The sequence below is a fragment of the Vibrio sp. RW genome (assembly GCF_027587105.1).
Lineage (GTDB): Bacteria > Pseudomonadota > Gammaproteobacteria > Enterobacterales > Vibrionaceae > Vibrio > Vibrio toranzoniae.
This window is the reverse complement of record NZ_JAPPTM010000018.1, coordinates 1-89,129: the sequence shown is the minus strand read 5'-3', so window position 1 is coordinate 89,129 and position 89,129 is coordinate 1. Positions and strand designations below refer to the sequence as shown.

Genomic DNA, 89,129 nt, shown 5'->3' with positions numbered 1-89,129 from the left:
ATTATCTGTTTGATCGGCCAATTATATAAATATATTTTGTTACATAATCAAAACTGATGGCTTGATATAAAATGTCACACAAAACAATGACTTTAATGGTTCTACTTTTTTCCTCACTGTCACAGGCTTCCACCATTGAGAATGATGAACTGTTGCTTAAGGCATTGATTGAACGAGGCGTTATTTGTCCTGGCTTAACCTACGAGGACAATCATGAAGCTTTAGGTATCTACCTCAACGCGAAGCAAATGAAAGGCCGTCAGTTTGATTCAAAAAAAAGACAAGAAACAGGTAATACAAATGAGATAGCGGATACCAATAAGTTAGTTAATGCAAAAGCGTTAGTTAATACAAGCAAATCAACTAATAAACGTCAGATACCTAAAACACCAAAAGAGTGTATTAAGCCGAACTCGGACAACCGTTCCGAATAAGGCAAGTTGATTCTGATATCGACATGGAAATACAAAAAAGGAAATGTAATGAAGATAATGAGAAAAACATTGTTGGCCTCAGCAATGCTTACTCTATTTAGCGTCAGCAGTTATGCTAAAACACCGATTGATTTAGGTGTTGTTAATGAAGACAAACTGATTGAAATGCTAGTAAGACAAGGCTTAGTCGATCAAGATGCAACCGCTGTGGCAAAACACAATGCTCTTGACCGTTACTTGAAAAATAAGATCAATTCCGGTTTTAAGGGCGATGCACAATTCGGCAAAAAAGCGCTTGAGCAACGAGCGAAAATACTCAAAGCCATAGAAAAAGGATCTGGCGTTAACAAAGCAAGCGTCTTTGCTTTAGAAGTCGACACCAAGCGTACCGATAAAGTGCTCGCTCTACTGGTCGACTTCCCTGATTTGAACTGGGATGACAACAAGCTGACCGAAGAACACACTCAGATGTTGTACGAGAGCTACAACCCTGAGCATTATCAAGAGTTGCTGTTTTCAAATTCTGGCTACACAGGGCCAAGTGGCGAAAATCTAATCTCTATGCGTCAGTATTACCAAAGCGAATCAGGTGATAGTTACAGCGTTGCAGGTCAAGCCGCGGGTTGGTATCGCGCCTCGAAACCTGCATCTTTCTATGGTGGTAATTCCCCGACGACCGACAACGATCTCAACGCACAAGAATTGGTTCGCGAAGCGCTGAATCAACTGGCTCAGGATCCTAGTATCAACCTAGCCGATTACGATATCGAAGATCGCTACGATTACGACGGTGACGGAAACTTCCGTGAACCCGATGGCGTGATTGATCACCTGATGGTATTTCACGCATCTGTTGGCGAAGAAGCCGGTGGTGGTGTGCTAGGCCCTGATGCAATCTGGTCTCACCGATTCAACCTAGGTCGTACACATGTGCTTGAAGGTACCTCTAGCTCGCTTCCTGACCGCTTTGGTGGCCAATACGCGGCATTTGATTACACCATTCAACCGATTGATGCGGCAGCTGGTGTTTGTGCCCATGAATATGGCCACGATTTGGGTCTACCAGACGAATACGACACTCAATACACAGGCAAGGGTGAACCTGTCTCTTATTGGTCAATCATGTCTTCGGGTAGCTGGGCTGGCAAAATTGGTGGCACACAACCAACGGCATTCAGCTCTTGGGCAAAACACTTCTTACAAAAATCGATTGGCGGTCGTTGGATTAACGATGATCAAATCTCGATTGATGACCTTGAAGACAACCCACAAGTTTATACGCTGTTCCAAACGACGGATAACAGCCGTCCGAACATGATTAAAGTGGATCTTCCTGAAAAACAAATCGAAGGTTTAAAACCGTTTGCTGGTGAGTATTCATTTCACTCTCAAAAAGGTGATGACCTGAAAAACAGCATGACTCGCAAATTGGTGATTCCAGCCGGTGATTCTGCTCTGCTTTCGTTCAAAACTTGGTATGAGATTGAAAAAGATTACGACTTTGCGCGCGTACTCATTAATGGACAAGCCATCGCAGGTAACATTACCTCAATGGACGACCCATACAACACAGGTCTCGTCCCTGCTATTGGTGGCGAGTCTGGCGGTTGGATTGATGCTGAATTCGATGTTTCACAATGGGCAGGCCAAGAAGTAGAGCTTTCGTTTGAGTACCTCACCGATGGTGGCTTGGCGATGGAAGGCTTCTATCTGGATAACCTCAGTGTGATCGTTGATGGTGAAGTCACCTCAATAGACGATGGTGAAAGCAACTCCACCTTCGCCCTTAATGGCTACAAGCTGAGTAATGGATTTCATCAAGCTCAACACTACTACCTTCTGCAATGGCGTAGCCACATGGACGTTGATGAAGGTCTAGCTAACATTAAACGTATGGGTCAACTGATCTCATTCGATCCGGGTTTGATCATTTGGTACTTAGACGAGTCACTGACTGATAACTGGGTAGGTAAGCACCCAGGCGAAGGTTGGTTAGGTGTTGTAGACGCAGACCAAAATGCCATGGTATGGGAAAACTCAGGCGAAGTTGCCCAAACTCGCTACCAAGTTCGTGATGCTGCGTTCTCACTCAAAGATCATACTCCAATGCGTCTTGTAAACAGCGACAATGATGTACTTGAAGATACCAGTTTGCTTGGCAATGCTAGCTTCTCTGACGACCAAGATTATTCGTCTCCACAAGCACCTGATTCAGGACGTATCTTGACTGAATTTGGCTTAGCCGTTGATATTGTGAATCAGAGTGACAACAACGAATACGGTGTGGTGCGCTTATCTAAAGTAAGCCAACACAACGTCACCCCTACTGCGAGCTTCGAGCTCAATGTTACTGGCCTGAACGTTTCTGCAAGCAACTTCAGCTCTGATCAAGACGGTGAGATCTCCAGTTACCTATGGGACTTTGGCAACGGCACAACAAGTAACGACGTGGCACCAACTTGGTCTTACGAGCAAGCCGGAGAATACACGGTGAATTTGACCGTTGTCGATGACAAAGGCGCCACTGATTCGTTCAGTTCTGTAGTGAGTGTTGAATCTCCGAACGCCCTACCGGAAGCAAGTGCGAAGTACATCCACTTGGGACGCTGGGTAACCATGTGGTCTACAAGTTCAGACAGCGATGGTCGTATTGTTGATACCGAATGGACGCTTCCAAATGGAAAAGTAAAACGAGGTCGCACCTTCACTTCTATCCTCCCTTCATACGGAAAGCATGAAGTAACGCTAAAGATAATCGATGACCAAGGCGCCACAGTAACAAAAACAATCGTAGTCGATTTATAAACCGTTATTACCTAAGACTTATCCATTATTATCTAAGGTTTATTTATGATTACTTAAGGTTCATCACGGCTTTCCGCAGAAAGCCGCGATGAACCTTTTGTTTACATGCGAGGCAGAAAAGCGGCGTCAAGGTGAAAGACTTTCTAGCCAACAACCCGACCCCCTCTTACACAGATTGTTTATGAATGTGAGACTTTCGAGCACTAAACGCAAACATCATAATCACCGCTAACACGAACGGGAGTACGTAAATATTTAGGTTTTGCCAGCCCGCGGTCGATTCTAACCAGCCGGATAATAGCGCGGTGACAGTGACACAACCAAATACAACAAACTCGTTAAATGCTTGAGCCTTGGCTTTGTTCTGCGACTCATAAGATTGGCTAAACAAACCCGTTGCGGCGATGAACATAAAGTTCCAACCCACGCCAAGCACAACCAAAGCCGCCCTAAAGTGCCAAATCGATACACCATGGATATTGATGGCAATACTCACCACAAATAGAACACCACCAACAAGGATCATCATACGTGATCCAAACTTCTCGATAAGCGAACCCGTAAAGAATGCCGGCACAAACATACCCAACACGTGCCACTCAATCACACCAGCGGCCTTAGTAAAGTCAAAGCCACAGCCGATCATCGCCAATGGTGTTGCGGTCATCAAAATATTCATTACGGCATAAGCAACCATCGCAGCAAACACGGCACCAATAAAGTTCGGCGCTTTAATGATCACACTGAGGGGATCGGCTTTTGGTGCTTGGCTATTAAAAGAGACTTTGGGAAACTGAATTGTTTGTAACAACGCTAAAGCTAATATGTTTAGGCCAATCAGCGACGCAAAAGCACCGATGTACAAACCATCTGCTGACCATTGCTGAGACATGATCGCTAAGTTAGGCCCAAGTACCGCCGCCAACACTCCACCAGCCATTGATATTGAAATCGCACGGTGGCGTGCATTTTCGTCACACACTTCAATTGCCGCGAAGCGATAAAGCGTACCAAAACCAATCCCAACTCCAAGCAAAAATGTGGCGAAGCAAAACAAATAGAAATGTTGCTGTGATAACGCATAAGTTGCGAGGCTTGCTCCGGTAATACCGACGACATTCCCAATACTAAAGCCTCGTTTTCGTCCTAACTTTCCTGAAATTAAAGACGCTGGAATGGTGGCAGCCATTAAACCCAAAAACTGCAGCGCAACCGGCAAAGTAATCATGCTGACACTAGGCGCAATCTGTTTGCCTATCAAGCCAATCACCGAAATCAGTAATATGTTACCTGTCATCAATAAGGCCTGACACAGTGAGAGCAGCCAAACATTTCTATTCATCTTCGTTCCTAAATATGAGCACAGTTGATCAATAAACCAAAAATTCAACAAAGTCGCAACACTTTGCTACTCATAAAATACTCCACAAAGTCACCTAACCGCTGATTCTCAGAAATTCCCTATCACTTTAGTTTTAATTGACGCTAGTTTAAGCGCTAGATTTGAAATTATCATAATTAAAGATAATAATAATTTTTTGTTATTATGGAATAAAAGGTGAGTATGATTAATCCACTTTGGCTCAATACATTTAAAACTCTGGTTGAAGTTGGTCATTTCACCCAAACCGCAGAAAAGCTGTATATGACGCAGCCTGGCGTTAGTCAACACATCAAAAAGCTTGAGCAAGCTTGTCACTGTGACTTGTTATCGAGAGAAAATAAGAGCTTCGAACTGACCGAACAAGGCCGGATTATGTATCGTTATGCGCTTAAACTAGAGAAAGACCAAGAAGACCTTTTTGAGTCTCTGAGTTTTGACAACCCGTATTCAGGACAATGTAACCTTTCGTGCTCTGGCTCTTTATCTCTGCGCCTTTATCCAAAGCTTCTTGAATTGCAGCAACAACATCGAGAATTAAGCATTCACCTAGAAGCAGCGCCAAACCAAAAGATATTAAATGATTTGCTCCAAGGCACAACCGACATCGGCATCGTTAGACACTCGCCCAACGACAGTTATTACCAAAGCCAAGTCATTGGCAAAGAAGCCTTGTGTCTTATCGTCCATCACAGTCTTGCTGATTTAGAGATGACGCCACAAGTTCTGCACGACATAGGCCTGATTGCCCATCCAGATTCAGCCCACTATCTGTCTTTGTATTTTGACCTGTGCGGAGATAAAAATCTGGCTAACATCAACGTGAATGAAATACCAAAATCTGGCTACATCAATCAGCTTCACCAGATATTGCTGCCAGTATCGAAAGGGCTTGGGTTTACGGTTTTACCTGCAGGCGCTGTGGAGCATTTTCCAGAACGCGATAAGTTGTATGTTGTCCCGCCAAAAGTAGAAGTTGAAGAAACCTTATATTTGATTCAGAAGCGAAACCGAAAGCTACCATACAGATACAACACTGTGATTGAGTTGATCAAACACAGTGTCTGTCATTCGTTCATTTCGTAGATTGACCGAAAGCCTTTAATGTTAAGAGTTACGAGGGGTAATCATAAAAGTAAAGGCTAGGTTCTTTAAGTGATATCAATTTTCATGGTTGGATACAGCAGGTTATCGACCTGAATAATACATACAGATTCTAACGCCATCGAACTCACGAATTTCAAACGGGATCTCGTAGATCGATTCCATTACTGACTTTTCAACGACTTCAGAGACCTTACCCGACTTAACTACTTGGCCTTTTTTCATCGCGACAATGTTATCTGAGTAACAAGAAGCAAAGTTGATGTCGTGAATCACGATCACTACCGCTTTATTAAACTCATGCGCTAAACGACGAAGTGTCTGCATGATTTCTACCGAGTGCTTAATATCAAGATTGTTGAGTGGCTCATCCAAGAACACATAGTCGGTATCTTGCGCCACAACCATTGCAATAAACGCCATTTGACGCTGACCGCCACTCAACTCATCTAGGTATTTGTTTTGAATATCAGTAATACCGAGGTGCTCTAACGCAGTATCAACAATTTTATTATCTTCTGCTTTTAAGCGACCTTGGGAATGAGGGAAACGACCAAAACAAACCAACTCACGAATCGTAAATCGCATGTTGATGTTGTTTGACTGTCTTAGGACAGCAAGGTGCTTTGCCAGTTCTTTGGTATCCCATTCAACCAGTAACTTATCGCCAATAATCACCTCACCAGCGTCACTTTCTGTCAAGCGACTCGCCATTGAAAGCAGCGTACTTTTACCCGCACCATTGGGGCCAATAATAGAAGTCACTTCTCCTTTCGGGAACATAGCACTGGCATCATCCACCACGAGTGATTTGCCATACTTCTTACTCAAACCTGTTAATTTAATCACTACTTACTACCTTCACTGAATTCTGGTGCGTAACAACAAAAACATAAAATACAAACCGCCAACCAAGTTAATAATCACACTCACCGTGGTTTCAAACGCCATCACTTTTTCAATAAACCATTGCCCAGACACCAACAGCACCACCGCTAACAAACTACTGGCAATGATAAGCACGCGGTGTTGATAAGAGCTGAACATCTGACGAGCTAAACTCACGGTGATCAAGCCAAAGAAAAGCACAGGCCCGACTAAGGCTGTGGATATCGCCACCATGATGGAAACAATGATTAGCGTAATTTGGGTAAGTCGCTTAGTGTTCACACCTAAACTTGTCGCATTATCGACGCCAAGCCAAAGCACATCGAGCTTAGGAGCCAGCAGCCACAGGCCAAGTACGCTCAAACCCAATGGAATAAGACTAAGGTAAACCAACTCACTTTTTACGTTGTTGAAGCTTGCAAACATCACATTCTGCAGCACTGCAAATTCGTTTGGGTCAATCAACATAGTTAAGAAATTGGAAAGGCTCGAGAATACGCTGCCACACACAATACCAATCAGCAACAGTGTAAATACGTTGTTTCGTTTACTCTTGAAGTAGAAATGAAACAACACAAATGAAAACAAGATCATCACAGTTACAGACAGTGAAAAGTTTGCGATAACGTCAATTACCCAAAAACTGGTACCACCAAACACAAACAGAAGAGACGTTTGGACCAGCATGTATAAACTGTCAAAACCCAAGATGGATGGGGTGAGAATTCGATTATTAGTAATGGTTTGGAAAACCAGTGACGACGCAGAGATAGCCACCGCCGCCAACACAATCGACAGCACTTTGGGTAGTCGTAAAGATAAGAAGAACTCGTAGTTATCCCACGTTAGCCCTTGCCCGATAAATAACGCCATCATGCCCAAAGACGCGATCGCCAGAATCGCAATTTTTACTGAATCACGCATTCGACTTGTCTCTCATGATTAGGTAGATAAAAATCAATCCACCAAAGATGCTGATTACCATTGAGATTGGGACCTCATAAGGGAAGATGACGATTCGAGCTAACAAATCACAAGCTAACACCAAGATCACGCCCCAATAGGCTGTCCAAGGCAGAATCTTCTTCATGTTATCGCCCATCATCAGCGACACGATATTCGGCACGATAAGGCCAAGGAATGGGATAACACCGACAATCATCACCACAGAAGAAGCACAGATCGCGACTAGAGCAACCCCGATAAAGACAATCTTCTGATAATTCAGACCGATGTTTTTCGCGAAGCTTTCACCGATGCTCGCTGCGCTGAACTGGCTGGCGAAGTAATAAGCCAACACACAAGCAGGTACCGCGAGATAAAGAATTTCATAGCTACCCTGCAAGACACTCGCAAAGTTCGCCATGGTCCATGCCGACATGGTTTGCACCAAGTCATACTTGTAGGCGATAAATGTCGTTAGAGACGAGACAACGTTACCATACATAATACCAATTAATGGCACCAAAACCGCATTCTTAAACTTAAGATGTTGTAAGAAACGAACCAACAACAAGGTACCGAAAACTGCAAACGCGAAAATGAAGCCTAAGTAGCTCCATTGCGCGGCATTACCCAACACCAGTATACCGACGATATACCCCAACATGGCACAGTCAATCGTGCCCATCGTGGACGGCGCGGCGAACTTATTTTGCACGATCTGCTGCATAATAAGACCAGAGACACTCAAACCCGCTCCGGCAAGCACAATCGCGAACAGTCTAGGGATCCGACTAACAATATAAATAGAATTGGCGTGTTGGTTGCCATTTAAGAAATCACTAAAATTGATTTCAGCAACCCCAACCATCAATGACGCCACACATAACACAACAAGAAATACAGCAGCTGCAATGGGTTTCAACATAGAAATAACACTAAAGGTAGGTCTCGGGTAGCCCGTATGGAAAGTGAAAAAGGGCTTATAAGAACGCTCTTATAAGCCCAAGAATCGAACTATTGGTTACTATTGAATGGTACGTTCAATGTCACCAAGCATTCTGTGGATCGCAGTTACACCGCCACCCGCCAGATACCAAGCACTTGAATCGAGGTAAACAATATTGCCCTTTTGCGCTGCTGGTGTTGCGGCTACTAATGGATTATTGAATAGCTGTTGTGCACGCCCCTCTGACTTACCAATCGCTTTTTCACGATCGAGAACGTAAAGCACTTCGGGTTTTGCATCAGCAATGTATTCGAATGAGATTAAGTTACCGTGACTTCCTTTAATTGGGGCCACTGCCGCACTCTTTGATTCAACGAAACCAAAGTCATCAAAAATGATAGAGAACCGACTGCCTTTGTTGAACATCGCAATATTATTACCATTATTCATCAACATCATTGCTGAAGTTTGTTCAGAGGCAACTTTGTCATTTACCGCAGTAATCGACGTTTGAGTCTCTTCGATAATCGCTTCAACTTCAGCCTGCTTATCAAATAGCTGACCTAGTGCACGCCAATTTTCTTGAGCGTCAGCCCAGTACTTGTCACCCTCAATAGAGAACATGATTGTCGGAGCAATTTGTGCCAATTTGTCGTAAACCTTAAGCATGCGATTTTCAGCAATGATAACGTCAGGCTTCAACATGTAGATAGCTTCAAAATCAGGTTCACTCAACGAGCCAGTATTTGCTGTTGTTTCTTTGTAAGACTCTAGGTAATCAGGCATTAGGCTATGAGGTGCACCTACTGGCTTCACACCAATTTTGTCTAACACATCCAAGCTACCAAAACCCAGAACGACAACTCGTTGTGGTATTTCAGCAAACTGAGCCGTACCCTTTACGTGTTCGACGGTGACGGTTTCAGCTTGAACGGCCATCGTGAATGATAACGCAACAGCAAGCCCGCTCAATAATTGGCGAACTGAATTGATTATTTTTTTCATGTCTCTTCCTGTGCTGTTGATACAAACCGCGACTCACTTATGAAAGTCACATGATTCATAAGTAATCTGATGCGTAAACAACAGCTAAATAACGATAACGTAAAGTTTGTTATTGAATGAGTAACAAACCAGCAACGCAAGTGATAATAATTATCAATTATATTCGCATCAAATGAGCAGCACAACAACTTTTGTATTCAAATGCGTAAAAGTGGATATTCATATCTGGTTATCTCGATTAGCAACTTGCGCCATTAGCGACAGTCATTCTCGTTGCAAAAACAACCATATCGTATAAAAAAAATAAATCAGTGAAGCATTTTCATATTTTAAAACCAATCATCAGCCATCATTATGTTCATCAATCTCCCTATAAATGGAATTCTGTATGCTGATTATTTTAGATTTAATTGAAAATAAAGTTGTAATTAAAAAAACTAGGCGTATAGTTTGTCCTCTGGCTCTGATTTAAAGAGCTGTTAATGCTAAATTCAGTCCAAGTTCCTCATAGACAGTTCTCGATTCCCTCGTTACACCATCTCTGCGTCAGCTTTCACCTAGATAGTCATTCAATAGCTTTCAAATTCGATCCCACTACCGTTCTATTCGTTATTTGCTTTTTTCTAGCAAATTAAAAATAGTTCAACGACTTAAATATAAATGTAATAAACACAAGGCACAGTTATGTCACGCAGAACAACACGACAAACACATTGGTATCAATTATCACGCGATAAAACAGTCAATAAACTAAAAGGTAATAAATGCTCACAATTAAAATAGACTTACTGAAAGAAGAACTGTCATGGATCACAGAGATTCGACAACTTAATAGCGATATACTCCACCGCCACATATTGCCAAAACTACAACACAACAGTTATCTCATCGACTTTGAGTTTAATGAACAGGACAACATCGGAACAATTGTTTCGGGCAACGGAAACACACTAGGACATTTCACACTCCTATAGCATTTCCCCAAAGATTACATATTTAGTCCCAAAATGTGACCCTCAATTCGCTCTAGCAGAACAAAGAAAATTAGAAACCTAGCCCTTTTGCATTTCACACGCGGCTCACGCTAGCTAGGTTATCGTGCTTTCATTGAAAGTCGCTTATATTGAACCTTGAATCATCAATGCGTCATTATCATTGCGTTAACGGCATCGACCTTAACTTTTGATCAAGTTTATATAAGTGTTCTGCAGCTTGCATGTGTTGAGGGTAATCACTGAACTTATCACGATTCTCCTCATTCATCTTACATGTCTCATCCACCAGCATCAGTTTCCAATACAGCTTTGTTGTATGCAGCATCGCCAGTAAAGGTTTGAACACCTCTTTTTCATAAGCTTGAATCAACTCTTCAATCAATTCATCACGCTCGTCTTCACTTGCAATTGAACCATTGGTTGCCGACAACACTTTTTGATATTTCAGATTGAGTTGCAGCTTATCCATCACCGTTTGGTTATCTTCCGCCAGTTCGATAAGCTTTGACTTAATGATGCTCAACCAATTCGCTTGGCTAAGTACCGTATCATCAATACTCGAAAAATCTTCACGGATTTGACGTTCAACGTCTTTTTGAGCCTTCTTTAAAACGGCACGCACCTTTTGAAAAGGCAGCTGATATTCCTTACTTAGCTCAATAATCAGTTTATGAAAACCACCATTTGGAAGGTGTAGGTTTTCCTTAAACGTAGCCATTGCATCTTCTTGCTGATGTGTAAGGTTAGTCATTCTCTTTCCTATTCTTTATAACTCATGGTGCTGGACCTTCGATCATACCATTATTAACCATGGTATTTCGGAAACTTAATGAGTTACATATAGAAAACATACCCTTAGGCGTCACACCTAGATTTCACCGAAGGGCCAATTCAGCTCGTTGCACCCAAAATTCTCGAACATGGTCATAAGTCAGGTTAAATACAAACGCATAAATGGTAATAAAGACAGTAACGCCGATGTCCATCAAAAATGCCTGCCATATCCCCACGTTAAGCAAGTAAGCCATCACTGGAATAGTCGCGACCAGCAGACCTGCTTCGAACAACATGACATGAAAAACACGTAATTTAAGCGAACGCTTGGATTTTTCACCCGTAAAGTAGCGATCAAAAATGCGGTTAAAACAGTAGTTCCAAATCATCGCGATGGTGGCAACAACTATCATGGTTCCTGATAAGGCATTCACATCATGATCGGTAAATATCGCTAAGCCTATAATTGAAAGCGTTACAGCCAAAACTTCAAATGATACTGAGTGAAACACTCTTTCTAACGTACTCATACATTCCTCTAAATAATCTACTAGGTGTTGGATTGGCTAGGATTATGTCATCGTAAATAATAATAGAAAGTTAACAACCATCACGAATAGTGATAGCCTGAATATTATCCCCCTATTTAGAATTGAGAGAGACACCATGTACAGTTTTGAGCAACTAAAAGTCTTCGTCACTGTGTGTGAAAGTGGGTCTTTTTCAGCGGCCGCACGCAAACTGAAACGCGCTCAGTCCGGCGTTAGCCAATCAATCGCTAACCTAGAAATCGCTATCGACCAAGAGCTGTTTAACCGAGAGAAAAACATCCCTGTTTTGACCAACACAGGTAAAGCGCTATTGCCTGTCGCTAAGTCTATTCTCGACCAACAAAAGTACTTCGATCAAAAAGTAGAATCGCTGACACAGGAAGACGAGCACGAACTGATCATTGCTGTTGATGAGAGCATCATTGATAAAAACTTCATCAAGATAATTAGCTCACTAGCCGATCAGTTCCCAATTACACACTTCGATATTATTACGACCTCAACCTTCGATGTAGAAGATCTAGTGAGACGCGGAAAAGCGCAAATAGGCATCATCTATGCGGATGGTGAACTTAAGGTGGATATGGACTTCTTCTTACTTGGCCAAGCACGATTTTTGACTGTCAGCTCCGCCACGCACGAACTCAGCCAAATGCCCGTAGTGCAAGATTCCGACTTAAAACGTTACCGCCAGTGCGTGCATCGCAGTTCGAAACAACGGGAGCTGTGGTTCACCTACGGCATTAGCTCGATGCTTTGGTATGCCAACAACCACAGAACCATCATTGATCTCGTTGAACAGGATGTTGGCTGGGCAAATGTACCTGAAATGATAGTGATGGAAGGAATTAAGAAAGGAAAACTAGTGGCTCTGCCTGTGGCGCATGAACATGGTGGCTGGCTCACGCCAGTGGGTTGTTTAGTTTCACGAAGTCACATCAATGGACCCGTGCTCACTAGCTTAATTGAAAAACTCGGGGGCTATTCACTGCAGTACAACCAGTGGCAAGCAAGCTAAAACCTTGATTGTTCGACGCGTTAATATTGTCGTTAGTTTCACTACATCACTCCATAAGAGACAACAGATACTCTGTCGCGGCTTTCGGGTCTTCGGCGTGACATATCGCTGATACTAATGCTAGCCCATGAATGCCCGTTTCAGTAAGCTGAGGGATGTTCGATTCGTTGATTCCGCCAATGCCGACGATTGGTAACTTAGTGCTATCCAACGCCATTTGAATGCCTTCGTAACCCCAGTGTTTCTTTAGGTTTGTCTTAGTCGGTGTAGCAAACAGCGCGCTGAGGCCAATGTAATCAATCGGCAAGCTATCGGCTTCTTGTAACTGTTGTTTAGTTTCAATCGATAACCCAAGAATCTTATCCGGACCAATCAACTGACGTGCTAACACTGCAGGCATATCTGATTGCCCTAAATGTAAACCATCAGCATCCACAGCCAATGCAACGTCCACCCTGTCATTAATAATCAGCGGTACACCCGTTCCGGCTAAAACCGACTTAACGGCTTTTGCACGCTCAATGAAAGCTCTTACATCTCCATGCTTTTCTCTTACTTGAACCATAGTGACGCCACCTGAGACCGCTCGTTCAACCACAAACTTAAGTGTTGCTAAATCTTGTTGGTCGTCTGTTACCAAGTAGAGTTTATAAGGATTCATAGCGTGCCTTTGGCGTTGATTTCTAAAATTGATTTTCTACTATTTTACCGACAAATCGCATAATGTGCATGCTAGTTGATACTTAATAAACTCAATTACACATGCGCCATCAAATACGCAACTCGTTGAGAGCATGCCGAAAAACCTAAACTTTTTAACTAAAGCATTACTTATTACACAAAATATTCACTTCAAGCATGCCCAGAATGCTGTTTTATGGAATACTCAGCGATGAAGGAATCAGGTAAATATAGGGATAGTTATGCGCCACCTTTCTATAGCGCTCAAGATCAAGCTGGGTTATGCCATTTGCTTGCTCTTTTTCGTCATTTCAGGCTTTGTGAGTTACAAAGGTATTCAAACCTTGTCGAATGGCTTTAGCCAATACAGTGACCTTAGCCACAAGGCGACATTGTCAGGCAACATTCAAGTAGACTTTCTTGAGATGCGTTTGGCCTCTGAACGCTACTTAGAATCATTGGATGAGCAATATGAGGCGAATTATCAATCAAGCAAACTCGCGATTGATGAGCTGCTGAACAACTTAATCCAAACGACCACCAACACCGATAGCTTATCGAGCTTGCAATTAGTACAGGACAACGTTGCGGCATTTAATTCGGCTTATGGCTCAATGAAACAGAGTCAGCACCTCATTGACCAATTGGTAAATGTAGAGATGGTCAAAAGAGAAACCAACGCACTAAAAGCCGCTCAGAGCTTGTTGTATGAGTCATACAACAACAACGATCCAAACGCGAGCTTGTACGCGGGTATGTTGATGGAGAACTTCCTCGCAGCGAAGATCACTGTGCTCAGTTACTCAAACAACAATGACCTTAAAGCCTATGAAGCCGGTAAAGATATCTTTGAATACTCACTTCCAGGAATCGAAGGTGATATTGAATCTCTTAAATCATCGCCGTATCAAAGTGAGCTAATTGAAGACTTCTCTAACCAGCGCGAAGCATATGCAAAAGGCTTTGAACAGGTTCATCAACAGATGATTGAGAACACCCAAAGAACCGCTACCCTCTCCTCAATTGGCGACAGCCTGGCTATCGCAGTGGCCGATGCTCAAAGTATTCTAGAACAGCAGAAACAAGCGCTCACGCCTGTATTGCAAGCCAGTGAAAAACGCTCGATTCAAATCATCATCTTGCTTACGGGGGTTGCTCTGGTCATTGGCATGACAAGCGCTGTGTTGGTGACTCGCTCTATTACCAAAGGCATCGCGCAGGTTAAACAGATCACCAACGAGCTTTCTCAAGGTAACCTGAATGTTGAAGTAAACATAGAGAGCAAAGACGAGATTGGAGAACTGCTGACCAATATGGAGATCACCATTGAATCTCTGCGCGATATTGTCGGCCAAGTGAACCGCTCTAGTGTACGTATTGGCGAGATGTCCGAATCACTCAATCAAGTGACCAATAACAGCTCGACCAACGCGACACAGTTGAATAGTGAAATGATCAATATCTCATCAGCCGTTGATCAATTGGCTTCCAGTACATCAGAAATTGCAGCAAGCGCTAACCACGCGTCTCAAGTTGCAAACCAAGCGACCGAGAATGTCGCGATGGGTCTAAAAGAAGTAGACAAAACGCTGCACGAAATTGGCAGTGCCGATAAGAGCATGCAGGTCAGCAGCCAGAAAGTGACCGACCTACACAAAGAGTCGATGAACATTGGCGCCATTCTTGAAGTGATTAAAGGTGTATCTGAACAAACCAACCTATTGGCATTGAACGCAGCCATTGAAGCCGCGCGTGCGGGTGAGCAAGGTCGCGGGTTCGCAGTAGTAGCAGATGAAGTAAGAACCTTAGCTAAGCGTACCCAAGATTCAGCAAGCCAGATTGATGAACTCATCACCTCACTACAACGTGGCGCTAAAGATGCCTTAGAATCCATTAAGGTTAGCCACAGCACGGTTTCAGATGCCTCAACTCAAGCGCAGCAAGCTTCTCAAAACTTGCATGTGATTAACCAACACATCCAAGATTTGAATCAGGCCAACAGCCAAATTGCAGTCTCCGTTGATGAACAAGATTGTCTGACTAAGTCACTCGGTGAAAACGCGCAAGGTGCGAATACCATTGCGCAAAGTAACCAAGAGTCAGTCAGCAGTATTTCTGGCGCAGCAAGCGACTTAACCGACGTTGCTCACCACTTAGAAAGCCAAGTGAATCGATTTAGAACCTAGCAAAACTAGCTTTAACACAGCAGACCTAGTTCTGAACCAATAATTAAAAGCCCCTAGCACATAAGTGTCGGGGCTTTTCTTTCAGTTAATAGCTATTAGTTAGAAGCTAGAAGTTAAGAGCTATCAGTTTAGAACTAGATTGAGCCTACTGAATCTTCAAGCGTTGAATCAGAGTCTCTTCGTCTAATTGATACAACTCATCGAGCACGTTCATTTGTAAACTACCCGGACCGCGTGAGTTTTCAGCAGCGATTTCACCAACCACGCCTAATACCGCCGCTGCCGCCAAACCACTTTCATCTCCAACAGCAGCAAATGCGCCCGTCAATGCCGTTAAGGTACAACCCATGCCAGTCACATACGGCATCATTGGGTGTCCATTGTTTAACGTCACAACGCTATCTTTAGTGACAACGTAATCTGTCTCACCGGAAATCACCACATTCGCACCGTATTCAGCTGCTAAGCATTTTGCGGCGTCTAATGCGGCATCACTGCTATCAAGCGCATCCACACCTTTGCTCTGCGCTTGCTCGCCCGCTAATGCGATAATCTCAGACGCGTTACCACGAATGATCAACTTGTCAGCTAAGCGTGCTATTTCACGCGAAGTCTCGGTACGCAGCGTACTTGCACCACAACCCACAGGATCAAGAACCACCACCTTGTTGTTGGCATTCGCTTGCTCAACCGCGAAACACATTCGCGGCGTCCAAACACTGTCTAGCGTGCCAATGTTAATCACCAAAGCGCCAGAGAATGACATCATCTCAGCCAGTTCTTGTTGCGAGTGCGCCATGATAGGAGAAGCACCAATCGCCAACAAAGCATTCGCCGTATTGTTCATCACGACGTAGTTGGTGATGTTCACCACCAGTGGCTTTTGCTCTCGTACTGCGCGAAGCGATTGAATGATTTGTTCAGTTAGCATGGGAAATCCTTATTCGTTAAAAGCGCTTTAAACGGCTGGTGAGCTATCAAGAGCATTCAGCCCTTGTTGCCAAAAAGCCACCTCCATACGCGTTGCCGTTTTAAAGATATGAACGATGTTCTGACCACGCTCGCTGTTGATATCAATTTCAGCAAGCAGCTGATTGAAATATTCCGCGCCCGTTTCAACGCCAGACTGGAACTCTTCTCCACCATATAGCTGTAGCCAGCTCGCGTATGGGTTGCCTTCTAATACGGTATCGCTGCTTTCCAATAGCGCTTTACCAATCACGGCATAGCCAATTGAACACGGAGCCAGTGCCGCATAAAGATCGACAAGATCACCCGTCATACCTGCGTCTAGAACGTAACGCGTGTAAGCGACTGTGCCGAAATCTTCAGGCTCGTTTTCCAAATCAGATTCCGTTAAGCCCCACTGATCACAGTACGTCACATGGTGAGAGATTTCAGAATCGAGCAAAGCATGAACACTTGGCAGCGCACGGCGCATATCAGCCAAAGTTTTAGCTTTGTAAATGGCCAATGCATAAGCGCGAGCATACTGTTTCAAAAACAGAAAATCTTGCTTCAAGTAATGCAGAAAACATGGCTGAGCGAGAGTGCCGTTTGCCAGCGTTTTCACAAAATCATGCTCAGTGTAGTCTTGCCAATCTTGCTGGCAGGCTTGGATTAAGTCTTGATATTTCATGAGATTCCTTAGTCAAAAGTCGGTACGTAATCAGCGGTTTTTGGTAGTGATTTAATAATGCCTTTGTCGAACATGAACTGCGCATAGTCATCGTAGCGCTTCATGTCCACGGCTGAAGGGCGAAGTGCAAAGCGAGTCAGCGTATCGTTCCATGCACGTTGGTTAAGTTCGTTGTTCAACGTATCTGGTGAATACGCCACAAACTCTCTCCATGACTCTTGTGGGTGGTTCACAATATAAGTGGTTGCTTGCTCAAGTGCTTTGTTGAACGCTTTGATCGCTTCATCATCGCGCTGCTTTGCGTTAGCCACAAAGATCAGCTCATCGTAAGCGGGCACACCGTGCTCTTCTGGGAAGAATGCTTTCGCTTTAAAGCCTTCAAGGGCTAGTTGGTTGGTTTCGAAGTTACGTAAGCCACCCCAGATTGCGTCTACCTTCCCCGATGCCAGTGAAGACGACAGTGCCCAACCGACATTGATGGTTTGCACATCGGTAAACGCAATATTTTCTTGCGCTAGCATGGTGCCGATCGTCGCTTCTTCGTTACCCGCAATCGAGATACCGATCTTTTTGCCTTTCAGATCCGCTAATGAATCGTTCTTGCCGTTATCCAGCACCATTAGTGTGTTTAGTGGCGTCGCGATAAGGGTTGATGCACGAACTAGAGGAAGGCCCGCTGCCACATCCATGGTTAAACTTGGTTGGTAAGTTACGGCCAAGTCGACCTTACCTGCCGCAACGAGCTTTGCTGGTGTGCTAGGGTCAGCCGGCTCTTGGATTTCAACCTCTAAACCTTGGTCAGCAAAGTAGCCACGCTCTTGAGCAATCACAATTGGGCCGTGGTTCGGGTTCACAAACCAATCCAACATCAGTGTCAGCTTCTTCTGTTCAGAATCTGCCAATGCATGACCTGAAACTAGCGAAGCAAGCAGTGCCACTGCACCTACCAATTTGGTATTTTTCATAGTTAACCTTTCCTTTTGAATATTATTATTGTGTTTGTCGATCTAATTCTTAACGAGGTGTTATTTAGATAAATCGCCTTGAGCGAAGCTTTATTAAACAAAGAGTTATTGAGCGAACCATCACTGGTTCTCCCAAGGTATAGCTTTTTTAAGTAATTTGTCTGTGATGAAGTAGAGCGAGATAGACAGCACCGCCAAGATAAACAAGGCCGCAAACATCTCATCAATGATCATGCGCGCATTGGCTTGCAACATTAAGTAACCAAGCCCTTCACTCGAACCCACCCACTCACCGACAACGGCGCCAATTGGGGCAATAACCACAGCCACACGAATACCAGATGCTAATGTTGGCAGCGCAGCAGGCAGTTGGATGTGACGAAGCAGTTGCCATTTCGATGCGCCCATCGTCTTGGCGAGATCAAGATAACCTGTCGGTGTATTACGCAGGCCGTCATAGCAACAGGTCGTCACGGGGAAGAAGATAATGATCGCCGCCATCACGACTTTTGAGGCGATGCCATAGCCCAGCCACAGCATCAACACTGGCGCGATCGCAAACACGGGGATCGCTTGGCTAGCGATTAAGATAGGCAACAGCCAACGTTTTAGCGGTTCGAACATCAACATCTGCAGAGCGAAAAACAGCCCCATGGATAAACCGAGCAATAGACCAAGTAAGATCTCCTGCGCAGTCACCCAAGTGTGCTTGAGTAACACATCATAGCGTTCGATTAGTTTAATAAAGACTTCTGCAGGCGCTGGCAGAATGAAGCTCGGCATCTCGAAGATAACCACCACCATCTGCCATAAACCAAGAATCACAGCACTGCTGATAAGCAACCGCATAACGGGACTCATCTGCCGAGGGTGAGCAAGTTTGGTTTGTGTCTCGGTTGAACTTTCTACCCCTGAGCTTTGCACTGCTACGTTTTCTATCTTTGAGCTAGCCACAGCTTCACTTTGCGTTAGATCATTCATAGTCACGCTCCAACTGCTCTAAAATCGCTTGTTGTAACTCAGCACATTTACCGTCTAACATTCTTGGTGTCGCTGTATTAGGCACAGATAATGACTGGGCACTCGCAGGTGTACCTTGCAGCACATACAAGTTATCCGCCAAACGCACCGCTTCTTGTGGATCATGCGTTATCAACACAACGGTTTTATCTCTTAACAGCTCACACGCTAAGCTTTGTAGCTTATGCCTTGTTACCGCATCCAGCGCAGAGAAAGGTTCATCCATCAGCACGACGGGCTTGTCTTGCATTAAAGTTCGAGCCAAAGCAACACGTTGACGCATACCACCAGACAATTGATCCGGCATGGCATTCGCGTAATCAGCCAAACCAACCGAAGCCAGCAACTCCAGTGCTTGGTTGGTTTGAGATTGTTTATTGGATGCTTGGCTTTGATGCTTGGCTGCGGGATTTTGAAAACGATGACTCAGGCACACATTGTCGATAACCGACAACCATGGCAGTAACAAATCTTGCTGCGCCATGTAAGCAATGCGATCCGTTAAAGGCAGGTCATCGGACGTTTCCAATGTGCCGTGCCAATCTACCTTGTCGTCTAGTAAACCTGCGAGATAACGCAACACGGTAGTTTTCCCGCAGCCACTTCGCCCAAGCAACACCGTCCACTTACCCGCGTTTAAACTAAGTGACAGCCCCGACAAGGTGGCGTGCTCACTATCGCGGTAGCGCAAGGTCGCGTTGCTGAGTTGAACACCAATCCTATTAGCGGACATTACCGTGCCCAACGAAAAAGTGATGTACAGGGCCGTGGCCTTCACCGACTTGAAGTTCATCAGCATGAGCAATAGCGTGAGAAATATATTGTTTTCCTAGTTCGACAGCTTTCTCAAGCGTGTTGTCTTGAGCCAAGAAAGAAGCAATCGCAGAGGAGAGCGTGCACCCCGTGCCATGAGTGTTCTGGGTAGGAAAACGCTTCGCACTAATCAGGGCCGATGTGGTTGGCAAAATCAATAGATCGTTACTGTTCTCATCCTTCTCTAAGTGGCCGCCTTTGAGAAGAACGGCTTTGGCACCCAGTGCGCGTAGGTCTTCAATCATGCCCTGCATTTCAGCTTCGCTTTTAGGCACGGCTTTCCCTGTCAGGGCCGCGCCTTCTGGCAAGTTAGGCGTAATGATGTCAGCCAGCGGAATCAGCTCTTGCTTTAATGTACTAATGGCAGAGGTTGCTAGCAGCAAGTCACCGCTGGTTGCCACCATTACAGGGTCAATGACGAGGTACTTGGGTTGGTACTGTTTGATTTTGTCCGCGACAACTTTGATGATTTGCGAATCAGCCAACATGCCGACTTTTACCGCCACTATATTAAGATCAGTAAAGACAGCATCTAATTGACTTGTTACGTGGTCGAGCGGGATAGGAAAAATGGCAGATACGCCTTGGGTGTTCTGAGAAGTGATAGCGGTAATCACAGAACAAGCAAAACTACCGGTTGCAGACATGGCTTTGATGTCTGCCTGAATACCTGCGCCGCCGCCGCTGTCAGAGCCCGCGATGGTTAAAACAATTGGAGTGTTTGATCGAATCGAACTGTCAATAGGGATCTGACAAGTTGAGGCTCTTGGAGTTAAAACTGGTGGAATAGAACTGTGTGTCATTGTCGCTCCTACTATCTTGCAAGACGTAGGAGAACCAACACTGACCGGAGGAAATGCCGCATTAAACTCATGAAAGCTTTCATGGATGCAGACGTAGATCGAGTGCTTATAGTTCCCTACGCCAGTGTTAACTGAATCAGGTTCAACGGGTCTCGAATAACGATCTCAGCAAACACCAATTAAGGTATATGCCCCCCGACTATTAATAGCGATAGTAACAGCACTCTTGCAACTGAGATACTCCTTTTATTCAATTATAAGAATCACGCATGAATAAAATTCAACTAAGTCATATTTAACAATGCGTTAGATTCGCTTTGGCGTCGTTGTGACTGAAGAAATAAGCACAGCACGATCAAAACCATACCTAACCATCCCGTAAATGGAATAAGTTCACCCACAATACACACGGCGAGTACTGCGGCAACAACGGGTTCAAGCAAGGTAATCAAATTGGCACTACTCGCAGTCACATGTCGTAAGCCATAGGCAAAAGCGATGTAACCCAAGCACTGAGGAATTAACGTCAAGTAACCCATGACCAAGCTATTGATGTTTGATGCGAATAAGTTATCTCCAGTAAACCAGAGTGTTGGTAGCAGCAACATTGCACCTAAGCCAAAAATGCTGCCCATTGCTGCTTGAGACTCAATATCCTTGTCTATCAGAGCTTTTGTCGCCCACGAATAAATGGCGTAACACAAACCTGCAACCAAGCCTAAAGCTATGCCTAATAACTTCAAATCATCACCGGACTTGCTCACCGATGCCGACTCTGAAAACACCAGCAACCCGATCCCAATCACACCTATAGCAAAGCTAGTAAGCCAACGTTTGGTGATGTTATTATTTTTGCTGATAAGACACTCTAAGAGAGCAGAAAAGAACGGCGCAGTAGCAATCGAAACGACGGTACCAATCGCTACGCCTGATAATTTCATTGAAGAATAGAAAGCTAAAGGATAAACCGCCAAAGCCAAAGCGCTCACTGCCAACAGCTTCTTGTTCTGCAAAAGTTTGTCGAAAGCGAATAGGATTTTTCGATACGCCAAGCCCGCTTGCATTAGGCCACCGACGCCCATAGAGAAAGCACCAATCGCTAATGGACTGAGATCAGGCGCAAAGCTTGCGGCAGTGCCTGTTGTCCCCCACAAGACAGAAGCAAACAAGATGGCTAAAGTGCCCATTTGGAATTCGTTAACGCGATTGATGGCGAGATTCATTGCTATTACCCAGTTTATTTTCATTTCGGAAATAGATAATAGTGAATAAGCTAAGTAATTAGTTTGCTAAAAGGACGCTATTGTTGTTTCGAAAGACTCTCTTTCATCGAACCTAAAAACGCTCTTGGAGACATTCCAAAGTGCTGAGAGAAGCGGCGACTGAACGCAGAAATGTCACTATATCCGACGTTTTCTGCAACCAATTGAACCGGTAAATCGGTATGGCTTAACAAGGCTTGCGCTTTCTCCATACGATATCGAGTGATGTATTTAAGCGCGCTGATACCAAGGCACTCTTTGAAGCGTTTCTTAAACTGAGTGGGGCTCAAGCACGCCGTTTCTGCCAGCTGTGAAATAGATAGTTGTTGAGCGTAATTATCCGCAATGAGCCTTTGCACCGCACGGATTCTTGGGTCAATGCTCTTGCTCACTTGTTGTTGCTCTAACAGCAATGAAAATACATCCAAAATTGATGATTCAATACCACTGTCTACTTGATGCTCCAACTGCTTCTCAACAAACAGTAAGAAGCTCATCAAAGGCGGTGTAATCGCAAATACAGAGAGTTCTTGATCTAACAAGTGCTGAGGCAACACGGTCATATCAGCAACAATAAACCGCGCTGCTTCATTCGCTTTAAACGCGTGAGCTGTGGTTACCGGAATTACCACGCACTCGCCGACCGCCACTTTACCGACATAACCAACCATTTCAATGCTAATACTCCCCTGAATAGGCAGCACCAACTGATGGTAGCCATCATGAGCATGAGTATTGAATTGCTTGGTGTAAGATCGAATGCTTAAGCTAGATTTCATGAGCAACGCCGGAATTCAGTTTTTGAGAGCAAGAGTGTTAATGAAAAACTACATGATTTAAGAGAGGGAGTCACATCGAGCTGGAATTAGTTTGTCCTATCCCCAGCTCTAGCCTGCTGTTTGGATCAAAAAAGCCGTCTAAGTACTGATACTCAAACGGCTTTTTACACAAGTCTAATTAGCGTTGCCAAGAACAGTTAACCGAATCAACTAACGCTCATTAACTAAAGAACTCATTCACACTCGATTATTTTTGAAGTTGCTCTTTAGCGGCTTCAACCTTAGAAAAGTCTAGGCCAAGCTCTTCAACGGCTTCTTTGATTAGCGCAGGGTTTTGCATTACCTGACCCATCAGCATTTGAAGCTTATCTTGTGGTAAACCAAGTTGGCTGATTGTCGCCATTGCTGCAAGAGGGTTCTCGGTCAACGTTTTGAATAACTCGCTGATCTGCTCGTCGCTAATATTATTCTCTTTCAACATTGCTAAAATCGGGTTCATTTTTTTGCCTTTGAAACACTAAATTAAGTAGAAGCACAGCATACCATCTAGCTGTGCTCGATTGTACTAGCAACTTATGCTTTGCCTACTGTGAAGTAACGCTAAGCCTATCGAGATTCTAATGGGTAAGAACGGTAACTCCACATCCCGTAGGTTCTTAGAGCGTCACGATAAATACCTAACAGTTCACCACTGCTTGCTTTCTTAAGGCTTTCTAACGGCTTGTCTGGGTAAGCAACCGTATCAAAGGTGATTCCTTGAGGGCCAGTTTGCCAGCTCGCAATTTCAAACAAGGTTTGACCACGACGAACATGGCTCGCCGAGCTAATAATGGTCGCATGTTTAATATTATGGCGAGCAAGCGCATAGCTACTGAACAAGGCATTACCTACCGTGCTAGTCGCATAGTTCTCTTCAATGATACGGTCTTTATTCACCCCTTTCGAGATAAGCCAATTCGCCATCAACTTGCCTTCTGTCTTATGGTTCTTAGGCACGCCACCCGTTAACACGATCATCGCGTCTGGGTTGGCTTTAGACATTGCCAGTGTCGTTTCAAGACGCTCAATCAAGATCTCATGCATAGAGCCATCTGGGTTCAGCGCGTAACCCAAAGTAACAATCGCACCGTGATCGCTCAATAGGCCTTTAGCCGCCGATTTTTTCAACGGTGTTTCTAGTACGCGATCGATCGTAGCAAAGATACGTTTGATGTCTTCGGCTTTGCCTTTGTTCAGGCTCTCAAGCTTCTGCATATGCTTATTAGATTCACTGTCATTGCCATCAAATCTTTGCCAAACCGCAAGGTACGCATGCAAGTCAACATCGTCTGGCGCAACTGTCAGTGCTTGCTCAAATAGCTCAATGGCTCGCTCTGCATTCTTATTGTAGATCTGAGCGTTCGCTGCCGAGATCAGCAAGTCAGTACGGTAAGGCTCAAGTTTGTAGGCTTCTAACAATCGGTTGGTCACAATTTCCATGTTGCTTGGCATTTTAGCCGTGAAGCCCGCGTGAGAAATTCTTGCCGGAGACTTAAACGCCTGCAACGCATCAAGAAGCAATTGGTCGACAACTTGTCGCTTAGTCACCAACTGCGCGTAATCGGCAGAAGCCTGTACTGCGCCATCGTTAGCAGCAAAAGAATAAGGTGTTGCGCCAAAGGCTAGCATGCCACCAAGAGCGAGGGCGATAATGTTCTTTTTCATGGAAAGATCCTGTGTCGTTTTAAGTGTTCACATCAGATTTGCTCCCCAATGTAAGCCCCTAGTATTAAAAAACCGTGAAGCACCAATCAAAAACCCAAACTCCGCATAAAACAACGAATCGAAGAAGCAGCTTTAAGGTCATTTTTTCAACAAGTTAACAACCAACACACTAGATAATTCTATGCTGATTCACGTTTAGATAACGAAGTTATTGCGACATAGAGGCTGAATGCGAATCGGCGTATTTTGAAGTCACTCAAAATCAATTGTTGAACGATCGTTCAAGCGGTGTTTTAATGAATGACCAATACAAGGAGTTATCCCATGCTTAAGTTCTATTTTCACCAAACACCCAACCCAATGAAGATCGCTCTGTTTCTAGAAGAGACAGGCCTAGATTTTGAACTGGTTCCTGTCGATACCTTAAAAGGCGAGCAACACACGCCGGAATATCGTTTGATTAACCCGAACGGCAAAACACCTGCGATTGAAGATGATGGACAACGTGTATTCGACTCTAACGCTATCCTTCTTTACCTATCAGAGAAAACTGGCAAGCTAGCGGGACAACCAGAAGACAGAGCAGAACTTCTATCTTGGATGATGTTCATCGCGAGCGGCCTTGGTCCATACTCTGGCCAATCGGTACACTTCCGTCATGCAGCCCCAGCAGGCTTAGATTACGCTGTGAACCGTTACCTACGTGAAGCACAACGTCACTACGAAGTGTTAGAAAAGCATATGGAAGGTCGTGAATTTATCGTCGGAAATGAGTACACCATTGTCGATGTCGCGGCATGGGGTTGGATTGATAAAGCACCGTTCGTGCTTGGTGAAGAAGGCCTAGATCCTTACCCGAACTTGAAGCGCTGGTTTAACGCAATCAACACTCGCCCAGCTGCACTGCGTGCGCGTGAAACCGGCAAAGACGTTGAATTTAAAACCGAACGTGATGAAGAAGCGAAACGAGCACTGTTTCCTTCGAATTATGCGAAGTAGAAGAGAGCTGAGAGTTAACACTTTCCGAAATGATGGTTAAAACCCCAAACATAAAGAGCCGCTAAAAAGCGGCTCTTTCTATTCAAATCATATTGAAAAGTCACGACTTGATATTTTTGAGGATTGATACGCAGTTTCGATATTCGTAATTATCCACTTCTCTCAAACACATTTCTGGATAAAAGTTTGCTAGCGACATTGCAAATTAACAATTTATGAATAACTAAAGGTATAGAAACCTTCTTAATGAAATGTCCAGTATTATTGGTACAGACTAATCCAATGGCTTCTAGCCGATTTGACACGACAGCGCCTTAAAAATACAATACATATACGTTTTGTATATTAAGTGTATATCAATGGGTATTGTTAAAATTTCAGAAGAACTGCATGAAGAACTTCGTAAAGCAAGTTCGGTCATGTCACGTTCAATCAATTCGCAAGCAGAGTTTTGGATCAAAATGGGTATGTTAGCCGAGCTACATCCTCAGCTTTCATTTAATCAAATCATGACTAATCTAATGCAATCTGCGAATGTTTCGGCTACAAACATTTCAACACCTGAAGAGCATTATGATGCATAGTCAAGTAATGATTAAATCCGAAGAAGATATCTCTTTGATGCGAGAATCAGGTAAGTTACTTGCGCAGGCTTTTAAGATGCTTGACGAATACGTCCAACCTGGCATCTCTACGATGGATATTAACAATAAAGTTGAACAGTATATTGTTAATGAACTCAACGCTCGCCCTGCAAGCAAAGGACAGTATGATTATCAATATGTATTAAATTCATCGATAAATGAAGTAGTGTGCCACGGAGTACCTAAACAGACTGAGATTTTAAAAAATGCTGACATTATCAACCTAGATATTACTCTAGAAAAGAACGGATTCATTGCAGATTCAAGCAAAATGTATGTCATGCCTTCAGCCTCACCGCTTGCTATTCAATTGGTAAAAACAACTTATAACGCTATGTGGGAAGGCATTAAGAACGTAAAACCTGGAGCAAAACTTGGTGACATTGGTCATGCAATACAAAGACATGCAGAATCCCATGGATACAGTATTGTAAGAGAGTATTGTGGACATGGAATAGGTCGTGAAATGCATGAAGAACCACAGGTGCTTCATTACGGTCATCCAAATAGTGGACTCACATTAAAAGAGGGAATGATATTCACTATTGAACCAATGGTGAATCAGGGTACCGCGAAGATAAAAACCAAAAAAGATGGTTGGACGGTCGTTACTAGAGATAAAAAACTCTCTGCACAATCGGAACATACCGTATTGGTCACTCGTACAGGTTATGAGGTTCTCACGCTGAGAGAAGACGAGAAGCTGCCAACGATGTGATGGTTGACCGTGAAACTTTCGGTCAAAACTAATGTAGCAATTCATAAGAAATAATAATTCAATTTGGACACACGCCAACCATCTATAACTATGCCTCAAATCGTTTTGGGTCAATAATGTGTTTGCAAGTCCCAAACAAAAAAGAGCCGCAAAAGCGGCTCTTGATTTTCAAACTATTGTAGAAACAACCATAAAGTGATAATAACGAATCAATTAAAATCATAGACTTAATCGAAAAACAACCATATCTTGATATCACACAAAACAACCATAAGTTGATATTTTTGTGAATCGAGTATTTCAGAAAAAATACTGTAGTAAGAAAATTACTTTCAGCATTCTGGTGCAAACACCTCATCAATCCGCATTCGAGGTGCTTAATCCTTTATCTAAACGGTAACAGCGCTAGCAAGGTTTTGGACAGAAGTGAGTTTGAGTTTTTGCTTAAATTGGCTAAACACAAATAACCTCAAGTATGGAAAACAATATAACTCAATCTCCATACTTATTTGTACAAATCCACGAACATAACAGACTTAATGCTTTAGCCTTTCAATCAGTACCTGCTGATACTCAGGCAATTTTGAACTAGAAACCGATTGAAATGCCAATGGTGTTAAATAGGTCATTCCTGCATGCAACGCACTCGCTTTCATTGACAAAAAAACATCTTCTAATTTAACGCCTATCCTGCCTGATTCACCGTAGGTACTTGCCCCTCCAGCGGCGGTTGTAACCAATAGCATTTCTTTACCTTGCCACGAGCCCGGTCCTACGCTACCCCAAACATCGTTCATGTAAGCTTTCATCATTGGTGTAATGTTGAACCAATGAGTAGGAAACATAAACACGATGCGATCATGCTGCCTGGTTAACTCACGCTCTTTTTGTGCATCGATAGCGCGGGTATCAAAACCGTAAATGGACTCTAAATTTCTGACCGTTACCCCTTCAACACTTTCGGCTGCTTGTTGCATGCCCCTTGTCATAACAGATCGTTCTGGGTAAGGGTGCGAAACAATGACCAACGTTTTTACATCGGTTTCATGCATTGGTTCATCTGCATATACAGCACTGATACATGCTAGCCATAAGATCTGGCAAGCCGCCAAAAACCACATCAGATTATTTGCTACCTTCCTTTTCATTCCACTATATTCCTACTTTCTAATTAGTTTTTATCTAGGACTGAATCCAAAACAGTTTTTGCATTATTAGCAACACCTTCACCACAATATTTTTTAATGACCATTATGAATTCATTTAGCTCATCAACTGTCACATTATTATTCATGCTGATGTTGTAATGAGCGGCTAATTGACTGTTCACTCCTGGTATATTTGCTAAGGTAGCAATTGTTGCGATTTCGCGTTGTTTCCAAGTCAACACATCACGGGCAAAAATGTCACCGAATAAATGTGATTTCAGGTATTCATCTATTTGTGGCGCGAAATCAAATAGCGCTCCTTTCACTTCAACGCCGATGAGCTTAGTTTGGTTTTCTGCACCAAACTCTAAGCTAGTTTTATCTGTGGGTAATTGTGACGATTCCGGTCCATCCACATCTTCAATACCTTTACTCTCTCTCTTCGAGAACCTGCATAAATGCTGCAAGCGCATTTAAACTGCGCGGAAAGCCTGCATAAGCATACAGTTGTCCAAGCACTTCTTTGGTTTCATTGATGGTGAGACCAGCTTCTAATCCGTCGTTTAAACTCACCTTTAACTTATCTATTTCCCCACTTGCCGCAAATGCAGCAATAGGAATAATCGCTTTATCTTTGCTATCGAAACCTTCTGAAGCTATTGCTGTATTCATAAAAAACACTCCTAATAAATTTGCCAGAAAAATAAGAAATTTATTGGTATATTTTTCTATATTAAACATTTCACTCTCCTTTGTTTCCTTTCGATATCCATAAATAATTGCTTTGTACAGACTATTACTCGAAAACCTCAATGGTTACCTTCATTGAGTCGCCCGATATTAAGCGAGATACGTCTCCGTCTATCTTGCCAAGATTTATCAGACCAGATGCGTAGCCAAAATTTTTGTAAAAAACAACCAAATTACCCCAAGGTGCATAGTAAGAAATATCTCCTACTTTCGAACTCACGCCCGCTGGCGCGCCTTCCTTAGTTAATTTTGAAGGTAAGTACGCTATTTTTTCGGTATTTGCGTAATCTTCCAGTTCTAACGTTAGTGGCAATTGTGCGATAAAATCCTGTGTGCTTGGGCTGTCATTTAACGTTGCAGTGACAGTCCGATCATCAAATACAAAACGAATTTGCATGGTTCTTTCCCCGTAAATAGAGTCACTCTCGGTCACGTTGTTAGAAGCGGTGCAGTGTTGACTGATAAATAACAAGGGTAAGACTAAAAGTGTGGATAAAACGGTATTACGCCAGTATTCCAATTGCATATATGTCACTATCCTTAACTCTGTCTAAATCTAAGCAAGCTCTAGTAAGCCAATAACAACCCGAAGCCGATAAACCATAGTTGCAGTGACCACGCATTAAACTTGCGCCCAAATGATAGAAACCGTTAGCCTAATGCTTGCTAATGCTTGCCTAATATTCCAAACTACAATATGTAGGTCACAAGAAGCTAAGGTATACCCTGCAAACCAACAATTATTCGTTATGCAATGAGTTACTTTTCATTGAGATGTGCTTTCACTCATTACTAGTATTGAATTTACTGAGCAAAAGCCAGACATACTCATCATGAATAAATTGCCTAATAATCTTCATAAAAAAGAATTAGCTGTTATAACTGAACTAGCCCAACCCTTTAGTTGCCAGTGGAGTAACAATGAACGATTTGCACGACATGAATACGGCAGCAGCAGTCCTTGCTGAAAAAATCCAAAAGTGGACGGGAGATGCCACTCAATTTGATACCGAGATCCCCGGGCTTAAATTGAGCCGTTGGACAACGCCTACACAACCGACTAGTTACAGCCATAAACCGAGTATCTGTCTTATTGCGCAAGGTAAGAAACGCGTATTGCTCGGCGGAGATAGCTTCACCTATGACACGAACCATTTCCTGATCTCATCGGTCAACTTACCGATCACTGCCAACATTGTAGAAGCCACTGAAGAAGCACCCTATCTTGGGCTGATCATGGAACTGGATTTACAAGAGATTTCTCAGCTTATTGTCGATAGCGAGCTTTCTTTTAATTCCAGCAAAGAAGCGCAAAAAGGTATTGCCGTCGGTGAGCTTTCTGCCTATCTACAGGATGCATTTATCCGTCTGATGGCTCTACTCGATGAACCAGAAAACATTAAAATCCTCGCTCCGGTGATTAAGCGAGAAATTTTCTATCGACTACTGATGACAGAGCAAGGTGCAAGGTTAAACCAAATCGTGACAACGGGCAGTCACAGCCACCAAATTGCCAAAGCGATTGATTGGCTAAAGAACAACTTTGTAAAGCCGTTAAGCGTTGGAGACCTCGCAGCGTATAGTGGCATGAGTAAGTCTGCGTTCTACACCCATTTTCGCTCAATGACTTCAATGACGCCGCTCCAGTTTCAGAAGAAGTTGCGATTAAGTGAAGCACGCCGCTTGATGTTGACAGAGAACTTAGATGCGATGGCGACAACATTTAAAGTGGGTTATGAAAGCCCTTCTCAGTTCAGCCGTGAATACAGCCGCCTGTTTGGCGCGCCGCCGTCAAAAGACATTAAGACTCTAAGACAAGCTAATACCGCGTAAGTTTGTTGTCCTCCGGCGACTGAAAACCGGAGTCACCCTCTCGCCAAGAACATCAAATTGTGCAATAAAAATCAAACTCCAAGTCATCCCCCCAAACCTCAAAAAACACAAAAGTTAATTAAATTCAATAAATTATAAATACTGGCATTTTAAATCACCCTACAGTTATAAATTGCGATCTTTATGAATTGGAATAATAGGCAAGACTCAGCGACAATCTGACATTCACTAAAACCCTATATCTTTCTAAAATTACCGTCATATTAAACACGTTTGCGATTCAGTTTGTGAGCGAAAGTAAACGCCTTGTGACTTCAAGTCTCTAAACTATAAGTCATAAGTTCTGACACCTTAGAAGGATGTGACCATGCAATTAGATTTCTCATACTACAACCCGACAACAATCCACTTCGGTAAAGAGTCGCTATCCAAATTGGACGATGAACTGCCAAACTATGGCAATACTGTTTTGCTTGTATACGGTCGTAACGCAATTAAATCGAACGGTATTTACGATAAAGTAATGGCTAGCCTGTCTACTGCTGGTAAAAAAGTCGTCGAATTATCAGGTGTGATGCCAAACCCGACTTACGACAAAATGATGGAAGGTGTTGAACTTGTTCGTGCGCACAAAGTAGACCTTATTCTTGCTGTAGGTGGCGGTTCAGTGGTTGACTGCGCGAAAGGCATCTCGGTGTCAGCGCATTGTGAAGGTCAAGACCCATTCCAGAAATACTGGGTAGATTTTCAAGACCTAGAAAATGATGTGGTTCCAGTTGCTTCAATCCTGACCATGGTTGGCACAGGTTCTGAAATGAATGGTGGTTCGGTAATCACTCACGAAGAAACTAAGTACAAAGCAGGTCGCGTGTTCCCACCAATGGCATACCCTAAGTTCTCTATTCTGAACCCTGAGTACACATTTACTGTCTCTCAATACCAGATGGTAAGCGGCGTGTTCGATACCATGTCGCACCTTATGGAGCAATACTTCTCAGACCAAGGTGCCAACACGACAGATTACCTAATTGAAAGCCTACTTAAATCTTCAATTGACAACTTACGTGTGGCTCTGAAAACACCAGATGACTACGAAGCACGCAGTAACATCATGTGGAATGCAACCTTGGCATTGAACACCATCACTGGTTTGTCTAAAACTCAAGATTGGCAAGTACACATGATTGAGCACCAAGTTGGCGCTTACACAGACTGTGCTCACGGCATGGGGCTAGCCGCTGTATCACTGCCGTACTACCGTTTGATCTACAAGTTCGGTTTAGATAAGTTTGTTCGTTTTGCTACTCAAGTATGGGGTGTATCGACAGAAGGTAAGACAAAAGAGCAAATCGCGCTTGAAGGTATTGATGCGCTAGAAGTATTTACTAAAGAGAGCGGTATCGTCACCTCTTTAGAAGAGCTAGGTGCGACGAAAGAGATGCTACCGAAGATCGCTGAATCAACCATCATCATCGGCAATGGCTACAAAAAGCTGACAAATGAAGAAGTTCTGAACATTCTAGAAGAATGTTTCTAGTTAAATCGTTTCTAACGAAATAGGCTCAAACATTAAAACTCAAAGTGAGCACGACAGCTCGCTTTCTCTTTTCCTCTCAGAGTGAATCTGAATCAGCGCTATAGAGGTTTTCTACTATGGAATATACAACCTTAAGTAATAATCTAGAGATGCCGATGGTCGGTTTCGGTGTTTTTCAAGTAACAGATAAAGACGAATGTAAGCAATCAGTTCTCAGCGCTATCCGTACTGGCTACCGTCTTATCGATACTGCGGCCGTCTATGGCAATGAAGATGCCGTTGGCGACGCTGTACGTGAAGCGATTGCAGAAGGTATTTGTACCCGCGAAGAGCTATTCATCACCTCAAAACTGTGGGTTCAAGACATGGAAAATTACGATGCAGCTTACGCGGGTATCGAAGCCTCACTTGAAAAGTCTGGTTTAGAGTATTTCGATTTGTATCTGCTACACCAAGCGATGGGCGATTACTTTAGTGCTTGGCGTGCGATGGAAGATGCTTATGAGGAAGGAAAGTTAAAAGCAATTGGCGTATCAAACTTCTACGCTCATGTCTTAGCAAACTTCTGCGAAACCGTCAAAGTTAAGCCAATGGTCAACCAAGTTGAACTACACCCTTACTTTGCTCAGCCTGCTGCCCTTGAAACCATGAAACAATATAATGTTCAGCCCGAAGCATGGGCTCCGCTAGGTGGTGGTCGTCACAAACCTTTCGAAGACGAAATGTTAACCGGTATTGCTAATGCGCACGGTAAATCGATCGCGCAGGTGATTTTACGTTGGAACTTACAGCGTGGTGTTACTGTGATTCCAAAATCGGTCAAACAAGCGCGTATTGAAGAGAACTTCGATGTGTGGGATTTCACTCTTTCAGGTGAAGAGATGGATAAAATCAATAGTCTTGATTTGGGCTACGTCAGTGAATCAGTGAAACACTTTAACCCTGAGTTTGTGCGCGGTTGTCTGGGTGTGAAAATTCACGACTAGTAATGGCGAATATAATCATTCCGTCATATTTGAGCTGACCTGTTTTCATTAGTCGCCACTACCCAATAAAACCAATGCCAATCATTTCGTTTACAATGAGTGGCATGGGTATAAGCCGTTCATAACTTTCTCTTGAACGGCTCTTTTTTTTCTTAAATGTACTTTAAATTTCAACGAACTTAGCCAATTGTTAAGCGCATGAAAATCTCTTGCTTATGCTAAGTGTTCTTTAAAGAACCCTTCTATTTTGTCAAAAGGAATCACATCCACCTGATCATAAAGATCGGTATGGGTTGCGTCAGGAATAATCATCAGTTCCTTCGGCTCTGCAGCTGCTTCATAGGCCGTTTCACTGAAGTAGCGAGAGTGTGCCTTCTCACCATGGATAAGCAGCATCGGACGCGGCGATATTTCTGCAATGTAAGTTAAGATTGGCATGTTCATAAACGATAAGGGCGTTGTAATCGTCCATGAAGCATTGGAGTTAATTGCTCTTGGGTGGAAGCCGCGTTGCGGATCTTTATAGTAAGCGGCATATTCAACAACAAATTGCGGTTCACCGCCCTGCAGCTCAAGTGAGACAGGACCGTAAGCAGGTTTACCACTTTCTGCGTCTTTCCAACGTTGTTGTCCCAGCTGCTCGAGACCCTGCGTGCGTTGTTCAAGCGTAACACTGTCGTTATAGCCTTTGGACATAACACGAGTCATATCATACATTGTGCTGGCAACAACCGCTTTAACACGCTTGTCTATTGCTACCGCATTTAATGCCATGCCGCCCCAGCCACAAATACCGATCACACCAATACGCTCGCGATCAACGTTTGACTGTAAACTGATAAAGTCGACTGCCGCACTGAAATCTTCAGTATTGATATCTGGAGAAGCAACATTACGTGGTTCTCCACCGCTTTCACCAGTGTATGACGGGTCAAACGCCAGCGTAACAAATCCGCGTTCAGCCATTGTCTGTGCATAAAGACCAGATGACTGTTCTTTTACTGCACCAAAAGGACCACTAAGAACAATTGCCGCGAGTTTGCCAGAGCTGTTTTTTGGCTGATATAGGTCAGCCGCAAGCGTAATTCCGTAACGGTTTTTGAAGGTAACTTTTTTATGGTCAACTTTATTGCTTTTAGCGAAAGTCTTATCCCAGCTATTACCCAGTTCTAAATTCGAGCTTGCAACAGCCTGACCTCCTGTAAGTGCGCCAACGCTTAAGGCAACAGCGCCTGCACCAGCCATTTTCATTGCATTTCGGCGACTCGCGTCAGGCAAGTCCTGGCTGGTGACTGTATCGTTGTGTTTGTTCATCAGGTTTCTCCTAATCATTCTGCTAATCTTGTCAGCTCAGTATCGACGTTTGCTTTAATCAGCCCTCGTCATGCTGAGACAACTCTGTTAGCTTGAGAACGCACATCAAATGAGAGAACGGCTCTCTCAGCGACGCTTCTTCTGCTATCTATAATGCGTCAAGTCACCAACTTTTCGTTATCCGATTCCTACTGATTTCTTGCACAATTTTCCAAGACTCTAGCTAAAAAATAGAAAACTCATTTTTATCGGCCATCCAAATCCAGACACTGTCAAAACCTAAAAACCCTTTATCTACTGATATTGTTGAAGAAGAATGTTCAGAGCAACAGTTTCAAGCACTCTATTCCTTATTGTGCTTTCTATTAATATTAATTGCCTAATTTTGTATTTGCGCTTCCAGCAAAGACGAACATAACGATTAGACATTTTCTGGCAAGATTTACGGAAGATCGTGCAACGGTATAAACGACTATCCCCATTACAATTAACCTAACGGTTACTCTGACCGTCACTCTGTTACTTCGTCACACGACTTTGGCTTAGTTGTTCTAGGTTGTCGTAAGGATATTCCGGTGTACAAAAACGTTAATCGCTTTTCTTTTGTGGGAGCTTCACTGTCTCTGATGGTGACCTACGTTACTTCTGCGGTACCCATTCCGCTTTATGGTACTTACCAGCTTGAAGACCACGTGAGTTACCTGGAGTTGTCTTTAAGTTCGGTGTCTACTTCATCGGGGCAGTCACCGCGCTACTAAAGCCAAGCTTCACGCTACCTCCTTCTGCTAAGAAAGCATATCCGCTGGCGGCTTGCACATTTGTGTGTACGTGGGCGTTAGGTGGATTTTTCCAGGCATTTGGACCTGCCATGGCGAGAGAGCAATTACACTCCCAAAGTGCGGTAGCGGCTGCATTAGTATTTGCTTCTATCATGGCACCAAGCGTTATTGGCGCTTCTATCGCAGGCCGAATGACGCCATCGAATGCTCAGTTCACTAGTATGCTTTCATTTACGGTGTTTGTCGGGTGCATCTTGTTAGCCCTGCACCAAGGCTTGCTCAGCGCGTTCCTTGTTGCCAGCATCTGTGCAGGGATTGCTCAGGGACTCGTGTTAACAGGCAGTATTGGGAGAATGGTTTCCGGGTTACAGCCGCAAGAACGTGCGAATGTTTTTTCGGTAATTTACGCCACTTCCTATATTGGTGCGGCAATACCCACGTTTATTTCGGGACAGTTATCAGAGCAGTTTAGTCTGTTACAAATTGCCAGCGGCTACGGAGCCTTAGCACTCTTTGGCTCAATCGTCTTGCTGTTAAGCCGTGCTACACGTAATCAGAAAGAGACGATGCGCGAAACGCCTTAGCGATAATGCAGCAAGTGCAAGTATCGATCTAAAAAGCGAGCGGAATACCGCTCGCTTTGTTTTGATAAGTAACTGAACTTAGTATAAACGCCGATTAGATTACTGAATGTACGCCCCACCACATACAGGGTTGTATGTGCCTGTAATGTGAGAACTTGCTTCACTCGCCAGGTAACGTACGGTGTTTGCTACATCTTCAGGCGTTGCTACACGTTGAGTTGGCGTAAACGATCGGATCATCTCTTTGAATTCAGCAGGCGCATCTTTCGTCGCGTCCGTTTCAACTAAGCCTGGAGCCACGATGTTAGAAGTGATACCCAGTGGACCAAGCTCTTGAGCCAGGTATTTACTAAAACTGTCTAGTGCACCTTTCGCTGTGCCGTGAGCAATAAAGTTTGGCGCAGGCACTTCAGACAACGTGCTGGAAATAAACACTAAACGGCCGAATTGTTTTTCTTTCATTCGTTGCGCGGCCAGGTGAGCACTCTGGTATGCCGCGTGCATTTCATCATTCAATTTTTGTGCAAATTCATCCCAGCTCTGTTCGATGAATGGTTTAGCGGTAAAGTTCATGTTGGCATTAGAAACCAGAACATCAACACCACCGTGCTCGTCCACTTGTGCAAACATCGCTTCAAGTTGTGCATCATCACGTACATCCGCCTGAACCGCGAAAGCTTCGCCACCTTTACTGCGGATCTCTTCTGCTAGTTGCTCTGCTACTGTTGAGCTGTTTACATAGTTAATAAAGACACGGTAACCGTCTTCAGATAACGCTTTTGAAGTTGCTGCGCCAATACCACGCGCACCACCAGTAACTAGTGCATTACGTTTAGTCATGTTACTTCCTTATGATTTTTTGAAGGTTAGATTGTGGCAGCGTCTAGTCTATGTGGCTGCCTCACATTACTTAATTAATGCTTTTATCGATTCAGCTGTCTTAAACTGGTAATCACTTTCGATAAATTTTGTTTACTTGCTTGCAGCTCAGCATCGTCAATGCCCTGCTGAGCGTCCTGTAAAACACTCGCAGCAATTTCTTCACACTGTTCAACAACACCTAGGGACTTTTCTGTCAGCATGACAATTTTGCTGCGACTATCATGGGGAGAACGTTGGCGATCAATCCAGCCACGTTTTTCTAAGCCATCGATTGAACGACTGACACTGGATTTCTCCAAATACAATAATTCACAGATCTGACTTTGAGTCATTGCCTCACTGTTTTTCAAAACCAGAATAACGCCCCACTGTTCTGCGGTCATATCGATGCCCGCATCTTTAAAGCGTAACGTTAGTAGTCGATTAAAAAGTCGGCTGGCTAAACCTGTTAAATGGCCAAGAGACTGTTGATGGCTGTAGTTCTTCACTCTTATCTCAATCGTGTCTTTTAATAATAGTTGTATACACAACTATGTGGTTGGTTGTCAATGATCCGTTACCACTCCAAAATCTAATCTATAAAAACTAACGCACAACGAAGTGAACAACTGCTGAGACCTGAGCGATATCGACACTTTACTGTTATGACAAAATCTAATTCATTAGGAAGTTGAACAAGTGTGATGTTATGCAATCGCAACTCAGAATGAGGCAAAGCTGAGTCAGCATAAAACCATGTACTAGATGCAAAAGTAGACTTACTAACTCAAATACAGAAACTTGATTTGCCTAACCCCAATATCGCATTCGACGCCATTGGAGGCAAAGCAGGAACTGAGCTGATTCTTACCGTCAGCGATAATGGGCGGTATATCAACTATGGAACGCTTTCTCTGGAGTTTTATGAGCCTCGCTTCTTTGAGTACATGAAGAACCAGAACATTGACTTCATTACATTTTTCTTACGCTACTGGGAGAACTCGGTTGGTAAAGGTGTCAGGCGCGAAAAGTTTTCGATGATGCTAGACCATTTCATCACCAATAAAATACAACTAGATGTTGAACGCTGTATTCCATTGGAACAAGTTCAATCTGCTATCGAGTTAATCGAGTCTAAATCAACGACCTTACATGGAAAAATCATATTGACCCCGATGTAGTGGGTTCTGGCGAGTCATGAGAAAAAGTATTGAATAGTCGTCAGTGTTGTTTACCTTTGAGTATTTACTTTAAACGAAAATGGGGCAATAATGTGTTGGGTGAACATCTAACATTGAAACAACTCATACACCTTGTTTTACCCACCTTTAGCAAGGAATTTGATCGGTTATGTAGGCTGCATATCAAAAATTCCTTTATAAGCCCCAAACAAAAAAGAGCCGCTAAAAAGCGGCTCTTGATTTTCAAACTATTCGAAGTCGTTCAGATTACTCTTTACCGAATACGTTGTTCTCTTGCTCTTGTACACGGATGAAAGTCGTACGCTTAGTTAGCTCTTTAAGCTTTGCTGCGCCTACGTATGTACAAGTTGAACGTACACCACCAAGGATGTCAGAAATTGTGTAATGCACAGAACCACGGTATGGAAGTAAAACAGTTTTACCTTCCGCAGCACGGTATTTAGCAACACCACCTGAGTGCTTGTCCATAGCCGACTGTGAAGACATGCCGTAGAACTTCATGTATTGCTTACCGTCTTGCTCTACTACTTCACCGCCTGACTCAGAGTGACCAGCTAGCATGCCGCCTAGCATTACGAAGTCAGCGCCGCCGCCGAACGCTTTAGATACGTCACCCGCACATGAACAGCCACCGTCACCGATGATCATGCCACCAAGGCCGTGTGCCGCGTCGCCACATTCGATGATTGCAGAAAGTTGAGGGTAACCTACACCTGTTTTAACACGAGTAGTACAAACCGAGCCAGGGCCGATACCAACCTTAACGATGTCTGCGCCCGCTAAGATTAGCTCTTCAACCATGTCACCTGTTACCACGTTACCGGCAGAGATAACTTTAGTTGGGAATTCAGCACGTACTTTTTGCACGTAATCAACCAGGTGCTCCGAGTAGCCGTTAGCGATATCAATACAGATAAATACGAAGTCTTCGCTAAGCGCCATGATCTTCTTAACTTTCTCAAACTCAGCTTCAGATGTACCCGTTGAAACAAATACATTGTTCAGTGTTTTCTTGTCTGCTGTTTTAGCGAACTCAGCCCACTGCTCTACTGTGTAGTGCTTGTGTACCGCAGTCATCACACCGTGCTCTGCTAGAGCAGCTGCCATTTCAAAGCTTGCTACCGAATCCATGTTCGCAGCAATTACTGGAGTACCAGACCATTGACGACCGCTATGCTTGAATGTAAAATCGCGGGTTAATTCAACTTGAGAACGGCTTTTAAGGGTAGAACGCTTCGGACGGAAGAGTACATCTTTGAAACCTAACTTAAGTTCTTGTTCGATACGCATGGTGTTTTCCTTGATTCATAAAATGATGTGTCTCTCGCGAAATGCGTAGTAAAACCGTTGGCAGACGAGTTTACTTTTCTTCGGACACAAAAAAACCGGAGCGTTGGCAGACGCTCCGGTTTTCAGCATTATAGGTCGTGATTTAGTAACAGCAAGTCTGATATTTCACTTTTTTTTATGCTATCCTCTCAAAGATTCCATATCTGGTAAAAACCCTCAGTTACACCTTGCTACTAAATCCTTACTAATTAATAACTTAGCGAACCTCTAACGCAAACGCTGTCGGTTTATTGCGCAATCGTTTTCTCCCTTTTTAGCTCAATCCCTCTATCACTAAGCAAATATGTGAAGAAAATGCCTCTAAATCACATAAAACTTATACTTTTCTCCAACAAAAAATGTCTTTTTTCTTAAATAAATTCGACTTTTTTCCAAGTTTTCTTCGTTTGCGAGCAAATTCGGCAATCTCATGACCTTACATTTAGCACCAGTTTGGAAACACACCCGAAGCATAGACATCAAAAAAATGGCTAAGGTGAGAACCTTAACCATTTTATTCGATGTTCGGAGCGCTCTTTTAAAGCTATTGAATAATCGAGCTAGAAAATGTGTTAGCCCTTTTGAGACATCAAGGCTTCTGCTGTCGCATCTTGAATAGACAAGAACAATGAGGTGACTTGGCCTGTTGGCGAACGCATCGGGTTCAGTGTCACGTTCTGATACATAAAATCAGCTTGTTGAGTTACTGGCCTAACATTACGACACTTAAACAGATAAGGCCTTTGTTGCCATGTAATGAAGCTACGGCAGCCTAAATCGTAGACTGGCTTGGTTTTCATCCTAAACCACTCTTCTGGGATTTCAGGAAACAGTTCAAAGATCGACTTACCGATCGCGTCATGCGATTGCTTACCACTATGGTGCGTCATGAAGCCATTCCAAACTTGTACCTGAAAGTCACGGTTAATGACCACCAGCCCCATATCGACGTTTTGAACCATGTCCACCATCCAGTGGAACTGTTCAAATTCAGCAGGAAGATTCAGCATATTAAAACTCCTCCATTAAGTAGGCCAATTTGTTGTCTAGAAGAGGCAGGGATTCGTCCACGAACATAAACAGAAGGTCGCAACGAATGGAAGTACCATCAATGTTATAGCTGACTTCAAAAGTCATGGTCTTCTTAAACGAGCCACTGGTATTTTCGATGATAGAATCAATTGAGATGTGTTGCCCTAGCAGAACAGGCGAGCTCTGGAAAAAACGAACTTCTGATTGCTCCCCTAACCCATTCAAGAACGAGCCAACAAGGATATTCGACACGTCCATCAGCAGTTCTAACTCTTCAAGCTGTTCGCTGTCTGTTGGTACCTTCATGAGCTTTTTAAGGTCGCTCACGCTGGAATCGCTCAACAAGACTAATGCCTCGCCTGCGATGCCTTCTCCGCTAAAGCCTTGGCAAACACCCGATACTTGGTCGTTGTCTGCTAGGTCACGAAGTGCCATATGCAATTCACTCACTTCGAAGATGTTCACGTTCGGCAATGGTAAGTGCACAAATACATTAAAGTGACGCGCCAATGCATCGGCCGCACGGCCTATCGCAACGTTAGCCACTTCCATGTAGATATCGCGTCTACGCAGTATTGGCAGCTCTAGAGCGGTAGGCGTCACCAACTGAGGCTGTTTTGGTGGCTCAACATGCTCACGTAAAATCGCTTTTAACGCTTCTTTATCAATCGGCTTTTGCAAAAACGCTTTAGCACCAAGGTCCATGACCTTCTGCTGCGCTTTTGGTTGTATGTCACCAGAAACCACCACAACAGGCGTGGTATCACCTAAACGTTGCATCTCTTCCAATGTGCCATAGCCATCTAATTCCGGCATGGTGAGGTCAAGAAACATTAGTTTAAACTGGTTTTGAGCTAACTCTTCAAGTGCATTAAGCCCATGAACAGCAAAAGTTATATCTGCATTTAGAGAACTAGGCAGTGATCGAGCCATCTGCTTCCTTGCTAACGCAGAATCATCACATATAAGAACTGGGAACGACATAAATGCACCACCGACAAATTAAAGCTAATTCGAACGAGTGTAACAGATCATTATGGTATCAGGTACGGGGTGAATGGATTTATGTGTAGATTATTAATAAGAATGATAAAACAGGCGGGTGAGCTATTATCTTGTATTATTCTTTATGTAAATCAATATGCTACAAAGATAATAACAATTATTATTAATCAACTAACTGCACTATTTTATGGAGTAATAGCACTAATTCTATTAAATGATGGCGTTAATAATAACTTGAATAAATGAGTATATTAAGGCTCGGTTTACTCGTGCATTTATCGCTTTGTATGCCTAATGTAAGAGATGCTCACAAATGTAAGAGATGAGCCAATACCTCAAGATTAAAGCATAAGAACTAAAGCAAAAGCATTAACGAAAAAAGCTAGAACTGATAGGTAGGCCATAGAATCAGCAAGGCAAAACGGATGATTACGGCAAAAACCAATAACGCGATACCGAGTCGGTACCATTTGTATTCCGCAATATTCATTGGGATACGCTTGTAGAACATCGTAATCACGCCTTTCCAATCGCTACTGCGTCTTCCGTACTGCATTATGCTCGTTAAAACAAACAGTGCGCCAAGCACTAGCATCCCTTTTTCAGCCCAGAACAATCCAACTTCCATTTGTGTAATCCTTGATAAAACGTTGAGCAACTCAAATCATTCTAGTCACCTTTGTTCGATGTTTCTGTAAGACCAAGGTCTATATTACGAGATTCACAGTTCAGGTTTTATAGTGAAAGGTTTATAGCTCAAGGTTGATGGTTAGAGGCTAGCAGAATAAGCCACTCACGAATAAGCATGATTCGATAGTTCCGGAGAATTGCTGTTCTTTTGAATGACACGCATCAATTGGATAAGCAGCAGAATACCTGTCACACCCAAGCCAACGCCGATTCCGCCCCAGATACCTGCCAATTCAAATTTTGGCATCAAATACCAAGCGGCAGGCAGGCCAAATACCCAGTAACCGATAGCAGTCATCACCGTTGGCATGGAGACAATCTTCATCCCTCTGAGCAAGTTAATCGCCAACAGTTGCCAAGCATCAACAATAAAGCACAACGCCACGACCCAGATAACCGAAGCCAATAGCGACGTCATTGCGCCAGTGCCATCATTTAGCTTAAAGATAGAAGCAATCATTTCCGGCCATAGAATGAACACAACAGACAAGACCACACTCAATACCGACACCAGTATAAAGCTTTGAATCGAGGTTCTTTTAATACCTTCGTAGTTACCCGCACCAAAATCACGGCCAACCAAAATAGCGGCAGCTTGTGAAAAGCCGAAGTTGAAGTTCCAAGTAAAGCTTAAACATTGAAGTAAGATTTGGTGTAGAGCTAACGAAGCAATACTGATAGTACCCGCCATTAAAGTGCCACCGTATATCAAGCCATGCTCAAGCAAGGCCGCCAAGCCGATAGGTAAACCCATTAACAACAAAGGGCTCATCAGCTTGATGGAGTACTCTTCGGTATTGAGCCAAGGGGCGAACTGTTTGAACTCATCACGTTTAAACACCCAAACCGTATATCCAACCATCACGATAAATGCCGCGATAGCCGTGCCTAAGCCCAAGCCTGTTAAGCCCATATCAAGTTGGAACGTAAGGAAGTAGCTGACTGGTACATTCAAAATCACAGTGATAATCGACATCACCAGAATAGAACGCACATTACCAAACGCACTGGTTAAGCCACGCAGCACCAATAAGATAAGCGAAGGCAACATCACCCATTTTAGAGCGTGTACATATTCCATCGCTAAGGTGATCACTTCTTGAGGTTGTTTCGCCGCTTCCAACACAAGTGGCGCAAACCAGAAGCTCGCCATTAAGGTCACGCTGAGCACGAATGCCAACATGGTTGCACCTTTCACCGCTAGCCTGATTTGTGTATTGCCAAACTCTGGGCGAGCGACACGCTGACCATAAGCAATTGCGATCAGGTTTGCGACACAACCGACTGTGCTGCTCGCAATAATGAAGATGAAGAAGTAGATAGAGGCACCTAAGCCACCAGCCGCAAGCGCTGACACGCTGATTCGCGACATCATCCAAACATCAGTAAGGACTAAAGCCATGGATATCAGCTGTGAAATGATCAAAGGGAATGCAAGAGTGAGTATTTTTTTCATGAGCGCCTCAGTTAATTTCGCCCAAAATACGATCGATGGGGCTGGCGTTCAATTGATAAATTTGCGACTCTAGCATTCCAAAAACTCATACGAATGAATTATGACCCCATATCCTAGCTTGCCATCCTCCCATAATGGCTTAAAAGCCTTCGAAGCGGCTGCAAGGCTGATGAGCTTTACGTTGGCTGCTGATGAGCTTAACGTGACACAGAGTGCGATCAGCCGTCAGATCAAACAGCTTGAAGATGAGCTGAACGCATCGCTAATCATTCGTAAACATCGAGCGATTGAATTAACGGTACAAGGCCATGATTTGTATGTTGCTTTGCGTGAAAGTTACGGAAATATCGAATCGGTTATCGCTTCTTGGAGTGAACCTAAACAGAAACGTATTGTGATCAAAGCAACCCTGAGTTTCGCTACGCGCGTGTTGATCTCTAAGGTACGTGAATTAAACGAGCGTTACCCTGATTACGAGATCGTGATAGTTCCTGTGATTGAAGAGGATGAAGCGATCAACAGCAGCGAATACGACTTGTTGATCTTCCATACGCGATTCAAAAAACGCTATGACAACGCGCCTGACATCACCTTCTTGCGTGAAGAGTTCATGGCCCCCGTCTGCTCCACAAACTTAACTCATTCCGCCAGTTCAACAAATAAAGACACCGACCTCGATTCGATCTTAACCATGCCGCGGCTGCACCCGACCTTAGATCATCATGATTGGAAAGTATGGCTGGCCGACGTCGAGTTCCCCCCGAACAAGCCAGTCAGAAATACCAGCTTCTTATCTTTGGATATGGCACTCAGCGCTTGCTTATCCGGTGAAGGCGTGACGGTCACGGATCTGCTTTTAGTTTTGCAGGATCTACAACGCGGTTTCTTGTACTGCCCGAAGAACGCAAAGATCCAGAACAGTGCTTGGACCTATTTCATCCACCAACGCACTCACTCGCCTGTGATTAATGATCTCATTGATTGGCTTAAAATAGAGACAGAGAAAGAGATCGAATTGTTGAAAGCGCTATCCCATCAAAATCATTGGTCTGGTGTTATCTGCGATCAACAGTGACGGTAAGCCTTAAGCCCAGATATAAATAAGCCGCAGAACTTACTGCGGCATATGCTATCTATCAATCGTGTTTCGCTTTATTGAGCAAGCACTAAAGCTTAAACATACGCGCACTACGTGGTGGTAAGTTGAAGGTGTGATAACGAGAAGTCACGGTTTCTGTCGCGCTGCTCAATACGTCTTTATATTGAACATGCCAATTGAACTCATGTTGGTAAGTATCAACTGTCACGCCACGCGTTTCACCACATTTATTAATACCAACTATGCCTTCTTTACCACGCTTGAACAACAAAGTGCACTGATCGCTCAAAATCATCGTCATTGATTTGCCTTGCATTGCATTATGGAAGCTCAACATGTTTTTCATTGTCGAACTGTTCCACACATTGCCCCAACGACCGTTATCCTTGTCTTCAGAATCAGGAAGATCATCGCTGTAGATCAGCGGCGTCCCACCATCTTTACCAAGAATGTAAGCGTAAGCAAGCTGCTCATCTTGTGGGTCCATAATTTGGTAACGGAAGCCGTCGTTGGTTGGAATGTCATGTGTGATCGCGAAGGTGATCGAACGGTTGTCATCGAGTGCTTGGCCGTACGCTTTTGGATCATGCAGCTGGTTCATACCGCCGCTCATTGAGAACGCTGATCGAATCGATGCAAACAACGGGAAATCGTACGCGGAATGGTTAGTATTGTTTAAGTAAGGCGCTAAGAAAGACTCATAACCGCTGTTCCCTGCTCCACCACTGGTAATCACCTCACCAAACACATGCATGTTCGCGGTGATTTCAGACATAAACACTTGGTCGATTTGGTACTGACTCATGTGCTTCACTGCATCAATTCGGAAACCTTTGATGCCCATGTCCTTTAACGCTTTCAGGTATAAACGCTGTTGTGACACTACCCAGTTGTTTGGGTCTAGATCTGGAAGACCCACATCACCATCGGCACCACACAAACGCCAGTATTGAACATGACCCGGATCGTTCCAATCTGAAATACAGCCTGCGGCATGGAAATCGTTAGCCGAGACAAAACCTTGCCCTAAGTTGCCAAACAGAGTCTGGTCGGCATAGTAACTTGAACGGCTGGCATAATCGTTTAGCACTTCAGTGCCAGGGTAATCCAAGTCACTTCGCTTCCAGCTTTCATTCGCCATGTGGTTGAGTACAACATCAGCGTAAACATCAACACCTACGCCTTTAAGTGCGGTGATCATTGCGGCTAAATCTTGTTTGTTCCCCAAAGGAGAGTCAATAGTACGCAGATCTTGTGGTTGGTAACGCGCCCACCATTGGCTGCCGCTGGATTTCATTGCCGGAGCAACCAGTACCTTCTTGTAGCCAGCTTGGGCAATTTGATTGGCATTGGCTGTTACGTCTGAGTACTTCCAGTTGAAAGCATGAAGGATGCTGTCGGCATATGTGGCTGAACTAAAAGAGCAAAGTGCGAGCGTGGATATGAGTAGGGTATTTATTGGTTTCATAGAACATATCTCTCATTATAGATTCACAGAAATAATATGAATGGCAGAGACAATGAAAACGGCGGATAAATCAGAGTTGAATTAGCGTCACCTTCTGTTGAGGGGGATTTTATAAAACTGAGCTGTAACCGATATTATGTAGGATAAAAGCAAACCGTGCTGAAATGAGAATTAATTGAATTAAGTTACGGGAACCAGACAAAGCCTTTGGTCGGCTCTCCAAAACTACGTTATGATTCCACTTCCCTCAACCGATTGATATTTTTATGCCTTCTTTCTCTTTTTCACTGATCCCTGTCGGGGTTAGGTTCATGCTCCTCTCCGCTTTTGGATTCGCACTAATGTCGGCTTGTGTAAAGTACATCAGCAGCTATGGCATACCTGTATTTGAAATTGTCGCGGCTAGGGCTTTGGTGTCTTTGATCATCAGTTATATCGATGTGAAACGAAAAGGCATTTCGGTTTGGGGTCACAACAAACCACTGCTTTTCCTGCGTGGTGCTGTCGGTACGGCTGCGCTGATGTGCGTTTACTATGCGGTGACGACACTGCCGCTCGCAGAAGCTGCTATCTTACAATACGTCCATCCAATATTTACCGCGTTGCTCGCTGTGTTATTCCTGAAAGAACGCGTCCAGAAATCAACGATGATCTGCATTGCATTCTGTCTAGTAGGATTACTGGTGATGGTTCAGCCAAGCATAAACACTGGCGCGAGCAGTGAGTTACCCCTGTTCAGCATTCTGGTGGCATTATGCGGTGCGTTTGGTAGCTCGATTGCGTATGTGATTGTGAGAAAGCTTAGCCAAACGGAAGACAGCTCTGTGATCATCTTCTATTTCCCACTGGTTGCCCTGCCAATATCCACAGCCTTGATTTGGAGCGACTTTGTATGGCCCAGTTTATTTTTAACCGTGATGCTGGTTCTCGTCGGGGTTTTCACACAAATAGGTCAATATGGTTTAACCAAGGCGATGCAAACCCAAGCTGCGGGTAAAGCGTCGGCTTACTCATACATTCAGATCGTATTTTCTGCACTATTAGGTGTTTGGATCTTCAATGAAATCCCATCGGTTTGGACGTACTTAGGTGGTGGCCTCATCGTAACAGGCGCGCTAATTAATGTGTTTGGCAAACAGTTGCTGACGCCCCTTAAAGCGAAAGACCAAAAGCTAGGCATGAAGTAATTCCCTACCTTTAAGCCAAGTTTAAAAAAGGGCATTGCGGAATAATCCACACTGCCCTTTTCTGTAAGTCTTTCCTAGCACTCTTTCTTAGACGTTTATTTCGAACAAACTAGCTCTAGCAAACCAACTCGATGAACGACTTTTATTACGTGGCATTGCGTAGTTTGGGGTCATCACTCAGATATTCAACAAATTCAATTTCAAAGCCAGCCGGATCCACAAAATAGACGTTTTTACGATAAGGTTCTTCGGCGCCGGGTTTGGCGATTGGGAAGCCCGCATCAATAAGGCGCTCAATCACGCTATTGATGTTATGTGTCACATAAGCAAAGTGCGCGAGGCCAACCGAGTGCCCTGCCAAATCTCTGTTTTCCCCTTCACCGTGATCACTCAGTGCAATATATTGATATTCGTCACCAAAATGCAGCCAGTTACGTGGCTTACCTGACCATTCGCCTTTTCCTTCATCACGGACGTACCAGTGTGGAAACGCCGCTTTGTAGAAAGTCAGCATTTCAGGGATGTCCTTAACGACTAAATTCACATGTTCAAGTTGGATCATTCTTCTCTCCTTAAAGTATTCTCGTAAGCAACGTTGCATATCCTAATACCTAAAGTTAAGTTGAGGTAAAGAGCTAATTTGTATTTATTTTGAGAGCGTTTTAATTCACAAATTATGTAATAGGCTCAACGAACCATAAGGTAACGATGTCCAAACCCGTAATCACTCAAATGAGCATCTAGAAAAAAACGAGCCACTTGGGCTCGTTTTGCATTCCTTTCTATAACATTTCGGCTCTAACCTAAGAAACCGCCAGTCTGATGCTGCCATAACTTGGCATAAACACCATTCAGTTCGAGGAGCTCTTGGTGTGAGCCTTGTTCGATAACTTGTCCTTGGTCCATAACAATTAAACGATCTAAAGCAGCAATGGTTGATAGTCGGTGGGCAATCGCAATTACCGTTTTACCTTCCATTAACGCATCAAGGTTTTCTTGTATTGCTGATTCAACTTCCGAGTCCAATGCCGACGTTGCTTCGTCCATAATCAAGATAGGAGCATTTTTAAGAAGCACTCGCGCAATGGCAACACGTTGACGTTGTCCACCCGAAAGCTTAACCCCACGCTCACCTACTTCTACGTCATACGCTTTATTGCCATTTTCATCTTTCAACTCTTGGATAAAGTCATGAGCATGCGCTTGTTTCGCTGCAGCAATCACGTCGTCCATACTAGCTGCAGGGTCGCCGTAAAGAATATTCTCTTTGATTGAGCGATGCAGTAATGAAGTGTCTTGAGTGATCATGCCAATATGTTTACGCAACGACTCTTGTTCAACTTGAGAAATATCTTGTCCGTCAATACGAATATGACCACTGTTAACATCATAGAAACGCAATAATAAATTAACCAAGGTCGATTTACCTGAGCCAGAACGACCAACAATACCAACCTTCTCTCCTGGCTTGATATTCAGTTCAAGATCGTTAAATACCGATTTCTCTTCATTGTAGTTAAAGTGAACCTTATTAAACTCAATTGCACCTTGTTTAATTTCTAGTGATTTTGCATTTTTAACATCTTTAATTTCAACATCATTAGAAATAGTATTCATACCATCGACAACTGTGCCGATATTTTCAAATAATGAGCTCACTTCCCACATGATCCATTTCGACATGCCTTGAACTCGAAGGGCTATACTAACACCCACCGCTATCGCCCCTATCGTTACGCTGGCGTCTAGCCACAACATGATAGAAGTAGCGGCAATTGAAATAAGTAATAGGTAGTTAATTGCGTCCACGCTCAATAATAAACATGTCACCATTCGCATTTGGCGATAAACGGTTTTCAAAAAGCCTTTCATGCTGCTTTCAGCGTAATCGAGTTCACGTTGAGAATGTGCAAAGAGCTTAACTGTCGAAATATTCGTATAAGAATCAACAATACGGCCCGTCATGATAGAGCGAGCATCCGCTTGCACTGTCGCTATTTGTTTCATTTTCGGAATAAAGTAGAGTTGAATAAAAATATACAGTACTAACCAAATAAGAATTGGCAGCATTAAAATGAGGTCAGACTCACCCATCATCCAAATCATTGAGATGAAATAAACTGAAATATACACCAATACATCAAGAAGTTTCATCACGGTTTCGCGTACTGCTAATGCACTTTGCATAACCTTGGTAGCGACACGTCCAGCAAAATCTCGTTGAAAAAAGCCAACGGCTTGCTTCAACAAATAACGGTGAATTAGCCAACGAATTGACATTGGATAGTTACCTAGCAGCGACTGGTGCATGATCATCGAATGGAAAAAGCCCAACGTTGGCATAATCACAACGACAAGGATCAACATATTCTTGATGCTGTCTCCTTGATCTTGCCAAAATGTTTCTCTGTCTTGATTGGCTAATATATCAACCAGCTCCCCTAGGTATCGCAATAAAGCCACTTCTGAAATAGCGATCAATGCACTTAGAATCGCCATTAGTACCAAAGGCACTTCAAAACCTCGGGTATAAAAACGACAAAAACCAAATAAACTTTTTGGCGGTTTTTCGGTCTCGTGTGATGGAAATGGCTTCGTAAGGTTTTCAAACCAATTAAACATAAGTAGTAATACCTGTCTTGTGCTATCGGGGGACGGGGTCGCCATTATCAAGATTTCTTCAGACTTGTGTAGCTTTTTTTTGAATCTATCAATAGATGCGCAAACATATCAATTTGTAATTGAAAAACTAAAAAACAGTCATTAGCGCTTAGCCGATATGTAAACACCTACAATTATCAAATATTGATCACGCAATAATTTTTCAAATTGTCACCTTAATGTGATCTAGATCTAATTATGATTATTATCAACTAGGTATACTCGCAACAAAAATGAGAACCATTATCACTACTCTTTGCATTAAAAGAGCGAGTAACCAATCAGTACAGTGGAAAAATAATGACCATCCTAAAACCAAAAACGCTTAGCCTTGCTGTTAAGCGAAGCCTAGTCGTGGGCTCAATTCTTTTACTTCCGACTCAATTTGCTTTTGCGACAGGCACTTCAATAGAAGAAGTAGAAACGATCACCGTGACAGCTCAAGCATTGAAAGTAGAAACCCCTGCAAAAGAAACACCTAAATCCATTTCAATCATATCTGAAGATGAATTGCGTGTTCGAGCACCACAAAAACTGGATGAAGCACTGCGCTATACATCAGGTGTAACTGCACAGCCATACGGCGCTGACAATGACACTGATTGGTTCAAAATTCGTGGTTTTGATGCTGCAACTTACCTAGATGGTAATCGTCTGTTTCGAGATGGTTATTACACATGGTTAGTCGAACCATACGGCCTAGAAAGTGTTGAGGTGATTAAAGGCCCTTCTGCTGTACTTTATGGTGAATCAGCACCTGGCGGCTTAGTTAATGCTGTTCAAAAGAAACCAACTTTCGCACCTCAAGGCGAAGTTAAGATCGAGGTGGGCAACAATAATCACCAAGCGGTCGGATACGACATTGCTGATGATGCGAACGAAGATGGCAGTGTACGTTACCGTTTAGTCGGTTTAATGAAGAGTGAAGATGGCGAACTAGACGGTACAAGCAATGAACGCTTCTACATTGCGCCAAGCTTTGAGATTGATATTTCTGATCGCACGATGCTTACCGTTCTAGCAAGCTACCTTCATGATGATGGTGTACCAACGAACCCTTTCTTCCCAGCAGCAGGCACATTGATCGGCTCGAATTTTGGCCACATTGACCCGTCAACGAACCTTGGTCAACCTGACTACGACAAGTATGAACGAACTCAATTCTCATTAGGCTACTTGCTAGAGCACGAACTTAACGACACGTGGAAGCTTTCTCAAAACCTGAATTATGGTGCTAACGAGCTATACCTTCGCAGCTCTTACGCCTTCTCAAACAACGATCCATCTGTTGAAGAACTTACGCAAGGTATCGTATTCCGTGATGGTAAAAACGAGAGCATCACCTTCGATAATAATGCAGTCGGTAACTGGATCACTAACAACGCTGAACACACGGTGTTAGTTGGCATGGATCTGCAATACCACAAAACCGATGGCCTAGAGCAAGACAACTATGCGTTTGGCACGATCAATCCGTCAAACCCAGAATACGGCAACTTCACCCCGCTTGATTCTGCAAACAATATCAAGCGTGAGATCTCGAAATCTCAAGCAAGTCTGTACTCACAATACCAGCTTAAATTACACGATCAGTGGATTGGTAACGTTGGCGCTCGCTACGATTGGGTTAAAACCGAGAATACAGGAAAAGGCACAAACGTTGCTCAAAGCGAATCTCGCGATGATGGTGAATTATCGTTAAGTGCTGGCGTAATGTACCTTGCTGAAAACGGCTTATCGCCATACGCAAGCTACTCTCAATCGTTTGAAGTTATCAGTACTATCGATGCTTCAACAAACGAGCTATACAAGCCACTTGAAGGCGAACAGGTTGAGGTAGGTGTTAAATACGAACCTAGCTTTATCGATGGATTTGTTAATGTTGCATGGTTCGATATTGCTCAGAAGAATGCACTCGTTACAGATCCTTCTACTTGGGTAGCAACGCAAACAGGTGAAGTAACATCGACAGGTGTTGAAATCGACGGTGCAGCTCAGCTTACAGACTCTGTAAAACTAATGGCAAGTTACACCTATACGAAAGCAGAGACTGATGAAACATTTGGTAAAGGTAAGCAGCAAGCAGCACTTATCCCAGAGCATCAAGCATCAGCTTGGATTGATTACAGTGCACAAGCGTTCATTCCAAACCTCAATATTGGTACTGGTGTTCGCTACGTTGGTGAATCAAAAGACAACCCTAAGAGCTCAGATCTAACGGTTCCATCTGTGACACTTTGGGATGCAGCGGTAACTTATGACATCACCTATCAATGGCAAGCACAGCTAAACGTGAACAATATTCTTAACGAAGAGTATGTGTCTGGTTGTGATTACTGGTGTTACTACGGTCAATCTCGCTCTGTAATGCTAAATGCAAACTACAAGTGGTAACCCACTCATAGCTCACTAAATATAACGCCCCCCTCCTATGAGGGGGCTTTTTCGTATCTATAGACAACTAAATTTATGTACCAACTCTCTGATATTAAAGTTTGCCGCGGTGGACGTACCATTTTTCAGGTCGATGACTTATCAATTCCAACTGACGAACTCACCATCGTACTTGGCCACAATGGTTCAGGTAAATCGACACTGGTTAACCTTCTTTCTGGCCAAATGGCCGCTGACGAAGGGAGAGTGACAGTAGACGGCAACATTCTGACCGATTACAAAACCAAAGAGCGAGCGAAGAAGATCGCTTATTTGCCACAAAAACTACCTGCATCGGCAGGCTTAACTGTGCGTGAGTTAGTCAAATTAGGCCGCTTTCCTTGGCGTGGTGCCTTGGGGCGTTGGAACAGCGAAGATACCTCTATTATTGAAGCGGCTATGGAACGGACGGGGATAACACAATTTGCCGACACCTTAGCCGACCAATTATCGGGTGGTGAACGCCAACGCGCTTGGGTCTCGATGCTCTTAGCACAACAATCGCCAATACTTATCTTAGATGAGCCAACATCCGCGTTAGACGTCCATCACCAGTTTCAACTCATGCAATTATTGTCGGAACTCAACAGAACTGAAAATGTCGGTATCATTGTGATCCTGCACGATCTTAACCTCGCGCTTCGCTATGCCACTCATATTGTTGCATTAAAACAGGGCCAAATTGCGTTTGAGGGACCTGCTGACATCTTGCTGGATGAACAACGTCTATCCAACTTATACGAATCATCGATTCAGTTGATTGACCACCCAGCCCCAGGGAATAGCGTAGCGAGTCAAAAGGTTGCGGTTGTATGCGCCTGATTAATGTTCACCTTCGTCTACTTGTCATCGTGGTTTCGGTGCTGGTCTCATTTTTCAGCCATGCTGCTGAGACGATTGAAAACCAAGTCAGTTCACATCGTTTTGCCGAAACGCCAAAGCGAGTTGTGGTTCTCAATTGGGATCTCCTTGAGCAAGTATTGGCACTAGGTGTCACGCCAGTGGGCGCACCGGAGCTTGCGAGTTATCGACTTTGGGTGGTAAAACCTGAAGCCCCAAAAGAGATTACCGATATTGGTTCGCGCTCAGAGCCTAACTTAGAGCTGATTGCGAATCTCAAACCCGACGTAATTTTAGCGGCGTCACCACAGCAAGACATTTTGCCGATCTTGGAGCAAATTGCGCCTGTGGTTTACCTACCCAATTTCACTGAAAAAGAAAATGCCGCTAACACTGCAATAGCGCACTTTAAAACCATTGGTAAGCTACTCGATAAAGAAGACATCGCAAAGCAACAGTTAGCAGAGGTGGAAGTTAAACTCTCTGAATTGAAGCAGAAGCTCGCCCCCTACTACACACCAAACACCGACTTGGTCGTGATGCGATTCTCTACATTGAATTCTGTGTTCTTGTATTCAAATAACTCTTCGACACAATACGTGGTGTCACAGCTTGGCTTTAATAACCCAATTCCCGTTAGGCCGAGAGCATGGGGAATTCAACAAACTCGCATCAACACGTTGCAACAAGCAGGTGCGAGTTATGTTCTGTATATGCAGCCCTTTCCTCAAGAAGAAAAATTGAAAGATGCCCGCCTATGGCAAGCTCTACCTTTTGTGAAAGAGGGCCGAGTCAATTCAGTGCGATCTGTGTGGAACTATGGCGGAGCAATGTCATTGCTTTATTTAGCTGAAGCCATTACAGACAGCTTAATTGAGCTGGCGGAGGACAAATGAACATCAAACTAGTCTCCTCTTCCTTAATGGCACTTGTTTGCTTCGCGATTTTCAGCCTACAGATTGATACATCACTCGCATTTGACCAGCAATTCAGCTTAATCACGACACCAAGCTCTGCCACCAGCTTTGATGAGATCTTCTTTATTGACTCCCAACTCCCGCGTCTAGCTATGGCGATATTAGTGGGTGCGATGCTTGGGCTGGTCGGAAGCTTAATGCAACAACTGACACAGAATAACCTCACCTCACCGCTCACCCTAGGCAGTTCATCCGGTGCATGGCTAGCGCTTGTTGTAATGAATGTTTGGTTTGTCGATTACGTTGCAGATTACTCAGCATTGGCTGCCATGGTCGGTGCATTAATGGCGTTTGGGCTTATTGTGGCAATTGTCGGGCTCAAGAATATGACGGGGCTTCCTTTGGTGGTTTCTGGAATGGTCATTAATATTTTGCTCGGTTCAGTCGCTGCGGCAATTGTGGTACTCAATGCTCAATTTGCCCAAAACGTATTCATGTGGGGCGCAGGCGATCTTACCCAATACAGTTGGGATTGGTTCGAATGGTTGCTGCCGAAGACGGGTATTGCGCTCGTTTTATTCCTCATTGCCCCAAGAATTCTGACATTACTTCGCCTTGGCCAAGAAGGCGCAACAGCAAGGGGGCTACCCGTAGTTCCTGCTTTTACCTTGCTAATGGTAATGGGTATTTGGTTGGTTTCAGCCTCAATTACCGCCGTTGGCATCATTAGCTTTATTGGCTTACTCACACCAAATATTGCCCGAGCGTTAGGGGCGAGAACACCGCGGCAGCAACTGCTATCAAGTGCTGTACTCGGCGCTGGGTTACTGATCTTTACCGACACGCTAGCCATGCTACTGACGTTTTGGTTTGAAGAAACGATTCCTAGCGGAGTGACAGCAGCGGCGATTGGTGCGCCGGCGCTCATTTGGTTTAGCCGTAAACCTTTGCACGCGCAGGATCAACTCAACCTCTCGATGGGTGAAGGAAAAAGTCGCATCTCAAGATCAACGATTGGCCTTATCCTATCCGCTTGTTTGATCGGCGGCTTGCTTTATATTTTCGCAACTACGACTTCAAATGGGTTGATGATGTCTTCTCCAAATGAATATCAATGGCAGCTTCGCTGGCCCCGACTCATAACCGTAATATCAGTAGGTTTAGCGCTATCGGTTGCTGGTGTGATCTTACAGCGCTTAGTCTATAACCCTTTGGCAAGCCCTGATATTTTAGGGGTCTCCTCTGGCGCTACCTTTGCTATTGTCACCACAACTCTATTTGTTGGAAGTGCATTCTCCGGTTCTGAGTGGATGGTTGCATTCCTAGGCAGTGTAACGGTGCTTATTGCGTTACTTCTACTAGGAAAAAAACACAACTTTAATCCGTCTAACTTCATTTTGTCTGGTATTGCACTTACTGCAATGCTCGAAGCTTTCATCCAGTTCTCACTTGCTAAGGGAACGGGCGATAGTTACAAAACACTACTATGGCTAACCGGATCTAGTTACCGCGTAACGCAAGAACAAGCCATGCTGTTACTTACCGCTAGTGCGGCATTAGTGTTAATCGTACTGATGTTATCTCGATGGTTAACCGTGATTGCTATTGGCCGTCAGTTTGCCAACGCTCGCGGCTTGAATGCTAACCTAGTAAATGTGGTTGGTCTCTCTCTGGTAGCATTACTGTGTGCTTTCTCGACCGCAACAATGGGACCGGTAGCCTTTGTCGGCCTTGTTGCCCCTCATATGGCAATGATGCTCGGCGCAAAGAAAGCGACACCGCAACTGCTCACCGGAGGAGTCATTGGAATTACGCTCATGATTTGGGCGGATTGGCTTGGGCAAGTAGCGATATACCCATTCAATATTGCTGCCGGCACATTAGTATCAATAATGGGAAGTGGCTATTTCTTATTACTAATGATGAAGAGTCGTTTTAGATAACAAGCCGTATGTGAATCATCGGCTATACGATTCGATTTAAAGCAATAAGGGCAAAATACTTGCCCTTACCTTGTTTAATACTCACTGATCTATTTCTAACGCTTGATTGTCAAAACCTATCACTACCATAGAATCAATCCACTTCCGTAAATGATAATAATTATCGATAATGGTTCTATCAACTCAGATGAACCGCTTTAGGATAATACGATGATCAAGACAATCACTTTTGCAGCTTTTCACTTTACCATTGCAACCTTGGTCGCTTTTAGCTTAACAGGCGACTTCCTACTCGGTAGTTTGATTGCCATGGTCGAGCCTTCAGTTAATACGGGTGCTTTTTATCTACATGAAAAAACTTGGCAAAAAGTCGCCTTTCTAAAGCGCCGAGAATCCATGACTCAAGTAAAAACAGTCAGCTTTGCCACCATTCACTTTAGCGTTGCGTTTACGGTAACTTATGCATTAACAGGCGACGCTTTCCTCGGTGGTTTAATGGCAACAATAGAACCTGCAATAAACTCTGTGGCTTACTTCTTCCATGAAAAAGTATGGTTACGCATAAGCCAGAATGCCGATTATATCAATACAAATGTTGTCACAGGATAGAAAGTACGGGGTATGTCGACAGAGGCATGCTCCACTGTTCATGGCTTTTTTGTAACTGTCCCTATTTAGCACAAAATCTTACTCGTGACATTCGTCAATCATCTCAACTTCATTTCAATGAAACATCGACGTTGCTCCGGATCTTCAATAGAACGACCTACATTTTTCCTAAAGTTTGTCATACTAAATTATAGACGCGTCTGTTGGTCAATCAACAAGGCTGGCATGCTCACAAAGAGCCGTATCACGCACTGTATAATAGGAGGCACTTCATGCCAAGCGAACAATGGAGTAAAGACAGCTTAAATACACTTTCAGTGATAACTGTGGGCGGTCGGCACTATCACTATTACAGCCTGATAAAAGCCGAAAGCACATTGGGCGATCTAAGCCAGTTACCTTTTTGTCTGAAAGTCCTGCTGGAAAACCTTTTGCGTAATGAAGACTCTTTTGCTGTCACTCAAACGCATATAAATGCCATGGCTGAGTGGCTCAAATCGCGCAGGTCTGATACCGAGATCCCATTTCGACCCGCTCGAGTTCTCATGCAAGATTTTACTGGCGTTCCAAGCGTCGTGGATCTGGCAGCGATGCGGGAAGCGGTACGGCTGTCAGGTAAAGACCCTGCATTAGTTAACCCTTTAACCCCTGTTGACTTAGTGATTGACCACTCGGTGATGGTTGACCATTTTGGTGATACTTCATCCTTCAAAGATAACGTCAGTATTGAAATGCAACGAAACCAAGAACGTTATGAATTTTTAAGATGGGGGCAACAAGCTTTTGATAACTTCCGCGTGGTTCCTCCAGGAACGGGGATCTGCCACCAAGTGAACCTAGAGTATCTGGGTAAGACCATCTGGTATAAAGAATTCGACGGAAAAACGATTGCCTACCCTGATACGCTTGTAGGGACCGATTCGCATACAACAATGATTAATGGCTTAGGCATTTTAGGTTGGGGAGTGGGCGGCATCGAAGCTGAGGCCGCCATGCTAGGCCAACCAGTTTCTATGCTTATCCCTGAGGTGGTCGGCTTCAAAATTACCGGAAAATTGCGTGAAGGCATTAATGCAACCGACCTTGTGCTCACCGTGACCGAGATGTTACGCAAAAAAGGGGTCGTTGGTAAATTTGTCGAGTTCTATGGGGATGGATTGAAAGATATGCCCGTAGCCGACCGAGCAACCATTGCCAATATGGCGCCTGAATATGGCGCAACATGTGGCTTCTTTCCGGTCGATGAACAAACATTAAAATACTTAGAACTTACCGGTCGAGAAGCCTCTCAGATAGCTTTGGTTGAGGCTTACTCCAAGGCTCAAGGGTTGTGGCGCGAGCCAAATCATGAACCGATTTACACTGACCACCTAGAACTTGATATGGATAAAGTGGAAGCGAGTGTTGCCGGGCCTAAACGCCCCCAAGATCGCGTGGCTCTTAAAAATATTAAGTCAGCATTCGACCTTTTCATGAAAACAACAGAAGTGACACCACAGGAAAAAGATAAGAAAATTAAACGAAACAAAGATCAGAACAGTACCGACAGTAACGCTCAACGGATAACCAACGCCAATTTAGATATCGACAGTGTGAAAACGCATCTCATGCCCGGTTCGGTGGTCATTGCAGCAATCACCTCCTGTACTAACACCTCGAACCCGAGCGTCATGATCGCCGCTGGGCTGATAGCCCAAAAAGCAATAGAAAGAGGATTGCAAACCAAGCCTTGGGTTAAGACATCTCTTGCTCCGGGATCCAAGGTCGTCACCGATTACTTAAAAGTCACAGGACTTCAGGAAAGCTTAGACCAACTGGGATTTAACTTGGTGGGTTATGGGTGCACCACTTGTATTGGTAACTCCGGTCCTTTGCCGCCTGCCGTAGAAAAGGCCATTATAGATAACGATCTTACCGTCGCTTCAATGCTCTCAGGGAATCGTAACTTTGAAGGCCGGGTTCATCCTCTGGTGAAAACTAACTGGCTGGCCTCGCCACCATTGGTGGTCGCGTACGCACTTGCAGGCAATGTGCGACTTGACCTAACTAAAGACCCTTTATGCATTGATGCAAATGGAGATAACGTCTATCTCAAGGACTTATGGCCTACTCAGCAAGAAATCGATGAAGCCATGCTGCGCGTAAAAACCGAGATGTTTCATAAGGAATACGGCGAAGTATTTGAAGGTGATGACAACTGGAAAGCGCTTAAAGCTCCGGAAAGTAAAGTCTACACCTGGTCCGATAACTCGACCTATATTCAACAGCCACCATTTTTCGTCGGCATGCAAACACAACCCGACGCGATTGAGAATATAAAAAATGCGAGCATATTAGCGCTACTGGGTGACTCGGTTACGACCGATCATATCTCTCCAGCAGGTTCATTCAAACCAGACACTCCAGCAGGTATATACTTGCAATCTCATGGTGTGGAGCCTACAGATTTCAACTCTTATGGATCTCGACGAGGAAACCATGAAGTCATGATGAGAGGAACCTTTGCCAACGTGCGGATCCGAAATGAAATGCTGCAGAATGTAGAAGGCGGCTATACCACGTATACACCCACCGGTGAGCAAATGACGATTTACGATGCTGCCATGAAGTATCAGGAAAATAACACCCCTTTGGTTGTGATAGCCGGGAAAGAGTATGGAACAGGATCGAGCCGAGATTGGGCAGCAAAAGGCACCCGCTTGTTAGGTGTGAAGGCAGTAGTGGCCGAGTCTTATGAACGAATTCACCGTTCCAATCTCATCGGTATGGGCGTTATACCGTTACAGTTCCCACAAGGCACCGACAGGCTAAGCCTTGGGCTCTGTGGCAAAGAAACCATCAACATAGAAGGTCTATCAGGAGAAATTCATCCCGGGCAGACATACACCATGCTTATAAACTATCCCGATGGCACGAATAAGCGCTGCAATCTGTTATCGCGTATCGACACGAGCACTGAAGCCACCTACTTCACACATGGTGGTATCCTGCATTATGTGGTGCGGGAGATGCTAAAAGAAAAATCATAGCAAGATTAAATCGGCTTATCTGAAGTGCTGTGCCTACTAAGGCTTGAAGGTGAGCCGTTCCCTTGCTTGAGGAATAGAACTTGGTGCAATGTGCCCACCAACTAAACCAGAAGACGAAAAATTGAAACCTAGAACATACCCTCAAGCCAATTGCTTGAGGGTGTTTTTAGAAGAGCTTGATGATCACAAACGGGTGAAGGTTCTGGACAAAAGTTTCTCAGGTCTTTCAATAATTTAGCAAATCATCGATAACCACATATATTGCAAAGGAAGTTGCGTCGAGCTAGCGCTTGATTTAGGTGCTCATGGAGTACAGTTACGTTAAATGGTTCAAAATTCACCTTTTAAAACTACATACATCATCAAAGCATTAAGTATCACACTAAAAAAGATGACTGCAAAAAGTTTTTGAGACCATTTCTTTTCAATTTTTTTTATCTTTGCCACCAAGAAAGACTTAGATACGACGTTACAGTCACTTATTGCTTGGTTTATTCCCATGGCAATGGCTGACGCTTTTTTCTCAGGAACACCAGACTCAACAAGACGCTTACTCAATGTAGGAACATCAACAACAATCATATGTCTCAACCTTTTTTCTTAGTAAATTATCTAACTTAAAGTACCAGAAAGCGCCAAAAGACCAAGCATCTTAATTTCACATCAACAATCAGTGTCACTATTCCTATTATGTAAAACCTGCGATTTAGTTATCAAAAACAGCCTCTACCGCCCCCTTAAACGCTCTTAGTGAAGGTTTCAGACACTTAATCACCATGATTTGTAATATTCTAAAAGCGATTTGCAGGACAAAAATCGGTATGTTCATTTGAAGCAAGAATCTCACGATGATACCCATTTATCATGTGTAATGAAATTTGGGTGTCATATGAGCTGTATTTGGGGGAGTTCGTCTATCCTGCGAACACGTACTTATGGAGGACAATGTTAAAGGAGCATTTTCTAGCTCGAAAATGCCACGCATAAAAATTCAGACTATGAATATTTTGGACAGAAGTTACTTTGTGCCTCTACTTAAGTTAACAAAACACGAATTAGCTAAAATATGGAAAAATTTGATTAAATGTATGCATAGCACCGATTGTTGTATCTTCTGTCTGCTTTAATCAAAAAGGCTTCCTTGGTTTTAAACTAAACAATTTATGGAACTCTATAAATGCAACTAAACCGATAGTCTCTCATATAAATAGTCAACCAACATCCTGACTCGACGTGATAGATTTCGATTTAGTGGATATAAGGCTGATATTGTAGTGGCTGGTTGGTAGTAATCGCTGAGTAGTAATTGCAAACGCCCCTCTTCAATATCATTTTTGAATAAAAAACTAGGCCCAAAGCCTATGCCTACCCCACTAAGAATACTCTCAACTATTAAACCACCATCATTACTCGTTAAACTACCTTTTGCTTTTACAGTAATTGATTCACCACTAGGAGAGAGAAACGGCCAACCCCGATTAATCTTGGAGTCGCTATAAATTAAGCAATTATGTTCCATTAGCTCTGCTGGTTGGTAAGGTGCTCCAGATTTTCTTATATATTGGGGAGAAGCGACGACTTGAAACGTGCAGTCTGCTAACCGACGAGAGATCAGACTGGAGTCTTCTAATTGTCCTACTCTTAGCGCAATATCTATACCTTCTTCCACTAAGTCTTCAGTACGCCCACTGGCTATTACTTCAAGCTCAATTTCTGGATACTGAAGTTGAAATTCTATTAGTAATTGACCAAAACCTGAAATGATAAGGCTTTGAGGTAATGTTAGGCGTATTTTTCCCTTTGGTGCACCTTGGCTATCCATGACCTCAGCTCGAGCATTCTCAGCTTCTGCCATGATGATCTTACAGTGCTTATAGAACTGTCCGCCTTCATCAGACAAGCTCAATTTACGAGTCGTACGATATAGTAAGCGAGTTCCTAAATCATCTTCCAAGGTGGAGATCTGTTTGCTGATAAATGATTTAGAGAACCCGAGTTTCTCCGCTGCCGCCGTAAAACTTCCTGTATCTACAACAACAGAAAAAGTTTCCATAAGAGTTAAAATATTCACATTAGCACTCCTGAGTAAACAATGAGTTTACTTTAAGAATATATATATCACCATATAAATACAATAAAATTGAAGTTAACAATTTGAAAGCGATCCGATAACAAAAAACGAACAATGGGTGGGTAATAATTACCTTTTACGTAAGTGGTTACCATTAGAGTTTGACCTTTAAATACGACAACACAATGAGACTTTATCTAGGATGCATATTATGAAAAAACGACTACTTGCTATATCACTCATTTTATTGAGTTTTACTTCAATTTTACCAGTACACGCGAGTGATGCTGACATGCGCAACACATATATGGTTACGTGGACGCTTGAAGTGAATGATGCCAACTTATTCAAAACCACTCTGAAAGAGCAGATGGATAAAGTACTAGAACTATGGGTTAGTGGCACAATAGAGAATGTCTATCTAGACAACAAAAAATCGGAAGTAATTGTGCATAAAGGTGATGTGGGTAAAGTGATTTTCTTTATCAAAGCGAAAACTGAGAATGAAGCACAAAACATATTAGATGAATTACCTTTAGCTAAAAAGAAAATAGCGTCATATCAATTGACACCTGCTGGCGTGCTTTGGTTAAAACAGTATTAATTTAACGGTAAAGTGAAGCGCTTTTCTTACCAATGCTTCAGGTGGAAATGCTACATACTGGCTACTAGGTTCTCTTTTAGCCAGTGCTTATATTGGATATTAATTTCTCTAAAACTCAATTGAGAGGCTAACCATGGGTACTATTCATGAAGATGAAAAAAAGTACGGAGCTGTCGCTAAAATTTTACACTGGGGAATGGCGATTATAATATTAATACTAATTGCTATAGGCACCTACATGACAGGCTTAGATAAAACGGAACCAAGTAAAATGCAACTCACAGGTATGCATAAATCGTTTGGTGTTATCTTTATGCAACTCGTTATTCTCCGAATAATATGGAGTAGTATTAATAGCTATCCACAATTGCCAAATGTACTAGCAAGGTGGGAGAAGTTATTATCAAAAATAATTACAGTCTCATTATATTTTTTAATGCTGGCAATCCCATTTAGCGGCTATACTATGACGAGTTTATTTGGTCATCCTGTTAGTATATTCGGATTGGTAGATTTACCTTTGCTATTTGAAAAAAACCCAGAAATGGGATTAATAGCCAAGCAAGCGCACGTTTCACTAGTATATATATTCATGGCTGCATTATTTTCTCATATTTCAGGTGTACTTAAACATCGTTTTTTAGATAAGCCAGAGGCTGATGTATTACCACGTATGCTGCCAGTTAAACCGCGAATATAAAGCGATTTAACTCGTTTTTTCAAAGATTAGAGGATAGGTTCCTAACACTATGACATCATTAATGCTTTATCACCACCCACTATCAGTTTGTTCGATGAAAGTAAGACTCGCACTTGAAGAAAAGGGGCTTGCTTGGTCTGGCCGTGTTATTGATATTATGCGAAAACAAGAACAGTTAGACCCATGGTATTTGAAACTCAATCCACAAGGAGTAATTCCTACTGTAGAGATTCGAAATGGCACAACAAAAGTATTAACTGATTCTGCTCATATTATTCGCTCCATCGCTTCTTTATCAGAAGGTAACAACTTGGTACCATCAGGTGAAAGTGATTGTCGATTAATGGATAAGTTAATTAATTTAGCTGATGATATTGATCTTCAGATCCTTAGTTATGCGCGCCATCCATCAATGGAAAAATCTGAAAAGATATTGGATGCCCGTATCACCAAGGCACTCTTAATGGCCGAGCAATATCCTGAACTTAAAGATAACTATATTGTTTGTGCAAAGCGCTCAGAAAATAGCAAACTATTTAGGGTTAATAGCAAGCATATAGAAAAGGTTGAACAATATGCATTGGAAGCTATTTCATTTGCTGAAAAGCAACTTGAAGGTAATGACTTTCTTTTAGGCAATGTTTATACACTAGCTGATGTAATTTGGACTGTAGTGCTCTCAAGACTTGACTTGTTAGGTTATAGCAAGTGGTTAAATAAGGATCAGTTTCCAGAAATATCAAGTTACTACTTAAGAATGCAACATCGAAAAAGTTATACTCTTGCTCAGATCCAAAATGAGTGGTGGGACAAGTAACTAAAGCCATCTACTATAAATGTGACGTATGTATGGAGATCACTCAGTATCCTGTTAGTGTATCTCCATTTTAGATACATCGATAAAGCAAACATATTTCGCAAAGTACTCTATTTTGGTGCTATGTCCTATGTGGGAAGACTACCCGACATACCAAGAACTCAAAAAGATGCTTGGCTCATTAAAATAATAGAACGGATTGGTTTTAAAAAAGCTTGTATTGCTCTTGCAAACAAAGTGGTTCGAACCGCATGGGCAATGCTTAGATATGAAACAGAATATAAGCCCGTTTTACTTACCGCATAACACGACTACAAATTTATATTTTACGAAATGATGGTGCATAAAAGGTAAGCCCAACCTACTGAAAACCTGACCAAAATGTGACGCTTTAAGAGGCTGATAACTCGATGAGGACAATAGGTGCGCAAAACATCAAAGGCTAGGAGGTAGCTCCTTCAATAAGAAGCCGAATATACGACCGCATCTTAACTTTTATTGCCAAAATCACTTTGTAAATACTTGGATTCCATATATATTTTGGGATAGGACCTTGTTAGAGATTTTACTAAATTAGTAACTCATGAATAACTTTAGGTATGGAAAACTTGACTTAATCTCCTGAGTCTAGCCTCTAGTAACTCGATGAAAAACTCTTATTCTTCATCTAAGCAGCATCCGCGCAAAAATTCTCACAAACCCACTTGACCTGTCTATTGCTTTACGGTTCATACTGGCTACATATTAAGAATATATAGGTCAACTTTGGCATGTACTTGATTTCAGAACTGGCGGCGAAAGTGGGCCTTTCGCGTACGACATTACTTTACTACGAAAAACTAGGGCTGATTAAAGGGCAGCGCCTTGAGAATGGCTATCGCTATTATAGCGAAAGTGATATGCAGCAATTGTTTCTTATTCAACAACTCCAAAGCGCAGGATTAACACTGAAAGAGTGCCAAGGCTGTTTAGAAACTAAGTTAGACAAGCACATCTTGCGAGAACGGTTAATTCAACTAGACGATGAAATTGAGAAAAAACAACAGGCTCGTGAGTTGCTATTGGGGTTACTTGGAGAGCGGTCACAAAGAGAACTGCATGATTCGTTGAATAAAAATGCGCCAAGCGTTTACCTCGAGTGGTTAAACAAGCAGGGTTACAGTGAAAAAGAAGCGCTCAGATTAAAGTGGTTATCAAAAGATATGAACGAACACGACAGTTACATGAAAGACTTTATGATGGTCTTTGGAAGGTTAGAACGATGGGGACCAGGAAGTCAGAAAGACTCGTTAAAAGCGATATCTCTAACAGCGCCTGAGACAATGACCGATATTTTAGAAATTGGTTGTGGTACTGGTACCTCAACATTGCTGCTCGCAGAGAACAGTACAGCACATATTACAGCAGTGGATAATGAGCCTACGGCCATTGAACAGCTAAATAAAAGAATCAAATGTGCACAGTTGAATGAACGAATATCTCCTATTTTCGCATCAATGACAGAACTGCCCTTTCAAGCGAAAAGCTTTGATGCCATTTGGGCGGAAGGGTGCGTATACATCATGGGAATGGAGAGCGCACTAAAACAGTGGAAGCCACTATTAAAAGAGCACGGCGTGCTCATGGTAAGCGATTTGGTGTGGCTCACAGACTTGCCTGATGAAGAGACTAAACAGTTTTGGCTGGCAGACTACCCAGATATTCAAACGATACCGAAGCGGCTGGCGTTGTTTAAAAAACAGGGTTATGAGGTGGTAGAACACTTTTCATTACAAATCGAAGCATGGCAAAACTACTGGTTTCCGTTGCAACAAAGAGTTCAGGAATTGAAGCCGACGATGCCTGATTCTCAAGCGCTGTTAGACATCGAAAAAGAGATTGCGATATACGAGAAAGGTGCCGCCAAAGATTTTACCTATCAGTATTTCATTTTAAAACGAACTAACGAGAGATAGCCCCATGAATTACGCTTTGTACAAACAGCAACACACTCAAAAAGTGGATTTACCCCACTCAGCCAGGACTTGATTCAAGCTCCGCTAGACTTGTCCTATCCAGAAGGTTGGATCGCGCAATCTTTAGTGGGTGACACCATCCCTAAAGTAGATGGCAAACCTGCATGTTTAAAAGCTTTTGATAACCCAATCTATTGGTAGGTGTATAGATGAACGCTCCCGCATTACTTGACTTAGGCATGCGACCATTTTTCCAGCAGCAGCTTTCTCTCGAAGAGCTAGAAAGCTGCTTACTTGGGCGAATCGTCGAACAACATAAATCAGACGTGGTTTTGATGAGTGACAAAGAGACTTTGCGATTTAATCTTCCTCCTAAACTTGATGCTGTTTGCGTCGGCGATTGGGTTGTATTTACGCCAGCACGAATAATACGTGTACTCGAAAGACAATCACTATTTCAGCGTAAAGCTGCGGGTAGCGCGCTCAAACGTCAACTCATTGCAGCAAACATTGACAGTGTTTTTATCGTGAGTTCTTTGAATGACGATTTCAGCCTAAATAGAATTGAGCGTTATTTAGCACTGGCCAATGAAGCGGGGGTTGAACCTGTCATTGTCTTAACGAAAGCGGACTTAAGCAATGATGCAGATGACATTCGACATCAAGTTCAACAGCTTGATCCATTATTGAGTGTTCATTGTGTGAACGCACTGGATGCTCAAGACGTATCTGTATTGGAATCCTATTGTCAGAAAGGTAAGACCATCGCTTTTCTTGGTTCCTCTGGTGTCGGAAAATCGACATTAGTGAATAGCTTGCTTGCCCACAATGAAATGGATACTGGACGTATCCGTGAGCAAGACAGCAAAGGCCGCCATACCACCACTTTTCGCACAATCAAGTGGTTGCCTAGTGGTGGTTTATTGATGGACACTCCAGGGATGCGCGAGTTGCAGCTTAGCAATGTTAAAGAAGGAATACAGCTCACGTTTGCCGATATTGAATCACTCGCGTCAGAATGCCGTTTTAGTGACTGTGTGCATGACGGTGAACCGGGCTGTGCAGTCAAAGCAGCGGTCGAAAAAGGTGAACTATCTTCTCGACGGTTAGACAATTACAAAAAACTTCTACGTGAAGAAGCTCACAACAGTGCGACCTTGGCAGTGAGAAGAGCGAAAGATCGAGCGTTTACTAAAATGGTAAACTCAGTTCAGGTCGAAGCTCGTTCAGCTAAAAAGTTTTGATAATCATTTAAGAATTCATCGTTAATCACAACCTATTGGATTTGTTGAACAACTAATTAAAGTTCTGCTCTATACATATAGAAAGCACTACTTTTTTGTAAGCCAGATTCGTATTAATAAAGTGTGAATGAGTGTTTGCTCTAACCAATAAAGGGGCATTTCCGTCTCAGTGACTTTTCTAAATTACAGACTTTTCTTAATTAATTGTATGAAGCGCTGTTCTATGAAATTCCCCCAACGCTATCATACTTCCCTCCTTGTTATCTTTAGAGCCAGCGTCGTTATGCCTGTTTATGACATACGCTATATTTAAGGTGTATGGCAGAATAGTGGATAAACTAAAAAGCGGCCCAATGTAGAAAAAATAAAGTGAATAGTCGGAAATAGCACCTTGTTCAATTAAGAGGTAGTTTATATAAAGCACATAGAGTTATTTTTGTGATCGGAATGTAGAATTAAGCCGTAATGATTTTAAATACAAGCACTTAATAAATTCTTATTGAATACGTAGCTGGAGCGATATATGGACAACAAAATCACAACTAAAGAGTTTCTTCGAGTGTTTGATTATATTCGTTCATCAGGCAAGCAACTGGATAACCAATATCAATTGGGAGAAATTTCTGCTCGGCACGATTATGATGGCTACACCTGTTGGTTAAGCTATAAAGACGTAACAGTGACACTGATGTTCCACGGCTCATTGAAAATTGAATACGATAAGGCATCTAACTATGAAGACTTCATCAACCATTGCTTAGCAATACTCGCTACTAAACCTTCACATTAAGTTTATTCAAGCTTCAACTCAAAATGACTCTAGAAGCAAAGTGAATGACAAGAAAACAAAGCCCCTGTTGAACGATCAGAAGTCAGTTCAGTTCAGGGGCTTTTCTATGCGAACTGACCACTATTTAACTATCAAGATCAGTATTTGATAGCTGTTTTACCAATAGATGCACTACTTTCAATACGCTGATGTGCTTCTTTAAGTGTCTCGACGCTAAAGTCATGCAACGTTGTAGTAAGCGTCGATTTAATGCGACCCGCATCAATCAGATTAGCCGTTTGGAATAGGATATCTTGCTGCTTCTGGATATCGTCTGTGTTGAACAGTGAACGTGTAAACATAAGCTCCCAAACAAAGCCTGCAGATTTACCTTGTAATGCCGATAGGTTGATTCCGCCATCGAACTCAACAATCGAACTTATCATGCCTTGTGGTGCAATCAGTTCCACCATTGCGTCCCAGTGCCCTTTGGTATCGGCGACATTAAATATGTAATCGACGTGCTGAATGCCTTGCTCTCGCACCGACTCGACAAGATTACGGTGATTGACAACATGGTCAGCCCCCATATCCTTTACCCACTTTTCGGTTTCCGGTCTTGAAGCTGTCGCGATAACGTTAAGATTGGTCAGTTGTTTCGCTAATTGAATGGTTATGGAACCAACACCGCCGGCACCACCGATAATCAGTAAGGACTTTTTCTCTTCTGGACGAACACGAAGGCGGTCAAACAACGCCTCCCAAGCCGTTAATGTTGCAAGTGGCATGACGGCTGCAGCTTGGTCAGAAAGGCTCTTAGGCGCTTGAGAAGTAATGCGGTAATCTACAGCTTGATATTCTGCGTTAGCACCCATACGTGTTACGTCGCCCGCATAGTACACACGGTCGCCTACTTCAAAACCTTCCACGTCTTGGCCTTTGGCAACCACTTCTCCTACTGCGTCATAACCCAGCACTTTCGGTTGCTCAAGTACTTTATCTTTGGCATTGCGAATACGAATTTTTGCGTCGGCAGGGTTGATTGACGTCGCGCTTACTTTTACTAGCAAGTCATTATTTTTTAACTCTGGTAGGTTTGTTTCAAACTCAAACAAACTCTTTTGTTCAGTAATGGCAAGTGACTGAGTAAATCCAATAGCTTTCATTTTTAATGGTACTGACATTGTTCTTTCTCCTTGAATTCGACAAGTTAATCTTAGTGAATTTCCATTCCAGATAAACCGTCTAATATTTGAATTATTACCAATTAATATTTGATAATCGTATTATCATTATTAGGTAACATAAAAAGGTAACGGTATTGCAGACGACATAGCGGCTAGATCAAGCCCTTCTCAACCAGCCAAGCATGTGTTACTGCATCTTGTGACTTACCTTCACGGCAAACTTTATAATCCAACTCAGCAATAATATCGTTCGAGAATCGCAATGAATCGAGCTTCTGAATCTGTTCTTCGCTGAATAAACTTTTCTTGTCATTCCTTAAAAGAAGTACCGCTCTGTCAACAATTCCGAGCAAACCTTTAGGCTCTTTAATCTCCCGAATGTCATAGCGATAATGCAGGAATTGTGGTTGCCACAATGGCACTACCACCCACTCTTTGTTTGCGACTGCACTTTCAAAAGCATCGAAGCAATCACCTTCGCTACCCGTGAAAAACTCATAACCCGAATCACTAAGCCCATACTCTTTCATCATCTGGATCGAGAAACGTGTTATGCCAGCTCCTGGGTTAATCCCCTGAATTTGGGCTTTCATTCTCTTTGCTACTTCAGGCTTCAAAAGATCGGCGACTTCAGACACCGCTTCTTTGGGTACATAGTTAGGTACCCCCCACAACGCATAAGGTTCATAATGAAGTCCAAGCTCGATCAATGGCTCGACTTCCTCAACACCGGCTTTGTAGATACCATGACTTGATGGAAGCCAAGCCGAAGAGAGCATGTCAACGTCACCCGTTTTCAGTTTCTCAAAGTTTTCTTGATGAGGAGAGAAAGTACGCTCTACCTCGAACCCCAACGCTTTCAATACATTGGTAACCAGTGATGCCGTTGTACGGTGGAACGACAAATCTGTTACGCCAATTGTGATTTTTTTAGTCATCTTGCCTCCCTAGATCGTAGATTTCGTCCATACAGTGTGTATTGCGCTACGTTGTCGATATGGGAAAATGATAGTGAGAAAATTACTAATGAAAAACAGCCTCATGTTTGAATGATTTTCAAATAAATTTTGATAATAAAGTGTATGAGGTTAGCTTAGAAGGAATAAAGGTGGATTAAGCGGCTTTGTGATTAGAAAATATTTCAATACAATGTTTAAAACATTGTCAAATACAGGTAGATAATATGCTTCTTGAAGACTTGCAGGTCATTTTAAAAGTAGCGGAATTTCGCAGTATCACCGCAGCAGCCACCAACCTCGATATGCGCACCGCAACCGCGAGTGCTGCCGTCAAACGTGTCGAAGCCGCACTGGGCGCGGAACTGTTTGTAAGAACCACTCGCCATCTAAGGCTTTCCTCTGCAGGCGAACGCTATTTACCGGAATGTGAACAAGCTTTGAAGATGTTAGAGCAAGCCAAACTCAACATGCGTGAAGAGCTTGGTATTCTGGACGGAGAAATTCGTATTGCGCTTTCATCCGATCTAGGCCGAAACTTAGTCACACCTTGGCTTGATGAGTTTTTACTTGAATATCCTAACGCAGCGCTCCGCACTAACATCAGTGATAGTAATATAGATTTTTATCGAGACTCTGTTGATATGGCGCTGCGTTATGGCTCCCCGACTGACGCCAATATGTACGGTTTTAAAATTTGTGATGTCCCCAGAATCCTGTGTGCTAGCCCTGATTATTTAGCTGAAAAGGGATCACCAAATGAACCCAAAGACTTGTCTCAACACAATGGGTTGCTCTACCAACTCCATGACATCTTGCAAGATGAGTGGGTATTTAATGATGGAGTTCTAGACCATAAAGTGAAATTGAAAGGGAATAGAGCTTCGAACGACGCCGACCTTGTGAGACGTTGGTGTGTTGCGGGAAAAGGGGTTGCGATAAAATCTTGTCTAGATATGTCAAGCGAGCTACTTTCTGGTGATGTCGTCAATGTGATGCGCGCGTTTAAGCCAACACCTACGGAGCTATGGTTAGTGTGCCCAAGCCGACAATCGATCACACCGACCGTACGCTTATTAAGAGATTTATTCAGAGAGAAAACTGCGGAGATCATTTCCCAACTGAATGAACAAGGCATTGTAGAAAGTAAAACATCATAGGATCTAACGCAGCTTAGAGGTCAGTCATAGAGATACAAAAAAAGCGTTAGCGAACTTCTATCCGCTAACGCCTTTCATCATTTAAACATCATACGTGTTTGATAAACACGCTGACTTTAATGCGAGTGCCGAGTCTAGAGCTAGTTTGACTCTTCTTCAACGTCGCAGTCTGCACAGCACTGCAGTGCGATTTCATGTTCAAAGGTGATGGTATCGTTACCTTCTTCTAGCAACTCGACGATTTCATCCGCGACTTCTTTCTCATCATCCGCTTCGATTCCACTCTCTAGCTCTTCTTCCGAATAACCGAAAAAATTCAGTAATAAGTACTCACGAGCTTCCTCTTTAGTACATACCACGTTTGCTGAAAGATCAGGCGTAACCTCGCCTTGCGCAAGCGTCGCCGTTACTTGTGCGATAGCATCATCTTTCATCGCAGGCGTTAACCAACCCAGATCAGTACTTACGGTTGTTTTTTTACAATCGAAGCAAGGAAGTTGATGAAAGTAGTATTGAAAGGTAGTCATAGGTAATTTCTTCTTTAGGTGTTGTATAGCAAGATTATGCGCGTTTTCTTATAAAATACTATCTCAATAGACACCGAAGACCAACTACTTGCTGCGTCGTCATCCAGTACATGAGAAAAAGTGCTACAGAGCGAGTCATTTACCAGTTAACGCTTACCGGCTTCACTTCAATGGAAAAAGTTCTTTTAATAACAAAGCTAACCCTTCTCCTTGATTGTCCGTGCTTGTCACCCGATCAGCGGAGTTTTGTACTTTCTCGCTAGCATTTAGCATCGCGACACCACAACCCGCCATAGAAAGCATTGAAACATCGTTGAAATTGTCTCCGATCGCAACAATTCGGTTTATATCAAGCGACATATTAGATGCATAGCCCAGTAGCGCTCTGCCTTTACTGTGCCCTTTAATGGCTAAATCAATTCGGTTGGTTCCTGAAATAGAACCCGAAAAATGAGTGGTAATCAGTTCTTCTTGCAAAAACTGGTTGAAGTTATCCGTACTGCCTTGAACCACAAACTTCCAAATACACTCGGCCCTTTGCTGTTCTTGAACTAGGTTTTCCACAAAATAAATATTAGGTCGTTTATCGATGGGATAACTATCAGCCCATTGTTTTAGAGGTAAGATATATGGCATGGGGTCTTGGTCCCAAACCGCCATACCAGAATCAGTGTACATCACTATTTTTAAGTCATAGTCAAAGGCGAGTTGCAAGAACGCATTAGCCAAGGTTGGGGAAATTGGTGTCCCGCTTTCAACCTGCTGATTTACATAGTTGTATTGGTAAACACCGTTGCAACAGATAATCGGCAAGGTAACACCCAATTGGTCATAATAAGGTTTTGCTGCAGTATGGTGGCGACCTGTAACGACCACAACATGATATTTATCTACAATTTTTTGAACATAGTCTCTCACCCAAGGGTTTAAAGTATGATCATTTCTGAGTGCCGTACCATCAAGGTCCAAAGCGAGCAATTGGTAATTCATGCGATATACCGAGTTTATTATGTGGAAAAGCAAGATATTTTCTTGCCGCGACTAAGTAATTTGCTCTCTATAAAGCTTAGGGCTAACACCTGACTTGCGTTTAAAGACTCGTGAAAAATAGAGGGGATCGGTATAGCCGACAACCCTGCCTATCCTGTTGACCGAATAGTTGGTGGTCACCAAGAGTTGCTTAGCTCGGCTGACTCGTTGGTCGTCTCGCCATTGAGTAATCGTCATACCAACTTCATCACGAAATAGGTGGCCTAAACGCGAAGCGGATAAACAAGTGAAATCCGCAATATCTTCTAGAGAGAAACTTTGACTTAAATTTTGTGCCATATAGTTCATCGCCTCAATCACACGTGGGTCGAGAGGTTTATTGACGACATCTGGCTGGATACTTTTACAGCGAATAATCAGTTGCTCAAGAAGGTTGATCGCTAAATCATCGCGATAAGGCATATCGGATTTGGAAATATATTCTATATCGATAAATAGCTTCTCTAGCATTGAAACCGTGCTGCTTTCTATTCCCTTGGTGAGATATACCCCTTTATGCTGTTCGTGCCAGCAAAGCCACTCGTTCCAAAATGCACGTGGACGAAAATAAATCCATCGGTGGAACCAAGAGGCATTGTCTTTTTTACGATGATAAAAGTGAGTCGCACTCGGTGGAAAGAGCAGTAAGTCACCCGCTTTTACATCAAAAGCCTCATCGCCATGGAAAATAGTACCCTCTCCTTGGCTGGTGAGGTTAATAATGAAACCTTTCATCCCATTTGGTCGATCAATGACAAAATCTAGCTCATCTCCTTCAATAATAGGAGTGAGGCCAGCCACAAGGTGAGCGTCAAAGTTATACCCGGGCTTTAATGGATCGTTGTTTTGCATGCATTATCTATATTGAGGTTTATGTCAGTTTATTCGGGCTACGAAAGAGTGTCACCGTGATTCCTCACAGTTTATCCAGAATAATCCACTGTTTAGCAGAAAACGCTTCTCTGAAAAAATCGGTCTTCTCCGTTTTGGATAGAAAGTCACTCGGCAGACCGTCTCTTCTATGTTGCCAAGGGAAGTGAGGTTTAGGGGGGGCTTCCTTATCAATAGGGCGCGGTAGATGTTGGATTTCATGGCGGATATCCAAACGTGTAGGTACGCTATTGCGCGCTAGGTATTCAATCACCAGAGCATCGCCAGAAAAATAGTAATTCATGTTAATCGACAACGTTTCTGAATGTTGCACCTGACACCACTGCTCTAGCCGATCCGTTTTGTGACGAAACTTCCAGTTAGCTTCCGATACAGAAATCAGGTTTCCGTTATTCATAACCTCAATAACACCAACATAATGAGTTTCACCATCGTATTGAAGTTCAAAACTCGTGGGGTGCGCACTGGCGAGCTTAAGTACCCAGCATGATTTTTCCAATTGATAAATGGGAGTAGCAACTACATCTGTATCATTCACAAATTGACTCCAAAGTGCTCCCTTATAGGAGCACATTATTGAGATTAATTATCGGTAGTAAACGCCGTTGTTGCGTAAGTCTTGTTTGAACTGACGCAAGTTAGTGTCATTATCAATTACGACCATTTCGATGCCTAGAATTTCTGCGTAGTCAGCCAGTGTAGACAAGGTTACCGCTTGGCTATAAACCGCATGATGCGCGCCACCAGCGTGAATCCAAGCCGCCGCTGCCACATTAAGGCTAGGTTGTGGCTCCCACAATGCATGAGCAACAGGAAGATGCGGTAATGATGCTGGTGGAGTAATCGTATCAACCATATTCACCACCATTCTAAAGCGATCACCAAGGTCAATAACAGACACATTCAATGCTTCACCAGATTGACCACTAAAAATCAGACGTGGGATATCACAACGACAACCTATTGTGTGACGGTGGATCTCTAGTTTAGGTTTCGCCGCGGCGATAGATGGACAGACCTCGAGCATATGAGCCCCCAAAACCTGACCTTTCCCGCCAAAATTGTAGGTGTAGTCTTCCATAAATGAAGTTCCGCCTTCCCTACCTTGCCCCATTACTTTAATAATGTGAGTCATAGCAGCCGTTTTCCAGTCACCCTCACCACCATAACCAAAGCCTTTACTCATCAATCGCTGTGTCGCGAGTCCTGGTAGATTCGTTAGGCCCGTTAAGTTTTCGAACGTATTAGTGAAAGCGCTCGCACCAACCGAATTGAGGAAAGATTCCATACCCAACTCGAGACGAGCTTCTTGCACCATCAATATCTTTTGGTCTTTATCATTTAGAAGCTCTGGCGCCATCTCATAGGTTGATGCATATTCGTCAAGCAAATGATTCACATCTGATTCTGATACCGAGTTGACTACATCGCTCAGCTCACCCAGCCCATAAGCATTCACTTCGTAACCAAATTGAATTTGTGCAGAGACTTTATTGCCTTCCGTTACGGCAACTTGGCGCATGTTGTCACCAAAGCGTGCAACTTTAAGTTGTTTGCCGGCTTCTACACCAATTGCGGCGCGACACCATTCATCAACATCTTTATGCACTTGCTCGTCTTCCCAGTGGCCCACAACCACTTTTCGCTCAATATTCAGACGAGTACCAATAAAACCGAACTCACGGCAACCATGCGCACTTTGATTGAGATTCATGAAATCCATGTCAATCTCATCCCATGGCAGTTGCGCATTAAACTGTGTATGTAGATGTAGGAATGGTTTGTTAAGTTGAGTTAAGCCTGCAATCCACATTTTCGCGGGAGAGAAGGTGTGCATCCAGAGCATTAAGCCGACACAATTCGGATCGTTGTTCGCTGCACGGCACACCGCAAGGATTTCGTCAGGCGTTTTTACTGTGCCTTTGTTAGCGATGTCTACAGAAATTCCTGGAGCTGCATTTAGGCCAGCAATGATTTCTTCACTGTTATTTGCCACACTTTCTAAAACTTTTGGGCCATACAGATGCTGAGAACCTGTCACAAACCATACTTGTTTCTCATTGAAAATATTCATCATGTATCCTTATTTTTTGGTTTGACCGTAGTAGGCGTTTGCGCCGTGCTTACGTAAATAGTGTTTATCCAAGAGCGATGGATTAATCGAACTTACGCCCGAGTTGATTTGTAATGTTTGTAATGCCATACCAGCAACCACCTCCACCACCACAGCATTATGTACAGCTTGATGTGGATCTTTCCCCCAAGTAAACGGTGCGTGCTCTTTAACAAGAATACCGGGAGCAGCCATCGCGTCTCCGTCACCAATGGTTTCAACAATCACTTTGCCGGTGTTTAACTCATAATCTTCAGCAATCTCTTTGTCACTCAATGCTCGAGTACAATCGATTTGACCATAGAAATAGTCCGCGTGAGTGGTCCCCAGAGCCGGAATGGCGCGACCTGCTTGAGCCCATGCTGTCGCTTGTGGCGAATGAGTATGGACAATACCGCCAATATCGGGATATTGGCGATAAAGCTCTAAATGCGTCGCGGTATCTGAAGAAGGATTCATCTCTCCCTCAACGATTCGGCCTTGTAGATCCACAATTACCATGTTGGCGGCGCTGAGTTCGCTGTATTCAACACCACTCGGTTTAATGACGACCAAACCTGACTTACGGTCGATGCCTGAAACATTCCCCCAAGTGAAGGTCACAAGGTTATGGCGCTGGAGGTCCATATTGGCTTGCCAAACTTGATGACGAAGTGCTTTAAGGCGATCTGCGGTTAAATCAACGTCGGTCCATACTGTTTGTTCAGACATTGTCACGCTCCTGAGATTGATGAAATTCAGCAAGCTGCTCCATATGCTGCCCTAATTGACGATAGGTCGCATATCGCTCCGCTCTCATCGCTTGTACTTCTGGGTTTGGTAAATAGGCTTGACGAACGGGGCTGGCCATCACACTTTGTGCTGCTTTGGTATTTGGGTAAACGCCTGCGGCTACTGCAGCAAATATCGCCGCCCCCAAGGCACAGCATTGCTCCGACTCTACGACGACGATTTCGCGGCCTATCCCATCAGCACACATTTGCATCACATAAGGTGATTTCTGAGCAATACCACCAATGGCAATCACGCGTTCAACCGTTACGTCTTGTTCAATAAAGCAATCCACAATCGCTTTTGCACCATGCGCCGTCGACTCTACAAGCGCTGAGAATATAGCGGGTGAAGCACTGCCAAGATTCAAATCGCAAATTGCACCTTTTAAACGCTGATTTGCATAGGGTGTACGTCGACCATTAAGCCAATCCATTGCCACTGGTGTGTACTGATCAATGCCTTGCTGCTCTGCCGCTTCCGAAAGCATTGGCAGTAAGTCAGAAGCGATTTCTTCCGCGGTCAACGCAAAGTCTGGGTTACGCTCTACATAAGCCTGCAATGGCCACATCAATACGTTTTTAAACCAAGCGTACATATCACCAAACGCTGATTGCCCCGCTTCTAAAGCGAGCAACTCGGGCATAGCACTGCCTTCTACTTGGCCACAAATCCCATGAATAGTGCGGTCACCGACCTGCTCTGCTTCCACCATTAAAATGTCACAGGTCGAGGTTCCAATGACTTTCACTAAGTCATTGGCGCCAGCACCCGCTCCAACGGCACCCATATGACAATCAAACTCACCAATGGCGATGGCAATACCTTCCGGTAGTCCCAATCGCTCTGCCCACTCTTTCGAGAGATACCCAGCCGCTTGATCTGATGTGAATACATCCGAAAACATGCGGTCACGAATACCATCGAGTGTTGGAGAAATTGCGCTTAAGAAGGCTTGGTCAGGCAAACCACCCCAGCTGTCGTGCCACATGGCTTTATGCCCAGCAGCACAAATACTACGGCGTAGTTTTTGAGGATGTTGATTACCGGAAAGAGTAGCTGGAATCCAGTCACAAAGCTCTACCCAGCTATAGGCTCGCTTTGCAATTTGTTCATCTTGTTCACTGACCCACGCAGCTTTAGCCCAGAACCATTCCGATGAATACACCCCACCGATGTAGCGGGTGTAATCGGTATAGATTCCCGAGTGTGCTAGCTCATTAATCAAATCGGCTTTGGTTACCGATGTATGGTCCTTCCATAAAACGAACATCGCATTGGGGCTGTTTTCGAACTCTGGAAGTAAAGCGAGAATGGTACCGTTTTCATCAATTGGCGCAGGTGTCGAACCCGTTGTATCAACACCAATACCCACGACAGAAGAAGTTACGGTAGGTGAAACTGTGCTCAACACTTCTTGGATAGCGTCGGTCATCGCATCCAGATAATCTTGGGGGTGATGCCTGAACTGAGATTGATCAGGCTGACAATAAAGTCCTTTGATCCATCTTGGGTAATAGACAACAGACGAAGATACTTCTTTGCCTGTGTCTGCATTAACGACAAGAGCACGTACAGAGTCCGATCCGAAATCTAAACCAATTACATGCTGCTGATGTGTTTTCAATGTGTCCATAAGAGCTCCAACTTTTGGTCAGCAAACTAAATCCTCTTGCAGTTATAGCGAGAGCGAAGCCGTTATCCCATAAATAGGCTCGCTAACTTTATGGACAAAAACGCCACGAGACATTTTTTGTGTTCTCTCTAACACCTAGGGAAATCGAGCTAGAATCACACAACAATTAGCAAACTTAGCATTTTAAGTGCTGACAAATTCATCTCAAATCACGAAAAAAACACTAACCGAGAGCTACATCATAGTCTCTGCGGCTAAATAAATGGACAAAAACGCTACATTCCTCAGCTGTGATTCTTATCACTAATAATTATTCCAAGATCCACAAATATGTAGGACGAACACTCACCTCTACCAGCGGATGGATAACAATGAAACTAAAAAAACTACTCACAGTCGCGGCCTTATCTGGCATCACTTTACTCAGCGCTTCTGCCAATGCCTTTTTCGGCTCTAACGATGAAACTCGATTAGGCTACCTGGTTAAGCAACCGGAAGAACCATGGTTCCAAACCGAATGGTCATTCGCTGAAAAAGCAGGTAAAGATTTAGGCTTTGAAGTCGTAAAAATGGCCGTGCCCGATGGCGAAAAAACCCTTAATGCTATCGACACACTGGCGGCACAAGGTGCGAAAGGTTTCGTTATTTGCACACCTGATCCTAAATTAGGTCCTGCAATTATGGCGAAGGCAAAAAGTTATGACCTGAAAGTTGTGACAGTCGATGACCAATTCCTGAATGCGAAAGGCGAACCGATGACCGACGTTCCATTAGTTATGATGGCAGCAACCGCTATTGGCGAACGCCAAGGAACGGAGCTTTACAATGAAATGCAGAGACGTAACTGGGATGCCTCTACAACAGGTGTCATGGCAATCACCGCTGACGAACTTGATACAGCACGCCGTCGTGTAGATGGCTCGATTTCGGCACTAGAACAAGCCGGCTTCCCTGTCGATCAGATCTACCGTGTACCAACGAAAACCAACGACATCCCAGGTGCACTAGACGCAGCAAACTCTCTGCTTGTTCAATACCCAACCGTTAAGCAATGGCTAGTTTTAGGCATGAACGACAATACAGTACTAGGCGGTGTACGTGCCACTGAAGGTCAGGGGTTCAGTGCAAACGACGTAATCGGTATTGGTATCAATGGCGTCGATGCAGTGAACGAACTGGCTAAATCTCAGCCGACAGGGTTCTACGGTTCACTGCTACCTAGCCCAGACGTACATGGCTACAAAAGTATCGAGTCACTTTACAAATGGGTGACTGATGATATCCAGCCAGAGAAGTTTGTAGAAGTTACAGACGTTGTACTTATCACGCGTGATAACTTCAAAGACGAACTAGCTAAGAAAGGGCTTTAAGCTCACTTTCGGTGACGACCTTATGGGTCGTCACCACCTGACTTAACGGAGAGAATGTCATGGCTAAGTCCCCCTCTTACATAGAGTTTCGCAATATTTCAAAGCACTTCCCCGGTGTTAAGGCATTGAACAACGTTAGCTTCCGCGCCGATGCGGGCAGTGTTCACGCTTTGATGGGCGAAAATGGTGCTGGTAAATCAACGCTTCTCAAAACTCTCAGCGGATTTCATCAACCAACTGACGGTCATATCGCCATTGACGGTGAAGAAGTGGCGCTAAACTCAACCAATGATGCCCTTGCTTACGGTATTGCCATTATTTATCAAGAGCTCAACCTCGTTCCTGAACTGACGGTTGCCGAGAATATTTATCTTGGGCAGTTGCCAACCAAGGGCGGCCGAGTGGACACCGAAACTCTAAACAAAAATGCACGAGTTCAGTTAGAACGCTTAGGTGAAACCTTCGATCCTTCATGCCAATTAAAGGATCTTTCTATCGGCCAATGGCAAATGGTTGAAATTGCCAAAGCATTGAGTCGCAATGCACAAATTATCGCTTTTGATGAGCCAACCAGTAGCTTATCGCAACGAGAAATTAAGAACCTATTTAAGGTTATTCGTGAACTGCGTGATTCTGGAAAAGTCATCATGTATGTATCACATCGTATGGAAGAAATATTCGACCTTTGTGATGCAATTACTATCTTCAAAGATGGTGAGCACGTGCAATCATTCCATGATATGTCTGAACTGACTCATGACCGATTAGTGGAATTGATGGTAGGTCGCGAAATCAACGATATCTACAACTATCGTTCACGTCAGCATGGTCAAAGTGGCCTGCGTATAGAAAACTTCGAAGGCCCAGGGTTAAGCCAGCCGCTATCAATGGATATCAAACAAGGTGAAATTTTAGGGTTATTTGGCTTAGTGGGAGCTGGACGAACCGAGCTAACTCGCCTTATTTTTGGTGCCGATAAGAAAAGTGCAGGAGACCTGTTTCTTCACAATATTAAAATTGGCGTAAAAACCCCGCAAGATGCCATTCGAGCTGGTATTACGCTGTGCTCGGAAGACCGCAAAGCCGACGGCATCGTTCCTATCATGTCGGTTCAAGAAAACACAAACATTAGTGCTCGTCCTTGGAATCTAAAGTTCAAAAGCTTGATTGATTTCGACTGGGAGAAAAAAAACGCTTCGAAGCAAAAAGAAGCACTTAATGTAAAAACTTCTTCTTTAGAACAACCTATTGGAAAACTGTCCGGTGGTAACCAGCAGAAAGTCATTCTTGGCCGTTGGTTGTCAACAGCAATGAGCGTCATCTTGTTGGATGAGCCTACCCGCGGTATCGATGTTGGAGCAAAGTCAGAAATATACGAACTCATTTTTAAGCTGGCGGAAAACGGGGTGACCGTACTCGTCGTTTCCAGCGACTTACCGGAAGTATTGGGTATCTCAGATCGCGTCGTTGTCATGAAAGAAGGCGCTGTGACCGGTGAATTACAACGCGACGAATTTAACGAGCAAACTGCGCTTCGTCTGGCAATGCTAGACCAAGAAGGTTCGGCCGCTGCTTAACGCTTAAAAATTAAGGAATATTATTATGTCTGTAACAAGCTCTACAAAACCTCTTGAACAACAGGACGCAAAACGCTCCTTTAATTTGGCCGGCATTTGGGACCGATTCGGAATGCTGATTGTGTTCGCTGGTCTATTTATTCTATGTGCCTTATTTGTGCCTTACTTTGCGACTTTCATCAATATGAAAGGGCTTGGTCTGGCAATTTCGATGAGTGGCATGGTGGCATGTGCGATGCTGTTCTGCTTAGCTTGCGGTGATCTCGACCTGTCTGTCGCTTCAATTATCGCCTGTTCAGGTGTCGTGACCGCAGTAGCAATTAATGCAACGAGCAGTTTGGTACTTGGTATTGGTGCTGGGTTATTGTCTGGTGCAGCATTTGGGCTACTTAACGGTTTCGTGATAGCGAAACTGAAAATCAATGCGTTAATCACTACGTTAGCAACCATGCAGATCGCTCGTGGTCTCGGCTACATCATCTCCGACGGCAGAGCAGTAGGTATCACAGAAGAGAAATTTTTTGCTTTGGGTAACTCATCCATCCTAGGAATTCCGACACCGATATGGCTGACCATGATTACTTTTGCTCTATTCGCTTTTCTTCTCAATCGTACGGTTTACGGTCGCAATACGTTAGCGATAGGTGGTAACGAAGAGGCGGCGCGTTTGGCTGGTGTCAATGTGGTCAAAACTAAGATGATCATTTTCACCGTATCAGGGTTAATCTCAGCGCTTGCTGGGGTTATTTTGGCGGCGCGTATGACAAGTGGTCAACCAATGACCTCCGTAGGTTTCGAATTGGTCGTCATTTCAGCTTGTGTGCTCGGGGGAGTATCTCTCAAAGGTGGCATAGGCAAAGTGTCCTATGTTATTGCTGGGGTATTGATTCTGGGAACGGTAGAAAATGCGATGAACCTGCTTAACATGTCACCGTTTTCTCAATATGTCGTCCGAGGCATCATATTACTAGCCGCTGTTATTTTTGACCGTTACAAGCAGAGTAATCAAGGATAAGTTGATAAGATCTCAGGATCATTAGATTATTCATGTATGACACGGTAAGGGGTCAGTCATTACATTTAGTAGCAATGCCAGTGAATCCTCGCTGGCATTCCTCAATATTTGACTGGTGAAAAGCATAAGGTGATTGGCCCTGAGGCACAAGTATTCAATCTAGGTCGAAGAATCAGGGAAATGATCTCAAGACTGACATATAAAGGATTGAAACTAATCATCACTATTCAGCCATTTCAGTCCTTCTCGCCTTGCCAACCCTTGAATGTTTTGCTGGTCAATAAACGACTCCACAGAATTTGCGTTAGTTTTCGAGAACTCTCGTAATGCCCAACCTATCGCTTTTTGTATAAAGAATTCCTCATCAGCCTGATTTTCTTTGATTACTTCAAAAAGAAGGCTTTCGTTAGTCTGCTGTTTGAACTTTAATTGATAAAGCAATGCGGACCGCCTCAACCAGATATTATCAGAGACGCGCCAACGGCTTATATAATCTTGAGTTTGAGCAGTATGGTTGATATGCAGGGCCGCAACAATGTGTGAAGCGAGCAAATCAACTGTGTCCCACCATGATTTCGTGATGATCAACCACTCGACTTCAGCTAAGAATGTTTCTGGAAGCTGCTTTTTGCGTTTAATGAGTAAGTCGACAGCAACCATTTGAAACTCCCTTTCAGGAAGTAACCATAGCTCTCTGATAATACGAGGTAAATCATCGATATTGGGGAGCTGTTCTTTTGCAAAAAGAGGCTTCAAAACTTCTCTTCTTTGTGTTGCCTGAATTCCATAGAATTGAAATCGGTGACGCATGTAAGCTTGCATCTGTGGTGCTTTGTCACTATTTGCCAAAGGTTCAAGTGCTGTTTTTATCGCATTATTCCAAGTATGCATTTAGTCAGTATCCCTAAGTATAAACAGAGTTCAACTCTAAATAAAAATGGCATTTAATCATAGCGTTAGGAGATTTTTTAATTCATATTATTTCGACAAACTTCGATTAGACTAAGGACAAACAATGACAACTGTTAAACAACGTTTAAGTGATATAAAAGTCGTCCCTGTAATTACAATTAAAGATGCAAGTAAAGCGGGTAAGCTCGCAAAAGTTCTCGTTGAGAATGGTCTTCCTTGCGCTGAGGTGACTTTTCGTACTCCAGCCGCGCCACAAGCGATTAAAAATATGCGCAAAGCTTACCCAGACATGCTAATCGGCTCGGGGACGGTAATCACCACTCAGCAAGTAGACGAGTCAATAAAAGCTGGTGTCGATTTCGTGGTAAGCCCAGGACTAAATCCAACAACCATCAAATACTGTCAGCAGCGTGGCGTACAAATCGTACCAGGCGTCAATAACCCTAGCCTTGTTGAACAAGCTATAGAACTCGGCCTCGATACATTAAAATTCTTTCCAGCTGAGCCTTCTGGCGGGGTGGATATGTTAAAAGCACTCACAGCGGTTTATCCTGTAAGCTTTATGCCAACGGGCGGGATTAGCCCTAAAAATGTCAATGACTATCTAGCCCTTCCTGCCGTATTTGCCTGTGGCGGAACATGGATGATCCCGTCAGATCTTGTCGATGACGAAAAATGGGAGGAACTTGGTCGTTTAATCGCAAATGTTGCTGACATGATTAAATAGCGACGCTGAATCCAACCATTTACAAATGAGATAGCAAGCAGATCATTAGACACATGCTCTGCTTACTAACAATACCTACCCTCACTGTACAACTATCGACCAGTCACTCATGACTTACCCGGCTTTGCTACACAATTAGGTGGGCTTTGCTGTCTGGCTTAATTAGCCGCTTCGATGGTGCCTTTAAAGGTAGTATCTAAGAAGTCATTAATTTCTTGAGAGTGATAAATCGAGAGGATTGTTTCAAACACTTTTTTGTTTTTATCTTCATTTCGTGCAGCAACAACCATTACCGCCAAAGGCGCATTTTTGGGTTCCAAGTAAATCCCCTGTTTCTTCGGGTCGAGTCCAGAAGACATCACATAGTTCATAGTAATTGCTGCTGCATCTACATCATCAAGTGTACGTGGCAGTTGAGCAGCCTCTACTTCAACAAATATAATGTTTTTTGGGTTGGCGACGATATCTTTCAAAGAGGCGCTAAAGCCAACGCCTTTTTTCAGCGAAATCAATCCTGCATCTTCAAGTAGCAGTAACCCACGGCCGCCATTAGTCGGATCGTTCGGGATCGCAATACGAGCATTCTCAGGGAGCGCGTCAAGTGCAGTGTATTTGTTAGAGTAAACTCCCATACGCATCAAAATTGAACGGCCAATCGAGACTAAATTACTGTTGTGATTATCGTTATAGTTATCGAGAAACGGCTGATGTTGATAGCTATTAAGGTCAATACTTCCATCACTTAACGCTGCATTCGGAGTGATATAATCCGAAAATTCAACCACTTCAATATTAATCCCTTGCTTTTCTGCCTCTTTAGCGACCGCCTCTACCACTTGTGCATGTGGCCCCACCGTTGCACCAATTTTGATAATCGATTCGTCTTTTTTCTCGCATCCTGTTACGCCCAATACAAATGTTAATGCCAGTAACAATATTGTGATTTTTTTACCGCTTCTCATGGTCACTCCATATAAAAAATAAAGACACTTAGATATCTAGACGTCCATAATATCGAACAGTGTGATTGGGTCAATAGGCTTGTTAAAAATTAAGTGAAGTATTGTTACTTATAAGTAAGGCATACTTGTTTTCTAATGGTTGAAAAGAGTGAATAGCTATAAATTGATATTCACTATAAATATGGACAAGATTCGATAGAAACTAATACGGAAATGCACAGGAATACGTTTCAACGTTAAAGATACACGGCTTCGGGGGCAATAGTGGATCAAGCAATAGTGGCTCAAGTAGAGAAAGGTGAAGAGATGTTGAAACTCCTCACCTTTGAGATTAATTTTACAAGCAATACCTCACGATGGTGAATCCTCTTGGCTATTCGGTACATATTCTAAAATGTCTCCCGGCTGACAATTTAGATGAGTACATATAGCTTCCAGCGTCGCAAGTTTGACCGCCTTTGCTCGCCCATTTTTGAGAACGGATAAGTTTTGTTCAGTAATACCAATGAGCTTGGCTAACTCGTTCGATCGCATCTTCCGCTTTGCCAACATGACATCCAGATTGATTATAATCGCCATACTAAATTGTCAGCTCGCTTTCTTCTTGTAAAACGGCTGCTTTTTCCATCACAACTGCAATTACTCGCACAATAAAACCGATAATCATCATAGTAATATCGCTATCGTCGATTGTGAACGACATGTTCCAATTACCATCGCTGAAAGATAGAGCTAGACTAAGAAGTACGTCCATCAGAAGTTCAACAAACGGCGTAGCAATTAATAGATAGCTGAGTTTTTTGAAGCACTCAGTGTTCTGAAGTTCAAAAATTATTCCCTTTTCGTACAAACGAAATAACACAATTAACTGCCACAATAATGCCACCGTAAGCATTGTAGAAATCATGCTAGGGAAGTAACCGATCAAAGAGCGCCCTGTCGATAGAGGGAGTGAAACTTCAATCGGAAAACTGGCATTAAACCATGCTGCATTGAACATCGTAGCGCTAAACCAAAACACAGTATTCAGCACAACGGAAAACACTATAGAAAACCAGAATAAAGTAAGAAGTTTACGACTAAAGTTGCTGATGGATTGTTTCGACATGATAGACCTTATAATTGATTAACTTTTTAGCAATACTAATCAGTTAAAAATAAAAATCAATAATAACTTATCGTTTTACGGTAAATTATTATTGATTTTTTGATAGATACTACTTAACATATACCATCTTAGTTAACAAAATGATGAATAGAAATGACCATAATGAAAAAACACATTCTCCTGTCCATTGCATTATTTATGACTGCAGAGCCTAGTGTAGCCAAAGGCATATTTGTGGATGACCTTGATACTGAGTACAAGATCACAAACGACAACTCATGGGAAAACTCCCCCTATGCTATAGACGCGACGTCCGAATCAAATGCTTTTACTGGCGACAAATGCACACAGATAAGCAAAAATCAGTTTAGCTCGCACCCGGACTCGACAAAAAACCAAGATGTAAAATGCTACGTCACTCACTTTCCGAAAAGTGATATCAGGACTCGTATGCAGTCGAATGAGGATGGTGATGTGAGTGTTGGTTTTTCTTGGGATTTTGATTGAGCATGACTTGACCCCGCCTATACCCGACAGGCAACAACCCATAAACACGCTCAGCGAGATAGTGCCTAGATCCATATCCATCTTGACTGTCATAAAAGGATAAATAGGTTAAAGAGGAACGGGCATACTTTCACATGCAATAATGAAGAGGAGTCTATATTAGCTATCGTTTCGCACTTCTCTACAATCATAATCCTGCATGCTAAAACCGTTGTGAGAGAGCTAATAGGTTATTGCTGAGTATCAATTTATATGAATGCCGGCTAAGGCTATTTCGAAATTAACAGCGATGTTTCAATTAGGGTTCGCAAGTGCCTTTGTTACCTCTATTTATGCAACAAAGTCATTTGCGTTGCCGCTTGCTCCCTTCCCAAATATTTCCAATTGTTTATCAATCGTTTATCCATATTTTCCTAAGTGATAGTATTCCTGTGCTGTCTGGCTTTATTCCTTGAATTGTATTAACAACACTGTAACTACTACATTCACGCCATAAGGGAACGGAGATACAATTTTGAATCAACCAATCTTCACAACGGTATAATTGTTCGAAAAAATCTACTTCATCCACACTAGAAAGTAAGAGTTGATCAACGAAGGCCACAAGCATTTCTTTTTTGCTTTCTGAAAGTGAGTATTGTGCTCCTTCACTGCATAACAACCATTTATAATAGGCGAACAAATGGTTGTCTTGAGATAAATAACCAGTTATGTCCATATCATAAAACCCTAAGTTTCGTTGTTCTAATCTAACCTCTACTATGTCTAATCCACAACTTCTTAAATAACTTAACAGGGCTATTCTTTTCGTCTCTTTTTCTTTGGGTTTAACAATACGTACGACTCTATTAGGTTTCTTTATATCAACATTAGGTATGTGAAAGCATTTATCTTGATGAAAACCAGCTACAGAATTTGCAATAGGGGAAAAAGGTGAGCTCGTATTTTCACAGAAGTCTCTAGCTTGTTTAATGACCCAAGCTCTCTCATTTAAAGTTAACCCGTTTTCATGACAGTTAAACTCCAACACTTCACATCCATTATCTAAAGGGAATTTAATATCAGTTTCTTTAGAGTTAGGTAGAAATCCATTATGCACTATGTGTCCCGTTGTTACTTCATGGCCTTTATCTATCATCCAGAACTCTGCACGATCAATCAAACCACGTTCATGAAAATACTCTCTGTTTTTTGTTAGAACCCAACTTTTGAGGTTGGTGCTTTCTAATACAAATGGGCCTGTACCATAAGGAATTTCCCTTGTGTCTTCTTTTAAATAAATAGATGAACTAAGCTCTGACAAGAGGTGTAATATCATAAAGTCTTTTTGGGCCATTTCTAGGACGACCCAACTGTTAGAATAACTAACTTCCTTAACATGACGATACAACAACTCATACACGTGTTTCTGTTGTATTCTATCTAAAATATTTTTTGCAACTAGTTTTGCAGTGAGTCGTTTACCATTGTGAAAATAAACATCAGGTTGAATACGCAACCATAGATCATTGCCACGATATTCATAATGATGTGCTAAATGAGGGCGGTTTTTCCCTGAGTATTTATCAAACTTCAACAACGTGTCAAACATGGCCTCAATGTAAAGCTTGGAGTTAGAGAATTCAGCTTTTAGTGGATGTAATTCAGGTTGATAATAAGGCACTAAGGAGATAAGCGTATTTTGAGACTTAAGAGCTCTACTGGCATCTGATAACCATGAAGGTAGGTAAGTATAAAAGCTATCAATGAAATTGAAGTTTTCAGATAAGGTAACCGCCTCACTCAACTGCCCTCTTCGACAATACTCTTTTAGAACTATCATCAAAATAGCGCTGAATTCCACATTAACGATTAGAGTTGATCTATTTCCTCGTCCTCTCCCTGACTTCCAATCAACCCATCCCATAGCAGACATTTTTTTCATTATCTTGGGGACGTTTCGAGTGGAGCAGTGAAGCTGCTCAGAAAGACTATTTGTATCGGTTTCATGTTCACTATATCTAGGATAAAGGTCACATAGCTTCTTAAGTAGACGTAAGTTGGATCTAGAAATAAAACCTGAACTCTTTTCTTTTTTCATATCGGCTTTTATCGTTTAACTGTATAAAGTTCATCCTATGCTAAGTGAATAGCTGAAGACGAGTGGTGTTTCAACGTAGATTATACATAATATACAAAAACTGTCTCATTTATTATTTCATAATATATAGAAGTTTTGCTTTCTTAATTTAATAATCTACGATTTTCTCCGCTTCACCTACTAATAAATGCAGTCTCATATCTAAACGCAGTTACAGAACGCCTAACCGGAGCAAAGCAGTACAACTAAGTGCAAATTAAAGAGGGTTCTCTACTCTATTGGATTAAGAAAGAAACGGTAACTAATAAAAAACATGGGAAGTCGCCAATTGAACAACATAGCCATTATTATTGCAACTATGATGATACGAGTTTACCTCATAACTACAAAGGTTAAGAGGTTCATTGTTTAAACTGCTAAAATTCTATTGGTTTGTTCTAATTATGTTACATTAGGTACCAAGCGAGGTTAAGTAAGTTGATGAGGGGATTAAAAATAAATGGTAAAGTGATACAGCTATCACAAAATCATTACACGCAGTAAAAATACCACCGACTATACCAATAAACCTGAACTTTTATTAAATTAAAAGCCACTTTAAATTTGTGAAAATTTAAATCATAATTTAAGGGAAACACATTCTCAATCAGAGAGTAAGCTTTAATCTTATTTAATCTATAAAAACAGTTT

General features: G+C 43.1%; 80 protein-coding genes, 5 pseudogenes and 1 riboswitch. Of the genes and pseudogenes, 37 read left to right on the top strand and 48 right to left on the bottom strand.

Translation table 11 applies throughout. The annotated features are described in order from the left end of the window. The first annotated feature begins 71 nt into the window (after positions 1 to 71). Positions 72 to 434 (top strand): hypothetical protein, encoded by a 363-nt coding sequence (locus tag OCT63_RS15545; RefSeq protein ID WP_269984029.1) that lies wholly within the window; start codon positions 72 to 74, stop codon positions 432 to 434. A 48-nt stretch (positions 435 to 482) separates the two neighbouring features. Then, positions 483 to 3,239, top strand: coding sequence for an immune inhibitor A domain-containing protein (locus OCT63_RS15540; RefSeq protein WP_269984028.1), 2,757 nt, complete (start codon positions 483 to 485; stop codon positions 3,237 to 3,239). 166 nt (positions 3,240 to 3,405) lie between these two features. Here OCT63_RS15540 and OCT63_RS15535 read toward each other — a convergent pair whose 3' ends face one another. Beyond that, on the bottom strand, positions 3,406 to 4,581 hold the full coding sequence (locus OCT63_RS15535) for an MFS transporter (protein WP_161675216.1): 1,176 nt from the start codon (positions 4,579 to 4,581) through the stop codon (positions 3,406 to 3,408). Positions 4,582 to 4,803: 222 nt separating this feature from the next. On the opposite strand from OCT63_RS15535, the gene OCT63_RS15530 reads away from it, so the two are divergent. Then, positions 4,804 to 5,706, top strand: a complete 903-nt coding sequence (locus tag OCT63_RS15530) for a LysR family transcriptional regulator (RefSeq protein WP_269984031.1) — start codon at positions 4,804 to 4,806, stop codon at positions 5,704 to 5,706. Positions 5,707 to 5,808: 102 nt separating this feature from the next. On the opposite strand, the gene OCT63_RS15525 is transcribed toward OCT63_RS15530, so the two are convergent. The 4 genes from OCT63_RS15525 to OCT63_RS15510 form a co-directional block, all read right to left on the bottom strand. Further along, positions 5,809 to 6,573 carry an iron ABC transporter ATP-binding protein gene (locus OCT63_RS15525; protein ID WP_161684577.1) on the bottom strand — a complete coding sequence of 255 codons (765 nt, stop codon included), beginning with the start codon at positions 6,571 to 6,573 and terminating at the stop codon, positions 5,809 to 5,811. A 12-nt stretch (positions 6,574 to 6,585) separates the two neighbouring features. Next, the gene (locus OCT63_RS15520) at positions 6,586 to 7,536 is read right to left on the bottom strand and encodes an iron chelate uptake ABC transporter family permease subunit (RefSeq protein ID WP_269984027.1); all 951 of its coding nucleotides are present in this window, start codon (positions 7,534 to 7,536) and stop codon (positions 6,586 to 6,588) included. Further along, complete coding sequence (locus OCT63_RS15515) at positions 7,529 to 8,482, bottom strand: ABC transporter permease (RefSeq protein ID WP_269984026.1); 954 nt, start codon at positions 8,480 to 8,482, stop codon at positions 7,529 to 7,531. The genes OCT63_RS15520 and OCT63_RS15515 overlap by 8 nt, the downstream gene beginning before the upstream one ends. Positions 8,483 to 8,581: 99 nt before the next feature. Further along, on the bottom strand, positions 8,582 to 9,508 hold the full coding sequence (locus tag OCT63_RS15510) for a siderophore ABC transporter substrate-binding protein (RefSeq protein ID WP_060469718.1): 927 nt from the start codon (positions 9,506 to 9,508) through the stop codon (positions 8,582 to 8,584). A gap of 764 nt (positions 9,509 to 10,272) precedes the next feature. Between OCT63_RS15510 and OCT63_RS15505 the strand changes: the two genes are divergently transcribed. Beyond that, positions 10,273 to 10,482, top strand: coding sequence for a hypothetical protein (locus tag OCT63_RS15505; protein ID WP_060469719.1), 210 nt, complete (start codon positions 10,273 to 10,275; stop codon positions 10,480 to 10,482). A 178-nt stretch (positions 10,483 to 10,660) separates the two neighbouring features. Here the strand turns inward: OCT63_RS15505 and OCT63_RS15500 are convergent, their stop codons facing one another. Both OCT63_RS15500 and OCT63_RS15495 read right to left on the bottom strand, forming a co-directional pair. Then, positions 10,661 to 11,254, bottom strand: a complete 594-nt coding sequence (locus tag OCT63_RS15500) for a hypothetical protein (protein ID WP_269984025.1) — start codon at positions 11,252 to 11,254, stop codon at positions 10,661 to 10,663. Between the two features lie 124 nt (positions 11,255 to 11,378). Then, positions 11,379 to 11,807, bottom strand: a complete 429-nt coding sequence (locus OCT63_RS15495) for a PACE efflux transporter (protein ID WP_269984024.1) — start codon at positions 11,805 to 11,807, stop codon at positions 11,379 to 11,381. A 136-nt stretch (positions 11,808 to 11,943) separates the two neighbouring features. On the opposite strand from OCT63_RS15495, the gene OCT63_RS15490 reads away from it, so the two are divergent. Then, positions 11,944 to 12,846 carry a LysR family transcriptional regulator gene (locus OCT63_RS15490; protein ID WP_269984023.1) on the top strand — a complete coding sequence of 301 codons (903 nt, stop codon included), beginning with the start codon at positions 11,944 to 11,946 and terminating at the stop codon, positions 12,844 to 12,846. A gap of 46 nt (positions 12,847 to 12,892) precedes the next feature. Here the strand turns inward: OCT63_RS15490 and thiE are convergent, their stop codons facing one another. After that, entirely contained in the window at positions 12,893 to 13,507 is a 615-nt protein-coding gene (gene thiE / locus OCT63_RS15485; protein WP_269984022.1) for a thiamine phosphate synthase, read from the bottom strand. 262 nt (positions 13,508 to 13,769) lie between these two features. Between thiE and OCT63_RS15480 the strand changes: the two genes are divergently transcribed. Then, a complete protein-coding gene (locus OCT63_RS15480; protein ID WP_269984021.1) occupies positions 13,770 to 15,713 on the top strand; it encodes a methyl-accepting chemotaxis protein in 1,944 nt (647 codons plus the stop codon). 145 nt (positions 15,714 to 15,858) lie between these two features. On the opposite strand, the gene thiM is transcribed toward OCT63_RS15480, so the two are convergent. From thiM to OCT63_RS15430, 10 genes and pseudogenes are all read right to left on the bottom strand, one after another. Beyond that, positions 15,859 to 16,644, bottom strand: a complete 786-nt coding sequence (thiM, locus tag OCT63_RS15475; protein WP_269984020.1) for a hydroxyethylthiazole kinase — start codon at positions 16,642 to 16,644, stop codon at positions 15,859 to 15,861. 27 nt (positions 16,645 to 16,671) lie between these two features. Further along, positions 16,672 to 17,352: a thiaminase II gene (tenA, locus tag OCT63_RS15470; RefSeq protein ID WP_161684589.1), complete on the bottom strand. Its 681-nt coding sequence runs from the start codon at positions 17,350 to 17,352 to the stop codon at positions 16,672 to 16,674. Between the two features lie 8 nt (positions 17,353 to 17,360). After that, the gene (locus tag OCT63_RS15465) at positions 17,361 to 18,317 is read right to left on the bottom strand and encodes an ABC transporter substrate-binding protein (RefSeq protein WP_161755494.1); all 957 of its coding nucleotides are present in this window, start codon (positions 18,315 to 18,317) and stop codon (positions 17,361 to 17,363) included. Positions 18,318 to 18,437: 120 nt separating this feature from the next. Further along, positions 18,438 to 19,172: pseudogene (locus OCT63_RS15460) on the bottom strand (ABC transporter permease); the annotation flags it as partial. A gap of 118 nt (positions 19,173 to 19,290) precedes the next feature. Next, positions 19,291 to 20,070: an ABC transporter ATP-binding protein gene (locus tag OCT63_RS15455; protein WP_269984018.1), complete on the bottom strand. Its 780-nt coding sequence runs from the start codon at positions 20,068 to 20,070 to the stop codon at positions 19,291 to 19,293. Next, positions 20,060 to 20,953 (bottom strand): bifunctional hydroxymethylpyrimidine kinase/phosphomethylpyrimidine kinase, encoded by an 894-nt coding sequence (gene thiD, locus OCT63_RS15450; RefSeq protein ID WP_161755490.1) that lies wholly within the window; start codon positions 20,951 to 20,953, stop codon positions 20,060 to 20,062. The genes OCT63_RS15455 and thiD overlap by 11 nt, the downstream gene beginning before the upstream one ends. A gap of 96 nt (positions 20,954 to 21,049) precedes the next feature. Further along, positions 21,050 to 21,161: riboswitch (TPP riboswitch) on the bottom strand. Between the two features lie 76 nt (positions 21,162 to 21,237). After that, positions 21,238 to 22,176 carry a DMT family transporter gene (locus OCT63_RS15445; protein ID WP_161684597.1) on the bottom strand — a complete coding sequence of 313 codons (939 nt, stop codon included), beginning with the start codon at positions 22,174 to 22,176 and terminating at the stop codon, positions 21,238 to 21,240. A 77-nt stretch (positions 22,177 to 22,253) separates the two neighbouring features. Further along, a complete protein-coding gene (locus tag OCT63_RS15440) occupies positions 22,254 to 22,994 on the bottom strand; it encodes a helix-turn-helix domain-containing protein (RefSeq protein WP_060469730.1) in 741 nt (246 codons plus the stop codon). Between the two features lie 247 nt (positions 22,995 to 23,241). Continuing rightward, positions 23,242 to 23,493 (bottom strand): DUF2999 family protein, encoded by a 252-nt coding sequence (locus OCT63_RS15435; protein WP_004731647.1) that lies wholly within the window; start codon positions 23,491 to 23,493, stop codon positions 23,242 to 23,244. A 107-nt stretch (positions 23,494 to 23,600) separates the two neighbouring features. Continuing rightward, positions 23,601 to 24,698 (bottom strand): YdcF family protein, encoded by a 1,098-nt coding sequence (locus tag OCT63_RS15430; RefSeq protein ID WP_161675187.1) that lies wholly within the window; start codon positions 24,696 to 24,698, stop codon positions 23,601 to 23,603. A 324-nt stretch (positions 24,699 to 25,022) separates the two neighbouring features. Between OCT63_RS15430 and OCT63_RS15425 the strand changes: the two genes are divergently transcribed. The 3 genes from OCT63_RS15425 (at position 25,023) to map (ending at position 27,059) form a co-directional block, all read left to right on the top strand. Beyond that, positions 25,023 to 25,697 (top strand): glutathione S-transferase family protein, encoded by a 675-nt coding sequence (locus tag OCT63_RS15425; RefSeq protein ID WP_269984017.1) that lies wholly within the window; start codon positions 25,023 to 25,025, stop codon positions 25,695 to 25,697. A 359-nt stretch (positions 25,698 to 26,056) separates the two neighbouring features. After that, complete coding sequence (locus OCT63_RS15420; protein WP_102507429.1) at positions 26,057 to 26,281, top strand: ParD-like family protein; 225 nt, start codon at positions 26,057 to 26,059, stop codon at positions 26,279 to 26,281. Beyond that, positions 26,274 to 27,059: a type I methionyl aminopeptidase gene (map, locus tag OCT63_RS15415; protein ID WP_269984030.1), complete on the top strand. Its 786-nt coding sequence runs from the start codon at positions 26,274 to 26,276 to the stop codon at positions 27,057 to 27,059. The genes OCT63_RS15420 and map overlap by 8 nt, the downstream gene beginning before the upstream one ends. A 536-nt stretch (positions 27,060 to 27,595) precedes the next feature. On the opposite strand, the gene OCT63_RS15410 is transcribed toward map, so the two are convergent. From OCT63_RS15410 to OCT63_RS15400, 3 genes and pseudogenes are all read right to left on the bottom strand, one after another. Next, entirely contained in the window at positions 27,596 to 28,207 is a 612-nt protein-coding gene (locus OCT63_RS15410; protein WP_161679527.1) for an NAD(P)H-dependent oxidoreductase, read from the bottom strand. A 23-nt stretch (positions 28,208 to 28,230) separates the two neighbouring features. After that, positions 28,231 to 28,879, bottom strand: a pseudogene (locus OCT63_RS15405) (carboxymuconolactone decarboxylase family protein). A gap of 124 nt (positions 28,880 to 29,003) precedes the next feature. Then, on the bottom strand, positions 29,004 to 29,354 hold the full coding sequence (locus OCT63_RS15400; protein ID WP_161679539.1) for a cyclophilin-like fold protein: 351 nt from the start codon (positions 29,352 to 29,354) through the stop codon (positions 29,004 to 29,006). A 524-nt stretch (positions 29,355 to 29,878) separates the two neighbouring features. Here OCT63_RS15400 and OCT63_RS15395 point away from each other — a divergent pair. From OCT63_RS15395 to OCT63_RS15385, 3 genes are all read left to right on the top strand, one after another. After that, positions 29,879 to 30,790, top strand: coding sequence for an AraC family transcriptional regulator (locus OCT63_RS15395; protein WP_161679528.1), 912 nt, complete (start codon positions 29,879 to 29,881; stop codon positions 30,788 to 30,790). Between the two features lie 367 nt (positions 30,791 to 31,157). Next, on the top strand, positions 31,158 to 32,327 hold the full coding sequence (locus tag OCT63_RS15390; RefSeq protein ID WP_269984016.1) for an iron-containing alcohol dehydrogenase: 1,170 nt from the start codon (positions 31,158 to 31,160) through the stop codon (positions 32,325 to 32,327). A gap of 116 nt (positions 32,328 to 32,443) precedes the next feature. Continuing rightward, positions 32,444 to 33,313: an aldo/keto reductase gene (locus OCT63_RS15385; RefSeq protein WP_161679530.1), complete on the top strand. Its 870-nt coding sequence runs from the start codon at positions 32,444 to 32,446 to the stop codon at positions 33,311 to 33,313. 213 nt (positions 33,314 to 33,526) lie between these two features. Here OCT63_RS15385 and OCT63_RS15380 read toward each other — a convergent pair whose 3' ends face one another. Continuing rightward, on the bottom strand, positions 33,527 to 34,627 hold the full coding sequence (locus OCT63_RS15380) for a CocE/NonD family hydrolase (protein ID WP_269984015.1): 1,101 nt from the start codon (positions 34,625 to 34,627) through the stop codon (positions 33,527 to 33,529). 575 nt (positions 34,628 to 35,202) lie between these two features. Here OCT63_RS15380 and OCT63_RS15375 point away from each other — a divergent pair. Further along, on the top strand, positions 35,203 to 35,385 hold the full coding sequence (locus tag OCT63_RS15375; RefSeq protein ID WP_161679532.1) for a hypothetical protein: 183 nt from the start codon (positions 35,203 to 35,205) through the stop codon (positions 35,383 to 35,385). A gap of 110 nt (positions 35,386 to 35,495) precedes the next feature. Next, a complete protein-coding gene (locus OCT63_RS15370; RefSeq protein WP_269984014.1) occupies positions 35,496 to 35,990 on the top strand; it encodes an MFS transporter in 495 nt (164 codons plus the stop codon). A 99-nt stretch (positions 35,991 to 36,089) separates the two neighbouring features. Here the strand turns inward: OCT63_RS15370 and OCT63_RS15365 are convergent, their stop codons facing one another. Together OCT63_RS15365 and OCT63_RS15360 are read right to left on the bottom strand one after the other, a co-directional pair. Then, complete coding sequence (locus OCT63_RS15365) at positions 36,090 to 36,830, bottom strand: SDR family NAD(P)-dependent oxidoreductase (RefSeq protein ID WP_161679533.1); 741 nt, start codon at positions 36,828 to 36,830, stop codon at positions 36,090 to 36,092. Positions 36,831 to 36,913: 83 nt separating this feature from the next. Further along, a complete protein-coding gene (locus OCT63_RS15360; RefSeq protein WP_140072824.1) occupies positions 36,914 to 37,360 on the bottom strand; it encodes a MarR family winged helix-turn-helix transcriptional regulator in 447 nt (148 codons plus the stop codon). Positions 37,361 to 37,609: 249 nt separating this feature from the next. Here OCT63_RS15360 and OCT63_RS15355 point away from each other — a divergent pair. After that, positions 37,610 to 38,032 (top strand): annotated as a pseudogene (locus OCT63_RS15355) (zinc-binding dehydrogenase); the annotation flags it as partial. A 267-nt stretch (positions 38,033 to 38,299) separates the two neighbouring features. Here OCT63_RS15355 and OCT63_RS15350 read toward each other — a convergent pair. From OCT63_RS15350 to OCT63_RS15330, 5 genes are all read right to left on the bottom strand, one after another. Continuing rightward, complete coding sequence (locus OCT63_RS15350; protein ID WP_161675224.1) at positions 38,300 to 39,343, bottom strand: GMP reductase; 1,044 nt, start codon at positions 39,341 to 39,343, stop codon at positions 38,300 to 38,302. A gap of 611 nt (positions 39,344 to 39,954) precedes the next feature. Beyond that, on the bottom strand, positions 39,955 to 40,392 hold the full coding sequence (locus OCT63_RS15345) for a PAS domain-containing protein (protein ID WP_060469737.1): 438 nt from the start codon (positions 40,390 to 40,392) through the stop codon (positions 39,955 to 39,957). A gap of 1 nt (position 40,393) precedes the next feature. Next, complete coding sequence (locus OCT63_RS15340) at positions 40,394 to 41,398, bottom strand: response regulator (protein ID WP_060469738.1); 1,005 nt, start codon at positions 41,396 to 41,398, stop codon at positions 40,394 to 40,396. 403 nt (positions 41,399 to 41,801) lie between these two features. Then, positions 41,802 to 42,047 carry a hypothetical protein gene (locus tag OCT63_RS15335; protein WP_060469739.1) on the bottom strand — a complete coding sequence of 82 codons (246 nt, stop codon included), beginning with the start codon at positions 42,045 to 42,047 and terminating at the stop codon, positions 41,802 to 41,804. 165 nt (positions 42,048 to 42,212) lie between these two features. Next, the gene (locus tag OCT63_RS15330; protein WP_269984013.1) at positions 42,213 to 43,565 is read right to left on the bottom strand and encodes an MATE family efflux transporter; all 1,353 of its coding nucleotides are present in this window, start codon (positions 43,563 to 43,565) and stop codon (positions 42,213 to 42,215) included. A 100-nt stretch (positions 43,566 to 43,665) separates the two neighbouring features. On the opposite strand from OCT63_RS15330, the gene OCT63_RS15325 reads away from it, so the two are divergent. After that, a complete protein-coding gene (locus OCT63_RS15325) occupies positions 43,666 to 44,640 on the top strand; it encodes a LysR family transcriptional regulator (protein WP_161675230.1) in 975 nt (324 codons plus the stop codon). A gap of 91 nt (positions 44,641 to 44,731) precedes the next feature. Here OCT63_RS15325 and OCT63_RS15320 read toward each other — a convergent pair whose 3' ends face one another. Further along, positions 44,732 to 46,132, bottom strand: a complete 1,401-nt coding sequence (locus OCT63_RS15320; protein WP_060469742.1) for an alpha-amylase family protein — start codon at positions 46,130 to 46,132, stop codon at positions 44,732 to 44,734. Positions 46,133 to 46,398: 266 nt separating this feature from the next. Between OCT63_RS15320 and OCT63_RS15315 the strand changes: the two genes are divergently transcribed. Beyond that, entirely contained in the window at positions 46,399 to 47,319 is a 921-nt protein-coding gene (locus OCT63_RS15315; RefSeq protein ID WP_269984012.1) for a DMT family transporter, read from the top strand. 145 nt (positions 47,320 to 47,464) lie between these two features. Here OCT63_RS15315 and OCT63_RS15310 read toward each other — a convergent pair whose 3' ends face one another. Together OCT63_RS15310 and OCT63_RS15305 are read right to left on the bottom strand one after the other, a co-directional pair. Continuing rightward, a complete protein-coding gene (locus OCT63_RS15310) occupies positions 47,465 to 47,881 on the bottom strand; it encodes a VOC family protein (protein ID WP_017058068.1) in 417 nt (138 codons plus the stop codon). Between the two features lie 236 nt (positions 47,882 to 48,117). Then, positions 48,118 to 49,941, bottom strand: coding sequence for an ABC transporter ATP-binding protein (locus OCT63_RS15305; RefSeq protein WP_269984011.1), 1,824 nt, complete (start codon positions 49,939 to 49,941; stop codon positions 48,118 to 48,120). 339 nt (positions 49,942 to 50,280) lie between these two features. Here OCT63_RS15305 and OCT63_RS15300 point away from each other — a divergent pair, with 339 nt between their 5' ends. The 6 genes from OCT63_RS15300 (at position 50,281) to acnA (ending at position 59,751) form a co-directional block, all read left to right on the top strand. Next, a complete protein-coding gene (locus OCT63_RS15300; RefSeq protein ID WP_269984010.1) occupies positions 50,281 to 52,374 on the top strand; it encodes a TonB-dependent siderophore receptor in 2,094 nt (697 codons plus the stop codon). A 75-nt stretch (positions 52,375 to 52,449) separates the two neighbouring features. Beyond that, entirely contained in the window at positions 52,450 to 53,235 is a 786-nt protein-coding gene (locus OCT63_RS15295; protein WP_161755089.1) for an ABC transporter ATP-binding protein, read from the top strand. After that, positions 53,226 to 54,149, top strand: a complete 924-nt coding sequence (locus tag OCT63_RS15290) for an iron-siderophore ABC transporter substrate-binding protein (RefSeq protein ID WP_269984009.1) — start codon at positions 53,226 to 53,228, stop codon at positions 54,147 to 54,149. Before OCT63_RS15295 ends, OCT63_RS15290 begins: the two co-directional genes overlap by 10 nt. After that, positions 54,146 to 56,113 (top strand): Fe(3+)-hydroxamate ABC transporter permease FhuB, encoded by a 1,968-nt coding sequence (gene fhuB / locus OCT63_RS15285; protein WP_269984008.1) that lies wholly within the window; start codon positions 54,146 to 54,148, stop codon positions 56,111 to 56,113. The genes OCT63_RS15290 and fhuB overlap by 4 nt, the downstream gene beginning before the upstream one ends. A gap of 210 nt (positions 56,114 to 56,323) precedes the next feature. Next, complete coding sequence (locus tag OCT63_RS15280) at positions 56,324 to 56,722, top strand: DUF2061 domain-containing protein (protein WP_269984007.1); 399 nt, start codon at positions 56,324 to 56,326, stop codon at positions 56,720 to 56,722. Positions 56,723 to 56,994: 272 nt separating this feature from the next. Next, positions 56,995 to 59,751, top strand: coding sequence for an aconitate hydratase AcnA (gene acnA, locus OCT63_RS15275; RefSeq protein WP_269984006.1), 2,757 nt, complete (start codon positions 56,995 to 56,997; stop codon positions 59,749 to 59,751). 330 nt (positions 59,752 to 60,081) lie between these two features. Here the strand turns inward: acnA and OCT63_RS15270 are convergent, their stop codons facing one another. Together OCT63_RS15270 and OCT63_RS15265 are read right to left on the bottom strand one after the other, a co-directional pair. Then, a complete protein-coding gene (locus OCT63_RS15270) occupies positions 60,082 to 60,333 on the bottom strand; it encodes a hypothetical protein (protein ID WP_161675248.1) in 252 nt (83 codons plus the stop codon). Between the two features lie 601 nt (positions 60,334 to 60,934). Further along, positions 60,935 to 61,822 (bottom strand): LysR family transcriptional regulator, encoded by an 888-nt coding sequence (locus OCT63_RS15265; protein WP_269984005.1) that lies wholly within the window; start codon positions 61,820 to 61,822, stop codon positions 60,935 to 60,937. Between the two features lie 211 nt (positions 61,823 to 62,033). Between OCT63_RS15265 and OCT63_RS15260 the strand changes: the two genes are divergently transcribed. From OCT63_RS15260 to OCT63_RS15230, 8 genes and pseudogenes are all read left to right on the top strand, one after another. Continuing rightward, the gene (locus tag OCT63_RS15260) at positions 62,034 to 62,426 is read left to right on the top strand and encodes a hypothetical protein (RefSeq protein WP_161675250.1); all 393 of its coding nucleotides are present in this window, start codon (positions 62,034 to 62,036) and stop codon (positions 62,424 to 62,426) included. A 133-nt stretch (positions 62,427 to 62,559) separates the two neighbouring features. After that, entirely contained in the window at positions 62,560 to 63,126 is a 567-nt protein-coding gene (locus OCT63_RS15255; protein ID WP_269984004.1) for a cytochrome b, read from the top strand. Positions 63,127 to 63,175: 49 nt separating this feature from the next. Further along, entirely contained in the window at positions 63,176 to 63,943 is a 768-nt protein-coding gene (locus tag OCT63_RS15250; RefSeq protein WP_269984003.1) for a glutathione S-transferase family protein, read from the top strand. 99 nt (positions 63,944 to 64,042) lie between these two features. Beyond that, positions 64,043 to 64,249 (top strand): annotated as a pseudogene (locus OCT63_RS15245) (IS110 family transposase); the annotation flags it as partial. Positions 64,250 to 64,713: 464 nt separating this feature from the next. After that, positions 64,714 to 65,898 (top strand): MerR family transcriptional regulator, encoded by a 1,185-nt coding sequence (locus OCT63_RS15240; RefSeq protein ID WP_269984002.1) that lies wholly within the window; start codon positions 64,714 to 64,716, stop codon positions 65,896 to 65,898. A gap of 33 nt (positions 65,899 to 65,931) precedes the next feature. Further along, a pseudogene (locus OCT63_RS21525) lies at positions 65,932 to 66,099 on the top strand (GNAT family N-acetyltransferase); the annotation flags it as partial. Positions 66,100 to 66,107: 8 nt separating this feature from the next. Next, complete coding sequence (gene rsgA / locus OCT63_RS15235) at positions 66,108 to 67,142, top strand: ribosome small subunit-dependent GTPase A (protein ID WP_269984001.1); 1,035 nt, start codon at positions 66,108 to 66,110, stop codon at positions 67,140 to 67,142. A 523-nt stretch (positions 67,143 to 67,665) separates the two neighbouring features. Continuing rightward, entirely contained in the window at positions 67,666 to 67,932 is a 267-nt protein-coding gene (locus OCT63_RS15230) for a DUF3081 domain-containing protein (protein ID WP_060469754.1), read from the top strand. 137 nt (positions 67,933 to 68,069) lie between these two features. Here OCT63_RS15230 and OCT63_RS15225 read toward each other — a convergent pair whose 3' ends face one another. Next, positions 68,070 to 69,095, bottom strand: a complete 1,026-nt coding sequence (locus tag OCT63_RS15225) for a zinc-binding alcohol dehydrogenase family protein (protein WP_269984000.1) — start codon at positions 69,093 to 69,095, stop codon at positions 68,070 to 68,072. 155 nt (positions 69,096 to 69,250) lie between these two features. Further along, positions 69,251 to 70,036, bottom strand: a complete 786-nt coding sequence (locus OCT63_RS15220) for a glycine betaine ABC transporter substrate-binding protein (RefSeq protein WP_269983999.1) — start codon at positions 70,034 to 70,036, stop codon at positions 69,251 to 69,253. A gap of 245 nt (positions 70,037 to 70,281) precedes the next feature. Here OCT63_RS15220 and OCT63_RS15215 point away from each other — a divergent pair, with 245 nt between their 5' ends. Continuing rightward, positions 70,282 to 71,214 (top strand): LysR family transcriptional regulator, encoded by a 933-nt coding sequence (locus OCT63_RS15215; RefSeq protein ID WP_269983998.1) that lies wholly within the window; start codon positions 70,282 to 70,284, stop codon positions 71,212 to 71,214. Positions 71,215 to 71,354: 140 nt separating this feature from the next. Here OCT63_RS15215 and OCT63_RS15210 read toward each other — a convergent pair whose 3' ends face one another. The 7 genes from OCT63_RS15210 to OCT63_RS15180 form a co-directional block, all read right to left on the bottom strand. Beyond that, positions 71,355 to 71,741 (bottom strand): hypothetical protein, encoded by a 387-nt coding sequence (locus OCT63_RS15210; RefSeq protein ID WP_060469758.1) that lies wholly within the window; start codon positions 71,739 to 71,741, stop codon positions 71,355 to 71,357. Positions 71,742 to 71,903: 162 nt separating this feature from the next. Beyond that, the gene (locus tag OCT63_RS15205; protein WP_269983997.1) at positions 71,904 to 72,731 is read right to left on the bottom strand and encodes a Cof-type HAD-IIB family hydrolase; all 828 of its coding nucleotides are present in this window, start codon (positions 72,729 to 72,731) and stop codon (positions 71,904 to 71,906) included. 51 nt (positions 72,732 to 72,782) lie between these two features. Next, positions 72,783 to 73,622 (bottom strand): arabinose operon transcriptional regulator AraC, encoded by an 840-nt coding sequence (gene araC / locus OCT63_RS15200; protein WP_060469760.1) that lies wholly within the window; start codon positions 73,620 to 73,622, stop codon positions 72,783 to 72,785. A gap of 64 nt (positions 73,623 to 73,686) precedes the next feature. After that, on the bottom strand, positions 73,687 to 74,199 hold the full coding sequence (locus OCT63_RS15195) for a hypothetical protein (RefSeq protein WP_161678570.1): 513 nt from the start codon (positions 74,197 to 74,199) through the stop codon (positions 73,687 to 73,689). A 48-nt stretch (positions 74,200 to 74,247) separates the two neighbouring features. Then, a complete protein-coding gene (araA, locus tag OCT63_RS15190; RefSeq protein WP_269983996.1) occupies positions 74,248 to 75,735 on the bottom strand; it encodes an L-arabinose isomerase in 1,488 nt (495 codons plus the stop codon). Positions 75,736 to 75,744: 9 nt separating this feature from the next. Beyond that, complete coding sequence (locus OCT63_RS15185; protein ID WP_269983995.1) at positions 75,745 to 76,485, bottom strand: L-ribulose-5-phosphate 4-epimerase; 741 nt, start codon at positions 76,483 to 76,485, stop codon at positions 75,745 to 75,747. Next, entirely contained in the window at positions 76,478 to 78,181 is a 1,704-nt protein-coding gene (locus OCT63_RS15180; protein ID WP_269983994.1) for a ribulokinase, read from the bottom strand. The genes OCT63_RS15185 and OCT63_RS15180 overlap by 8 nt, the downstream gene beginning before the upstream one ends. A gap of 371 nt (positions 78,182 to 78,552) precedes the next feature. Here OCT63_RS15180 and OCT63_RS15175 point away from each other — a divergent pair, with 371 nt between their 5' ends. Genes OCT63_RS15175 through araH form a run of 3 tightly spaced genes read left to right on the top strand, consistent with a single transcriptional unit; the run spans position 78,553 to position 82,143 of the window. After that, the gene (locus OCT63_RS15175) at positions 78,553 to 79,551 is read left to right on the top strand and encodes an arabinose ABC transporter substrate-binding protein (protein WP_077681349.1); all 999 of its coding nucleotides are present in this window, start codon (positions 78,553 to 78,555) and stop codon (positions 79,549 to 79,551) included. A 59-nt stretch (positions 79,552 to 79,610) separates the two neighbouring features. After that, positions 79,611 to 81,128 carry an L-arabinose ABC transporter ATP-binding protein AraG gene (gene araG, locus OCT63_RS15170; protein WP_060469764.1) on the top strand — a complete coding sequence of 506 codons (1,518 nt, stop codon included), beginning with the start codon at positions 79,611 to 79,613 and terminating at the stop codon, positions 81,126 to 81,128. A gap of 25 nt (positions 81,129 to 81,153) precedes the next feature. Then, positions 81,154 to 82,143, top strand: a complete 990-nt coding sequence (gene araH, locus OCT63_RS15165; RefSeq protein ID WP_060469765.1) for an L-arabinose ABC transporter permease AraH — start codon at positions 81,154 to 81,156, stop codon at positions 82,141 to 82,143. Positions 82,144 to 82,356: 213 nt separating this feature from the next. On the opposite strand, the gene OCT63_RS15160 is transcribed toward araH, so the two are convergent. Continuing rightward, positions 82,357 to 83,034: a DNA alkylation repair protein gene (locus OCT63_RS15160; RefSeq protein WP_060469766.1), complete on the bottom strand. Its 678-nt coding sequence runs from the start codon at positions 83,032 to 83,034 to the stop codon at positions 82,357 to 82,359. A 124-nt stretch (positions 83,035 to 83,158) separates the two neighbouring features. Between OCT63_RS15160 and OCT63_RS15155 the strand changes: the two genes are divergently transcribed. Further along, the gene (locus tag OCT63_RS15155; protein ID WP_161671690.1) at positions 83,159 to 83,782 is read left to right on the top strand and encodes a bifunctional 4-hydroxy-2-oxoglutarate aldolase/2-dehydro-3-deoxy-phosphogluconate aldolase; all 624 of its coding nucleotides are present in this window, start codon (positions 83,159 to 83,161) and stop codon (positions 83,780 to 83,782) included. A 158-nt stretch (positions 83,783 to 83,940) separates the two neighbouring features. On the opposite strand, the gene OCT63_RS15150 is transcribed toward OCT63_RS15155, so the two are convergent. The 3 genes from OCT63_RS15150 to OCT63_RS15140 all read right to left on the bottom strand — a co-directional run bounded on the left by OCT63_RS15150 (position 83,941) and on the right by OCT63_RS15140 (position 85,852). Next, on the bottom strand, positions 83,941 to 84,744 hold the full coding sequence (locus tag OCT63_RS15150) for a MetQ/NlpA family ABC transporter substrate-binding protein (RefSeq protein WP_161671691.1): 804 nt from the start codon (positions 84,742 to 84,744) through the stop codon (positions 83,941 to 83,943). A gap of 351 nt (positions 84,745 to 85,095) precedes the next feature. Further along, positions 85,096 to 85,323 (bottom strand): helix-turn-helix domain-containing protein, encoded by a 228-nt coding sequence (locus OCT63_RS15145; RefSeq protein WP_017058030.1) that lies wholly within the window; start codon positions 85,321 to 85,323, stop codon positions 85,096 to 85,098. Position 85,324: 1 nt separating this feature from the next. After that, entirely contained in the window at positions 85,325 to 85,852 is a 528-nt protein-coding gene (locus OCT63_RS15140; RefSeq protein ID WP_161671693.1) for a DUF2975 domain-containing protein, read from the bottom strand. 162 nt (positions 85,853 to 86,014) lie between these two features. Here OCT63_RS15140 and OCT63_RS15135 point away from each other — a divergent pair, with 162 nt between their 5' ends. Further along, positions 86,015 to 86,359: a hypothetical protein gene (locus OCT63_RS15135; protein WP_060469770.1), complete on the top strand. Its 345-nt coding sequence runs from the start codon at positions 86,015 to 86,017 to the stop codon at positions 86,357 to 86,359. Between the two features lie 391 nt (positions 86,360 to 86,750). On the opposite strand, the gene OCT63_RS15130 is transcribed toward OCT63_RS15135, so the two are convergent. Continuing rightward, entirely contained in the window at positions 86,751 to 88,439 is a 1,689-nt protein-coding gene (locus OCT63_RS15130) for an SgrR family transcriptional regulator (RefSeq protein WP_269983993.1), read from the bottom strand. Positions 88,440 to 89,129: the final 690 nt, after the last annotated feature.

Coding starts and splice junctions, on each gene's coding strand:
- araG (WP_060469764.1), top strand. CDS start 79,611: ATGGCTAAGTCCCCCTCTTACATAGAGTTTCGCAATATTTCAAAGCAC.
- OCT63_RS15325 (WP_161675230.1), top strand. CDS start 43,666: ATGACCCCATATCCTAGCTTGCCATCCTCCCATAATGGCTTAAAAGCC.
- map (WP_269984030.1), top strand. CDS start 26,274: ATGCATAGTCAAGTAATGATTAAATCCGAAGAAGATATCTCTTTGATG.
- OCT63_RS15420 (WP_102507429.1), top strand. CDS start 26,057: ATGGGTATTGTTAAAATTTCAGAAGAACTGCATGAAGAACTTCGTAAA.
- OCT63_RS15250 (WP_269984003.1), top strand. CDS start 63,176: ATGACATCATTAATGCTTTATCACCACCCACTATCAGTTTGTTCGATG.
- OCT63_RS15345 (WP_060469737.1), bottom strand. CDS start 40,392: ATGCTGAATCTTCCTGCTGAATTTGAACAGTTCCACTGGATGGTGGAC.
- OCT63_RS15490 (WP_269984023.1), top strand. CDS start 11,944: ATGTACAGTTTTGAGCAACTAAAAGTCTTCGTCACTGTGTGTGAAAGT.
- OCT63_RS15500 (WP_269984025.1), bottom strand. CDS start 11,254: ATGACTAACCTTACACATCAGCAAGAAGATGCAATGGCTACGTTTAAG.
- OCT63_RS15440 (WP_060469730.1), bottom strand. CDS start 22,994: ATGAAATCTAGCTTAAGCATTCGATCTTACACCAAGCAATTCAATACT.
- OCT63_RS15305 (WP_269984011.1), bottom strand. CDS start 49,941: ATGTTTAATTGGTTTGAAAACCTTACGAAGCCATTTCCATCACACGAG.
- OCT63_RS15310 (WP_017058068.1), bottom strand. CDS start 47,881: ATGATCCAACTTGAACATGTGAATTTAGTCGTTAAGGACATCCCTGAA.
- OCT63_RS15480 (WP_269984021.1), top strand. CDS start 13,770: ATGCGCCACCTTTCTATAGCGCTCAAGATCAAGCTGGGTTATGCCATT.
- OCT63_RS15155 (WP_161671690.1), top strand. CDS start 83,159: ATGACAACTGTTAAACAACGTTTAAGTGATATAAAAGTCGTCCCTGTA.
- fhuB (WP_269984008.1), top strand. CDS start 54,146: ATGAACATCAAACTAGTCTCCTCTTCCTTAATGGCACTTGTTTGCTTC.
- thiM (WP_269984020.1), bottom strand. CDS start 16,644: ATGCTAACTGAACAAATCATTCAATCGCTTCGCGCAGTACGAGAGCAA.
- OCT63_RS15320 (WP_060469742.1), bottom strand. CDS start 46,132: ATGAAACCAATAAATACCCTACTCATATCCACGCTCGCACTTTGCTCT.
- OCT63_RS15295 (WP_161755089.1), top strand. CDS start 52,450: ATGTACCAACTCTCTGATATTAAAGTTTGCCGCGGTGGACGTACCATT.
- OCT63_RS15445 (WP_161684597.1), bottom strand. CDS start 22,176: ATGAATCTCGCCATCAATCGCGTTAACGAATTCCAAATGGGCACTTTA.
- OCT63_RS15290 (WP_269984009.1), top strand. CDS start 53,226: ATGCGCCTGATTAATGTTCACCTTCGTCTACTTGTCATCGTGGTTTCG.
- OCT63_RS15340 (WP_060469738.1), bottom strand. CDS start 41,398: ATGTCGTTCCCAGTTCTTATATGTGATGATTCTGCGTTAGCAAGGAAG.
- tenA (WP_161684589.1), bottom strand. CDS start 17,352: ATGAAATATCAAGACTTAATCCAAGCCTGCCAGCAAGATTGGCAAGAC.
- OCT63_RS15300 (WP_269984010.1), top strand. CDS start 50,281: ATGACCATCCTAAAACCAAAAACGCTTAGCCTTGCTGTTAAGCGAAGC.
- OCT63_RS15545 (WP_269984029.1), top strand. CDS start 72: ATGTCACACAAAACAATGACTTTAATGGTTCTACTTTTTTCCTCACTG.
- OCT63_RS15395 (WP_161679528.1), top strand. CDS start 29,879: ATGAACGATTTGCACGACATGAATACGGCAGCAGCAGTCCTTGCTGAA.
- araH (WP_060469765.1), top strand. CDS start 81,154: ATGTCTGTAACAAGCTCTACAAAACCTCTTGAACAACAGGACGCAAAA.
- OCT63_RS15365 (WP_161679533.1), bottom strand. CDS start 36,830: ATGACTAAACGTAATGCACTAGTTACTGGTGGTGCGCGTGGTATTGGC.
- acnA (WP_269984006.1), top strand. CDS start 56,995: ATGCCAAGCGAACAATGGAGTAAAGACAGCTTAAATACACTTTCAGTG.
- OCT63_RS15425 (WP_269984017.1), top strand. CDS start 25,023: ATGCTTAAGTTCTATTTTCACCAAACACCCAACCCAATGAAGATCGCT.
- OCT63_RS15175 (WP_077681349.1), top strand. CDS start 78,553: ATGAAACTAAAAAAACTACTCACAGTCGCGGCCTTATCTGGCATCACT.
- OCT63_RS15255 (WP_269984004.1), top strand. CDS start 62,560: ATGGGTACTATTCATGAAGATGAAAAAAAGTACGGAGCTGTCGCTAAA.
- OCT63_RS15390 (WP_269984016.1), top strand. CDS start 31,158: ATGCAATTAGATTTCTCATACTACAACCCGACAACAATCCACTTCGGT.
- OCT63_RS15240 (WP_269984002.1), top strand. CDS start 64,714: ATGTACTTGATTTCAGAACTGGCGGCGAAAGTGGGCCTTTCGCGTACG.
- OCT63_RS15205 (WP_269983997.1), bottom strand. CDS start 72,731: ATGAATTACCAATTGCTCGCTTTGGACCTTGATGGTACGGCACTCAGA.
- OCT63_RS15180 (WP_269983994.1), bottom strand. CDS start 78,181: ATGGACACATTGAAAACACATCAGCAGCATGTAATTGGTTTAGATTTC.
- OCT63_RS15215 (WP_269983998.1), top strand. CDS start 70,282: ATGCTTCTTGAAGACTTGCAGGTCATTTTAAAAGTAGCGGAATTTCGC.
- OCT63_RS15230 (WP_060469754.1), top strand. CDS start 67,666: ATGGACAACAAAATCACAACTAAAGAGTTTCTTCGAGTGTTTGATTAT.
- OCT63_RS15225 (WP_269984000.1), bottom strand. CDS start 69,095: ATGTCAGTACCATTAAAAATGAAAGCTATTGGATTTACTCAGTCACTT.
- rsgA (WP_269984001.1), top strand. CDS start 66,108: ATGAACGCTCCCGCATTACTTGACTTAGGCATGCGACCATTTTTCCAG.
- OCT63_RS15400 (WP_161679539.1), bottom strand. CDS start 29,354: ATGCAAATTCGTTTTGTATTTGATGATCGGACTGTCACTGCAACGTTA.
- OCT63_RS15315 (WP_269984012.1), top strand. CDS start 46,399: ATGCCTTCTTTCTCTTTTTCACTGATCCCTGTCGGGGTTAGGTTCATG.
- OCT63_RS15380 (WP_269984015.1), bottom strand. CDS start 34,627: ATGAACAAACACAACGATACAGTCACCAGCCAGGACTTGCCTGACGCG.
- OCT63_RS15370 (WP_269984014.1), top strand. CDS start 35,496: ATGGCGAGAGAGCAATTACACTCCCAAAGTGCGGTAGCGGCTGCATTA.
- OCT63_RS15515 (WP_269984026.1), bottom strand. CDS start 8,482: ATGTTGAAACCCATTGCAGCTGCTGTATTTCTTGTTGTGTTATGTGTG.
- OCT63_RS15505 (WP_060469719.1), top strand. CDS start 10,273: ATGCTCACAATTAAAATAGACTTACTGAAAGAAGAACTGTCATGGATC.
- OCT63_RS15160 (WP_060469766.1), bottom strand. CDS start 83,034: ATGCATACTTGGAATAATGCGATAAAAACAGCACTTGAACCTTTGGCA.
- OCT63_RS15385 (WP_161679530.1), top strand. CDS start 32,444: ATGGAATATACAACCTTAAGTAATAATCTAGAGATGCCGATGGTCGGT.
- OCT63_RS15520 (WP_269984027.1), bottom strand. CDS start 7,536: ATGCGTGATTCAGTAAAAATTGCGATTCTGGCGATCGCGTCTTTGGGC.
- OCT63_RS15140 (WP_161671693.1), bottom strand. CDS start 85,852: ATGTCGAAACAATCCATCAGCAACTTTAGTCGTAAACTTCTTACTTTA.
- thiE (WP_269984022.1), bottom strand. CDS start 13,507: ATGAATCCTTATAAACTCTACTTGGTAACAGACGACCAACAAGATTTA.
- OCT63_RS15350 (WP_161675224.1), bottom strand. CDS start 39,343: ATGCGTATCGAACAAGAACTTAAGTTAGGTTTCAAAGATGTACTCTTC.
- OCT63_RS15435 (WP_004731647.1), bottom strand. CDS start 23,493: ATGAACCCGATTTTAGCAATGTTGAAAGAGAATAATATTAGCGACGAG.
- OCT63_RS15210 (WP_060469758.1), bottom strand. CDS start 71,741: ATGACTACCTTTCAATACTACTTTCATCAACTTCCTTGCTTCGATTGT.
- OCT63_RS15465 (WP_161755494.1), bottom strand. CDS start 18,317: ATGAAAAATACCAAATTGGTAGGTGCAGTGGCACTGCTTGCTTCGCTA.
- OCT63_RS15150 (WP_161671691.1), bottom strand. CDS start 84,744: ATGAGAAGCGGTAAAAAAATCACAATATTGTTACTGGCATTAACATTT.
- OCT63_RS15185 (WP_269983995.1), bottom strand. CDS start 76,485: ATGTCTGAACAAACAGTATGGACCGACGTTGATTTAACCGCAGATCGC.
- OCT63_RS15535 (WP_161675216.1), bottom strand. CDS start 4,581: ATGAATAGAAATGTTTGGCTGCTCTCACTGTGTCAGGCCTTATTGATG.
- araC (WP_060469760.1), bottom strand. CDS start 73,622: ATGCAAAACAACGATCCATTAAAGCCCGGGTATAACTTTGACGCTCAC.
- OCT63_RS15410 (WP_161679527.1), bottom strand. CDS start 28,207: ATGAAAAGGAAGGTAGCAAATAATCTGATGTGGTTTTTGGCGGCTTGC.
- OCT63_RS15455 (WP_269984018.1), bottom strand. CDS start 20,070: ATGTCCGCTAATAGGATTGGTGTTCAACTCAGCAACGCGACCTTGCGC.
- OCT63_RS15530 (WP_269984031.1), top strand. CDS start 4,804: ATGATTAATCCACTTTGGCTCAATACATTTAAAACTCTGGTTGAAGTT.
- OCT63_RS15280 (WP_269984007.1), top strand. CDS start 56,324: ATGATCAAGACAATCACTTTTGCAGCTTTTCACTTTACCATTGCAACC.
- OCT63_RS15130 (WP_269983993.1), bottom strand. CDS start 88,439: ATGAAAAAAGAAAAGAGTTCAGGTTTTATTTCTAGATCCAACTTACGT.
- OCT63_RS15260 (WP_161675250.1), top strand. CDS start 62,034: ATGAAAAAACGACTACTTGCTATATCACTCATTTTATTGAGTTTTACT.
- OCT63_RS15270 (WP_161675248.1), bottom strand. CDS start 60,333: ATGATTGTTGTTGATGTTCCTACATTGAGTAAGCGTCTTGTTGAGTCT.
- OCT63_RS15135 (WP_060469770.1), top strand. CDS start 86,015: ATGAAAAAACACATTCTCCTGTCCATTGCATTATTTATGACTGCAGAG.
- araA (WP_269983996.1), bottom strand. CDS start 75,735: ATGAATATTTTCAATGAGAAACAAGTATGGTTTGTGACAGGTTCTCAG.
- OCT63_RS15510 (WP_060469718.1), bottom strand. CDS start 9,508: ATGAAAAAAATAATCAATTCAGTTCGCCAATTATTGAGCGGGCTTGCT.
- OCT63_RS15145 (WP_017058030.1), bottom strand. CDS start 85,323: ATGGCGATTATAATCAATCTGGATGTCATGTTGGCAAAGCGGAAGATG.
- OCT63_RS15335 (WP_060469739.1), bottom strand. CDS start 42,047: ATGGAAGTTGGATTGTTCTGGGCTGAAAAAGGGATGCTAGTGCTTGGC.
- thiD (WP_161755490.1), bottom strand. CDS start 20,953: ATGACACACAGTTCTATTCCACCAGTTTTAACTCCAAGAGCCTCAACT.
- OCT63_RS15220 (WP_269983999.1), bottom strand. CDS start 70,036: ATGACTAAAAAAATCACAATTGGCGTAACAGATTTGTCGTTCCACCGT.
- OCT63_RS15540 (WP_269984028.1), top strand. CDS start 483: ATGAAGATAATGAGAAAAACATTGTTGGCCTCAGCAATGCTTACTCTA.
- OCT63_RS15430 (WP_161675187.1), bottom strand. CDS start 24,698: ATGAAAAAGAACATTATCGCCCTCGCTCTTGGTGGCATGCTAGCCTTT.
- OCT63_RS15330 (WP_269984013.1), bottom strand. CDS start 43,565: ATGAAAAAAATACTCACTCTTGCATTCCCTTTGATCATTTCACAGCTG.
- OCT63_RS15495 (WP_269984024.1), bottom strand. CDS start 11,807: ATGAGTACGTTAGAAAGAGTGTTTCACTCAGTATCATTTGAAGTTTTG.